Source organism: Aureispira sp. CCB-E (assembly GCF_031326345.1).
In the GTDB taxonomy this organism is placed as follows: domain Bacteria; phylum Bacteroidota; class Bacteroidia; order Chitinophagales; family Saprospiraceae; genus Aureispira.
In genome coordinates this window covers 3398762-3514104 of the sequence record NZ_CP133671.1, presented here as the reverse complement: position 1 = coordinate 3514104, position 115343 = coordinate 3398762, and the positions used below count along the sequence as shown (strand labels likewise).

Annotated in this window: 84 protein-coding genes (1 of these 84 cut by a window edge); 34 read left to right on the top strand and 50 right to left on the bottom strand. The window is 35.8% G+C overall.

Features of this window, described 5'->3' with window-relative positions; all coding sequences use genetic code 11:
- Window positions 1-215, top strand: partial view of a CHAT domain-containing tetratricopeptide repeat protein gene (locus tag QP953_RS13575; RefSeq protein ID WP_309555445.1) — the final stretch only. 3064 nt of this gene lie to the left of the window's left edge; the window shows 215 of its 3279 coding nt (coding positions 3065-3279); its start codon lies off the left edge, out of view; its stop codon occupies window positions 213-215.
- Window positions 216-524: 309 nt separating this feature from the next.
- Here the strand turns inward: QP953_RS13575 and QP953_RS13570 are convergent, their stop codons facing one another.
- The 4 genes from QP953_RS13570 to QP953_RS13555 form a co-directional block, all read right to left on the bottom strand.
- A complete protein-coding gene (locus tag QP953_RS13570; RefSeq protein ID WP_309555443.1) occupies window positions 525-1499 on the bottom strand; it encodes a transglutaminase domain-containing protein in 975 nt (324 codons plus the stop codon).
- A gap of 204 nt (window positions 1500-1703) precedes the next feature.
- Window positions 1704-4085 (bottom strand): M14 family zinc carboxypeptidase, encoded by a 2382-nt coding sequence (locus QP953_RS13565; protein ID WP_309555441.1) that lies wholly within the window; start codon window positions 4083-4085, stop codon window positions 1704-1706.
- 45 nt (window positions 4086-4130) lie between these two features.
- Window positions 4131-4994: a peptide chain release factor N(5)-glutamine methyltransferase gene (gene prmC / locus QP953_RS13560; protein ID WP_309555439.1), complete on the bottom strand. Its 864-nt coding sequence runs from the start codon at window positions 4992-4994 to the stop codon at window positions 4131-4133.
- Between the two features lie 9 nt (window positions 4995-5003).
- The gene (locus QP953_RS13555) at window positions 5004-6062 is read right to left on the bottom strand and encodes an OmpA family protein (protein WP_309555438.1); all 1059 of its coding nucleotides are present in this window, start codon (window positions 6060-6062) and stop codon (window positions 5004-5006) included.
- Window positions 6063-6991: 929 nt separating this feature from the next.
- On the opposite strand from QP953_RS13555, the gene prfB reads away from it, so the two are divergent.
- Window positions 6992-8078, top strand: a protein-coding gene (gene prfB / locus QP953_RS13550) for a peptide chain release factor 2 (protein WP_156039855.1) whose coding sequence is annotated in 2 segments (ribosomal slippage) — window positions 6992-7051 and window positions 7053-8078 — 1086 coding nt in all. Because the reading frame shifts where the segments join, the coding sequence is not laid out codon by codon here.
- 69 nt (window positions 8079-8147) lie between these two features.
- Here the strand turns inward: prfB and QP953_RS13545 are convergent.
- Entirely contained in the window at window positions 8148-10334 is a 2187-nt protein-coding gene (locus tag QP953_RS13545; protein ID WP_052599037.1) for a DUF3857 domain-containing protein, read from the bottom strand.
- Between the two features lie 15 nt (window positions 10335-10349).
- On the bottom strand, window positions 10350-12149 hold the full coding sequence (locus QP953_RS13540; protein WP_309555436.1) for a transglutaminase-like domain-containing protein: 1800 nt from the start codon (window positions 12147-12149) through the stop codon (window positions 10350-10352).
- A 463-nt stretch (window positions 12150-12612) separates the two neighbouring features.
- On the opposite strand from QP953_RS13540, the gene QP953_RS13535 reads away from it, so the two are divergent.
- Together QP953_RS13535 and QP953_RS13530 are read left to right on the top strand one after the other, a co-directional pair.
- A complete protein-coding gene (locus QP953_RS13535; RefSeq protein WP_309555434.1) occupies window positions 12613-13188 on the top strand; it encodes a Crp/Fnr family transcriptional regulator in 576 nt (191 codons plus the stop codon).
- 126 nt (window positions 13189-13314) lie between these two features.
- A complete protein-coding gene (locus tag QP953_RS13530) occupies window positions 13315-14085 on the top strand; it encodes an MBL fold metallo-hydrolase (RefSeq protein WP_309555433.1) in 771 nt (256 codons plus the stop codon).
- 232 nt (window positions 14086-14317) lie between these two features.
- Here QP953_RS13530 and rsmI read toward each other — a convergent pair whose 3' ends face one another.
- The 5 genes from rsmI to QP953_RS13505 form a co-directional block, all read right to left on the bottom strand.
- Window positions 14318-15025: a 16S rRNA (cytidine(1402)-2'-O)-methyltransferase gene (gene rsmI, locus QP953_RS13525; protein WP_052598351.1), complete on the bottom strand. Its 708-nt coding sequence runs from the start codon at window positions 15023-15025 to the stop codon at window positions 14318-14320.
- 18 nt (window positions 15026-15043) lie between these two features.
- The gene (locus QP953_RS13520; RefSeq protein WP_309555431.1) at window positions 15044-16825 is read right to left on the bottom strand and encodes an ABC transporter transmembrane domain-containing protein; all 1782 of its coding nucleotides are present in this window, start codon (window positions 16823-16825) and stop codon (window positions 15044-15046) included.
- A gap of 423 nt (window positions 16826-17248) precedes the next feature.
- Window positions 17249-17602: a preprotein translocase subunit SecG gene (gene secG / locus QP953_RS13515; protein WP_063833144.1), complete on the bottom strand. Its 354-nt coding sequence runs from the start codon at window positions 17600-17602 to the stop codon at window positions 17249-17251.
- 33 nt (window positions 17603-17635) lie between these two features.
- Window positions 17636-17839 carry a preprotein translocase subunit SecG gene (secG, locus tag QP953_RS13510; RefSeq protein ID WP_052598349.1) on the bottom strand — a complete coding sequence of 68 codons (204 nt, stop codon included), beginning with the start codon at window positions 17837-17839 and terminating at the stop codon, window positions 17636-17638.
- Between the two features lie 61 nt (window positions 17840-17900).
- Window positions 17901-18983, bottom strand: coding sequence for a hypothetical protein (locus tag QP953_RS13505; RefSeq protein WP_156039828.1), 1083 nt, complete (start codon window positions 18981-18983; stop codon window positions 17901-17903).
- Window positions 18984-19500: 517 nt separating this feature from the next.
- Between QP953_RS13505 and QP953_RS13500 the strand changes: the two genes are divergently transcribed.
- Window positions 19501-20712: a hypothetical protein gene (locus tag QP953_RS13500; RefSeq protein ID WP_309555429.1), complete on the top strand. Its 1212-nt coding sequence runs from the start codon at window positions 19501-19503 to the stop codon at window positions 20710-20712.
- 12 nt (window positions 20713-20724) lie between these two features.
- Here the strand turns inward: QP953_RS13500 and QP953_RS13495 are convergent, their stop codons facing one another.
- The 3 genes from QP953_RS13495 to QP953_RS13485 form a co-directional block, all read right to left on the bottom strand.
- Window positions 20725-21315: a TVP38/TMEM64 family protein gene (locus tag QP953_RS13495; protein WP_052598346.1), complete on the bottom strand. Its 591-nt coding sequence runs from the start codon at window positions 21313-21315 to the stop codon at window positions 20725-20727.
- Window positions 21316-21451: 136 nt separating this feature from the next.
- Window positions 21452-22057 carry a TVP38/TMEM64 family protein gene (locus QP953_RS13490; protein ID WP_052598345.1) on the bottom strand — a complete coding sequence of 202 codons (606 nt, stop codon included), beginning with the start codon at window positions 22055-22057 and terminating at the stop codon, window positions 21452-21454.
- 126 nt (window positions 22058-22183) lie between these two features.
- Window positions 22184-22615, bottom strand: a complete 432-nt coding sequence (locus QP953_RS13485; protein WP_052598344.1) for a hypothetical protein — start codon at window positions 22613-22615, stop codon at window positions 22184-22186.
- A 393-nt stretch (window positions 22616-23008) separates the two neighbouring features.
- On the opposite strand from QP953_RS13485, the gene fbp reads away from it, so the two are divergent.
- Window positions 23009-24004, top strand: a complete 996-nt coding sequence (gene fbp, locus QP953_RS13480) for a class 1 fructose-bisphosphatase (protein ID WP_052598343.1) — start codon at window positions 23009-23011, stop codon at window positions 24002-24004.
- Between the two features lie 97 nt (window positions 24005-24101).
- On the opposite strand, the gene QP953_RS13475 is transcribed toward fbp, so the two are convergent.
- The 9 genes from QP953_RS13475 to QP953_RS13435 form a co-directional block, all read right to left on the bottom strand.
- On the bottom strand, window positions 24102-25712 hold the full coding sequence (locus tag QP953_RS13475) for a hypothetical protein (protein ID WP_309555428.1): 1611 nt from the start codon (window positions 25710-25712) through the stop codon (window positions 24102-24104).
- A 319-nt stretch (window positions 25713-26031) separates the two neighbouring features.
- Window positions 26032-26511: a GtrA family protein gene (locus QP953_RS13470; RefSeq protein ID WP_052598341.1), complete on the bottom strand. Its 480-nt coding sequence runs from the start codon at window positions 26509-26511 to the stop codon at window positions 26032-26034.
- A 240-nt stretch (window positions 26512-26751) separates the two neighbouring features.
- Window positions 26752-27579 (bottom strand): alpha/beta hydrolase, encoded by an 828-nt coding sequence (locus QP953_RS13465; RefSeq protein ID WP_309555426.1) that lies wholly within the window; start codon window positions 27577-27579, stop codon window positions 26752-26754.
- Between the two features lie 23 nt (window positions 27580-27602).
- Entirely contained in the window at window positions 27603-28001 is a 399-nt protein-coding gene (locus tag QP953_RS13460) for a hypothetical protein (protein ID WP_309555425.1), read from the bottom strand.
- Window positions 28002-28068: 67 nt separating this feature from the next.
- Window positions 28069-30105, bottom strand: coding sequence for a BatA domain-containing protein (locus tag QP953_RS13455; RefSeq protein WP_309555423.1), 2037 nt, complete (start codon window positions 30103-30105; stop codon window positions 28069-28071).
- A 265-nt stretch (window positions 30106-30370) separates the two neighbouring features.
- On the bottom strand, window positions 30371-30781 hold the full coding sequence (gene ruvX / locus QP953_RS13450; protein ID WP_052598337.1) for a Holliday junction resolvase RuvX: 411 nt from the start codon (window positions 30779-30781) through the stop codon (window positions 30371-30373).
- A gap of 200 nt (window positions 30782-30981) precedes the next feature.
- Window positions 30982-32322: a sodium:proton antiporter NhaD gene (gene nhaD / locus QP953_RS13445; protein WP_052598336.1), complete on the bottom strand. Its 1341-nt coding sequence runs from the start codon at window positions 32320-32322 to the stop codon at window positions 30982-30984.
- An 828-nt stretch (window positions 32323-33150) separates the two neighbouring features.
- Complete coding sequence (locus QP953_RS13440) at window positions 33151-33750, bottom strand: DUF4412 domain-containing protein (RefSeq protein WP_309555421.1); 600 nt, start codon at window positions 33748-33750, stop codon at window positions 33151-33153.
- Between the two features lie 415 nt (window positions 33751-34165).
- A complete protein-coding gene (locus tag QP953_RS13435) occupies window positions 34166-35608 on the bottom strand; it encodes a hypothetical protein (protein WP_309555420.1) in 1443 nt (480 codons plus the stop codon).
- Window positions 35609-35780: 172 nt separating this feature from the next.
- Between QP953_RS13435 and QP953_RS13430 the strand changes: the two genes are divergently transcribed.
- A complete protein-coding gene (locus tag QP953_RS13430) occupies window positions 35781-36947 on the top strand; it encodes a PLP-dependent aspartate aminotransferase family protein (RefSeq protein ID WP_052598333.1) in 1167 nt (388 codons plus the stop codon).
- Between the two features lie 253 nt (window positions 36948-37200).
- Window positions 37201-38253, top strand: a complete 1053-nt coding sequence (locus QP953_RS13425) for an alkane 1-monooxygenase (RefSeq protein WP_309555419.1) — start codon at window positions 37201-37203, stop codon at window positions 38251-38253.
- Window positions 38254-38272: 19 nt separating this feature from the next.
- Here the strand turns inward: QP953_RS13425 and QP953_RS13420 are convergent, their stop codons facing one another.
- Both QP953_RS13420 and QP953_RS13415 read right to left on the bottom strand, forming a co-directional pair.
- Complete coding sequence (locus tag QP953_RS13420) at window positions 38273-38719, bottom strand: hypothetical protein (protein WP_309555417.1); 447 nt, start codon at window positions 38717-38719, stop codon at window positions 38273-38275.
- A 495-nt stretch (window positions 38720-39214) separates the two neighbouring features.
- On the bottom strand, window positions 39215-39808 hold the full coding sequence (locus QP953_RS13415) for a TetR/AcrR family transcriptional regulator (RefSeq protein WP_309555415.1): 594 nt from the start codon (window positions 39806-39808) through the stop codon (window positions 39215-39217).
- An 851-nt stretch (window positions 39809-40659) separates the two neighbouring features.
- On the opposite strand from QP953_RS13415, the gene QP953_RS13410 reads away from it, so the two are divergent.
- From QP953_RS13410 to QP953_RS13395, 4 genes are all read left to right on the top strand, one after another.
- Complete coding sequence (locus tag QP953_RS13410; RefSeq protein WP_309555414.1) at window positions 40660-41454, top strand: TraB/GumN family protein; 795 nt, start codon at window positions 40660-40662, stop codon at window positions 41452-41454.
- 84 nt (window positions 41455-41538) lie between these two features.
- Window positions 41539-43725 carry a hypothetical protein gene (locus tag QP953_RS13405; RefSeq protein WP_309555412.1) on the top strand — a complete coding sequence of 729 codons (2187 nt, stop codon included), beginning with the start codon at window positions 41539-41541 and terminating at the stop codon, window positions 43723-43725.
- Window positions 43726-43761: 36 nt separating this feature from the next.
- On the top strand, window positions 43762-45087 hold the full coding sequence (locus tag QP953_RS13400) for a DEAD/DEAH box helicase (protein WP_052598325.1): 1326 nt from the start codon (window positions 43762-43764) through the stop codon (window positions 45085-45087).
- Window positions 45088-45247: 160 nt separating this feature from the next.
- On the top strand, window positions 45248-52426 hold the full coding sequence (locus tag QP953_RS13395; protein WP_309555411.1) for a T9SS type A sorting domain-containing protein: 7179 nt from the start codon (window positions 45248-45250) through the stop codon (window positions 52424-52426).
- A 110-nt stretch (window positions 52427-52536) separates the two neighbouring features.
- Here the strand turns inward: QP953_RS13395 and QP953_RS13390 are convergent, their stop codons facing one another.
- A complete protein-coding gene (locus QP953_RS13390; protein WP_052598323.1) occupies window positions 52537-53067 on the bottom strand; it encodes a hypothetical protein in 531 nt (176 codons plus the stop codon).
- A gap of 658 nt (window positions 53068-53725) precedes the next feature.
- On the opposite strand from QP953_RS13390, the gene QP953_RS13385 reads away from it, so the two are divergent.
- From QP953_RS13385 to QP953_RS13360, 6 genes are all read left to right on the top strand, one after another.
- Entirely contained in the window at window positions 53726-54181 is a 456-nt protein-coding gene (locus tag QP953_RS13385; RefSeq protein ID WP_309555410.1) for a hypothetical protein, read from the top strand.
- Window positions 54182-54271: 90 nt separating this feature from the next.
- Window positions 54272-55129 carry a leucine-rich repeat domain-containing protein gene (locus QP953_RS13380; RefSeq protein ID WP_309555409.1) on the top strand — a complete coding sequence of 286 codons (858 nt, stop codon included), beginning with the start codon at window positions 54272-54274 and terminating at the stop codon, window positions 55127-55129.
- Window positions 55130-55328: 199 nt separating this feature from the next.
- A complete protein-coding gene (locus tag QP953_RS13375) occupies window positions 55329-56192 on the top strand; it encodes a hypothetical protein (protein ID WP_309555408.1) in 864 nt (287 codons plus the stop codon).
- Between the two features lie 11 nt (window positions 56193-56203).
- Complete coding sequence (locus tag QP953_RS13370; RefSeq protein WP_309555407.1) at window positions 56204-57151, top strand: hypothetical protein; 948 nt, start codon at window positions 56204-56206, stop codon at window positions 57149-57151.
- Between the two features lie 64 nt (window positions 57152-57215).
- Window positions 57216-57827: a macro domain-containing protein gene (locus QP953_RS13365; RefSeq protein ID WP_309555406.1), complete on the top strand. Its 612-nt coding sequence runs from the start codon at window positions 57216-57218 to the stop codon at window positions 57825-57827.
- A gap of 38 nt (window positions 57828-57865) precedes the next feature.
- Window positions 57866-58834 (top strand): hypothetical protein, encoded by a 969-nt coding sequence (locus QP953_RS13360; RefSeq protein WP_309555404.1) that lies wholly within the window; start codon window positions 57866-57868, stop codon window positions 58832-58834.
- Between the two features lie 10 nt (window positions 58835-58844).
- Here QP953_RS13360 and QP953_RS13355 read toward each other — a convergent pair whose 3' ends face one another.
- Window positions 58845-61397 carry a DNA translocase FtsK gene (locus tag QP953_RS13355; RefSeq protein WP_309555403.1) on the bottom strand — a complete coding sequence of 851 codons (2553 nt, stop codon included), beginning with the start codon at window positions 61395-61397 and terminating at the stop codon, window positions 58845-58847.
- A gap of 439 nt (window positions 61398-61836) precedes the next feature.
- Here QP953_RS13355 and QP953_RS13350 point away from each other — a divergent pair, with 439 nt between their 5' ends.
- Together QP953_RS13350 and QP953_RS13345 are read left to right on the top strand one after the other, a co-directional pair.
- Window positions 61837-63621 carry an ABC transporter ATP-binding protein gene (locus QP953_RS13350; RefSeq protein ID WP_052598354.1) on the top strand — a complete coding sequence of 595 codons (1785 nt, stop codon included), beginning with the start codon at window positions 61837-61839 and terminating at the stop codon, window positions 63619-63621.
- Between the two features lie 29 nt (window positions 63622-63650).
- Window positions 63651-64169, top strand: coding sequence for a GNAT family N-acetyltransferase (locus tag QP953_RS13345; protein ID WP_309555402.1), 519 nt, complete (start codon window positions 63651-63653; stop codon window positions 64167-64169).
- Between the two features lie 38 nt (window positions 64170-64207).
- Here the strand turns inward: QP953_RS13345 and QP953_RS13340 are convergent, their stop codons facing one another.
- The 12 genes from QP953_RS13340 to QP953_RS13285 form a co-directional block, all read right to left on the bottom strand.
- Complete coding sequence (locus tag QP953_RS13340; RefSeq protein ID WP_052598315.1) at window positions 64208-64678, bottom strand: TspO/MBR family protein; 471 nt, start codon at window positions 64676-64678, stop codon at window positions 64208-64210.
- A 277-nt stretch (window positions 64679-64955) separates the two neighbouring features.
- On the bottom strand, window positions 64956-70061 hold the full coding sequence (locus QP953_RS13335) for a DUF4132 domain-containing protein (RefSeq protein WP_309555401.1): 5106 nt from the start codon (window positions 70059-70061) through the stop codon (window positions 64956-64958).
- Between the two features lie 89 nt (window positions 70062-70150).
- Window positions 70151-70576, bottom strand: coding sequence for a hypothetical protein (locus QP953_RS13330; RefSeq protein ID WP_052598313.1), 426 nt, complete (start codon window positions 70574-70576; stop codon window positions 70151-70153).
- Window positions 70577-70905: 329 nt separating this feature from the next.
- Entirely contained in the window at window positions 70906-71754 is an 849-nt protein-coding gene (locus QP953_RS13325) for a sterol desaturase family protein (protein WP_052598309.1), read from the bottom strand.
- Window positions 71755-72056: 302 nt separating this feature from the next.
- Window positions 72057-72959 carry a 3-hydroxybutyryl-CoA dehydrogenase gene (locus tag QP953_RS13320; protein ID WP_408913535.1) on the bottom strand — a complete coding sequence of 301 codons (903 nt, stop codon included), beginning with the start codon at window positions 72957-72959 and terminating at the stop codon, window positions 72057-72059.
- A 243-nt stretch (window positions 72960-73202) separates the two neighbouring features.
- Complete coding sequence (locus QP953_RS13315; protein ID WP_052598307.1) at window positions 73203-74612, bottom strand: Glu/Leu/Phe/Val dehydrogenase; 1410 nt, start codon at window positions 74610-74612, stop codon at window positions 73203-73205.
- 104 nt (window positions 74613-74716) lie between these two features.
- A complete protein-coding gene (locus QP953_RS13310) occupies window positions 74717-74929 on the bottom strand; it encodes a CcmD family protein (protein ID WP_052598306.1) in 213 nt (70 codons plus the stop codon).
- Between the two features lie 189 nt (window positions 74930-75118).
- Complete coding sequence (locus QP953_RS13305) at window positions 75119-76192, bottom strand: cytochrome c biogenesis protein (protein ID WP_052598305.1); 1074 nt, start codon at window positions 76190-76192, stop codon at window positions 75119-75121.
- 66 nt (window positions 76193-76258) lie between these two features.
- Window positions 76259-76807, bottom strand: coding sequence for an RsmD family RNA methyltransferase (locus QP953_RS13300; RefSeq protein WP_052598304.1), 549 nt, complete (start codon window positions 76805-76807; stop codon window positions 76259-76261).
- Window positions 76798-77643, bottom strand: coding sequence for a DUF3822 family protein (locus QP953_RS13295; protein ID WP_309555399.1), 846 nt, complete (start codon window positions 77641-77643; stop codon window positions 76798-76800). Before QP953_RS13295 ends, QP953_RS13300 begins: the two co-directional genes overlap by 10 nt.
- Complete coding sequence (locus QP953_RS13290; protein ID WP_309555397.1) at window positions 77637-78248, bottom strand: hypothetical protein; 612 nt, start codon at window positions 78246-78248, stop codon at window positions 77637-77639. Before QP953_RS13290 ends, QP953_RS13295 begins: the two co-directional genes overlap by 7 nt.
- Window positions 78249-78634: 386 nt before the next feature.
- On the bottom strand, window positions 78635-79492 hold the full coding sequence (locus tag QP953_RS13285; protein ID WP_052598301.1) for a hydroxymethylglutaryl-CoA lyase: 858 nt from the start codon (window positions 79490-79492) through the stop codon (window positions 78635-78637).
- Window positions 79493-79737: 245 nt separating this feature from the next.
- On the opposite strand from QP953_RS13285, the gene QP953_RS13280 reads away from it, so the two are divergent.
- On the top strand, window positions 79738-80055 hold the full coding sequence (locus QP953_RS13280; protein WP_052598300.1) for a hypothetical protein: 318 nt from the start codon (window positions 79738-79740) through the stop codon (window positions 80053-80055).
- A 60-nt stretch (window positions 80056-80115) separates the two neighbouring features.
- Here QP953_RS13280 and QP953_RS13275 read toward each other — a convergent pair whose 3' ends face one another.
- From QP953_RS13275 to QP953_RS13265, 3 genes are all read right to left on the bottom strand, one after another.
- Window positions 80116-81072 carry an EamA family transporter gene (locus QP953_RS13275; protein ID WP_052598299.1) on the bottom strand — a complete coding sequence of 319 codons (957 nt, stop codon included), beginning with the start codon at window positions 81070-81072 and terminating at the stop codon, window positions 80116-80118.
- Between the two features lie 23 nt (window positions 81073-81095).
- Window positions 81096-82295: an ankyrin repeat domain-containing protein gene (locus QP953_RS13270; RefSeq protein WP_052598298.1), complete on the bottom strand. Its 1200-nt coding sequence runs from the start codon at window positions 82293-82295 to the stop codon at window positions 81096-81098.
- 281 nt (window positions 82296-82576) lie between these two features.
- Window positions 82577-83983, bottom strand: coding sequence for an FAD-dependent oxidoreductase (locus QP953_RS13265; protein WP_309555396.1), 1407 nt, complete (start codon window positions 83981-83983; stop codon window positions 82577-82579).
- 282 nt (window positions 83984-84265) lie between these two features.
- On the opposite strand from QP953_RS13265, the gene QP953_RS13260 reads away from it, so the two are divergent.
- Entirely contained in the window at window positions 84266-85933 is a 1668-nt protein-coding gene (locus QP953_RS13260; RefSeq protein WP_309555394.1) for a hypothetical protein, read from the top strand.
- Window positions 85934-85996: 63 nt separating this feature from the next.
- Here QP953_RS13260 and QP953_RS13255 read toward each other — a convergent pair whose 3' ends face one another.
- Both QP953_RS13255 and QP953_RS13250 read right to left on the bottom strand, forming a co-directional pair.
- Window positions 85997-88636: a DUF5689 domain-containing protein gene (locus tag QP953_RS13255; protein ID WP_309555393.1), complete on the bottom strand. Its 2640-nt coding sequence runs from the start codon at window positions 88634-88636 to the stop codon at window positions 85997-85999.
- 140 nt (window positions 88637-88776) lie between these two features.
- Window positions 88777-91614 carry a carboxypeptidase-like regulatory domain-containing protein gene (locus QP953_RS13250; RefSeq protein WP_052598293.1) on the bottom strand — a complete coding sequence of 946 codons (2838 nt, stop codon included), beginning with the start codon at window positions 91612-91614 and terminating at the stop codon, window positions 88777-88779.
- 576 nt (window positions 91615-92190) lie between these two features.
- On the opposite strand from QP953_RS13250, the gene QP953_RS13245 reads away from it, so the two are divergent.
- The 5 genes from QP953_RS13245 to QP953_RS13225 all read left to right on the top strand — a co-directional run bounded on the left by QP953_RS13245 (window position 92191) and on the right by QP953_RS13225 (window position 98500).
- Complete coding sequence (locus tag QP953_RS13245; RefSeq protein ID WP_309555391.1) at window positions 92191-93258, top strand: endonuclease; 1068 nt, start codon at window positions 92191-92193, stop codon at window positions 93256-93258.
- Window positions 93259-93417: 159 nt separating this feature from the next.
- Window positions 93418-93645 carry a DUF4177 domain-containing protein gene (locus tag QP953_RS13240; RefSeq protein WP_052598290.1) on the top strand — a complete coding sequence of 76 codons (228 nt, stop codon included), beginning with the start codon at window positions 93418-93420 and terminating at the stop codon, window positions 93643-93645.
- A complete protein-coding gene (locus QP953_RS13235) occupies window positions 93645-94109 on the top strand; it encodes an FKBP-type peptidyl-prolyl cis-trans isomerase (protein ID WP_052598289.1) in 465 nt (154 codons plus the stop codon). Before QP953_RS13240 ends, QP953_RS13235 begins: the two co-directional genes overlap by 1 nt.
- Window positions 94110-94251: 142 nt before the next feature.
- Complete coding sequence (locus QP953_RS13230; RefSeq protein WP_052598288.1) at window positions 94252-96183, top strand: M48 family metallopeptidase; 1932 nt, start codon at window positions 94252-94254, stop codon at window positions 96181-96183.
- Window positions 96184-96472: 289 nt separating this feature from the next.
- On the top strand, window positions 96473-98500 hold the full coding sequence (locus QP953_RS13225; RefSeq protein ID WP_309555389.1) for a M1 family aminopeptidase: 2028 nt from the start codon (window positions 96473-96475) through the stop codon (window positions 98498-98500).
- A gap of 73 nt (window positions 98501-98573) precedes the next feature.
- Here QP953_RS13225 and QP953_RS13220 read toward each other — a convergent pair whose 3' ends face one another.
- Complete coding sequence (locus QP953_RS13220; RefSeq protein WP_052598286.1) at window positions 98574-99239, bottom strand: D-alanyl-D-alanine carboxypeptidase family protein; 666 nt, start codon at window positions 99237-99239, stop codon at window positions 98574-98576.
- A 182-nt stretch (window positions 99240-99421) separates the two neighbouring features.
- Complete coding sequence (gene leuS, locus QP953_RS13215) at window positions 99422-102229, bottom strand: leucine--tRNA ligase (protein WP_309555388.1); 2808 nt, start codon at window positions 102227-102229, stop codon at window positions 99422-99424.
- A 716-nt stretch (window positions 102230-102945) separates the two neighbouring features.
- Between leuS and QP953_RS13210 the strand changes: the two genes are divergently transcribed.
- From QP953_RS13210 to QP953_RS13195, 4 genes are all read left to right on the top strand, one after another.
- Window positions 102946-103362, top strand: a complete 417-nt coding sequence (locus QP953_RS13210; RefSeq protein WP_052598284.1) for a hypothetical protein — start codon at window positions 102946-102948, stop codon at window positions 103360-103362.
- 655 nt (window positions 103363-104017) lie between these two features.
- Entirely contained in the window at window positions 104018-104434 is a 417-nt protein-coding gene (locus tag QP953_RS13205; RefSeq protein WP_156039824.1) for a hypothetical protein, read from the top strand.
- 334 nt (window positions 104435-104768) lie between these two features.
- Entirely contained in the window at window positions 104769-105458 is a 690-nt protein-coding gene (locus QP953_RS13200) for a DUF2490 domain-containing protein (protein WP_309555387.1), read from the top strand.
- On the top strand, window positions 105455-106951 hold the full coding sequence (locus tag QP953_RS13195; RefSeq protein ID WP_309555386.1) for a CotH kinase family protein: 1497 nt from the start codon (window positions 105455-105457) through the stop codon (window positions 106949-106951). Before QP953_RS13200 ends, QP953_RS13195 begins: the two co-directional genes overlap by 4 nt.
- 7 nt (window positions 106952-106958) lie before the next feature.
- Here the strand turns inward: QP953_RS13195 and QP953_RS13190 are convergent, their stop codons facing one another.
- A complete protein-coding gene (locus QP953_RS13190) occupies window positions 106959-109619 on the bottom strand; it encodes a CHAT domain-containing protein (protein ID WP_309555384.1) in 2661 nt (886 codons plus the stop codon).
- A 305-nt stretch (window positions 109620-109924) separates the two neighbouring features.
- Here QP953_RS13190 and QP953_RS13185 point away from each other — a divergent pair, with 305 nt between their 5' ends.
- Window positions 109925-110452: a hypothetical protein gene (locus QP953_RS13185; protein ID WP_052598279.1), complete on the top strand. Its 528-nt coding sequence runs from the start codon at window positions 109925-109927 to the stop codon at window positions 110450-110452.
- Window positions 110453-110479: 27 nt separating this feature from the next.
- Here the strand turns inward: QP953_RS13185 and QP953_RS13180 are convergent, their stop codons facing one another.
- On the bottom strand, window positions 110480-111448 hold the full coding sequence (locus QP953_RS13180; protein WP_309555383.1) for a fatty acid desaturase family protein: 969 nt from the start codon (window positions 111446-111448) through the stop codon (window positions 110480-110482).
- Window positions 111449-111817: 369 nt separating this feature from the next.
- Between QP953_RS13180 and QP953_RS13175 the strand changes: the two genes are divergently transcribed.
- Together QP953_RS13175 and QP953_RS13170 are read left to right on the top strand one after the other, a co-directional pair.
- Window positions 111818-112663 (top strand): alpha/beta hydrolase, encoded by an 846-nt coding sequence (locus QP953_RS13175; protein WP_052598277.1) that lies wholly within the window; start codon window positions 111818-111820, stop codon window positions 112661-112663.
- A 174-nt stretch (window positions 112664-112837) separates the two neighbouring features.
- Complete coding sequence (locus tag QP953_RS13170) at window positions 112838-113158, top strand: SCP2 sterol-binding domain-containing protein (RefSeq protein ID WP_052598276.1); 321 nt, start codon at window positions 112838-112840, stop codon at window positions 113156-113158.
- Between the two features lie 105 nt (window positions 113159-113263).
- On the opposite strand, the gene QP953_RS13165 is transcribed toward QP953_RS13170, so the two are convergent.
- Entirely contained in the window at window positions 113264-114115 is an 852-nt protein-coding gene (locus QP953_RS13165; protein WP_309555382.1) for a hypothetical protein, read from the bottom strand.
- 9 nt (window positions 114116-114124) lie between these two features.
- Entirely contained in the window at window positions 114125-115207 is a 1083-nt protein-coding gene (locus QP953_RS13160) for a M42 family metallopeptidase (RefSeq protein ID WP_052598274.1), read from the bottom strand.
- Window positions 115208-115343: the final 136 nt, after the last annotated feature.

Sequence of the window (115343 nt, the reverse complement as noted above, 5' to 3'; positions counted from 1 at the left end):
GACAAGCAAAATTAGATTATTTAACATTGGCGAAAGACTTTGCAGGGCATCCTGCATTTTGGTCGGCTTTTATTCAATTAGGAGATACTACATCGGTCAAAATTTCTAGGAGAAGGAATTATTCTACTTGGGGTATTGGGATTGGGATTTTGGTTGGTTTGAGTTCTTTAATTGCTATTTTTGTAGCTCTAAGAAAAAAGAAAGAGTTGGTATAAAATCTAACTAGGAACTAATTTACTTTGTAGTTTTTCTTTAGCATCACTCCGTTAAAAAATCGTATTAATTTACTTCGTGAGCGCTACGCTTTTAGTTAGCTTTGTTACTCCCTACGGTCGTGAGCTCGCACAGCTCGGTTCGCTGCTACTTCGTGGTACCGTGTGAGGGCTTCGTCGTTGATTGTCAGCAAAATACGCCCCGAGCATTTCGAGCATAAAAACCTAATAATCAAACTAAAAAACTAAGCTTGCGCTCTCACGACCGCAGGGAGCTACCACGAAGTAGCACCACAGGTAATCAATAAAGGATTACTTTAGAAGGTACTGCGCAAATGCAATTCCTCTATAACAGGACTTTTTATGTTCTTTCTTTTTTTCCTCGTCTTCTAGCTCATTGTACCAATCAATTGCTTTTTTGTAATAGACAATAGCAATATTCAATTCGTTTGGGCTGCAACCTTCTTTAGAGTGATCGTATGCTGCTCTGTAATAAGTATTGGCTAATTCTTGAACCAAAGGAATGGTTGGATTAAAACGATAAGCACTCATAGCTGTTGCAATAGCTTGATGGTTAGAATCTAAGTTTTCAAAGACCTGAATGCTATCTTTATAATTATAATAAATGGTCGCTTTAGAGAGCATTGTTTGTACAGAATCATATTTAGCAAACGCTCCCAAACTAATAGGATAATCTTTTAATTGCCATCTGGGGTCAGAAGGCAACCGTTTTTCCAGTAAATAATTGGGTTCTGCAAAAAGATTACTTATTTCTAGTTCTGCATAAAAGATATCGTCTCTAACATATCCACTCCCCCAAGTAGCATCTACGATTTTGTACACACCATCTACTTTGACCATATTCCAAGCATGATTGGTGTCTTTATAATTTGCTCTAGTATTCGCAAATCGCTCCTTTGCATAGCCAACAATTACATAACAATCTATCTTAGCGACGACACACATATCTTTTAATAAATCGGCATAACCTTGACATACAGCAACCCCTGTTTCTAAAGGTTTTGACTCTTGAGTCAGATAAGAACCGTCTGCCAAACCTTTGACATCATACGCTACATTTTTAGTAATCCAATAAAAGAATACTTCAACTGCTTCAGATTGATCTTTAGTTGGCTTTTTTAAATATGCTACTAATTTGTTCAAATCCTTTTTTAAGACTTGGGGGCAATTTTCTGCATAATGTAACAATTCAGTGTTGATCAAATTTTTACTAAACAAAGAATTGACAAACAATAGAAACACCCAAAATATCAACTTAATTTTCATGGATTGGTGTGTCAAAGTAGGTTGTTATATCTAACAATAGTTCGTTGAAAAACTTTATTAGTTTGATAATCAATAAGTTGTAAATTTATTGCGTTTTGTGTTAAAATTTTGATTATCAAACTAATATAAATGTGCTTTTTTATCTTTTTGGTAAAAAAGTAAAAAATCAACGAACTACTAATCTAAAAAACGATGAATAAATTACTACTTAATCACCACCATACGACGAGGAGCAGACTGATAATGTCGGCCTAACAATTGGTAAAGATAAACACCTTCTTCCCAGTTATCAACCGCTATCTCAATTCCTTTTTGTTGCTTATCTAAAACAACTGTATACATTTTTTGACCTAAAACATTCGTAACTTGTAGGGTAATGTTTTCTTCAACATCCGAAGGTATCTCTAAGGGAATATAAGCTTTCAGAATTGCTGGATTCGGTTGATTTTGTCCCAATTCTAATATCGTATTCCCTAGTATTTGCTGATTTCCAACCGTTGGGCTGAGCATATTCACTGTAAAATCGTCAAAATAAAAACCATCCTCATTGACCCAAACGTCAGAAACTAAACGCAATTTAATTTGAACTGCTGACTCTCCTAAAAACTCGTTTAAAGACATTCTTTCAGCTACCCATGTTGATTGCGTTCCATCGTATAACGGTTCATTGGGATCTTGATTATTGGTTCCTATATCTGTATACAAACCACATAAGGGCTTATAAATACCATTACTTCCAGCAGCCATTACTTGCACATAGTCATAATCTGCCTCAATATCCCACTTCGCCCAAAATGCTAAATTAGCATCTGTTGCCGTGCTTAAATCAAAGCTTTGATTGAGCACAATTTCAGATGTTGTATTATTAGCATAACCTCCTATTCTAGAATCTGTTAAACAGCCTGTTGGTGAATAATAATCGGCAGTCGTTACTTCCCAATTTGAATTAGCACCTTGGTTTGTCCAATTCAACAATGTATTTCCATCATCATTAAATGCCACCGCATAGTTTCCATAAATGCGCTCAATTGTATCACTTTGAGTATAAAACCCATTGTCCAATTCCAATACATAGCGCACTGTTTCTCCATTAGTAATTGTAGGCACCAAATTAAAAGTAATAGAGTCTTGTATCGTCGCAAATTGTGTCAAATTAAAGGCTTTGGGACTGGCAACGGACGCAATGTTTGTTGACAAAGGCGTAACACGTACCGTCAATACTCCATTCATCATTCCGTAACGTGTCAAATCAAAATTCGCTTGAGTATTTAGTTGCGTAATCAAAGCATTGCTCTTATCAGTTGCTTCGCCATAAATTAATAAAAGATGCGCCATTGCTAAATTCTGCCACATCGTTCCTTGACAATGCCCTACAATAGTAGATGCTGCGGGCCAAAATCCGTCAGGACTCGCCTCTGGAGTCATTGTCAATATCTTGTTTTTTGTCGTTTGCTCTCCGTAAAACCAATCATCAGCATCGCCATTCGTAGAATAACCAATCGTTTCCATATTGGTTCCATACTTGTATTTATTTTCCTTGGTCATAATACTAGCATACGTTCGATAGGCATTAGAATCAGGTGTTAATTGATCGTTATACGCCCAAGGATAAATTAGCAAATTCCCATAAGTATGATAATTGAAAGAAAACGTAAAATCATGTGCATTGCAAAAATCACGCATATTCTGAGTCTCTGGTTCCGAAAAAGCAGATGGTCCTCGGTAAGTATCAGACGTAGGGTTGCCAGAAGATCCCACATTATCATGAGCAAAGGCATAGCCATAATTTCGATTCAAATCTACTCCATAGCTGCTCCCATTGTTTCGGCGATTCTTGCGCCACATTCCTCCTCCATTAGGATTCGTAGACTCATTGTACACATAGCCATCGGGATTCAAACAAGGAACAAAATACAACTCTGTATTTTCTAACAAGTATTGTATTTCTGTGTCTGTATCATAATTTTCTAGTAGATACCACATATAGTAAATTAACTGTGATAATGCTAGTGGTTCCCTAGCATGATGAATGGCCGTATACAAAGCTTCAGGTTCGTTTTCATCTACATTGGGATTATCTGATATTTTAATCCAGTAGATTGGTCTATTTTCATGCGTTAGGTTGTTCGGATCAATAACTGTTTTAGCCGTAATAAGATTAGGATATTTGCTTGTCATGCTATCCAAATTATCTAACATTTGTTGGTAGGTTAAAAAACCTCCCATGCTTCCCAATGCAAAATTGGCGGGCGGAGTATATGCCCCAGCCCCTGTATTAGGGTTGCAATTAGCCGTTCGAGGATTTCCTATTTCATTTTGTTCTGCATAATAAGCCGCTACATCCTCTACCAATACATCGTAACGAAAGCCATTGGTTTCTAGCAATCGACGATCTGATTGAGAAAAATCACTTTCAAAATGGACCGACCGGCGATGTTGCCCATGGTCACAAGTTACCCCCAATTGCATCAAATCTTGCGCAGAGCGATTATCCAAATAAACTCTAAGTTTTGAATACTTCTCTTGCTGCCCCCAAATAGTAGACGTTCCTAAAAAGAATAGGATAAATAAACAATACGTTTTCATACTTTTTATATTTGTGGTAATGTATCAATCGTCTACTACTTTAACTTAAAGTAGTTGTCCTAGAACGATTCTATCTCTATTCGACATATCTGGTAACAAGGCGCAATTTTCAAACCCTTTATTTTCTAACAACGCTAATACCTCAGCACCAAAATATTCGTTAATTTCAAAATATAGCCAACCTTTTGTACACAAATGTTCTTTTGCAAAATCGGTAATTGCAGTATAAAACTGAAGGGGGTCTTGATTGGTAACAAAAAGTGCTAAATGAGGCTCATAAGCCAAAACATGTTCTGGCATCAATGACATTTCTGAATTTTGAATATACGGAGGATTACTCACAATTAAATCATATTGAGGTAATTTTTGTATTTGTTCGGTATCCAAAATATCAACTTGTTGAAATGTTATCTCAACTTTATTTTTCACTGCATTCTTTTGCGCAAGAGCTAGTGCATTTTTAGATACATCTACGGCGGTTATTGTGGCTTGTGGCAATTGTTTTTTTAATGCGATCGCAATACAACCACTTCCTGTTCCGATATCCAAAATTTTTGGAGCATGACCAACATATTTTTCTATGATAGCGTAAACCAGTTCTTCCGTTTCTGCCCTAGGGATTAACACACTTTCATCTACTTCTAATTTCAGGTCGTAGAAGTCTGCTGTACCAACAACATACTGCCAAGGCCTTCTTTGTAATAACTCTTGTACCATTCGCTCCAACTCGCTTTTCTCTTCGTTGGTTATCATTTGGATGCTATTGATGGGATTTTTAATATTAAAAGCATCCTCCAAAACGTACTGTGCAATAGTTGTTGCTTCTCGTTCTTCATATACCTGTTCTAATTCTTTTTTTAGGTAAAAAAAACAGGTTTTAGCACTCCATTCTTGCTTTAGTTCATGCATATTCACTATCTATTCAATTACTTTTAATTCTACTCGGCGATTCATTTGTTCCTGCACAGGATTGCTAGCTCTAGGATGTATCATCTCAGAATTTCCATACCCTTTATAAGTGAGCCTATCTGGGCTAATTCCGTGCTCAATCAGATAAGCATGTACAACCTTTGCCCGTGCCTCTGATAATTTAAAAGAGGAAGAACTTTGAGGTACAGGTGCTTGGTTGGGTTTGTTTATGTGACCACCTATTTCTATTTTTAAGTTAGAATTGTATTTCATAAATGCAACCACTCCTTCTAAAGCTTTTTCAGATGCATTCATCAACAAAGGAGTTCCTCCTTGAAAATACAAATCATTCAAAGCCATCTTTCCACCAATAATGGCAGGTTCTAGGTTAAAATCTAATTTTGTTGTCGTTTTATGTTTGGTCTTTGCCAACTTAGAAACAAAGAAATAACCTTTGGTGTATGCTCTTACTTCTACATTCGTTTCCATTTCCACCTGATATTCATAAGCCCCATATTCATCTGTTTCAATGGTATCCTTTCCAGCTAAAGAATTAAAAATCAGTCGTGTTCTCAATGGCTGGTTGTTAGTAGCATCTACAACCTTTCCTTTGACAACGCAAATAGACGCTTCTTTTTCTTTAGGCACATATGGGCGCACTACCTCAATCGTTACTCTTCGGTTTAGTGCCCTTCCTGTAGCCGTTCCGTTACTTTTAAGAGGAACATATTCTCCATGAGAATCTATTTTTAGTTGTAAGGAATCAACACCCATTTCAAAAAAAGCTTTGTAAACAGCATCGGCACGACGATCCGATAAAGCTTGATTCGACTCGTAACTTCCTAGCGAATCAGTATGCGCTTGAATCCAAGCTCTTGCTTCTTTATCACTATTAATAGCCTCAGCAGCTTCTTTCAAGGTTGCTCTAAATTTGGGCAATATTTTAGCTGATCCTGAATTAAAATAAATAGCTTCAGAATATAATAACAAATACCGTTTTCGCTGGGCGGAAGTAGTAGACAAGTATATAAAAAAAACAATTAGGACGAGGGTAAATTTGGCATTCATAAAGTTCCGTATTTAAATGCGATCAAATCTAATGATTGAATGTTTTGACTTGTTGATATAGAAGTCCACTAATCCGTAAAACTAAACTTACTGAGCAGAATATAATAAACAAAGCTCAATAGGTTTGTGAACTAAATTAAGAGACTATTGGTTGAGTTATAATTAAGTAAAAAATTGCCGATTTCAGACCAGTATATTTCGTTTGGTAAGTTTTTGTTCAAACAATATTATTCATTAGCAAATCATACGCATTTTCTAAATTCTGTATAGCCGCTCGCCTATTTTATTTTAGATGCCAACAGTTTCAGTTTTTTTATACAATTTGCAAAAAACGAAGAATATTTATAATTATATATTAATTAGCTTTCTTTTAAGGGGTGCTGTGCAGTTGATAATCAACAAATTGCAATGCTATTACATTTCTTGATATTTTTTTAATTATCAGACTGATATAAATCTACTTTTTTATCTTTTCGTAAAAAAAATAAAAAAGCAACCACCACACAGTAGCAGTGCAACTCACTACTATTAAATATAATGTTGTAAAATAAGTGATTTTTGTCAAAAAATATAAAATGCACAAACTAATTCGTTATAATTGCAAGTCTATAAAATTAATACATCATGCTTTTTTTCGTTTTTTTATACGAAACAAAAAAAGCATCTTTGCATCATTTTGATTATCAATTTTTTAAAGCAGCAAACAATAAAAGCATACTTTCTTAATAGTCAAACGAATGCAATTTTTCCATGAAGTAATGTAAAGTAACGATTACCACAAATCGATTTTATGAGAAGCAAGCAGTTCTAATATTTTCCTTCATTAAAAAAGCGAAAATACGCATTCATAAACTTCTGGCTAGATACATGACTCGGTTTGTAATTAATCTTTAAATATTTAATTAAAATCACAATCTGACCACAATATTATGACAATTGATCAATTAAAAGAACTTCAAAGCCAGCTGGGCATATTAGGGAGGTATCTTTGACGTCGATAACCGACGCATGCAAATTAATGAAGAAAAACAACATACTTATGACCCTGATTTTTGGTCAGATCCCAAACGAGCCGAAAGTATTTTAAAAAGCATTAGCGAAAAAGAATTTTGGCTAAAAAAATACGATGCAGCCGCTACTGCTTTAGGTGATTTAGAAGTTTTGCAAGAGTTTTATGAAGCTGGAGATGTTGCCTTAGAAGAGGTAGAGAATCAATACTCAGCTACTCAAAAAATCTTGGATGATTTAGAATTCACGTCTACACTTAGTGAGCCTGAAGATATGCTGAGTTGTATGGTGAAAATTAACGCTGGAGCTGGTGGTACAGAAAGTTGCGATTGGGCTGAAATGCTCTTGCGAATGTATACAATGTGGGCTGAAAAATCAGGACACAAAGTAAAACAATTGGATTATCAAGCAGGAGATGTAGCTGGTATCAAAACCGCTACCTTAGAAATTACAGGAGAGCACACTTATGGTATTTTAAAAGGAGAAAATGGGGTTCATCGCCTGGTTCGCCCTAGTCCATTTAATGCCCAAGGAAAACGACAAACTTCTTTTGCTTCTGTATTTGTCTATCCTATGGTCGATGATAGCATCGAAATAGAAGTTAATCCTGCTGATATAGAATGGGATACATTTAGAGCAAGTGGTGCGGGAGGACAGCATGTTAACAAAACTGAATCTGCTGTTCGTTTGCGACACTTACCTTCTGGGTTGGTTGTCGAATGTCAAGAGCAACGTTCTCAACACAAAAATCGAGAAAAAGCAATGAAGATGCTAAAATCTGAGTTGTACCAGTTGGAAATTGAGAAACAAAATGCAGCTAAAGCAGAAATTGAAGGGGGCAAGATGAAAATCGAATGGGGTTCTCAAATTCGTTCTTACGTTTTGGACGATAAACGGATCAAAGATCATCGCTCCAACCATCAAACTCACAATGTCAAACGTGTATTGGATGGCGACATTGATGATTTTTTAAAAGCCACACTTATGGCTTTGAAAAATATGTTGTAAAAAAAATACCAATTTGAGAAAGGTTCAAATTGGTATTTTTAATTTCACGACCTTACATCTTTTCGTTTTTTACGAGCGCTTTTTCTTTAACAAAATTTCTTTGGTCAAAAATTCACCTCCTGGAATCAAAAAGGCTTTCATCATATCCCAGTTTTTGGCAGGCTCATAATTATTTTTATAATATTTATTAAACGTAATAGTTAGAATATTTCCATTAAGACTAGCCGAAGATTTTAGACTGCCTGTTTCGTTGTCAATATTATTTGTAAAATTATCCAACCCCTTCACTTCGTATCCTTCTGGTATCGTAATCTCGATTTCATACTCATATCCTCTAGGGTAATTCATGTGAATATCAACTGTTCGTTCCATCTCATCTTCCGCCAAAATAAGCTGTCCACCAACCAAACGCCCTGCTTTGATAACATAATTTGGTCCTACTTTTTTGACCAAATCCGACAACTCACAATCAAATGTGTACTCCAAACTCTTCTCATCAATCGTATTAGCTGTTGTCAAGCCCTCATAAGCAATTAATTCTGTATTCCCCTCTCCTAAGTCAAAATGTGATTGAGCAATCGCTTCCATTGCTTCGTCTCTTTCTTCTTTTTGAGCTTGTATAAAGTTTTTCATCTCTGAGCTCTTATCCTTAGAAGGATGTCCCCACAGTTTGGTTTTGTACAACTTATTCTCATTCCAAATCATATCCATCCAATCAACAACATCGTACTGGTAACTTTCGATATGGTGCCCCGTGTGAATTGCCTTAGAATTTGCTCTTAACACCATCATATCATCTTCCTTAAAATGCACTTTGGTTTCGTGCCTACTAATGTTAGACTTATAATCTGAAGCGGGCAACAACGCCTTTTTAGTTGTCAACTTACGCCCTCTTGTATTTTCTGCCTCTACGACATACCCTTCTGCATTTTCAATTTGAAAGGGAAAATGGTTAAAACGCGTGTAAGGATTAGGTCTATAAAAATAGATGTTAGAATCATCCAATTTGGCTCGAATCAGATAATCCGTCTGGTTTTTATTAATAACATCCTCAATACGACCAGATTGACGTCCTACAACGACCACAATATCATAAGGAATTTTTAGTTTCTTTAGGGCATAAATAATATGTCCCGTAAACTCAATATTTGAAAGCTTTCGAAAGCTATTGGCATTCCCATAATAACGATCGTACACATAGTGCTTGTTGGTAAAATGATGACGCATATAATAGTACAGTTCCTCCAATGTCTTAGTCTTCGAAATTTCTTCTTTTTTATATTTTCGTCTCAAATAGCCTTTAAAAGCAGCATACTCATTAAAAGCACTTCTACTTTTTTCATAATAATCTCTATACGTATCAATAATATCCTCTGATTTTAGTGAAGACGTATGTAAAGCTCCTCCCTTTGTTCTTCGAAGGGCTAAGTTATCTTTGGAATAGCCAACATACATTCGAATATAAGGTCCTGTCTGATAATAATAGTTCCATCTTGTCGAATTGATTTTTTCTACATTTTCCTTATGAATAGAAAATTCAAAACAGTTATCATTAATCGTCTTTTCAGACAAATTAATTTCGTGTTTGCCAGATGTAAATTGAACATCCCAGTCTCGATCAGTCGTTACAGAGTAATTAAAATCTTTGATTGGATAAGCTCGATTTAGAGTAAACTCATCAATAACACCATAGAAAAAAGAAGTCGCCAAATCATGCGTATACAAAGCATAGTCCAAAATATCACCTACTTCTAGATTGGGTACCGCAACTTTTCGTTTACCATTGTCATCTTCAATAATTTCTTTGTTATCAACAATGATTTCTTTACCATTAGGCTTAATAATCTTGATGTTCATGAACTCCTTATCCCTAGTCTCGTCATACATATTGTATCCTCCATGGGCACCACTAACATAATACACTTCAGAAAAGTTTTCCAAAGCAGCTTCATCCAAAATCTTAACCCGATAATGTGAAATATAAGATACGTGCAGTCTGGCACTAGCAACATAAGCAACCGCTTTGACAAAACGAATCTCATACTTTCGTTCGTAACGCAAAAAAACAGCCGATTGATTGTTCCAATCTTCAGGATATTCTTCCTCCGCTTTGTTATAAGCATGCTGCTCCCAACAATATTCTTGCACATTTTCTTGGGTATAGTCCTCAAGGAGTATACTAGAAACATCCTTTTGTGCTAATACATTAGCAGTGAACAATAAACAACTAACGCAAGCTAAAATTATTAATCTCATGGGTAAAATCTATTTCTATTTTTTTATCAAAACAATTGGTTCATCATAAGCTGCTTTTAACGATTGAATCGCTTTATTCCAAGCTGCTATGTTTTCTTTCTTAACTTCTGAATTGGGAATTTGGATTTGTACAGAGTAGAGGACTTTTGCTCCTTCCAATTTATAGTCCAAATCAAATTGAAAATCTTCGTTTTCAACCACAAACGACTCGGGCACACTTTCTAGCTCATATCCTTCTGGCAGTTGGAATTCGATTCGGACATGGTCATTGTGTTTATGAGACATCCAAAGAGGAAATTGGCGATCTTCACCTAAGTCATAATGCTCAAAAATACGATATGGATCTAAATATAGGTAAACCTCATTATCAAAGGTACTAACTTTATTTTTAATTATAATATCTCCTCCCAAGATCAATTCATCCATTGAACGATCCATAGAGGGCACTTTCATATTTTCGATGGTAATAAACTTATCAAACAAAGCTAAATAACGTTTTAAAGATTCCTCTTTTTCATCTGTTCTTGTTTGATTGTACAAATACATTATCCTAGACATTGCCTCTCCTTTTTCACTTATTTGTACCGACCCAACCAAAGCATTATCAGCATTCATACTAAGTTTTAATTGATAATCCCTAGTATTTCTATGGTGCTCCTGTGTTGGGATTTTGCTTCTTATAAACGAAGTACCATCTTCAATTAAAACCTCTTGGTTTTGGATTCGTTCAGCATACGCCCCTAAAAGAGTGTATTTTTCTGTCCCGTCCAAATAGATAAAATCATCCCCTTGTTTTACAGCACAAATCATATGATTATCAGAAGCAAGACAGGGCGTAGAATAATTGGTCGCCACAGACTTTGTTCCCAACCAAACCAATCGAGCATCGAAGCCTGCTAATTTGAGCATTTCCTTCATCAAATTTGCCATTCCCTTACAATCCCCATATCGGTTAAAGAACACCGTTTGGCAGTTTTCGGGTTGGTACCCTGCAATTCCATCTTCAAAAGCAATGTAACGAATGTTGTCTTGTACCCAATAAAATATGTTCTTAATTTTTTCTTCATCCGAACCAGCAGAAGCCGTTAATTCCTCGACAATTTCCTTCAACTCTTCTGGCTTATTTTCTACCTCTGCCACCAACTTTGCATACCAAGCATACAAAGCATCGAGCGAATTAAAAAATTCTTCACTAATATCATTGTCTTTGTAAGTTTTGGGTAAGATCAAAACATGTGGATAAATATAACTTGCCCCTGGCAAGCTCTCTTCGTCCGAGAATCCGTCTAAATTCTCAATAGAATATTCAATTTCTAAATTGTTGCCTTTCTCGTTTTCCGTTTTATGCACCGTATAACCATCAAAATTAACGGGCACCAAATCAACATCAAAAGCCTTGGGAATTGTAAATTTTATAGTGCGTTGTAAGGCGCTTTGGGGCGAAGTTAAATATACTTTGGTCAAGTACTTAATGTCTTTGTAAGTCTTTTCGGTTTTTATAGAGCGAGTCAAGCCTTTTTGACGCAAACTATAATTGGCATATTGCATTCGAATGTCGGAGTGAAAAATATCATTAGACTGATAATAATCGTCATTTACAAAGGCACTCGTCTCAAACTTATCTACGGTAGAATAATCATCATAATGAACTACATAGCTAAACTTTTGATTGCCTTTTAAGCTTAAAAACTCTTCTGATCGCTCTTCGACAACAACTAGACTCTTTGTCTTCTTCTCTTTCTTGAATTTAAAATGAATCACCGATTCTGTTAAAATAAGACCTTCTTCTGGGAAAATAGTCGCTGCTTTTTCCATTAAGGCCGAAGATTCTTGAGCGATTATTGAGAGTGGTAAGCATAAGTAGAGGAAAAAATAAATCCTCCATTTCAAATTTTGCATTTTCATGATTTAGTAGTTCTGTTTTGAGTAAAAATAATGAAAACTTTCCATTTTCATCAAATTATATGGTTTATCCAACAAATAAATATTTTTTTTGTTCCAATCGAATGGTTTTATTTCTCGATAAAACCAAGTCGTCGTTTTCGTTTTTTTTTAAAAAACTGTGTAATTTTCAAAAACACCTAACTACAAACCAACTATACATTACAAAAATAAAATTTAATAAAAAACAGGTCATTCAGTGAACTTTTTACTTCTCTTTGTTGTTATAGGAGTCATAGAAGCTAATTTTTAAAATAGCTTTTCCTAAATCTATAGTATAAAAAAGCAATTCATTTGACCTAAATGAATTGCTTTTTTAGTTTTAATAAATATGTCCATGCCCAACACAAAAAAACTCTCTGATTTTTTCTCAACCAACTACCCATTAAACCGAGAGGGCATAGAAGAAACGATTGCAGCTTTCGAACTTAGAACGATTCCTAAACATAAAATTTTGCTGCAAGAAGGAACGCAAGAACAAACATTACGATTCCTTAACAAAGGTACCATTCGAGAGTTTTATATTGGCAAACACAAAGAAACAAACATCAACTTTTTTACTCGCCCTCAATTCATCACTGATTTCTCTTCTTTCATACATGGCAGTACAACTAAAAGGAATCAAGAAAGTTTGAGTGAATTAGAAGTTTTAGTTTTGGGCAAAGAAACTTTTACGAACTTACTAAGAAAACACAACTGTGGACGCTCTTTTATTGAAGCAGCTTTTTTGAAAATCTTGCAACATCAAGAATTGCTAGAATATAACCGTATTACCAAACCACCAGAGGAACTTTATGAAAATCTACAGCAACAACGCTCCGATTGGCTGCAAAAAATTCCTCAGTACCATATTGCGTCCTATTTAGGTGTTACACCAGAAACATTGAGTCGAATTAGAAAACGAATTTCTTGATCTGAATCAATGAACTAAACGTAGAATTTGAGTCTATTTGTGATGAGCATTACTTATTTAACAACATAGTAGCACCACAGCTAACTATTGTTAATGGTTCATTTATTATTTAACAGACTCATAATTATGAAAATTCATCACATTAGAAACGCAACAATGATTATTGAAGTGAACAATCACTTCATTTTAGTAGATCCTATGCTTGGACCTCAAGCAACCATGCCTCCTTTTACATTATTCCGTTTTAAAGCTAAACGAAATCCTATTGCCCCTTTTCCTGAACAAAGTCGTTCCTTACTAGAAAAAGTAACCCATTGCATTATTACGCATCGACATCCTGACCATCTTGATACTGCTGGTATTAAGTTTCTAATTACACAAAATATCCCTGTTGTTTGTAGTTATAAAGATGCGCCTATTCTCAAAAATAAGGGGCTAACTATTTCTCAATCTATCCATTACTGGAAGGAAGTTAATTTTTTGAATGGAACCTTAGAAGGCATTCCTGCAAAGCATGGCTATGGTTTTGTTGCCAAACCAATGGGAAATGTTATGGGATTTTATTTAAAACTTCCTCAATATCCCTCTATTTATTTGAGCTCTGATACTATTTACACCAAACATGTTCACAAAGTTCTGATGGAATACAAACCTGACATTAGTGTTATCCCTGGAGGCGCCGCACAGCTTGACTTCTTTCAACCTTTGCTCATGACATTAGATGATATCCTTAAATTTGTGCAAAATGCTCCTGGAAAAGTTATCATCAATCATCTAGAAGCAATCAATCATTGTCCAACTACTCGAAAAGAACTAAGAGAAATAATGACCAACAAACAACTTATGCCAAAAGTTTTCATCCCTGACGATGGGCAATCCATTATTTTCCAAGCCTAAAACACCTTTAAAATAATACAAATCAACATACTAAATATTATAAAAATAAAATTTAATAAAAAATAGGCTTTCTCGTGAACCTTTTACCTTGTTTTGTTGTTTATAGAGACATACAACTTATTTTTTAGAAGAATTTTTTCTTTATTAAATCAAGAGAGCCGTTTATTTTGAGAAATTTCAAATGAACGGCTCTTTTCGTCTTTATAGATTCTTCTTTTGAGGAGTATATTCTCTATTCCTCTTTTGAGTAACGCTTCTTTTTCTTTTCTTTTTCTTTCCCAGCTACCACTATAACAATTTCACCTTTGGCTTTTAATTCATTGGATGCAACTTTAGCTTGCAACTCTGCCAGAGAGCCTCTAGTATATTCTTCATATAATTTAGAAATTTCTCGGCAAACTACTGCTTGGCGATCAGCACCACAATGCTCTGCCAATTGATTCAAGCATTTTTCCAAACGGTGCGGTGATTCGTACAAGGCAAATGTAGTTGGTAATTCTGCCAAGTACAGCAATCGCGTTTGGCGTCCTTTTTTGTGTGGCAAAAAGCCTTCAAAATAAAAACGATTGCAAGGCAGACCAGAAGCAACTAAAGCAGGAATAATAGCCGTAGCACCTGGCAAACACTCTATTTTGATAGTAGCATCTGCACAAGCTTTGATAAGGCTATAACCAGGGTCTGAAATACCAGGCGTGCCTGCGTCTGAAATTAAAGCAACTTGCATACCTCCTTGTATATCTTCTACAATCTTAGCCGCCTCTTGATTTTCGTTGTGTGCATGGTGCGAACGAAGTGGCGTGCTAATTTCATAATGCTGCATTAATTTTTTAGAAGTTCTAGTATCTTCTGCAAAAATTAGATCTACCTCTTTTAGCACTCTTAATGCCCGTAGAGTAATATCTTCTAAATTGCCAACTGGTGTGGGTACTATATATAACATTTATTTTTGTTTCAGGTCTTAACTAAACTGCAATTTAGCCAATTGAGTGTACACGCCATTATCTTTTGCAACAAGTTCTTCATGGTTGCCTTGTTCAACTACTTTGCCCTGTTCCAAAACATAGATACAATCTACATCACGAACCGTCGCTAATCGATGTGCAATAATAATAGATGTTCTACCTTCCATCAACTTGTTTAAAGCATCCTGCACAACTCGCTCTGACTCTGCATCTAAAGCCGAAGTCGCCTCATCCAACAATAAGATAGAAGGATTTTTGAGAATTGCACGAGCAATAGCTACCCGTTGGCGCTGTCCTCCAGAAAGTTGGACTCCTCTCTCTCCTACAATTGTATCCAAACCCTCTGGAAATGAATCGATGAATTGCCAAGCATTGGCTTGTTCTGCTGCAGCTATAATTTCTGCCTCTGTGGCATTTTGTTTTCCATAAGCAATATTCTCTCGAATACTCCCTCCAAATAAAATGACATCTTGGGGAACAATCGCAATATTTTGCCTCAATTGAGATAAGTTATAATCCGTAATTAGCTTGTCATCAATGGTAATATTACCTCCTTTTAAATCATAAAACCGCAACAATAGCTTTACTATCGTTGACTTTCCACCACCAGAGGCTCCTACCAAAGCTATCTTTTGCCCAGACCAGATTTGCAGGTTAACATCATTTAGAATGGTTAAATCAGGACGAGAAGGATAATTAAATTTGACGTGATTAAACGCTATATTTCCTTGTATTTTTAAGTCAGGTAGCGTTTCGTCCAAATTTATTTCCGAATTGCTTTCCAAAATTTCCATAATACGCTCTGAAGCACCTACCGCTCGTAAGACCTGAGTATAAAAGTCTCCTAAACTTGCAACAGCTGCTCCTATAATAGCCGTCAAGGTGATAAAGGTAACCAATTCGCCAGACTTCATTGTTCCAGCTTCTACCATAGTGGCTCCCCACCACAAGACAAAAAACATCGCACCAAATAAAGCCGTTATAATAAAAACAATAAACAAACCTCGGATGCGAGCAAAGCTAAGTGAAATGGAGACAACATCGTCTACTGATTTCCCATAACGTTTGCGCTCGAACCACTCGTTGGTAAACGATTTGACAACAGAGATAGCCTGTAACGTTTCTTCTAAAATAGTACTTGTTTCAGCTAATTTATCTTGGCGTTTTCTTGATAATTTTCGAATATAACGACCAAATACCATGGCAATAATAATAACAACAGGAAATGTAGATATCATCACCAACAATAATTGCGGTGCCATCCATGCCAAATAAACAAACCCTACTACTAGTATTATAATTTGACGAATCAACTCTGCCAATGTAATTGATAAGACATCTTGTAATTGTTGAACATCTGCGGTACTACGACTTGTCAATTCTCCTACTCTATTTTGGTCAAAAAAAGTCGTGGGTTGTGTAATTAACTTGTTGTACAAAGCCTTGCGTATATCGGCCATTCCTCTTTCGCTTACATTCGCAAAAAGCAGTACTCTAAAATAAGACGTTAATGCTTGTAATACTAAAATAGAGGCTAAAACCAAGCCTACATCTTTGAGCGTAAAGCCCCATTTTGACTCGCCTTTAGCAATATCTATCAATTCTCCTGCTGCCGCAGGAAAAACCATAAATACACCACTACCAATTACTAAGAAAAAAAGCCCTCCGATAAAGGACAAACGATAGGGTGCCAAATAAGCCAACAACTTCTTCGCTTTTGCCCACCCATCTTTACTAATTTTGGGACGCTCTTCTGAACCGCTTCTCCGTCTAGCCATGTGCTATGATATAATTAAGAAGGTATAAAAAAGTCACATATTTGTGATTTTAATTTTATCTAAGTAGTCAGAAAAAATAATAACAAAAAATGGGATGCTTTTCTGCTAATCAAAGAAGAAAAACAAGGCTGTTTTAGCTGCGCTGCGACTGCGTGGTACTTGTTATTTTTTTTTGAACGATTACTTATACAGTACCTCGTAGATTTTTTATTCTAACTATTGGTAAAAACAAAAAATTTATGAAGTATTGCTTCAAACAATTAAGGTCAATCGACCCAATCATTTTGAGGTGCAAAGATAAAATCAATCTCTCTTTATTCTGTCAGACTTAGGTCAAATCTTATAAGCTGACATAGAAAAAAGGTTCGCCCCTAATTGCGACGAACCTCATATCTTTTATTTTGTAACGCAACTGCGTACTAATTAGTTAGTAGGCTGTTGTGGTAGTGTTTGTCCTCCAGGAACTGATGCAGGAGCTGTTGGTGCAGTAGGAGCTGTTGTAGTTGTTGTGTTAATTTCTTCCCCTACAGGACCACTAGCGCCGTCTCCTTTAAAAAATACACCTGTCACCAAGCATAAAGCCAATAAAGATGAAGCTAAACCCCATGTAATTTTTTCTAGCATATCGCCAGAATTTGCAGCTCCCATAACTTGATTTGCCGCTTGGCTTCCTCCAAATGCAGAGCTCAATCCTCCACCTTTAGGGTTCTGTACCAAAATTACAAGAATCAATAATACAGAAATGAATGCGATAAGTATGGTTAGTAATAAAACCATGATAGTAGATTATTTTCTTAAATTAATGAATAATTAGACCACGAGACACAATGCAAACATCAATGTCGCCATTCCCAAAGTGATTTTTTCGAGCATTTTATCAGATCGAGCAACACCTATTAATTGGTCGGCATTAAATGTAGCGCTCAATGCGCCTGTCTTTGGATTTTGTATTAAAATAACAAAAACTAGTACAGCAGCTATCAAAGCTATTGCAATTAACAAAAATAAACTCATGTTTGCATTTTTTTAGTTAAAAAAGGAGTTATGTTTCTTTTTTATCCAAATACTATACAATTTAAGCTAGTTCTGCTATTTTGTCTGCAAATAAACGACTTTTTTCAGGAAATTTCAAACTTAATGTCTTATACATTTTAATTGCCTTAGATTTTTGCCCTTGTAGTGCCAATAAGTCAGCCAAAGTTTCAGAAGCAACTTCTTCATTTTCAGTAGTACTATCATCTTCCCAAGCCTCTGTAGAGTTTTCAATATCACTCTCCTTTTTATCGCCAATACTCTTGAGAAAGCCATCCGTTTGAGTTAAAAACAAATCAAAGATATCTACAGACTCTGCATTTTTTTCATACATCTGCTCCAAGTTCTGGAATTCTAACTCTTGCTCGCTCTTATCGACTTCCACTTTGGGGAACGTATCTTCTAAAGTTTCCTCTTTAGCATTTGGAACAAAAGAAACGTCTTTGGTCTTTTTACGTGTTTTCTTTTTAGAAGTTTTAGCCTTTCGTGTTGTAGGTTGAGTAGAATTTTCTTTCGGTTCAGCTTCTTCTTCTAGAAAATCAAAAACCCCTTTTTCAAACACTGGAATTCTAGACAACTTAAAGCCTTTTTTTAGAGCTGGATTTTTATCATCTATTCTTGGAGGTTCAAACTCTTGCAGCCATTCTTCTATTGGCATATTGCTCAAACTACGGTTTTCTTCTTCTTCATTTTCGTCCGAAACAGTGTATCCAACCGACAGATCCTCAGCCGTTAATGGAGTTTGAAATGCTAAAAATGGAGGGTTTTCAGAGACTTTATGCTGGTAAATAGGGGGTGGATCAGCCAATTCAGTCGTTAGTGGAGTTTTTTTTTCCGCTTCAGAATCATCTGAAGGTTTCATATCTATCACCTTTGTTTTCTCATTAGCTACTGTTGGCGTATTTAAAAAATCATACAACTTGCTACGATCAGCAGCATACATAGAAGCCAAAGCTAGGTGTCGTTCAAACGCAATATGTTTGTCTGTTTTATATTTTTTGAGCAAGAGCATACGGATACCGTTGCAGTATGGAAACTGCAAAAGCAATTGATCCAATGCTTCATAACTCATTGTATTGAGTTCATTAGGATTTTTTAATAAACTAGTGAATTCAGATCTTGTCATAAAATGATAAATGCATTCATTCTTCAAAATTCATATCCTCGTGATAATCAAATCAAAAAATGCACTTTATTTTCAATAATTTGCAAAAGTTACTTAAACAATAAGATAACAAAAATACATTTTTTTTTCGAATAATCATTATTATAGACAGGATAATCTACAAATTCATTCTATCCGACTTGTTAATATGCAACTATTCAAAGGACTTTTTTGCTCATCAAAAATATTAATAACAAAAATCACCCTACCTTGCTTGTATACATATAGCTATTTTACCCTCTTATCAGCTGCAAATTCTTTTATTCCTTACCAACTCTCTATCTTTGTAATGAACTTTTCTTAAAAAGTAGTTTTTTAGTTTCTAAGACTTCGTGTATTTTTTCATTTCTTTTACAAAAGAACAAAAAATGCATTTTATTCATAATCAAATCAGTGTGGTTTAACTGCACTACTACTGCGTGTTTTCTCCAAAAAGTCTACGTACTAATCTTTATTCACTATTACCCATAAAAAACCAATGACCAATCATCTAGATAATTTAGGAGCACTTACATTTAAAATTTCTAAATCGTATATCCAATCCATTCTTGTAGCGTTTCTAGCAGCAATTGGATTTATTTCTTATGTAATTTGGAGCAATGAAACGCCAATGTTATCCTTAGGAATAGTGGGACTATATGCCTTATTCACAATTGTTTTTGGTCTCTACTTTTCTTATATCTTGTCCTATCGTGTTATTGTTGACACTAAGAAGATAACCATTAGAAGTCTATTTACAAGCAATTCTACTTCCTTAGAAGTATTGAACCATTATTCTTATTTAAAAGGAATACTTTACCTTAACACCACAGACGGCAGTAGGATTACTATCTCTTCTTATTTGGAACATATGGATTTATTCCTTAATTGGCTCGATCATTACGTCCCAAGCCCAGAAAAAGAAAAAGAGTTACAACGTCTAAAAACAGCTAGGATAGAGTTTGAACAAAATGAGTTGTATGGAAAAAGTGCTTCTGAGAGGGAAGCTAACTTAAAAAAAGCAAACAAGGTCGTTCTAATTCTACATGGTGTCACTATCATCAATGTACTACTATTTTTTTATTGTATTTTTTCTTCAAAAAGCAGTTTATATCCTTTTCTAGTCAATCTATCAACCCCTATCATTTGTCTGTCTGTTTTGTACTATTTCAAAGGGCTTGTTACTATTGGTTTGGATTATAATAAAATAAATGTACAACCAAATCTTATACTACCTTTAAGTTTTTCTAGTATTCTAGTTGCACTGTATCCTTCTCTATTGAACATTCATTTTGTCAATTACAATCAACTTTTATCGTATAATTTACTTTTATCAATCGCATTTACCTTGTTATTCATACTTGCTTCTAGAGAATTTCAGCTTAAAAAAGTAAAGGATTTATTGCTTCCAATTTGTATTTTACTAACTGGCTCCCTAGTTTATAATTATGGGACTATTTCCTTTTTTAATGTCTACAAAGACACCTCAGAGACCAAAGCATTTAAAGTTGCAGTATTAAATAAAAACGTAGAAAAGGAAAAAAATCATTCCATCCAAGTTAGCTCGTGGTATCACCAAGCAACCAATAACAACATTCCTGTTCCAAAATATCTTTATGAATCGGTACAAGTAAACGATTCGGTCCTTATTGTAGTAAGCTCTGGCAACCTAGGTCTAGAATATTACTGGATAGAAAACTTAAATAGGTAATTCAACCAAGTGCTAACCAAACAAAGCTCGTATCGTATCTTCAAAAAAATACATTCCCATACTCAATCCAATTGTTGGAATCAAAATACCAATGATATTGCCAATCATATATTGTCGTTGGTTGATATTGGTCAAAGCCAAAGTGTAGCCTACAAAAGGCGAAAATTGAACTAAAATTCTTAATACAATTAACGTTCTAATAGGTCGAATTTCTACTTCTGCTAGTAATTTTTTGACCGTAGGATTCTTAATTTCTGTCAAAGCTTTGCCTCCCATGGTACGCCCTAAGACAAAAGTAGCCCAAGCTCCTAATAAAGCCCCAACATAAGCAAAAAACGCTCCTTGCCAGTATCCAAATAACATAATGGCCAATAACAAAAAGGCCGTCCCTGGGATATTCATAATAGCAGAAGTTACAAAAATGGCTATAAATATTAATATCCCCCAAAAGCCCGTTTGCTCTACCATATACTGCATACTCTCAAGACTCAGCCAAGCACCTAATGCTGTGTACTTGACTAATAAGATGGATGTAATAATAAATAAAACCAAAGCACCTAAACGAAGAAAAGTATTCTTTTTAGTTTTTTTCTCTTGCTCCATAGAATATAATTAATGATAAATCGTCTGCTAATTAACTTGCTATATTCGTCGTCTCTAGCTTTTGTGCCAATAACACTTTGTTACCTGTGACGCTATTGATTGCAAATACGATGCTATTGATAAACGCACTAATGTGTCAACTAATTACTGATTTAATCCAAACCAAAACGACTTCTTGAAAAAAAGCGCTTCTAAAAAAAACGGTTCCTAAAATAATAAACGCAAAAGGGAATATCATTGCTATAGCATTGCCTATAAAAAACTGTCTAGATTTTATATTGGTTAATGCCATTGCATAATTGACAACAGGAGACAGTAGCATAAACACTCTCAACCAACAAATCGTTTGTATAGGATGTGTATCTACTCTCGAAAGCACTTTTTGAATTCTTTTATTTTTAATCTCCGTCAAGGCTTTCCCTCCTACAAATCGTGCAAACAAAAAATTAATCATTGCACATAGATTTGCAGCACCAAAAGACAACAAAATCCCCCAAAAGTAACCGTAGGTTAAGATAGCAAATACCAAAAAAACGGCTCCTGGTACGCTCATCAAAGTTCCTACCAAAAACACTAAAAAATAAATAACAAGTCCCCAATTTCCTGCCGCCCGAATGAGTTCTTGCAATTTTGCGACACTAAAGTAGGCTCCCAAAGGAGTATATTTTGCCAAAGCTAATAAACCTAACATAACCGTGGCTAATAATGCAATTCGTAAAACGAGTTCTTTTTTCTTAGCCATTCGGCTCAATACTTTTTGGGATTTTTGGAATAAATTGAAGTTTCAAAGTAAAATTATTTATATTAATTTGTTAATCAACTGTTTTTAGATTTTAAGTACCGTCAGCTAATTCTATCAAAAAATTGATTATTTATCAAAACTAACCACCCATTGTCTATTTTCTCGTATCAAGGTCAAGCCATTGCAATTATCTATATCTGTTGAAGACATACAAATAGTACAAGTAGCTAAAGTGTCGTTTTGAACCAAACAGTCTCGGACGATTAAATCATCTAAAAATGTATTGATTTCAACAGCTCTATTTCCAGAACTAGAAGAAAATAAGATATCAATTCCATCTTCTAAACTCTCACTTGCCAAGGCACGAACGGTTGCTTTATCTTCCGCTTGTATTGCCTCAAGTAACTGCTCTACTGTTTTCTGGGGACTCATCCCTTGCGTATTTTCCCACACATCGTACCCTACATAAATAGCCACCAAAAGTAGTAAGCTAGGCTGAATTAGTCCTCCTATTATAATCAATATAATAGCACCTATTGCTACAGATGTTGAAATCATAATTTTGATTTATAAGAGAAAATAATACCTTTCATTATTCAATTAAAAGAAAAGATAAAACTGCTTATTTTGCTCTCTAATGAGAAAAAAATAGCGCTTTAAATTACTAAAAAAATAGAAAAAAAGCAATTTCAAAAACTACATTTAAAACTTCTTATTAGCCTCCCTTTTTTTGTACGATACATTTTTAATGTCATAATTTGAAAAATTGGCTAGCATATTGCTACTAAAAAGCGTATATTTGCAATAGAATAACGTACAATGCGTTCATTTAGAATAAGATTTTGATTTTCTAGTGTTAAACATTAGAATTTTTTTGCAAAAAACCACTTATAAACGTCTCCAATACAAACCATTTATTTAACCTCAAAAGTTTGTATTAAAACAACAGATATGAATAAGATTATTACCTTAGATGAATTCATCATCCAACGTCAAAAAGATTTTCCATTTGCAACTGGTGAACTATCGGGTTTACTTCGAGATATTGGACTAGCGTCTAAGATAATCAGTAGAGAAGTTAACAAAGCAGGTTTAGCTGACATTGCAGGACATGCCGACACAGCTGCTAATGCTTCTGGTGAGCAGGTTCAAAAACTAGATGTTTTGGCAGATAATTTATTGATTTCTTGCCTTCAAAATAGTGGCGAATGTTGTGGCATTGCTTCGGAAGAAAACAACACCTATGTCCCTATCGAATCTAGTATTAATGCCAAATATGTCGTTTTATTCGACCCTTTGGATGGTTCTAGTAATATTGATGTGAATGTATCTATTGGTACAATCTTCGCCATCTATCGCCGTATTTCGGATGATGGTGTTTGTCAATTGAGCGACTTTCTACAAGATGGTGTAGAGCAAGTGGCATCAGGCTATGTCTTGTACGGTTCTTCGACTATGTTGGTCTACACTACGGGCAAAGGAGTAAATGGGTTTACCTTAGATCCTTCGATAGGAGAATTCTGCTTATCGCACCCCGATATGAAAATTCCACAAAAAGGCAACATATACGCTGTCAACCAAGGAGCTTATCACAGGTTTGATGCCTCGGTACAACAGTTTATTGATGAGTGCATGGATGATTGTTGTACGTTTAGATATGTTGGTTCAATGGTTGCTGATGTTCATCGCACCTTGATCAAAGGGGGGATTTTTATGTACCCTGCCACCACAACAGCTCCTAAAGGAAAACTACGCTTGTTGTACGAGTGTAACCCTTTATCTTTTATCATCGAGCAAGCAGGTGGATGCTCTACGAACGGTACTCAACGTATTCTGGAACTTGAAGCAACCGAACTGCACCAAAGAACACCTATTTTCATGGGTTCTCCTAATATGGTCAATCGTGTAGAAGAGATTATTACAAGCCAAAGCCAAGTAATGGCTTGAAAGAATAAACATAATAAATAGGGACAATTGTATAGTTTGAAAGTTTGAGAATACATATTATTTATATTTTCAAACTTTCAAACACAATTTTTGATTTCTATTTTTGAGGATAATGCTTTAATGTAAATTCTAAAGCATTGTTATAGCAAATTTTGTCTACGACTAATTCTGGCGTAAATGCATCGTTAAAATGTGCCACACATTCTAATGGATTTTCTTTGGCAGCTTCTTCTTTTATCTTAGCCAATAAATCTGCTTTAAACTGGTTCAACTCTATAGCCGTTTTATAGGTACTAATAGGATCAATATAACCATCGAAGTCTGTTCCTATTGCCAACATATCCCAAGCTTTTTGCTTCTCTGCTGCCAACAAACTAGTATCGTTATAAATAACCCGAAGTACTGCTTTGATGTTATTCCACATGGCATCGATATTATTGATTTGCTCCTCCCTCTCCTCTCGTTTTTTAGATGAAACACCTAACATTCGCTTATCAAAAGAAAGCCCAAACAAACCGCCTGTTGCATGAATCATATAAATATCTTCATCACACAAATTGATTCCCCACGCATAAAAAGGTCCTTCATCAGTTTTGACTCGAAAAGTATCGTCTTCATCCTCCTGTACATCAATAATTTCTTGCAATGTTTTTCGAGCGGCATAAGAACAATGACTAGCAATTAATGGAATGGTATCCCCTTTTTCCATACAAGGGCGAATTAAATATTCATAATATTCTTTTCGTCCTTTAGGGCTCATGTGCTTCAAATCAATTAATATTCGATACCCCTCTTCAGGTGCAGGGTTATTATCAGCATCAACAGACAATAATTTCCGAATAACTTTCCAGCCCAAATCCGTAAAACCTTCTCCCATTAAGCTATCCTGATTCAAAACATAAGCCGCTACTTCTGGCAAGCTATGGGCATGACCACACAAGCCATTGTTAAAATGATGCGAATAGGTAATAAAAAACAACGGATGTTCCCATTCTCTTTTAATAAAATCAACTCGATCCAAAACCGTTTGTTCAGACTCCGTTTCAGCACCAAAAACATGCGCTCCTTCGATGGATAACGCCATCATAATAACTTCATCTTTCTCTTTTGCGATTTCGGCTGCCTCCAATCGGTTTTTAGGAATTGCATACGTTCCTTCAGCATCATAATACGCTGGATATTTTGTTCTCCGTCGTTCGCTATTTTCAAAAGCTTTACGAGCAACACCCAAAGTATAAATTTCGTTTTTTGTTTTAACACCTGATTTGCTACAGATATAAGCATATTCTTCTTGCAGAAATTCCCAATAATCGTACTCCTTTGATGTTACATATCGAATCATAGCAGTAGGAATTCGCATCGTTAGATGTTGCATTAAGGTTCGCAAAGGTGCTTTGTGGTGTGTTGCGACCCTTGCAATACGGCGAAGCATTTGATGTTTCCCTCCCGTTGGTTTGGTGGGGGTCTTAAAAAAACCTTTTTCGATAGGATACAAAGCATTCCAAACTAAACGAGCCCCACCATTCCAAAGCGTCACCAAATCGGATTGGCTATATCCAGCCGCTCGGTCAACATTTTTTAGACGAGACATATTGGTTGCAACAACTGTCCAGGGGTGATACATTCCTTTTTTTTCGTACTTGCTACGTTTCTGGTGCAAGCATAGATAGGAGCGCATGTGCGCATGACAATGCAAATCTGCAAACATATTTTTTTTTGGTTAATGGTCGACATTGCTTAGCGAATGTCTGTTAGTGAGTTATTAAACGTAAGTAGGACGGAATCAACACCTTGGGTAACATTTAAAGACTTCGAGCAACTTGCCGCTAAGTCAACAATACATAAGTATCTTAAAATAGGCATTAACTCAAACAAGTTCTGAATTTTTGACCGTTTACACAAGTAGTCGTCTGCTATTTTTTAGTTTTTTTAATAAAAAGCTATTTTTTATTAATACAAAATACTAATAATCAAATACTTAAAATTAACCTTATTAAATTTTATGAATGAGAACATTCAAACAAATATTAGTTTACATCTTGTACTTTAAAGCTAAATTTAGTTTGCATCATATAACTAAACAATACAGCAATAACAGTCGTTAGAATTTTGGATGGTGTTGGGTAAAAACCAATTAAGTCTACCAAAATTTTCATCGAAAGGTAACTGATTAATAATGTAATCATCCCTGCAATGAAGTACCTAACAAATTGTGTCCTCATCGGTAAATTCGATTCAGGAAAAACAATAAAACGATTTAGCAGAAAGCCAATACAGAAAGTGATGGGAAAAACAAAAAATAAGGAAGCGATATGAGCACTTAATACAATAAAGTACAAATCTAAATTTTGTTTGTTTAGTACAAAATGAAAAACTACAAAATACAAAATCGTATCTAGTACTAAGTTTCCTCCACCACAAACAGCATATCGATAGGTTTTAAGCGGAATAAATGGTTTAAAAATAAAATAACCAAGGTCAATAATTCGGAGTAAAAAAGAAGTCATGATTTTTGGGGGAATATTATGAATTAATACTTCATGGATTACTTTTAGTCCTGATGGCTCACTGCTCTTATGAGGACACTATCGCCTCCTTAGTTTGCCACAAGCTCACACAACTAAATTGATACGATTTCCCCAAGAAGTATCAATAAATACACACACTAAAGAAAATAATTTTTAGGCTGCTAAGTTATTAATTAACTACTCTAATTCATCAAAATAATCTAAAAATTACCAACAATCCTATTGCAAGCGACCTTGTTGGGTTCTTTCATACCAAGACTTTAAAGGTTGGGCTAATTTCTCTCGCACAAAGAAATGATTTCCTTTAAACACAAGCAATTCAGTTTCATCTAGTTGCTTTAAAAATTTTTGGGCATGTGTTGCAGGTGTAATTCGATCCTTTTTTCCATAAAAAAAATAGGTCTTAACTTGGTATTGATTGAGTAATTTTAAATGTGCCATACTAGCCTTCATAGGGAAATAATACATCGCCATCCACGTCTTTAGCATTCTTGCTCGCCGTCTAGGTAAATCCAATTGTTGTTTGAACACCAAGTAAGTCGCTCGGTTCATTAATTTCAAGCGGTGCGTCACTTCAAAAAATCTCAAAATTCCCTCCGAGGTTTCAAAATGGTTTCTAGCTCGCTTTCTAAACCACATAGGGCACCAAAGACGGCTTGCTGTGAATGTGTATTGAAAACCTGCGGGAGCAAAAAAATAGATTTCCTCTATTTGCTTTGCCAATAAAGGCAAAATCCCCCAAATGATTCTTCCCCCCATGCTATGACAAGCCATAGTGCAAGATTCTACTTTAAATTGCTGCAATAACAACAAAACGATGTGGGCAATATCCTCGGGTTTATAAATATCTTCCTTCCAACTTGTTTTCTGACCATGAAAAGGAAGATCAATAGCCAAGGTAGTATAGTCGTTTGACCACACCTTAAGAGCAATATCCTTGAACAAATCTCCATTATCTGCAAACCCATGCAATGCAATTAATACTTTATCACCATCTCCATATTGGTGATAATAAACTTGGTGTTCTTTGTATTCTAAGAAAGGCACTTTGCTTGTTTTTTTAGGGAAATTTACTTGTATTGCTCTTTTACTTGGTCTATAATAAATCGCCCTAGCTCATTGATATAATCCAATTGCTCTACAGTAGAAAAGAAGCTATCGTAATCTTTTTCTATTCTTTTATGATAATGACTATCCTTTACCTCCCATTCTAACACATAACTAAGTCGATTAAAATGAATGGATACTTCCAGTTCAAACCCTAAGTTTTGTTCAATCACAAACTCTTGCCAAGAATAATATAAAGTACTGTCCAAGCTATCCAATAACTGCAAACTAATTTCAGGAAATTCGACACTAGCAAATAAGTTATCAAATTCTTTCGCCATCTTTATTAATCCTTTAAAAAAAGGTTCCAAGCTATTTTCATACACTTTTTCTAGTGCTTGGCGGCTAATTTTTGTAGGCATTTTTTTAGACTTGTTTTAGTATTATATACTCCCTTGATGTACTTTCCGAATCCATAAAAGGACATTCTTACTTTACTTTCCACAACCGCAACAAAACGGTTTCGATTGCCAGAAAAATTAGGGCTAAAATCAAACACCATTTCCACAAAGCTGTTCCTTTGCTTTGGGTAGCTATAATTTCAGTAAAATCTGTTACATTAGTCCCCTCTATAATCGCCACTTGATCTCCTACTAAACCGCCTAATTCATCTTGGTTATAAAATGATAAAAAGGATTCTTTTCGATCATAATTAAACCCAAACTTATCTAAGACCTCTCCCTCCTTTAGGAATAAATCATAGAAACCAGCCGAACGAATTTGATTGTTCATTCCTAAAGACACACGACTACCCATAGGACGCTGTTCGGGAATAAATTCGCCCTGCTTGCCCTTCATTTTATATACTAGTTCTGAAGAAGAAGCACGGTTATCCGTTTCCAAAACTTCATCCTTGCCGATTATATAGGCTACTTTATCTTCGCTAGTAGCCGATAAAGCCATTTTATACAACATTGGGACAAAAATTTCTCCATTTTTGACAAAATCAGAATAGTCCAAGCCAAGAGGAGCAGCACAGAGAAACAGATGTCCTTTGCCTTTTCGGTATTTCCCCACAAACGTACCACCATCTCTATATCTCAAGATTACCTCCTCTCCTGTAGATGCCTTTTTGGTAATTTTAAAATTCGCTTGTGTTATTGGCAATTTTAAGTTACTGCGTCGTTCTTCAAAGACATCATTAAAAATAAATTCCTCAAAATTAATAAATGAAACCTTTCGCTCACGAGTATCTAAAGTACCATAACTGTTGGCATTGAACTGCCTTGTTAAATTATTATAATCGTTTAGATTAGCTTCGTGGTGCGGAAAAACAACAACATTTCCTCCATTTGTCACATAGTTTTTTAATTCGCTAATCAATCCTGAAGGAATCGTTAATAACTCATCTAAGATCACCAAATCATAATTGGGGAAATCCGAATAATTCAGTTGACCTGCATTTTGAGCAGTTGCTTTAAAATACTCGTTATCTTTAAATGTAGCCGATACAAAACGGTTGGGCGAGCCTCCATGAATTTGTAAAATATCAACTTGCTCATCGACATTAAAGGTAAAATAATAATCGTTGTCAAACTCTATTGGAAAATCTGTGATATTCAATTTAGCTTCATACCACCCTGTACGCAAAACGGGAATATCAATGGTATCATAAACAGAAGTTTGAGCGGGAATTGTTAAGGTTCCGATAGGACGAGTTTGATTGTCTATAAACAAGCTCATACGTACATTTGGAATTTCTTTATCGCTCAAATTTCGAACTTTTACAACCAGTGGATTGGGCTGATTTAAGCTTTGGACAGGCGATTGAAACCAAGCTGTATCAATCGCTACATTTTGGTTTTGAACCGATTGTAAAGGCACTAAGTTCAAATTGATTGTTGTGTCTTCATAACGCTCTAAATCCGTAATATTTTTCTGAAAATCTGAAACAATATAAATTTCCTTATTTTTATTCTTTCCTCCGTTCACTGCTTGTTTTTGACGAGCCAACACCTTCGATAAGTTGCGAACATTGTACGTAATTTCCACCTCGTTCAATCGTGTCAAAGCATCTTCTTTGCTCAACAAGCGTTGATCTCTACCTTCAAAATCTGCTGTCAAAATTTGAATTCGATCATCGACACTGTAAGCAGATACAATTTCCTCTACCCTACTTCTAGCTTTTTCTAGCAACCGCACATCTTCACTTTCTGCCGCCATACTAAATGAGTTATCAAAAAAGATACTAACATCTTTATTACCCGCTGCTGTCTGCCCTCCCTTGCTTGGGATGTAAGGCATTGCAAAAGCAAATACTAGAAAAGCAATGGTCAAAATACGAGCCGCTAAGACCAATAAATGCTTAACCTTAGAGCGAGCAGATGTTTGTTCTTTTACCTCCTTTAAAAATTTGACATTAGTAAAATAAACAGTTTTAAATCTTCTAAAATGAAAAAGATGAATAATGATTGGAATTACTATTGCCAATAAAGCCCACAAAAACCAAGGATATACAAAGCTCATTTATTTTTATATTACATTTTTTTTAATACTCCGTTGATTTTCAGTTTGATTATCAGCTCCTTAACAGAGCAGCAAAATACATCTTTTTGATAATCAAATCAATACAACTTCCCCACGAAGTAATGAATTTTCATAAAACAACTTTTGTTCTAAAATACAACAGGCAGCAAGCTATACCAACATTTTGATATGTCTTAAGAAATATTTAAGTCCACAAAATGATACCGTCCAATAAAGCCTCCTAATAATCTATACTTTTAGCGCACTAATAAAACCCCATATACTCTTGCAAAATAATACAAGCACTAATCTGGTCCACTAATTCTTTGTCTTGCCTATCTTTTTTCTTTTTAACGGTTTTTTGAATTACATCTTTAGCCATTTTGGATGTATAATTTTCATCCTGGCGCTCAATTTTGATGGTAGGATATGCCTTCGAAAACCGCTTGATAAAACCTCTTATATGCCCTTCTAGATATGTTGGAGTGCCGTCTTTATGTGTCGGCTCACCAATAACAATGCACTCTACCTCTTCTATTGCCAAATAAGATTCAAAAAAAGACATCAACTTAGCTGTTGCTATGGTATCTAAAGGACTAGCTATAATTTGCATAGGATCTGTTGTTGCCAGACCTACTCGTTTGATACCATAATCTATTGCCATAATTCTTGCCATATTTTTATTTTTTTGAACGATTATTTACATCAATTACGACTACAAACAACACGTCGATTTCACATGCTTGCAACACATAAAATCGACGAATTGTTTGTTTATAATGTTAATATTTGAAATGCACTTCGTATCGATAATCGTCTACTGATTATTCATCTTCCACCTTATTTCCATAAGATTTCTATAGCGACTTATTCTTTTTACGAAGGATTGATAATAGGATACAACAACAAAAACGCTGCTGCCCCTGCTGCAAAGCCAAAAAATGCCAACCAAGCAATTTTCTTCAAATACCACATAAAATCAATTTTCTCCATTCCCATTGCTGCTACACCTGCCGCAGAACCAATAATCAACATAGATCCTCCCGTACCAGCTGAGTACGCCAAGAAATGCCATAATTTAGCATCCATAGGCTCAATATACATTCCCATTGCTGCTGCTACCAAAGGTACATTATCAATCAAAGCTGAACCTAAACCTAAAACAGCAATTACTATATCTCTACTTGGAATCGTATTGTCCATAGACACTGCCAAATCTTTTAGAGTTCCCATTGACTCTAATGCTGCAACAGCCATCAAAATTCCTAGAAAAAACAAGATACTTGACATCTCAATTCTAGACAATGCATTGTGTGCTGAATAATGGTGCTTATCTTCAAAATCTTCGTCAGGATGTAGATATTCAGAAATCAACCATACCACTCCCAATGAAAGCATCATACCTACATATGGAGGCAAGTGCGTCACTACTTTAAAGATTGGAACAAACACCAAACCCAATAGACCTGCAACCAACATAATTCCACTTCCTTTTACTTTCTTAGTATGTTGCTCTGCTTGTCCTACAGGCGTATCAGGAATTGTAATAGCCCCTTGCATATAAGACATTCTAGACATCAAGAAAGTGGGCACAATCGCACACACAATAGAAGGTATTAATATATTAACAATCAAACCTGTTGTAGAAACTTTATCATTAATCCAGAGCATAGTTGTTGTCACATCTCCAATTGGAGACCAAGCTCCCCCTGCATTGGCAGCAATGACAGCCAAACCAACAAAATAAATACGCTCCTCTTTTACTGGCACTAATTTTCTTAGCAAAGAAACCAAAACGATTGTGCAAGCCAAGTTATCTAAAGTAGCCGAAAGAAAGAAAGCTAAAGGGGTTATCAGCCAAAGCATCGTAGATTTCTTTGTTGTTTTGATACGCTCTGTAATAGCCGAAAATCCTTTGTGCAAGTCAATCAACTCTACAATCGTCATAGCACCAATCAAAAAGATAAGAATTTCAGCGGTCTTACCAATATGATGTAAAAGCGTTGGTCCTAGTTCATCTTTGTAATAATCATGTGCTCCTCCTGCTCCATGAGCGGCTACGTGTCCCTCTGGAAGTGGGATATGTCCCAATGATACTAAAGCCCAACAAATTGCGGCCATTATTAATGCAGGAACCGTTTTATCTAACTTTAAAGGGTGTTCGAAAACGATTGCCAAATAACCAATGATAAACGTAATAATTACTGCTGCTAGCATTTTTTTTTATTGTTAAATGATTAGGAGTTTTATCTTGTTATAATAATCAATAGTCTGCTACTCTTTGGCTTTTGCACTACTAGCATAAACCAACTTAACAGGCTTAGTGAGCAAAAAACGTAAACGCACTTTCATTAGCTTGATAAGCAGACTAGCGAAATGATATTTGTTATTTTTATTAATACTTTATATAAATCAATAGTTCGTTGAAACCACGCAGTAGCAGCGAAGCTAAACTTTATTAGTTTGATAATCAGCAAGTTGTACCCTTGCTGCATTTTATGTTAAAATTTTGATTATCAAACTAATATAAATGTGCTTTTTTATCTTTTTTGGTAAAAAAGTAAAAAATCAACGAACTACTAATAAATAATACTTCGTAATTTTTTTCGTCTTGCATAGAAAACAAAAAAGCTTCGCATCAACTTAATTACCAACAAAATAAACCTCAGTAATCTGAAGTCATAAAACCGATAATTAGGTTAATAAACACAATCTATGGAGTACTGTTTTATAATCAGTAGTAAATCTAAAATAATAGAAACAATCCACTAGGTTTTAGCAAACAATTAGTTTCGAAGTACTCCCTAAAAAATCAGCTCAAATTACACAAATTGGTGGGTTTACCAAAAACTAAAACACTTTTTTAAAGGTACTTTTTTCAGTATACTATATTCTAGCTATTGGGGTGTGATTACAAATAAGCTCAACTCAATTGATACAGAGGTTTTTAAACTCTTCAAGCTCCTTCCTTTGAGTGGCAAAAAAGTAAAACGCCATCCTCAAAAATGGGATGGCGTTTTTCATATTTTTCTTAAAATTGCGCTCCTATTTAAAGTAAGAATCGGCAATGGGCATTCTAGTTACTTTTTTTAAAGTTGTCTTTGCCAAAACATTTCCTTGCTTGTCTTGTATAGTAATATTGAGGGGAAAACCAGCTTTGCCAGATTCTGCCAAAGCACAAAGACCATAGTCTGATTTAAAAAACTGTTTATACTCAGCAAAGTTGACACCTATATCTGTTGTTACTTCAACTCTAGCCGTCATTTCGGCTGTCGTAATTTGCCATTCTTGAATGCGTTTAAAATCACTATTGCTGCTAGAACCTTTTTCCTCTAATTTGGCATCTTCCATCGAAAAGCCAACAGGGGTGGTAATTTTTTCAGAAGGAATTTCAGTTTTTGTGTTCCCACTAATCATTAGCATTGAGTTAGAGCTTTTGAGAGGAACAAAACGCATTTGCACGCCCCTACTTGAGGCAGACGATAGTTCATAAGCAATTTTATCTCCTTTTATATACCATTTTAAATCATATTCTAAGCCATTGGTGGTTACTTGGTGCATTTCGATAACTCCTTCAAAATTTTGAGCAGAGAGTAGATGAATGCTGGTAAAGAAAAGAATTAAGAGTAGAGTTATTTTATTCATATTGTTGTATTATTTGAGTAGAGTTCGTGTACTTCTATGTTATTGGTCAAAGAATTTGCCAAATTTGTGTTTTTGTTGACATTTAACTGGTTTCATCAAATTTAGTTAAAAAATCAAACACTTAAAGTTAGCATTTATTTTTATTTGCTGTTGACTCCCAAATACAAGTCTAATTCCACTGGCAAAAAGAGCACACACTTTTAAGTCGTTTGTTATCTTATTTTTCAGTTTATAAGCATTTTAGTCCTAGAACAAATTGAGTTAATACTAATAAAGAATAACAGCCTTTAAGCAGAGATTGCTTAAAGGCTGTTTTGGGAGATTAATTAACCATTTTTACCAAAGGTGTAATACGATATTATTGGTTATTCGCTTGATAATATCTAAATAACAGGTAAGCGTAAAAAATAGCATTCTAATTCCCTACCACACCTTTTATATTAGTAGTTTGATAATTGGCATCAATAATACCCTGCAAAACATTTCCATCTCTTTTAATCGCATAACCTGCCTGACCACCTAAAGGAAAAACTTGAAGTGGTGGATCAGGGAAATTTTGATTAAACACACTAAAGCCAGCTATGGCAACATCTAGATTAAAGGTCAACGATCCTGCTAGACCATCTAGACCATATCCTCCTCCATTGCCACCAAAAACAGCAGGAGAAATTGTAATGGTAGGATTAACAAAAGGAATTGGTATGCTGATTGAAATTGGTGTTACCAAAACACCTCCATTTCCTGGGGTAGCCAACATTCCTCCAGTAGCAGTATTCCCAGCCTCATAATAACCTAGTCCTGTTCCCAAATCTCCACCTAATCCTAATTGAGCACCGCCACCACCACCAGCACCAATACCGATATTAAAGTTTCCTGTTGGACCACCAATTGGAATTGTAGCCAAAAAGCCTACAGAACCACCGCCGCCACCGCCGCCATAAATGCGACCAGTATTAATCAAATGCGTGTGGGTGGTTAGAACCATTGCATCTGTTCCATTTTCCCCATTACCAATCTGACCTTGCAAACCAGCACCAACACCACCATCACCTCCTCGAGCTAGCAAAAAGCCTTGATTATAAATACCTACTTTGGATTGAGGGTGCAGCCCGCCTGTTGTGTAAACAGGAGCACCAGAGGTATCGTTTGTCATTTCTAAGCCTGGTGGGACTCTCAATACCACACAAATTGGCGTCCCCGTAGGAAGATTGTTAACCGCTTGTAAATCATAATTAACGGTTGGTGCAATCAAATCAATTTCCACACAGGGATCAACCGTTACAACATAAACCTGACTTTTGATGGTTCCATCACACGCCGCTTGAACGACAATTGGATAAGTACCCGCAGGAGCAAAAATATCGGCTGTAACTTTTAACGTAATGGTATCTGTTCCTGTCACTACTGCGCTATCAATAGAAGCCATAATGCCTTGCGGAAGGTTTGCAATAACATACACACCTATTGAGGCAGAACCATTCCTTTGATCTATAAAAAGTAAGGTAGAATCGCTATTGCCTACGATACGATCGATATTTCCATTCTGATTCTCTATAGAAAAATCAAACAGGCACTCATCACAATCCTCTTGCCATACTGGCAACCAACACCGACCAGTATAATACTGCATAGTGCTATCTTCGGTGTTAAAAATTGTTAAACCTGCCTTGGGGCTAAAAATATTGTCTCGTTGGCTGGTTGTCATTCTTGGAGGCAAGAATCCTCGGTCAGTAGATTCTAAATGCAAGATAGCTGAAGTATCTGGCTGAAGAATGTTGATTCCTACCTGCGCTTCTGTGAGTGTTGCACAAGCAAAAAAACAAACCAAGAGAAGAAAAATCCTATTTAATGATTTCATTTAATCTTCTGTATTATTTTTTTATCTAAAATTGTAGTATATACGATCCTAATATATGGTTACAAACATATCAATATTAGCACGTTTAAGCCCAAACATTGGCTTGGTACATTTAGTAAATATATTAACTTTTTTTTAAGAAAAAAACCTAAAATCATTTAAATTCAAAACAATGAAAGATTGGTCTCAGATTTTAACCCACCATGGCGAGGAAAAGGAAAAGTATTACAACGCTATTGTTCCTCCTATTATTCAATCCTCCAACTTTAGTTTTCCAAATGTCAAAGCATTTAGAGAGGGGTTCAAGAACGAACTAGATGGTTCTATTTATACGCGCGGCAATAATCCAACTGTAAATATCCTTCGTCAAAAAATGGCCGCCCTAGAAGGAAGTGAAGATGCTCTGATTTTGGCTAGTGGCTCCGCAGCTATTTCTGCTGCTATAGTAGCCAACCTTTCGGCAGGGGATCACATTATTTGTGTTCAAAAACCTTATAGTTGGACATTTAAGTTGCTGGATAAGTTCTTAAGTCGATTTGGCGTGGAACACAGTTTTGTAGATGCTACTACAATACAAGAAATAGAAGCTGCCATTCGTCCCAATACCAAAGTTTTGATGCTAGAAAGCCCCAACTCCTTAACTTTTGAAATACAAGACCTAAAAGCTTGCGCTCAACTTGCTCAACAACACAACATTACGACCATTATCGACAACAGCTATGCTAGTCCTTATTATCAAAATCCTATTGACTACGGTATAGATATTGTTGTTCATTCAGGAACTAAATATCTGGGTGGTCATAGTGATGTTGTTTTTGGAGTTGTTTGTGCGTCTAAAGCCATGATTCAGAAAATATTCTATTCAGAATATATGACTCTAGGAGCCTGCATTTCTCCCAATGATGCTTGGTTGGTTCTGCGAGGATTGCGCACATTACCCATTCGTTTAGAAAAAATTAGCCAAACAGCTGAGCAAGTGATTGCCTTCTTAAAAAATCATCCTAAAGTCGATTATGTATTGTATCCACTCGATAAGGATTTTCCACAATACAACTTAGCTCAAGCTCAAATGCGTGGAGCAGGAGGTTTGTTTTCTGTTAATTTTAAAGCAAAAACAATAGAACAAATGGAACAATTCTCCGATGCCTTAGCTCCATTTTTTCAGTTCGCTGTCTCTTGGGGAGGACATGAATCTTTGCAAATACCTACCTGCGTCTTTTACAACTTGCACCCAAACGAAGTTCCCCCTCTCCCCTTTACTTTTGTACGATATTATGTTGGTTTAGAGGAGCCAGAATACTTGATTGATAAATTAACGACTGCTTTAAAATTGTTGTAGTCACCTAATTTTAATAGCCTATTCTTCTGTTTTACGCATCGTCCATTTTATTCGTAACAGAAGAACAGGCTTGTTCAAAGTAATAATCCTCAATACTTTATTTGTAAATTTTAATTCAGTTTTGTATTTTGTAGGAGAGCATGCTTAGACTCAATTGGTAATCATAAGTTCCAAGTAACTCTTTTAAATTTGATATTGCATTATCAAAACGCAATCGCTACCTTCTTTTCATCAACAATCAACTTTAATTATTATGTGGAGAGATTTAAAATACTTGCTAGCCTATATTATTCCTGCAATTGTCGCACATGCCTTGTACTACAGAGGTATTTGGTCTTTTAATGGAGTTACAGTTGCTTTCATCGCCATTCCTATTCTGGAAGCGTTTTTCCCTGGCAATACCAATAATTTGGATAAAGAAGAAGAACAAACCCAAGCCAGCAAAGTATTTTTTAATATTCTGCTCTATTTAAATGTTCCCATGCTTATTGGTATTACTTATTGGTATTTCTATACCTTAGCCAATACTGCTTTGCAAACTTATGAAGTCATTGGTTTGACTCTAACTGTAGGAATTTACTTAGGAGGCGTTGGCATCAATGTAGCCCATGAATTAGGACATCGCACAGAAGCCCTGCCTAAGTTTCTATCTAAGATATTACTAATCCCTAATCTGTATATGCATTTTGCCATTGAACACAACCATGGTCATCACGTCAATATCGCTACGCCCAAGGATCCTGCTAGTTCAAGATTCAATGAAACCATCTATGCCTTTTACTTTAGGTCAGTCATTTTTAGCTATATTTCTGCATGGAGTTTAGAAGCGAGGCGTTTGAAACAACAAGAAAAACCTGTTGTCAGTATACACAATCAAATGATTCAATTTCAGTGCATTCAATTGGGTTATTTGGCATTGGTTGTCTTTCTCTTTGGATGGTCTTTGTTGCCTTTTGCTATTCTTACAGCCATACTAGGATTTTTAATGTTAGAAACAGTCAATTATATTGAACATTATGGCTTGCAACGCCGTCAATTAGAGTCAGGGCGATACGAGCCTGTTCAACCTTGGCACTCATGGAATTGCAATCATGATATTGGAAGAATTCTATTGTATGAATTAACAAGACATTCCGACCATCATTATAAATCAACTAGAAAATATCAAGTGTTGCGCCACTTCGAGAAAGCCCCTTTACTACCTTGGGGCTATCCAACTTCTATGTTGATTGCTCTTATTCCTCCTTTATGGTTTTATCTAATGAACCCAAAAGTAGAAGCATTTAACCAACGTTTGGTGGCTTAATATTCTTCCTTATTTTCATTTAGTTTTCCCTAATAGTCATAGGAGCTCCAATTGTGAGGTAATCAGAAACGTGTTTCACTAAGATATCTCGTGTGTAACATTTTAGTTTGAAATAGTCGGAAGTATTTTCAAAATAAATTCGAGCCACATGCATTTGGGAGCCATCAAACAAGCCTTTGATAGTAACTTTTCTCAAAGAGAATAAGTGCTTAGAATCGTATAACTGAATTTCATCTTTAGCAGTTGCCGTAAAGAATTGACAACTACAAATTTTACCTTTTCCATTGTCTAACAAAACTGACTTGGCGCCAACAGGAATTCCAAAAGATTCTTTCATTGCCATTTTGGTTCCTTCAGGCAAGGTCATTAGTTTTGTATCAGCCATAATTTGCGCCTGTAAATTATTGGACATCAAACAGCTTACAGTTATAGCAAGGGACATACATAATTGTAAGAATGTTCTCATAATAGATTTATGTTTATTGGTTCTTTGACAAGTCGTAGAATCAATAGGATGCAGTGTTTTAGTAGTTAACAATGTAGTTTCAACAAACTATTTATCATTAAAAATGAACTACTACCGCACAAGTTATTGTGTGCACTACAATTCTCAAAGAACATATTTATTTAAAAATTCCTAGATTATAATCTTGTATTTATACGACTTGTTATCACAAACAAGTACAATTAAAATAAGGAAACTTAAAATGGGGGAATTTGTCAAACAATGCAAGACAAACTGAAAATCTATCTATAGAGGTACTTTTAAAAGTAGTTTGAAGTTGTTAAAAGTTCATCCATATACATATAAAACAATAATTTCAACAGACTACTACTCATAAAAGTAAACCATTAAATACTAAATTGCCACTTAAGGATAGCATTTAACATAAAAAAAACCTCTAAAGCAATTTATTTTATGCTTTAGGTAAGGTTTGTTTTTCGAGTGAGGTGGGATAAACTATGTTGTTAAGGTTTTGATTACGGCTTCTTTTAAGAATTTAGCTCGACGTTTGAAACCTTCGGGATCGCTCATTAATTTATCAAAATACGTCAAGCCTTCGTTGACAATAATGAGATAATCCGCAACATTTTCAGGCTCTATATCTTTAACAATACCTGCTTCGATCCAAGAAACAGCTTCGGGAATCAACAATTGCTTAAACTTATTGTACATTTCTTGAAAGAGTTCTTTAATACGAATGTTTCGAGAAGACAAATAATAACAAGCATAAAAAACTGTTTGATCAGAAAAATTCAACCAATCTTCGCTGAACATGATATCCAAAGTATTGCTAAATCGCTCTTGGGGATCTTCTGAATTAAACATTTTTTCTTTAAATGTTTCTTCGTAACGTCCTAGCAAAAATTTCACGAATGCCACGACCATTTCATCTTTAGTTTTGAAATAGTGAATCAACAAACTAGGGTTTACATCCATCAAATTGGCAATTTTTGCAATGGATGCATTTTCAAACCCTTCATCTTTTAATATAATGTAGAAATGCTCTAATATTTCTTTCTTGCGTACATCTGCTTTGCTTTTTCTTCCCATTGCCTATTTTCTCTTTCGTTATTAATTTAAAATAATTTGTTCTCTAACAACAGTTCGATAAATGTGATTTTTTATCTTTTTGGTAACTAAGCTTGCGATCTCACGAGCATAGCGAGCTCACGACCGTAGGGAGTAACAAACCGAGCTAAAAAAGTAAACAACTAAGCTTGCCAAGTAGGCTTGTGCTAGTAGCACAAAAGCCCAAGGTCATGAGCGTAGCGAATTACCACGAAGTAGCAGCGTAGCTAACTACTACTCTAAAGATGTTTGTTACTATTAATGATCTTCTTTTTGACTCCCAAAGTTACTCAAAAAGAAGAATACCAATATACTAAAAAGTTAGAGAATCAACTGCTACGACAAACATTCAACAAATATTCAAATAATTTTGTTAATTTTCATCTTTTGGTTCAACAAAATTTACAAAAAAAACTCTTATTAGATTCCCTATCCCTTTGTTGAAGGGCATTTGAAATAAAAACGTATGATAAGAATAATTGTTTAAAAATAGCAGGATTCTATTCTGACTTTTAAGACATGATTAGGGCTAAATGACGAGACTAAATTCTGAATAAGTAAGCGATCAGTTTAAAATTTTCCTTACCTTGTCGTTCCATTAAACGATTTATTCATGCATCAACCATCTACTAAGTGTTGCTTTAATCTTATACGATTTACAAAATAACAGATGAGCTATTAAGATTATCAATCGTTTGTTCAAACCACCTAGTAGCTCATAACTAATGACTAATTTTACATACTACCTAATTCATTTTGGCAACCATTTTGATAGTATATTTTAATATAGGTCAACACAAAACGGTGCAATATTATACCAGATAATAATTAGAATGACAAAAAAACACAGCCTTCTTTGGGAAATTAGCGGTCAAAGTTTAGCCACACCATCTTATCTCTTTGGCACCATGCATGTAAGAGATAACCGTGCTTTTAGAAATATTGATTTTTTGGAACAATGCATTCAAAACTGTGCGGCTTTTGCAGCTGAGTTTGACTTAAAAGATGCCAACCCTCAACAACTCCAAGAGGCTACGACACTTCCTGAAGGTGTATCTTTAGAAGATTATTTAAATCCTAGAATCTATAAAAAACTAGAACGACTATTGCAGAAAGAAACAGGTCATCAATTAGAGCACCTAAAATACAGTTCTCCTATTTTGATTTTTAATTTGATCTCTGAATCTCAATTTCAAAAAGACAATGCGGTTGCATTAGATAGCGCCCTTTACAATATTGCGGAAAAAGCGGATAAAGAATTGATGGGTTTAGAGACATTTCAAGAACAAATGAGTGTGTTTTCTAAAGTTGATATCAAGGAACAATGTCGCTCCCTAAAAAAGATGGCAACGCATTTTGTTTCTTTTAGAAGAGAGATAAAAAAAACATCGGAGTTGTATATACAAGGTGATTTGCAAAAGTTGCTAAAAAAGGCAAAAAAATCAATTGGTGGCATGCGGCAAGTATTGCTTTATGATCGTAACATCCTCATGGCAAATAGATTTGAACAGTTTGCAAAAGAACAAAGTCTTTTTGCCGCCATTGGAGCAGGGCATTTGGGAGGAAAAAAAGGAGTTTTGAGATTATTAAAAAAGAAAGGATATACTGTTAAACCTGTTTATTACTAATTTGCAGTTGAGTAATGACAGCAGTTCTTTGATAACAACTAACCAATAATGCATTGTTTTCTCTACATTTTATACCTTACGTGTTTGACAAGTATTGTACAAGCTCAATCTAACTATCAATTAAGCCAGTTTAGAGTTATTCCTAACACCAATATCCAAGGACAACACGGCACTACTCAAGGGATTGATATTCAATTTAAGTGCACACCCTATGTACTTAGCATCCCTACTCAACAATTTTCTGTAGAGATCAAGAACAATGGGCAAATGATTGCTGCTAAAAGCATTGATTTTTCTTATCAATGCAGCGATAGTTTGGCGTATTGGATTGACAGCTTAGGTATGGATAGTTTCAATTTAGACACCCTGCTTCACATTTATATTCCATACCGTGAAATAGATGTAGAAGAGGGTTTGCATGATGTTAGTTTAACGATTTGGATAAAAGGACAAGGACTCCCCATTTACAACCGTGCATACCGCTTAAAACAAGTCAAAATTTATGATCTATTTCTAGACCTAAAAGCAGCTGTTATTTTTCCAGATACAAATGCCAACCCTATTAGTTTAGGTTACAGTGTACCAGATCCTAAATGGTTGGTAAATATTAGTTCAGACCTTACCTTGCATGGCGTCAAAAACAAAAATTCACTTAAAACTAAATCTCAAACATTCAGCACAGCAATTAGCAATTACGATAGCCTTTCTGTCTGCATTTACAATGCCGATCCAACTGCTTATCAGTATTTAGGATGTTTTCAAATAGAGCATGGCAATTCAGATTTTTACAAGGATTATCAAAATGTCCATACCAACCAAATTAAATCAGCTAATTTCGAAGTAAAAAAAATCGAACGAAAACCTGCTTCTACCAACTTCCACGTAATTGAAAACATGAACTATAAAGGCATCAAGGGCATCCAAGTTGATTTTCAATACAGCCTCCCTTTATCTTACAAACGCAAACACATTCGGATACACATTACGGATAAAAAGCAAGCTCGATTAGAGAATATACTAGAAATAACAGGACAACGAACGGTGCAAGGCAATCGGATTATTGGCAAGTATAGTTATTTCATTGCTTATTATAATTTACAAGGGTCTCAAGCTATTCAATTAAAACTAACAGGCAATGATTTTTTAATTCAACAACATATATCTGATAGTTTAAACATTGCTAAAACGATTGAAGCCCTTCAAGTACAACAAAGTGTTGGTTACCAGCACCAAGGCATTTCAGGCATCTTATATCAAATAGATTTTAATATTCCAGAAATTCCTAGTCAAGCTCAGCTAAAACTGTCTTTCCCGACATTACCTGATAAAACAATTGCGGAATTATTCTACTGGAATGCCATCCATCCTAATAAAGTATACAAAGGAGTTGAACCCAAAATACCTTCTCTTAATCAACAGACTATTTTCATCTTTCTTCCTTATTTTGTCGCCCCATCAACCATACAATTAGCACCTCGCTTAAGTATAGAAGCTATTGATGTTCCTTCCATTAAACTAGCAACATTTGACACTAAAAATTACGCTCGACCTAATAGTTTGAACGATATTAGAATCGAAGCGACTAACCATAAAGAAATTCTATTTACAGGTATTTCTGGACAACTATTTCAGTTTAAAACCAATATTCCTGATTATTACCATAGTAAAGGTATTTTCCAAATTCAAATTCTAGAAAATGGAAAACCAATCCAAGAAGGATTTTTTATCAACGAAAATGCCGAACAAAGCCTTCAATTTCCGATTCACAATCAAAAAGATATTCGAGTTTTTATTCCCTATCGAATCATGCAAGAAGGTGCCCACTACAGCGTTACCCTACAAGCACAAGGAGCTAATTTCACACTATCCGAGTCTAGGACAGAGTCTTACAATTATTCACAAACAAAGGTAGAAACCATTGGATTTTACTTACAAGAACTATATAGTAAAGAATGGCAACAGGTTGTTTACGCTATTCAAGTTAGAAATAACAAAAACCCTAACAGCACATACCCCGACTTAGGTTATGAGGTAATTTTGCAAGATACAGTCGGTTCAAAATACAAGCCTTCTATCCCCAACGCCATCCACTTTTCTGCTGCTTTAAATGACGAAATTATCATTACCATCAAATCTCCTACACAAACCAATCAACAGGCACTGCGTTTTTCAACTTCTATTGCCACCATGCGAGCAGAAAAGAATTTATTACAACTCAAAAATCAGTCTGCCGTAAAAAAAGCTACCTTTAAGATGATTGACCAAAATTAGCTATTGACTTGTTCAATATTTATATATCTTTGTGCTATGAAATCGAACAAAATTACAACAAAACACATTCTTGAGCGGTTGCAAATTGATGCTTTGAACGAAATGCAACAGGCAATGGAACGTACAGCTCAACAGGCTCCGAACATTGTCTTGCTCTCGCCTACTGGATCTGGGAAAACGCTTGCTTTTTTAGTAGCACTCTTACAACAACTTAACGACGCACCTGAGCTTGGGGTTCAAGCTTTAATATTAACGCCTTCAAGAGAGCTTGCGCTTCAAATTACGCAAGTTTTTAAGGACATGCAGACAGGATACAAAGTTAGCTGCTGTTATGGTGGTCACTCTATTCAAACCGAACTAAATAGCCTTCAAGTTCCTCCAACCCTTTTGGTTGGAACACCTGGTCGGATTGCAGATCATTTGCGGCGGGAAAGCTTTTCTACTCAAAATATTGAACATCTTGTTCTAGATGAATTTGATAAATCATTAGAATTAGGCTTTTCCAAGGAAATGTCTTTTATTATCGAACATTTGTCTAATTTGCAACGCCGACATCTGACATCTGCGACTACAGCTGTAGAAGTACCTGAATTTGTTGGTCTAAACGACTATACTACCTTAAATTTTCTTGCTGACAAAAACGCTGAAGCTCTAAGCACCAAAGCTTTGGTAACTACTAGTGCGCATCGAGAAAACGATTTTTTGAAGTTGGTCAACTATGTTGGCTCGGAAGCAACGCTTATCTTTTGCAATCAAAAAACAACCGTTGAACGAGTACATCAGATGCTCTCTAGAGCGGGGATAATTCACGATGTATTTCATGGTAGCTTGGAGCAAAAAGACAGAGAATTAGCCCTAATCAAATTTAGAAATGGAAGTCACAACATCCTTGTTACGACAGATTTAGCAGCAAGGGGCTTAGACATTCCAACCATTCAACACATTATTCATTATCAACTACCGCATACCGAGGCAGAATTCATCCATAGAAATGGTCGAACAGCACGGATGAAAGCAACAGGAACCGCTTATCTTATTTTGGAACAGGACAAGCCATGGAGAACCTATATTGATGAAACAATAGAATATATTGAACTGCCAGAAAAGGTTCTTCCTTTACAGAAACCAACTTGGAAAACACTCTACATTAGTGCTGGGAAAAAAGACAAAATTAATAAGTTCGACATTGTTGGCACTTTATTCAAAAAAGGAGGACTTCAAAAAGAAGACTTAGGATTGGTTGTTGTAAAAGAACACTTAGCTTATGCTGCTGTACACGAAAGTAAGGTTAAACAAGTCATTAAAAACGTTCATAAACAACGCATTAAAAAGAAAAAAGTATTAATAGAATTAGCTCGATAAAATCAAGCTATTTAACAGATTATCAAAAGCATGAAAACACAAACCTTATTCTTTTTTTAATCTTTATCTACTTTTTTTTCTATCTTTAATAATGATTCACCCCCCATTTATTGCTAATGTCCTATTGTCCTCCCCACTGGCAATACTAAATTTTAGATATATGAAATTAAGATGTCTACACTTTTTTTTTGCATTTCTTTTTTTAATTAGTACTAATTTATCTGCCCAAGTAACTCTTACGGTTCGAATCAACAGCGGAAACTCAACCACCACTTGTACCGATGGTTTTTTTGGTGGTGCTCCAGAACCTCATTGGAGAGTAGAGGTAGCAGGACAAGGCTATACAACCTACCCTAGAGCAGGCATTTGTTTTACAAATCCTCCAAATACACAGTACAACGAGACCTTTAATTGCCCTAGCAGTTATCCCAATAGTCTACAAGTTTGCCTTAGAGCATTTGAAGACGATGGTACTGCTTGTGTCGTTAGTCAAAGTTGCTTGGAACAACGTTGCCAAAATTTTGCAACGCCTACTCCTGGCAATTCCATTACTTATAATTTGAATGTAGGCGGTTCTAGTACCGCTAATGTCAACTTCACCATTACTGCAACAGGCTCCTACCCTCCTGGTTCGGGTTATGATCAAGTTTGTAATGCCATCAATTTAGGCACCTTAAATTCTAATAGTTCTGTTGGTAATAGTAACCTCAGTAACTATGGTAATTTTTGTGCAGGCAATGCTGGGGATCCTAACCCTTGGGGAGGTAATAACGATCAAGGAGTTTGGTTTCGTTTTACAACAGGTCCAATGCCCGCAGCTGTTATCGACTTCGATGCGAACAGCGATCCACAAAATCGTGGGGATGGCATAGACTTACAGTTAGCCTTATACGAATCTAGTAACGGAACTTGTAGTGGTACACTTAGCTTAGTAGCCGAAGATTATCAAGGAGCAGGGGTTGTCTGGGATGAAGACATGTCTATCAATTGCTTACAACCTAATACTACATATTTTCTTTTAGTCGATGGGGAAGCTTTTACACTACTTACTAATAATGGAATAGAAGGTTTTTTTGGTCTGCAAATCAATGACAATGGAATTCAACAAGCAGGAGACGAAATCTGTGATGCAGAAAACCTAGGAACTGTTCCTAGTGGTGGCTCTGTTGCCACCCCAAATCTAAGTCGCTCTAATGTCTGTGCTACGAATACCAACGATCCCAATCCAGGGGCATGGGGCTCCGACAAAACAGTTTGGTTTATGTTTCAAGCGCCACCATCTGGTCACGTTTACATCAATGCAGATAGCGACCTTCCATTTCCTATAGGAACCGATGCGGTAGATTTGCAGTTGGCTGTTTATGGTACTAGTAACGGAACCTGTACTGGCACACTCAATCATATTTACAGTGACTATACTCCAGGGTTATTTGGTGAAGAAATGGATGTTCGTTGTTTGACGCCAGGAGAAAACTATTGGGTAATGGTCGATGGCTCGCCCTTGAATGTTGATGGTATTTTTGATTTAACCATTACTGATGGTGGTCAATTCCCTGCCCCCAATGATTTGATTTGTGATGCCATTCCACTAGGACAACCAGCGCCAGGAGGAACCGTTGGTTTAACAGGTCAATATAACTATTGTGCCAATAATTTATTCGAACCCATTCCTGCCAACTGGGGAAATGACCAAGGGATTTGGTATACCTTTATTGCTCCCCCTTCAGGAAAAGTGGAAATTCGATTAAACGACTATGGCTTACTAAGCCCTGATAGAATTGACTTACAAGTTGTCGTTTATGATTTGACAGGTGCTGTTTGTACAGGAACTCCTACTGAAATAAAATCAGAACACGATGGAATTGGTGTAGTATGGGACGAAGACATGTGGGTTGATTGTTTGATTCCTGGGCGTGAATATTGGATAATGGTCGATGGTGAAGGCTCTTTAATTGACCCTGACTTACAAGAAGGTGTTTTTGATATAGAGGTCTATGGAGACCCTCAAGATCCGCCTGCCGCCAACGATGAACCTTGTAATGCGATTGCACTAGGAGACCCAACAGGAGGTTCTGTTGGTACTTCGCCTACTCCTTTGCATGGTTCTCAAAATAACTTCTGTGCGGATGCCGTTGGAGAACCACAGCCGTCTAACTTTACAGCAGATCAAACTGTTTGGTACACCTTTGTCGCACCATCGACAGGAGCTGTTAATTTTGATTTAAATAGCGACCCTGTAATTGGGGGCGTTGATGCCATCAATTTGCAAATTGCTGTTTACCGATCTCCAAGCTGTACTGGACCTTGGATTGAAGAAATAAGTGGCAGCGATTTAACCTACGATGTTGATATGGACTTATGGTGCTTGGTTCCTGGCGATACCTATTATGTCCAAATTGATGGCGAACCGCCTGTTCTTCTAGAAGGTCACGAAGGTTATTTCGACATTACCATTACCGAAATTCCCCCTATTCCTGTTTCTCCTAATGATACGATTTGTGGTGCCATTCCACTAGGTAACCCATGGGCAGGACCTGTCAGTATTGCCAACCAACACAATTTGTGCGCAGACGATTTGGGCGATCCTAATCCAACTGCATTTGGCACCGACAATACCGTTTGGTATACATTTACAACCCCAACTACAGGAGGACCTTTTGCATTAGATATCCAAGCAACCTCAGACTTGCCTTGGCCTTTTGGAACCGATGCGGTAGACCTACAGCTAGCAGTCTTTGAATCATCTAACAATAGTTGTACAGGAACATTGACTGAAATGACTAGCGAATACTCTGTTTTAGACTTGTTCAACGAATTTATGAACGTCCGCTGTTTAGAAGAAAACAAAACGTATTTCTTGATGGTAGATGGTTCTGTTTTAAATGTTCAAGGGTACTTTGATTTAAATTTAACCCCTGCAACTCCAGTCCCAATTCCAACAAACGACTTAATCTGTGATTACATTGACCTAGGAACTGTTCCTGTTGGAGGGGCGATCAATAATGGGGTAGATTATTCCAATTTCTGCTCCGACATCGAAGCGGGTGAACCCAATCCTTTTGCGATTGAACAAACCGTTTGGTTCTCCTTTGTTGCTCCCAATCACGTTGGGCTAAATGCTACTTCTGAAGTGACGGTTAACGTTACAGCAGATCCTGGAGGTTTAGGGGATGTTGTTGATTTGCAATTAGCAGTTTATGAATCTAGCAATACGCTTTGTACAGGTACTATGAATTTACTAGAAGATGGCGATGCCGATCCACTAACAAGTTTTGATGCTAGTGTTAGTGTTACTTGTTTGTATCCAGGGCAGCGTTATTACGTACAAGTAGATGGTTCTCTTTTAAATCAAGAGGGTTATTTTAGAATTGATATTCAAGATGATGGTCAAGGGCTGCGTCCTCCTTATAATATGTTGTGTAATGCTGTTAACTTAGGAACTGTTCCGAATGGAGGCGCTATTAACAATAATGTCAATTATACCAACCTTTGTTCGGATACAGAACCAGGAGAACCAACTCCGTCAGCTTTTGGCATTGAAAAAACGGCTTGGTTTACCTTTGTCGCACCAGCATCTGGTAACATTACGATTAATGGATACAATGACCCTAACAATGTAGGAGATGAAATTGATTTACAATTGGCTCTCTACTATTCTGATGATAATACTTGTACAGGAAATTTCTTAGAAGTAGATAGCGATTATGACATCCTAAATAAAGACGAAGAACTGTCTATAGATTGCTTAGAAGGCGGTCGCATTTATTATCTACAAGTTGATGGTTCTGGTGGTTTGCTTGGCGATGAAGATGGATGGTTTACCTTGCAAATCAATGACGATGGAGGTACAAGCAATGCTCCATACAACAATGGCATTTGCGATGCCTTTAGCTTTGGTACACCAACAGGTACTTTGCAAACTCGCACCAATGAGAGTAATATTTGTGCTAATATAGAAGTAGGTGAGCCAGGAGTTGGCAACTATGCTACACATACGGTTTGGTATCAATTCACAGCCCCACCATCTGGGCGTGTTGAGGTAAATGTTACTTCTACTAATGTAATCTTAGGAATGGATCCAGAAGTGCGCATTTTTGCTTCTTCTAATAATACTTGTACAGGAACCTTATCAGAGGTTGAAAGTTCCAACTGGCCAACGGCATTAGTAACAGAAAATATTGAAGCAACCTGCCTTGTTCCTGGTAATCAATACTTCATTCAAGTCGATGGATCCAACTTGGTTATTGAAGGGAGTTTCAATATCGACATCATAGATATGATGCCAACTTATGGAACAGGAGTTGCAGGCGATCCACAACCTAGCAATGATAGCTGTAACAATGCTATTGCGTTGCCTGTTCAATCTGAGTCGTGTCTAAATGGAGCAGGTACCTTCCAAACCAACAATTATGGTTATCCAACCATTACTTACAATCCTGCTTATGCACAAGGTTGTGGTGGCAACTGTGGGGCAACTTGGTATCAATTTACCATGCCAGCTTCTGGTAATGCTGTTATTGAAGGAAATGATGATGCGATTGGAGGAACTTTTGGCGATTATTCTGAATTGACCGTAGTTGCTTATACAGGAACTTGTGGTAGTCTGACGCCTATTGACTGCGACCAAGGAGGACTGACTAGCGATGTTTCTTTCCAAGTGGCAGCAGCTCCAGGCACAACGGTTTGGTTGCAAGTATTCAATGACGATGGTGACGATAATGGAGAAGATTATCAAATTTGTATTTCTGAAGGCTGTGGTTTTGATAACTGTTTGGATGCTTTATTAGTCCCTATGCTACCTAATGTTCCTTATTGTTGGAATACCTCAGGTGCTGGTGGTGAAAACATTTCTGGTGGTGCTCCTGGCTATGATGAATGTAGTGAAGGGGATAATCCTGAAAATTCTGTTTATTACTACTTTGAATCCGATTGTAATGGTAGCGATGTTACGTTACACATTATGAATGGTCAAATTAATGGTAGTTGTCTTTTGGGAATCAACCCAACAGATGGGTTTAACATTTCACTATTCCAAGATGCAACCCCTTGTGACAACAATCCTTCTGCGTTAGTGGACTGTCAATCGTTTACGGCTTGTGATGTCCAACCCATCAACTGGAACTTTACATACACTGGATTAACTCCAAACACACCTTATGTCATCCAAATTGATGGTGGATTTGGTAATGCAGGTGGTAACAACCAAGGAGAAGTGATGGTTACGACGACTGTCAATCCAATCTTAGATCCAGTCTCTACTCCTCTAACCTGCTCTGGTACAAACGATGGAACAGCATCAGCAGTTGTGACTGGAGGTGGCGTCCCACCATTTACATTCTTGTGGTCTAATGGCGGCACAGATTCTACGATAGTTGGACTAGCATCAGGCACCTATACGGTAACAATCACAGGATCCAATGGCTGTACAGATACGGCAAGCGTCTTTGTTGACGATGGTTTGCTAATGACCGCAGCAACCTTACCTCCAACTAATGTAAGTTGTAATGCAGCTTGTGACGGTCAAGCAACAGTTGTAGGAATTGGAGGTACGGTAACTACAGGATACACTTATTTATGGGATGCTGCTGCTAGCAACCAAACAACAGCTACAGCTACTAATCTCTGTGCAGGGACTTATTCTGTTACCGTTTTTGATAATGCTGGTTGTTCTGATTCTACACAAGTTACAATAACAGAACCAAGTCCATTAGCAATTAGTTTGACAAACATTGTTCAATCTGGCTGCGATTCTCTACTTTGTGTAGGAAGCGCAACAGCCATTACTACAGGTGGCAATGGTCCTTATACTTACCTTTGGTCAAATGGTAATACCAATGCTATCCCCGCTAACTTGTGTCCAGGATTTAATGCTGTTACAGTGACAGATGCACGAGGGTGTACCGATAGTGCTAGCATTGTAATAACGACTCCTATCGTTTCTACTCCACCTATCATCACACCATTGACAGGCAGTTTCTGCCCTAATACAACCGTTAACTTGGTTGCCACGGGTGGGATTGCAGGTACAGGTGCGGTTACCAACTGGTATACGGGACCTAATGGAACAGGTAGTTTTGTTGGCACAGGAAATAGTATTAATATCGTCACGGATACTACTACAACGTACTATGTACGTCGAGAAAGTTTGTGTGGCAATACTGTGGATTCAAGTATTACTATAACTGTCAAACAATATATTTATGCCTTGAATGGTACGAGTACCAATACCTATTGTACGGATAACAATGGGTGGCATCATTTCTTTGTTGGAGACGATATTATTTTCTCTATACAAGGAGATATTACGACAGGAGCAATGCCAGGTTTCCCTCTTGTAACGATATGGGATTCCACTAGTTATTATCAAGAGTCCGAAGGACCTTTTGCCCCTACGTCGTGTGCAACAGGCTGGACACCAGGGGAAGAACGTTTTGAGATGGAGCGTAGCTGGAATGTAGATTTGGGCGGTGGTGCTGTTAATGCCCCTTATAATGTACGTTTTTACTATGAGCCCGCAGAACGAGTAGCCATTGAGACAGCTGCTATTAACTGGATGGCAACCTACCCTGCTTGTGGATATACTTACAAATATCCTTATCCTTTAGGTTCGTACTTTTTCAAAAATGAAGGTGCAAATTACGATGCGCCTGTTTACGACAGTTTACACCTAACAGGACCTTTGGGGACGACTATTAATGGAGTCAATTATGGAGAGCTACAAAATATTAATAGTTTCTCAGGTGGTTCGATTGGTTTGATTTTAATACCTATAGATTTGCTTCCTGTAGATTGGCTTTACTTTGATGGGACAACAAACAACAAAGTTAACTTCTTGACTTGGGGAACCGAAACGGAGGACAACACGGATTACTTTAATATTGAGCGCAGTAAAGATGGGTTTAATTTTGAAAAAATTGGTCAGGTCAAAGCCCAAGGTCAATCAACCAAAACTACGCATTATTCTTTTGATGATATTCATCCATTCAAAGGTCCCAACTACTACCGTTTAGAACTAGTCGATTTAGACGGAACATCTACCTATTCTAATGTTGTATTGCTAAGCATCGAAACAGGCAATCTGGTTTATAACTTCTATCCTAACCCTACTGATGGAGTTCTGTACTATCAATACGAAGCAGAAAACGCAGAAATGTTAGAAATAAAGGTTATGGATGTTTTGGGTAAATTAATTGAGGTAAAAGAACATCAAGCTGTTTTGGGAACGAATAACATTCCTACTGACTTGAATGAATATCCACCAGGAACTTACATGGTCAGAGTTTACCACAAAAAGACAGGTTATGTTCACATAGCTAAAGTGATTAAAAATAAATTCTAGTTTAAAATAAAAGCCGTTACTTAAATAAAAATTGGGTAACGGCTTTTTTATTTTTCATAAAAAAGCTCTAACATAGCATAGGCATTATCATAATACAATAAAATGGCTACCTATAAAAAATTATGTTTTTTAGGCATTATGAGCAAGGTAATCCCCCAAAACATGATACTCCAAATTATTAATCCTAAGGAATAAGGTAATGTCCAGCACACAAGAATAATAAATTGAGGATGTATGTTAATTGTTATTAAGTAACTTAGATGGTTCCATAAAATCAAGGTTAAACAAATGACCATTACTACCGAAGAAATAATAAATACGCCCCAAATAATCGACTCTCCTTTTATATCTAGACCTTCAAAAAAAGTTCTTACAATAAACACTCCTAAAAGTAGAGAAAGACCAGAAAGCAAGAAGCCTCCTATATATTGGGTTTGTAGTAAAAAAAATGTTGCTACTCGTGACATCTCCCCTCTCTCAATATATTCATAAAACTCATGTACATCATGAAAACCTACAAGTACATGCATGATACCAATAATTGCTATTTCTAATTGAATAAATCCAATGGTATCTTCACTAAAAAACTCTTTTAATAATATTTTCTTTGATTTATCGTCATCAAGTATCGGACTAGGCATAAGTATTCTGTTTTACAAATAAAAACTTCATTTCTTTAAAATACTTTTTATAGAGAAATATTACAGCTGCATAATAGATATTAAATAAGTAGTCAGAGAAAATAATAACAAAAAATGAGATTATTTTCTGTTAATCGAAGAAGAAGGCAGTTTCAGCTCTGCTGCTACTGCGTGGTACTTGTCATTTTTTTGAACGATTACTTAAATATAATAATTCCTTAATTAATCGTTGAATGTATTTATAAATAAGAATCTTTCACACCATTTAGAAAAGGAGATAAACGACTATTAATCCAATCCTAACCACCTAATTGTATTTAAAGAATTAACTATTTTTGACTAAGATTATGTAACTTGGATTTATCATGGAGATAGTTATGGTCATTTGGGGCTTGAGATAGGAAATGTTTTTTTGTTTTTATAAACGCAATCAACTGGTAGCAGAAATCAACTTGCATAAAAAAATTACCTCAAGTTGACACCTACAAAATTTGCGCTATTCGGAAATATATTTTACTCCTGAAAGTGCTGTTTTTAAAATAAGGGGTAATAGAAGTTCATTTAAGATCTACCCAATGTTTATAGCCATATTTTTGAATTGTCTCAATGCAAACATCTTTATCTCTTTTTTTAACTCATGACTTAAATCAACTTATATATGGCATCTGCATTTTGGACATTAGAAGATGGTAGAACATTCGCTCGAAGATGGTCGGCTATGGCATTTATCCTTCAGTTAATCACTGCTGAACTAAAAAGCATTGATGGTGCGGAAGAATTCTGTGCTTATCTAGAGAAATTCGTTTTTAAGGAAGAGGAAGGAGACATAGCCAATGGTTTTGGTGGATTTATTAGAGATAGGGAAATTGTTATGTTCAACTTTGATTTGAGGTCTTTTACTCCAACAAACCAAGGTTATTTTTGGCAGGCTACTCAGAACGCATTGGCTAAACAAAAAAGTATTCAAAATAGTAATAATGAAATAGTAGTATTTCTTCTTACAACACTATTAGACATGCATAAAAGAATTCAACTTAGAGAAAACCCTATGCAACTAAATCACTTAAAAACAATAACGCCTGCCCCCAAAGAAAAACTTGGTCCTGGATGGTAGTCTTTTTAAAACTGCTAAGAGCAATGACGCCTATAGTATATTCTCATGGTTCCAGAAATTACACCTTATTTTTACAGTTAAATATATAATATGTTCAACTCCACTCATGAAAAAATGCAGTACTTGATTTCTACTGCTCAAATTGAAAATATTGAGTTAGCATTTCAACTAGCTCAAAGCCAAAATGTACCCATAATAGAACTATTAAAGCCATGGAAGTATTTACTAGAATTCACTCAAATTAATGAAAAATCTCTTACCCAAAGTCTTTGTAAGATGCTACATTTAGAACGGCTCATTTTTATTAACAAAGAAAAAAGGAAGGTTTCATCAATTCCCGATACAATAGGTAAATTAAAAAAACTTAAATCAATAGTCATAACGGAACAGTTGTTACAATCTATTCCTGAAAGCATTGGTGAATTAAGCGATTTGACCTTATTAAGTTTGTATTCAAATAACATCACTTCTATTCCCGAAAGTATTGGTCAACTCGTTAAATTGAAAAAATTTAATCCTTACGACAACAAATTGACTTTTATTCCAGAAAGTATTGGAAACTTAACGGAGCTCACAAGTATTAACTTATTAAGCAATAGGCTATCCCAGTTACCAGAAAGTATTCATAAATTGACTAATTTAAGATACCTTACCCTTGAAAACAACCTCTTTCAAGAGTTCCCTTGTTGTATCCTTCTGTTACCTCAATTGGAAATCTTAAACCTGAATAATAATCTTCTGACAGCCCTCCCCCCAAACATTCATCAACTCCAAAAATTAGAACGACTTTATTTGAGACATAATCGAATCAAACATTTACCTAAAGCAATGAGCTCTCTTACGAATCTAAAAGAATTGTATTTAGGAGGTAATTCTATTCCCAAACAAGAAGTAAAAGATTTAAGAAAAAAACTCCCTAATTGTACAATATACTACAACAAAAACTAATCATTCCTCCTCTTTATAATTCAAAGCATAATAAACAGACCGCTCATTTACTACAAGCTGCATTTTCTTAATTTATAATGTCTCAATACAATATTTCCTAGGGAATATAGCCTCTATAATTCTACATAATTCGCTAAAAAGTTATACAGAATTAATTATATTTAGATTATTAATTTCCTAATCAAACTATCCCTTACTCATGTACTCTAAAAAAGAAATAAATGCTCTCTTTGAAATTTTTAAATCTGGAACTATTGAAAATATTGAATTAGCTTTACAATTATCTAAAGAATCAGACCTAGACTTATCGTTGGTACACTTTGAAACGCTATTCGACTATTTATTAAATATTGGTGCATTTAATGCCTCTCCTAAAATATCGTTGGCGTACAAAATTCATCAAATCTTAACCACTACATCTCTTTCTATAACCATAAAGGATACTGCATTTGCAATTCTCCCAGCCAGCATCTATCTCCTAAAAAACCTAAAACAATTAACTATTGCCGCCCATGTAGAAATATATGTTCCCCAAACCATCTCTTATTTCAATCATCTCGAAGAACTAGAAATTTACCTTCTAGATCAAGAAAAAATTCCTTTATCAATTTTTGAAATTTCATCTCTAATAAAACTTGATTTGAGTCTAAACCTATTTACTGAACTTCCTCGTGAAATATGGCAATTAAGAAACCTAGAAGAACTCAACCTTTTAAATTGTATTTATTTACACACGATTCCCAATGAATTATTTGGACTACCTAAACTTAAAAATGTCTATCTTTTACAAACTTTAGTTAATGAAATTTCCCCCTCTATTGCTTACTCTCCTATTCAAAACTACGTCCTCGAAATTAGCTCAGCTGAAGGGAAAAAATTAATGGCGACTCCAAAACTAGGGACAAAAATGCTACGACATATGAACCATGAGACTAAATGGGGACGAGCCTTTCACGATGCCATGCAATCACGCAAATTCTTCAATCAAAAAATTGAAAATATCCCTCATCCTATTAAGCAACAAGGACTGAATGCGATAAAAGAATATTTTAAAGGAAAATAACACCTCATCCTATGTTTACGATTAAATATCTTCCCATTTGTATTGTATTGTTTTTAGTTGCTTGCGACAATTCAACCGCTCCAGCATCTAAAGAATTGATTAACACCAACAACACTACCTCAAGAGATTCTATTGAAAAAAAGGAAACACATACACTCCAAGCTATCAATCCTCAGACATTTCCACAAGGTTTTTGGATAGGAAAAAGCTATTATGATTCTCTTCAAAATGGCAACTTGACGTCTCTATTTATAGAAAACCATCTAAAAACCTATATCGCCAACAATCAAGGACAACTTGAAATTGGCAATGCTTATGGCATTCAGAATGGAACGGTTTCTATGGTAAACGGACATTATTACTTTCAGCCTGCTTACCCTCAAAAAAAAGCAGATTACTTTTTTGATATTAAAGAAGATAATCATTCTTTTTTGCTTTCTACTAACTTTTATTGGGGTGCTCAATATGTTGATGAATTAAATCAAGATACGATGTACATCAAAGTTAGTGATGACATAGATGATAATAACCAAGATGGCTTCTATCAACTCGAATTTCCAATTGAATTGTTATATTTTAGCGGAAACTATGAAGTCTTAGATAAGAAAACCAACCAAGTTTATCCTAATGTAAAAATTGAAAACCATTCTATTCAAAATTTTATCAATGGTACAAATTATCCATTTGATTATGAATCCTTTTTCAGTGGCTCTCATGTCGTGTATATAGCACTCGAAGAAAAATATGGAAGAACCTATGAACTTAATTCTTCCGAAAGAACCTATTACTTGCCTTCTGAAAGAAAATATTTTGTTGTTGAAGATACCGAAAAAGGCTTTCAGCTTTTTCAATTACTACAACCTTCCCTTAACAATCCTAACGGTTGTGTAGAAGCCCATGATATAGAATCTGAAGCAGAAAAAGGAGAGCTATTATTTGTATTTTCTAAAAAACTATAATTCGAAGGTATTCTATATTGTTGGTCAACATCTATATTCCCCCTTCGAATATACAAAAAAACATATGAATTATTCGCCTAAAAAATTTGATTTAATCTTAGTTGATTTACAAGAAAAGCTCTGTATAAATTGGAAATCAGAGTTTTCAGCATTTGATAATGTGAGAGTACACAATGGCTATTTTCAAGAAATCAGTCACTATGATTGTATAGTTAGTCCTGCCAATTCTTTTGGTCTTATGGATGGTGGTATTGATTTAGCTATTCGGAACTATTTTGGTATGCAACTCCAATATGCTGTCCATAAAGTTATCCTAAAAGAGTTCTATGGAGAACAACCAGTAGGAAGCTCTGTTATTGTTGAAACAGCTGATGAAAATCATCCCTTTCTTGCGCACACACCGACAATGAGAGTCCCCAAAAACATTACCCAAACAGATAATGTTTACAATGCTATGTTTGCAATGCTCAGAGCAGTAGCGAATCACAATAAATCCAATCATTACAAAATAAAAACGGTTCTTTGCCCTGGACTTGGAACAGCAACAGGTAATGTTCCTCTAAAGGAAGCCGCTAGACAAATGGCTTTAGCTTATAAAAACTTTCTTAAACCAACAAGAAATCTCGTTTGGAAAAACTTAATCCATCGAGATCAAGAAATTACTGGCAGCAAGTAAAATCGCTTCTCTTTAACACTCATTTTATCCCCAACATTATGAATCAATACGAACTATTACAACTCCTCCGACACAATGCTAAACAAGCAGCGGTACAACTACCTAAAAGCCTTAATATTTTCTTAGAAAAGACCACTCTGATAATAGATATTCCTACCAAAAGAACGCTTGAAAATATGCAAACAGATGGCGCTGCCATTGAGAGTTGGATTTTTCTTTTAAAAAGATGGATTCCTAAAATTGAAAAAGTAATTATTAAATGGGAGTCTCTTCCACCAGATTATATTTCTACCAAAGAAAATGCAGTATACCATTATCAACGTTTTTTATATAGAATGGATAAAATTTCTAAAGCTTTTCCTTGGGTAACCATTCCCCCTTCCAATCAATTGGATCTTGCTACTTCAACATTCAAAACAAGCAAGAACCTTCTTATGAATACACCTTCTACCAAACGCGCTACCAAAACTGTTGTCAAAAAAGAGCTAGAAGCATATACCGAAAGCGAATTGGAAGCCCTTATTTTGTTTGATCCACAGACTTCTAATGCCTTTAAACAGCATTTCAACTTAAAAAAAATTGATTATCAGCTTCCTGTTGGCATTTTTGAAGCTAATATCAGCAATTCTACTAGAGTTTTTTCAGGTCGTAAGAGTGCTATTGATATTTGGGGTATAGATCAAGATGATAATTGCTGCCTATTTGAACTAAAAAAAGCCCAAAATCGGAAAGTAGGTGTACTTTCTGAAATGTTTTTCTATGCTCATATACTACTCGATGTTTTGAATAAAAACATACAATTTGCTCAAAACAATCAGTACATTCAGCCAATTCTCAACACCAAAAAAGTTAAATGCTTTTTACTTGCTCCCTATAGCCATCCATTAATTGATAAGACAGTATTCCAATTAATGAACACCTCCCAATTTGGAATACAATATGCCCAAGCCTTCATTCAAGAAGCAGATTCTCAAAGCATTCTTTTTAGTGATTTCTCAGCCAAGTAGTGTTCAAGAGTTATCGGAATGAAATCTTGCGTTTGCGCTCGTGTAACGCTTTTAAGAATTGCTCTAACTCTATTTCATCGTTGATATATACTTGTCGAGCTTTGGAGCCTTCATTGGGTCCTACAATGCCTGTGTTTTCCAATTGATCCATAATACGTCCAGCTCGGTTATAGCCTAATTTAAGACGGCGTTGAATCATAGAAGTAGATCCCTGTTGATTCATTACTACCAAACGAGCGGCATCATCAAAATGCTCATCAAGTTCGTGCAAGACTTGATTTAATTTTTGCTCACTATCATTTCCACTTCCACCTTCTTCTCCATAGGCAGGCAGTAAGAATGGCTGTGGATAGCCAGGTTGACTGGCAATATGATTAATGACACGTTCCACCTCTGGCGTATCTACAAAAGCACATTGAATACGAATTAAATTCCCTCCAGAAGAAAGCAACATATCTCCGCGTCCAATCAACTGGTCAGCACCTCCACCATCTAAAATTGTTCTAGAATCAATTTTAGATGTTACTTTAAAAGCAAGACGTGCTGGGAAGTTTGCTTTGATAATACCTGTAATAATATTCACCGATGGACGTTGCGTCGCAATAATTAAATGTATACCAACAGCACGAGCCAACTGCGCCAAGCGACCAATTGGTAGCTCAACTTCTTTTCCTGCCGTCATAATCAAATCTGCAAACTCATCAATAATTAAGACAATATAAGGCATAAAGCGATGCCCTTTTTCAGGATTGAGTTTGCGCGCAACAAATTTTTGATTGTACTCTGTGAGGTTACGAACCGAAGCCTTTTTTAATAGATTGTAACGCTCGTCCATCTCGACCGTTAAAGAATATAAAGTTTGGACAACTTTGGTTACATCCGTTACAATTGCCTCTTCTTCATCTGGTAAGTATCCTAAATAATGAGCAGAAATTCGATTGTATAAAGATAATTCTACCTTCTTAGGATCAATCAAAATCAACTTCAATTGCGAAGGGTGCTTCTTATACAGCAAGCTCATAATAATGGTATTAATACCAACCGACTTACCTTGCCCTGTTGCCCCTGCTATCAATAAATGCGGCATTTTGGCTAAATCTGCAATAAACACCTCATCAGAAATTGTTTTACCTAGAGCAATTGGCAAATCCATTTTAGCTTCTCTATACTTCTTAGAAGCCAATACTTCTTTCAGAGAAACAACTTGTTTGTTCCTGTTAGGAACTTCTATACCAATCGTACCTTTACCTGGAATTGGTGCAATGATACGAATTCCTAGTGCAGCCAAACTCAAAGCAATATCATCTTCTAAACTTTTAATTTTAGAAATGCGAACTCCTGGAGCTGGAATAATCTCATAAAGTGTCACTGTAGGACCTATTGTTGCTTTTATTTTTACAATTTCGATCTTGTAATTTAGCAATGTCTCTATAATTTGATCCTTGTTCGACTCTAGTTCTGCTCGATCTATAACTGGTTTTTGGTCGTCATAACTTTCTAACAAGTCGATAACAGGGTTTTCATACCTAGGCAAATCCAGTGTCGGATCATAAGGTTCAAAATGGTCTTTATTTTCCTCAGCAATACCAATATCAATCGTATCACCTTCTTTTGAAATTTCCATTTCTAATTCCCCATCATTCTCCTCCTTAAGTTTTTCCTTAGCTGCCTTTTCCAAATCTAAAGACAATTGATTTTGAGTCAATTTTTTGACTTTATTTTCCAACTCATCTTTGGTTGATTGCTTGATAACTTTTGGAACTTCTAGCTCTGCTGTATTAGGACTTGTTTCTGTCGTATTATTTGCATCTTCGACTACCGTTCCCGTCTCAGTTGTATTGGTAGCAACCGAAGTTTTTAAAGTATTCGTTTTCGGTTTCAGCACGGTAACAGTTTTCATTTCTGGTGCTTCTGGTTCTGGTTGCGCCTCTGGAGTCAAACGGAAAAGACTTTTGAGTGTTGCTAGTAGATTGCTAACAGAAAAAGCACTTTTAATCTCCTCTACCGTTAAACCATCTTTAAAGTTTGGATTTTTATTCCAAACAACAAATCCTAGAAAAGCAAATATTAAAATTGCGATTGTTCCAATTGCTCCTACTAAACCATCTAACACTCCTACCAAAAACCTTGTTATGGCACCTCCCCAAGGAAATTCGTAGCCTTGAAAAACAAATGCAAACAAAAAACTCGTCCAAAGCATGGTCAATATAGAACGCTTATAAACAGGTATTAGTTTTTTGAGGGGTGTTTCAACAATTAAACTCATTCCTGTTGTAAATAACAGAAATACCAATATGAAAGAAGAAAAGCCAAACCCATAATAGATAAACTGGTGCGACAACACTGCCCCCAATCGTCCTAGCCAATTCTCCATATCATGTGGAGACAATAGAACAGACCAGTTGGCTTTGTCCATATCTTCCTTCCAAGTAAACAGGTAAGAGGAAAATGCAATAAAAAGGTATAAAGTAAAAAATAAGCAAAACAGTCCTACTAACTTTGGAAAACGATCGTCTTGTACTCCTCCCTTTATAGAAACTTGTTTTTTCTTCTTTTTAGCCATTCTTTTATAAAATCAATGATTGAAATTAGTAGTCCAATTACCTTGGGATGGGCTATAACAAAATTACGAATCTGCGAAACACGTTAAGTGAAATGAGTTTACATACTTCTATCACAAAGATGATGTTGTATTTTCATACCTACAACATGTTCTTTTTATTCAAAAAGTAAAATTTAGCCAACTACTATTTTTACAGCCAACAAAAATAAGTAATAATATTGATGTTTAAAGGATTTCAAGGCAAAAATGTCATGTTTTTGCTGATGTCAGAGTTCTTGTGTACGCAAATTTGTGTTGAAATGCTTCTTGAATCTATTTTTAGTTGACGAATCAAAAGCTTTTAGAACAATTAAAATTCTTTTTTGTTATAATCAACATTCGCAATCGCCGAACTGATTTTATAATTCGTAATTCCATAGAGTATTCTTATATTTGCAGCATGAAAGAATTAGCCTATTTAAATAAATATTTTGCGCAATACAAATGGCGTTTTTTATTAGGAATTGTATTTATTGCAATCTCTAATTATTTTCGTGTCTGGCAGCCACAAATCATCCGTTATTCGCTGGACTTAGTAATTGAAAACGTAACGCTCTATGGCTTGTACGACGGTTTTTCTGTCAAAGACCAATTATTTGAACGAATAGGAAGTATCCTATTTTTCTTTATGATTTTGGTCATTAGTTTTGCCTTTCTAATGGGCTTTTTTATGTTTTTTATGCGCCAAACGTTGATTGTGATGTCAAGGTTAATCGAATATGATTTGCGCAATGAAATATATGCACACTATGAGAAGTTAACCCTTGCCTTCTACAAACGCAACAATACAGGCGACTTGATGGCAAGAATCACCGAAGATGTCAACCATGTACGTATGTATTTGGGACCAGCGGTTATGTATAGCATCAATTTAGTGATTTTGTTTACCATGGTGATTTATTCCATGATACAGGTTAGTCCTACGTTGACATTATATTCTTTAATTCCTCTTCCTATTCTTTCGCTATCCATATACTACGTCACTAGTATTATCAATAAAAAAAGTGCTCGAATACAAGCACAATTATCTGTTTTAAACAGCTTATCACAGGAAGTCTACTCAGGAATACGTGTTGTCAAATCTTATGGACAAGAAAAAGCAATGGGAAACTTCTTTAAGACAGAAACCGAAGATTTCAAAACAAAATCACTAGAATTGGCTAAAGTAAATGCCTTCTTTCATCCTCTAATGCTCTTTTTAATTGGAATTAGCACCATTATTACAATTTATGTAGGTGGACTGTTGGTGATGAGTGGTGAAATTTCTACTGGAAACATTGCCGAATTTGTCATTTATATTAATATGCTAGCTTGGCCTGTTACTTCGATTGGGTGGGTAGCCTCGATCATACAAAGAGCCGCTGCATCTCAAAAACGAATCAATGATTTTCTAAAAACAGAGCCCGATATTGATATTGACCACACCGCTCCAGTTACGCCTATAAAAGGAGAGATTGAGTTTGATAAGGTGACCTTTGTATATCCAGATACAGGTATTACTGCCCTGAAAAACATTTCTTTTAAACTGAAAAAAGGGGAAAAAATGGCGATTATTGGTCGCACAGGATCAGGGAAAACAACCATTGCAGATTTACTACTGAGAATGTACGACACCGATAATGGACAAATTTTAATTGACAACCAACCCATCCAGAAGCATAATTTAGCTCATCTAAGGGCAGCAATCGCTTATGTTCCTCAAGATGTCTTCTTATTTTCTGATTCTATTTATAACAATATCGCTTTTGGAAAAACAGACGTTGACGAATCAACCATTCGAGAATACGCCAAACACGCTGCTGTTTATGACGATATCATGAATTTGCCAGAACAGTTTGATACTGTTGTTGGTGAGCGTGGTGTCACACTTTCGGGAGGACAAAAACAACGCATTTCTATTGCTCGTGCTTTGATCAAAGAACCAGACATCGTTTTATTAGATGATTGTTTGTCTGCTGTTGACACCAAGACAGAAGCTCAAATTACGGACTATTTAAATACTGCTTGTGCAGATAAAACAACCATTATCATTACCCACCGCTTGTATGCTGCATTGCAATTTGATCAAATAATAGTTTTGGATGATGGTAAAATTACAGAAATGGGAACTCATGAAGAATTGATGCAAAACAACGGGTATTATTATGAAATGTATGAAAACCAGCGTTTAGAAGAAGTTGAGTAATGTAATATTTAGCAAATAAAAAATCAATCATGCCAACACCTAAAGTATATGAAACCGAGCGACTTTTTTTAAGTCCTACATCTGCTGATGATGCTGCCTTTGTATTAGAACTCTTGAATAGCCCCAAGTGGATTCAAAACATTGGAGATCGAAATGTACACTCACTAAAAGAAGCAGAAGATTATATTACCAATAGAATGCTTCCCCAATTAGAGAAATTGGGCTTTTCTAATTATACTTTAATTAGAAAATCAGATGGTGCCAAAATGGGTTCTTCTGGCTTGTACAATCGCGAAGGTATTGAAGGGGTTGACATTGGCTTTGCGATGTTGCCCGAATTTGAGGGAAAAGGTTATGCGTTTGAGGCTGCTAATAAATTGATGACATTAGCCAAAGAAGAGTTTAAACTTTCCAAAGTTAGTGGCATTACTATAAAGACCAATAAAGCCTCTCAAGGTCTACTAGAAAAATTGGGGCTAAAATTTTCTAAAATAATTCAACTAGATGGCGATGCCGAAGAGTTAATGCTTTATGAGTTAGAATTATAAAAAGATACTAAAGTATAGCATTTTGAATTTGCATTGAATTAGTTGTACAGCAATATATAAGCATTTAAAGAGGTAGCTATTAATAACCACACAAAATAAGGCAACATCAAAAAGGCTTTGGCTTTCATAGTAGATCGGTATCCAAATAAAAAATACCCTACTAATATTGTCAATAAACTAATGACGATTAAACCCAACAAAACATAGTGATAAACAAAAAAGAGGGGGTTCCACCCTACGTTCAAAATCCATTGAATACCAAATAGGATAGCTAATTTTGTTTTGTCCATTACTTCTTCCCATGCATAAGCCATAAAAATGGAAAAACAAATCATTATTGTTGTCCAAGCAGCTCCAAACACCCATCCTGGTGGTGTCCATGGTGCTTTGTTAACACTTTGGTACCATTCTCCATTAACAGCTGCATTGGTTGCCAAGCCCCCTAGTGCCAAGGCTCCAAAGTTAATCACTAAAAAAATAACTAGGTTTTTAAGAACTGTAGAACTCATAACTCAAAGCATTTTTATTTTTATTAACAATATTGATCTACAATAGTTCATTAAAACCATGTAGTAAAGCTAGTGACTGGCTTTTGTCATGCCTCAATTCTTGTTCTCCTTATACATTTTATGTACCAAAGAACACGACAAAATAAATACGTTTGCTTTACTATAGAAAGCTCCTTTTCAAGCTCAACTCCAATCAAAAAGATGGTATAAATTCACCTATTTCATGCCAAACAAATAAATCTATACCACCGTTTTTTTTTTGCTTTAGCCTCTATCTCTACAAAGATGTATTTTCTACTTTATCATAAATTTGGCTTAATACTGTTGGATCTTGTATTTTATCATCTTTAGCCAATAACAAAACCTTTGACATTAACTCAGCAGAACGAGGATCGTCGTCTACAAAAGGCAAAAATAAGCGACCACGATGCTGAGAATGAACAGGTAAAATAGAAAGATAGCGTCCTGGTATCTTATGACACACAGCACTTCCTAAATGCACCGTATAGCGTCCCATAGTACCATCTATGTAAACATGGTGTTTTTGAGTGCTAACATTCTTCAATTTGAACAGTCGAGCTGTTTCCTCTACCAAGACGGCTCTCATTTCAATTGTTGAATGGCTTGCCTCTGGGTCTACCCCTCCAACATGTGCCACACTGACCACTAAATCAATATCCCGCATCACTTCGCTAAACAATCTAGGTTCTAAATCTTCAAAGGCAACAGGCTTGTATGTTTTTCGATTAAAAAACTCCACTGTTTCTAAAGTAGGGCTTTCAACATCCGCAGGCGAGAACCAGTCTGCCATTGCATACATTTTGGCAATAATCCCCTCCTTGTGATAAACTTTTTGCAAGCCTTCTTCATAATCAACCGTCCACCCTCTAGTTTTTAAAAGAGCAACTGTTTTTTTAGGTTGAACTTGATGCCCTGCATATCGACGAGAAATAGTTCTCTCTTTCAATTCATCGGGCGTTGCCAAATAAAGCTCTCTAAATATCTGCTTAAAAGGTTGCTTTATTTTTTCATCAAAACAATAACGCTGGTACGCAGACCAATCTCCATCTTGATAAAGATCTGAACAATGAGCAATCCATACGGTTTCTCCCCATTCATACTTCTTATTATGGACACTTTTAAGCCCTTCTGTTGTAGCAAAACCTAGTTGGTTGTTGCTTTTGAGCACTAGTTTTTTTAGCATCGGTTCTACCACAGGATGTTGTAGCAAATTTTGTATTTCTGAGGTTGTAAACGCATCCCCATTGACCATAGCTTCTTCTAGGCTTTTACGGGTACGGGTATATTGGTTTCGAAGTGTTTTATTAAACGCTTTTAATTCCACAACTGCTTTCTCTTTTCGTAGTTTGGCAGGTATAGCATTTAATTTTTTGCCTTGTTTTTCACAAACAATAGACGATTTACCCAACTCATCAATCGTTAAATAAATTTCAACAGCACCAAAAGTTAACCTTTTAGCTTTCTCCATAATTTGATGTGCCTCGGCAGCCTCCATTGCCCAAGTCAATCGAATAGGATCGCTATATCCTGCCGTTCTAGCTAAATTATCCATTGCAATCCGTACTGCTAAACCTTCACTTGCTTGACGTTGCGAACCAAACTGCTTGCTCTCTTTCTTAAATTGCTGCAAGTACTGATACCGTTTAAGCAAATCTTTTTCTCGATTCGCTCTACTCAATGGAACCAAACCATACACCCGCAAATAGTCTTGGTTTCGCTTCTCCTTGACACGTTGTGTTACTTCTTTAATCTTTGTGTTGCCTAAAATTACATCGGCATACAATTGCGCTCGTTTATGCCCTCTCCCATCAGAAATATATTTTGCCGCATCGTACAGGACTTTCCATTTGGCTTTCCCCATATTTTTATACGCTGCTTTGAACCACTCAGTGTCTACTGCCCCATCCTTAAAATCAGTTACTTGAACTTTGGAATATTTTGCAATCTCTGTTTCTGTTTCAGCCGTATGATAAGCATTTGTATGCGCGTGCAACCACCAAATAGCCGAGTCCAATCCTTTCCACTTCAAGTAAGTACTAACAAAAGGAATCCATTGTTGGGCATAAACCGCCGCCTCTATCAAACGTTTATCTGATAATTTTGCCTCTTTCACCAACTCATTAAAGTCCTGTTGAGTTTCTGTTTTGAGCGGTTTACAACTTTTCAGAAGTTCACTCAATATTTGCTTTTTACTATAATCCGAGCCACTCCAAACATACCCCCTGTTCAAACTCTCTTTTCCCAATGCTTTAAAAATTTGAACAAAATTATGAATGCCGTAAATTTCTGATAAACTTTGTGCCAACGGAGTAACGAGCGTAGAGCTATCTCCCCTAGCCAACTCAATTTCCAAAATTCGATCTCGGCATTTTTTCAAAACATCGGCTAAAAAAGGAAAACGTTCTAAGTAGTTAAATGCTTGTGGATGCTTGTTTCTTTGTGTCAACAATCGAATAGCATCAGGTTTCAATACTCTATGATATAGCTCATCTATAGTAATCAAATTCAATTCGTAAGCTCTAGCTACATCAATCAATTGAGGTAATAGATAATCAGCCTCCTCAGCTTCTTTGGGCAATGTTGATTTGCACCAATGTTCCATCTTCCAATAAGATTTAAACGCTTCGTCCGAAAATGCTATACTATTATTTTTATAAGCATTATAAGGAACTGAAAATGCAACTAAATCTCTCCAAGTTCTTACATTCGTTTGCCAACGATTCTTTTCTATTACTGCCTTATCAATTTCACCTTTAGGCACCACAGCCATTAATTGAGCTATCAGACCTTTCAAAAAAGCCATTTTCTCTTGGTAGGGAAAGGCGTAAACCAATAACTCCAATATCTTATAAATTGGATTTTGCCAATAATAAGTTCCTATTTTAGGGATATTGGGGTAATAGGTATAACACTCAAACTGTTTCTGTACTTTTGACTTAGTTTGAATGATTTGTACGTTCTTATTTTGATTTAATAAAAATAAATCACAAGGGGTCAACTTAGCATCTTCATACCATTTTAACCAAACTTCGGATAGCGGATAATTCTGAATATGTTCTTCTCTTGTTGCCTCTTCTCCCAAATCGTTTGAAATCTGTCTAAACTGATTCCCCAGTACGATTACCTCTCGCTGTCCTCCCCAATGCTGTACCTCGTACTCGTAGTCTTGGTATTTTTGAACTAGATCGTGTAGTTCTTTCAACGCATTTTCTATCTTTTTTGCAGGCATACTCAATCCTAATGGATTTTTCTTAGTACGTTCCACATACTCTCCTTCACTTGGCTTTTTTGGTTGAACAGCAGCTGTTTTCACTAATGGGTCGTATAAACCAAGACCATTTTCCCAAGTGTACTCCTGTCTTGTTTCTTGTGTATTGACAATATTTTGCAGCAAAATTGATTCTGCTTCTGTTAATGTGGGGCGTTCTTGGTATTTTTGAGCCGTAGTAACCGTCCAATCTTTTAAGGTTTCGTCTGTGTATACTTGGTTCAAAATATCCAATCCAGCCAAACGTTGATCAATTGACTTCGAGGCTACCAAACGCTCTGTACTAGCAATGATTTGCGGCTTGTCTTTTTTTAGAATTAACTGAATCACACTTTTTCGGGTTGCCGCACTTTTTCGTTTTAACAACAATTCGAATTGCTGTACCTCTTCATCGTTTAGCTCTGCATTTTTCAAAGCATTCATTCCTGTGTCTCGAATTAATTGCCCCCTATCGGTTAGAATAGTAAATGCAAACTCTCGCTGAAATGGTGTTAACACTCCCTTATTCTTTTTATTATCATTGTTATAATAAGGATAATACGTAGGCAATATAATCTGAGTCACCTGCTCTCGATCAGCCACAGACATTTTAGAAAAATGGGGTAAAATTAACCGTACATCCTCTTCTTTGGTCGCATCAATCAATTTTAGCATTGCTTTATATGCCATCGAAGGATGAATCTCAACACTTAACCAAGAAAATACCATGTTAGAAAGACTTTTCCCCTTTTTGGGAATTCGTTCCAACTGCCCTTCTATATTTCTAAAAATTTGTAAACCACGAGCATTAGAAACCAAATATTGATCATTAAAGGTATAGGAATTAAACGCCCTTAATCCCCAATACAACAACTTCAGATTTTCTTCCTTCAGTGCCTCCTCTGCAAATTCCAATTCTAGTTTACCAACTTGAGTTTGGTTTGCAAAATACAAAGCCAAGCAGCGTTTTTCTATCGTTCCTTTTTCCCACAAATATTGAATAAAAGGGTAACACTGCTCAACGTCTAACACGCCTTGCGCCCACAAAGCCATATACACCTCTGTATTATCTTTGTCTTTGATAGCATTGGGAATCAACTCTGGATTGTTCAAATAGTTGCTTCCTGCTTCCAAAAAACGCTTTACAGTACTTTGCTTGGCTCCTTCCCAACCTAATCCAGCCCACGTATCTACTGCTCTTACAACCGACGAAAATCTTGTTAAATTATGCTCTAAGATTACCTCTATTAAGTACTTCATGGCTCCTAAAGAAGTTTCATCCAAACATTCTAATATCGTTTGTCTCAATCCTTCTTGGCGTTGTGCACTCAGCAACAAATCTTTAACAGCCTTCCAAGCTTCTTCTTTGGTAGATAATAATAAAGCCTTGATAATTTGCCGACTTACTTTTCCTTTTGGATGTCGTTGATAGACAATATCCAATAATAACTGAAATATAGCTTCATCTCCTGCATCAATCGCAGCAGCCCATACATGTGCCTTCCAATTGCTTCCATAAGTGTACAAAGCATGGTCGTTGATGATGTACGTTTCCATGTCCAAATTGTACGACAACTCTATGTTGAGTTGTATTAAGAAGTTCAGTTGATTGACTCTTGTTGTGTAAGTTAAATGAGGCGCACGAAAAGATCGTCTATAATACCCACTTTGGTAAGCTAATTCAGGGATTTTATGCCATGCTTGTTGAATGTACTTTACACGTTCTTTGCCATAAAAATATTCTAATACCGCTTCATATTCGGCACACCACAAATCCTCATTCTTATATAACTCATTAAATTTAGCATAGCGCTTTGAAAATAAATCAACTGTTTCTTGATAAATCCAATAGTAACTATTGCGTTGGTTTGATCTTAATTCAGGAAAACCGTTCACCAATATTAAAGCCATTTCTAAAGCGTTTTTAGACAACTTGACGGTTGAATTCCCCAACAAACTTGCTACTTCAACTACTTTGGTTTCAGAGGAACCTAAGGCTCGTTTCAATTTTAATAATAAACCTTTTTCCGAAGAGTAATGCTTACTTAATTGTTTGCAAGCATTTTTGCACTTTTCGTTGATATAGTTTGTTTGTAAATCTACTTGGTTTTCCATTGTTAAATTGGGTGTTTAGCTACGCTCATATTGCGTAATTGTATAATTTTTTTCTGAATGATTGTTGCTGCTTATAATTGAATAAAGGTTTACCAAATGCTCCCCGCTAAGAATGTCAGGCGAATAAACGTAAAAACACTGTCTTGGTTGAGTTCTACGATTTGCTCTAATGACTCAATGGGATCATCATTTAGAAATACAGCGAATAAACCATCTTCAAAAGCTTCTAAAGCAGTTTTTATAGCTGCTTCCTCTTGAGCAATCGTTGTATTTTCAGTGTCACCAAAACTAATTTTCCCTTCTTGGCTAGCTTGATTAAGTTGTTTCGTACTCAAAATGTTGAGAACAATAGGAGTTGTTTTTTGAAGGTTATAAGCTCGTACCTGTTGCTGGACAATTGCTGTTAACAAGGAACGAAAGGTAGTTTTTGTTTCGAGAAGTTCTATTGAAAGCGTGGCTTTATCAATGATGGGGTGTTTTTTTCCCAATTGCTTGATAGAGTAATGGATTTCCATGTGGTGTGTTTGATGTTATTACTAGTATTGTAATTGTAACCAGTATTAAGTAATTAGTCGTAAAAACTAGCTGTATTACTATGTTTGGTTTTAACAAATTATTAGAGCCAATAACTCCAATATTAAAACCTCCCTATATACTCAAATAACGATCACAATGTTTCAAAATCACTAAATTAATTACATTTTTATTTTTTCTGTACCATTGTCCTTTAGATAATCCAGCAAGTACAATCTTGATTTTCAAAATAATACTTACTGCATTCTACTACAAATAAAAATAGGCTGCAATTTCTTACAACCTATTCAATATCTTTATTAATGATTCGTTACAATACCTCTTCATCATCGTATTCTATATGTTTCCGATGTCCTTGAAAAGGAATTTTGAGCAAGGCTACGACATCTTCGGTAACTTCTTTATCCATATAAGTATCTACCCCATAAATCAATTTAGAATTATCAACGACTACATATGTTCCAAAAATTCGATCCCAAAACGAAAAGATATTACCATAATTAGAATCTGAATAAGGTTGACGGTAATGGTGGTGTACTCGATGCATATTGGGCGTACAAAACACTAACCTTAATGCCGTATCTAGCCAAGATGGCATTTTGACATTAGCATGATTGAATTGCGTTAGAATGACTGACAATGTTTGGTATAAAAACACCAACCAAATTGGCGCACCAACAATTAAAACTGCTGCTGTGGTAAATAAGAATCGAATGACGCTTTCTCCTGGATGATGTCGATTGCCTGTTGTCGTATCTACATTTTGGTCGGTATGATGAATAACGTGAAACTGCCACATCCATGTTACATGGTGTTCAATATAATGCGCCAACCAAGCACCTATAAAATCCATTAGTAACAAACCAAGTGTCATAGAGACAAAAATAGAGGCTCCGATCCAATTTAAAATTCCAAAATTATTTGTCTCAACAAAAAGAGCTGCCCAAGCTAAAATAAATGCCATAGCAAAATTAATGACAATCGTTGTCATTGTAAAAAAGATATTCAACCCTGTGTGTTTGGTCTTGTTGTAAGACGCTTTGAATAGTGGAAGTGTGTTTTCTATTAAAAAAAAGATAAATAAACCTCCAAACAAATAACCTGCTCGGTGTAGGGGAAGGTGTTCCAACCTAGAAAAGTAGTCTACAATAGCATCCATAAAATTCCTGTTTTTTAATTGATTGATTTTGGAGGGATTCTTCTAGAACTAATATAATAAGTTGCTAGTTAGATTTTTAATAAAAATGCTATTTTAAGGTTTAATACTTCGTGATTTTTTGATTATTACATAAATTAGTAGTTAGCTACGCTGCTAACTATTGATAAATATAACTTAGCTCTACAAAAAAAAGCCATTCTAAGAATGGCTCCTAGAATGACTTTCTATTATTGTATGTCTATAATTTATGTTTCTCTTGCGTGTATATATTTGCCTTGAGTTATTGCCGTCATCTCAAGCGATTAAACCAATTGCTTCTTTTGAAATCTTGAAGAAACAACCAATTCCTTGCTCCCTTTTTCATATTTGTAGAAACCTTCCCCTGTTTTGCGTCCCAAATAACCTGCTGTCACCATATTTACCAACAATGGACATGGAGCATACTTAGGGTTGCCAAAGCCGTCATGTAAAACGTTTAAAATAGACAAGCATACATCCAAACCTATAAAATCGGCTAATTGCAATGGTCCCATAGGGTGCGCCATTCCTAGTTTCATAACCGTATCAATTTCTTCCACTCCTGCCACACTTTCGTATAACGAGTAAATTGCCTCATTAATCATAGGCATCAAAATTCGATTCGCAATAAATCCAGGGTAATCGTTTACCTCTGTAGGGATTTTTCCTAAATTTTTTGACATTGCCATAATGGTTTCTGTTACTTCATCTGAAGTAGCATAACCACGAATTACTTCTACCAATTTCATCACAGGCACAGGATTCATAAAGTGCATGCCAATCACCTTATCGGGACGGCTAGTTTCAGCAGCTATTTTAGTAATTGAAATAGAAGATGTATTGGTTGCTAAAATCGCATTGGCAGGAGCAGCAGCATCAATTTGTCTAAATATTTTCAACTTTAAGTCAATATTCTCCGTTGCTGCTTCTACGATTAAGTCTGCTGATGCAGCAGCTTCATCTAGGTTTGTTGAAGTTGTAATATTTGATAGAGTTGCCGCCTTATCTTCTTCGGATATTTTTTCTTTTTTAACCATTCGGTCCAAGTTCTTCGAAATAGTAGCCAACGCTCTTTCTAGTGCAGCTTCTGAAATATCTACTAAAGATACAGCATAATCATGCATGGCAAAAACGTGTGCGATTCCATTTCCCATCGTTCCCGCACCTATTACAACAATATTTTTCATCATTTTAGATTTAAAAGTGAGTTATTCTTCAATGTTCAACAATGACACAAAGATACAGAAGTAGATTCAAAATTCATCATTTCTAGTGGTATTCCTTCTGGGTAAAAGTCGCAGGTTAGTATCAATGAGTAGCTAGTAAGCCACGAACATTCTCTCTATAAATTTCATCACATTGAGCTCATAAAACAAAAGCCTATTTCTAAAAAAGAAACAGGCTTTGTAAAACATATTTTTATTAAAATCTTAAGGCCAAATACCCAATGCAGTATAATCGCTTCCGATTTTTTCGATAGCATAAACAAATGCAGCAGTACGTAAATCTTTGATGTATTTTCTTTTCAAAGTATCACGGATACCATTATAAGCAGTAATCATTGTTTCCTCTAGTCCAGAGCGAACTAAGTCTACCTCATCGGCACCAAATGTCAACAATTTACGCTCGTTGTCACTCAACTCCTTTCCAGTCATTTTCAAGACCAAGTCAACCAACAATTCGTAACGATTGCTTTCAAAACGTTTTTGCATACGACCAAAACGCATGTGAGAAAGGTTTTTCAACCACTCAAAATAAGATACAGTTACCCCACCTGCATTGGCGTACATATCAGGAATAATCAAACATCCTTTGTCCAACAATACTTCTTCTGCTTCTGGCGTAACAGGACCATTTGCTGCTTCTACAATGATTTTAGCTTTAATTCTATCAGCATTGTCTTCGTTAATTTGATTTTCTAAAGCTGCAGGAACCAAGATATCACATTCTAATTCCAAAGCATCCCCTCTATTTTCTAAAGTTGTTGTACCAGGGAATCCAATGATAGATCCAGTTTGTTTTCTAAAGTCCAATAAAGCATGAATATCGATTCCATCCTTATTATAAATTGAACCTTCGTATTCAGCAACACCAATAATTTTAACATTACCTTCGTCTTGAGAAATCATTCCTGTATAAGAACCTACATTTCCCAAACCTTGGATAACCATTGTTTTTCCAGCTAGCCCCGTTGTCAAACCTAGAGCAGCCATATCTTCTTCGTAGTTACAAGCTTCACGAACAGCGTAGTAAACACCACGACCTGTTGCCTCAGTACGACCTGCGATACCATTTTGAGAAACAGGCTTACCAGTAACACATCCAGCAGCATCAATTTCACCAGGATTTAAGGCAGCATATGTATCCATAATCCAAGCCATTTCACGAGGTCCTGTTCCATAATCAGGAGCAGGAACATCCATACCTGGACCGATAAAATTTTTGCGAACCAACTCAGCAGCATAACGGCGAGTGATTTGTTCTAATTGTTCTTCTGTATAATCTTTTGCATTGATTTTAACCCCTCCTTTTGCACCACCAAATGGTACGTCTACAACGGCACATTTATAGGTCATCAAAGCAGCTAAAGCCATTACTTCGTCTTGATTCACTCCCGTGCTGTAGCGAATTCCTCCTTTAGTAGGAGATCTATGGTTCGAGTGTTGTACACGGTATGCTTCAATTACTTCTACCGAATCTCCTATTTTAACAGGAAAATTCATGCGGAAAACGGCGTTACAACCTTTAATTTGCTCAAGCAATCCACTAGACAAATCTGTATGTTTGGCTGCTTTATCAAAATTTTTCTCGACTCCTTCAAAAAAGCTATAATCTGACATAGTTTTTTTTGGTTAAAGTTATTATAAACGGTTAGTTATTTTTAAGAAGTGTGTAGTTCTAAATGATTAAGTAGTTTATTCAAAATACACACTCCTATTTTTACTTATTCTTCTATTCCCATATCTTGTTCTAGGCTTGCTACTTTTCGTTCTAAACGAACTAAAAATGCAACAATTCCTACGAATAAAATGAGGATAACACCTACAGTTACGTATATTTTCCCAATATTACTAAAAAAGTCATTTCCAGTTGTTGTTTGAGCAGATACACAAACAGGTATTAAACTGAGTATTAATATGTTAATAATTTGCTTCATTAATATAGACCTAAAAATGGTGTTTTTTTTAAAAAAAAAGAATTTTTCCAAATTATATTTTGAGCAATTAGTAGGACTTTAAATTAGATAAACTTCTGACTCGCCTCCCCAAAACCCACAACAACCTAATTACCAACAAAATACAATCAAATAATTAAATATCTTATTATTAGCCACAAAGGCATAAAATTACTCCTCTAATTCTAGTTTTATTCGCATCAATCGTTCGATTCTCCCACCTAGATTAGAAATCCAAATTCCCATCATCATCCACCCCAACACCGCTGGGTAAAACACCATTCGCATGGTATTGTCTAAATCCAATTTACTAAAGGCTGGATTTCCTCCCATTCCTGGGTGTAAACTATCTACCATTCTAGGAACAATGTAAAGCAACGGAATTAAAGTTGCAAAAGCAAAGATATTATAAATAGCCGCTACTCTAGCACGTTTATCCATATCATCAAAAGAGCTTCTCAATACGAAGTACGCTAAATAGATTAACAAAGCAACTGCAGAAGTGTTTTGTTTAACGTCAAACGACCAATAAGCTCCCCAAGTATGTTTTGCCCACAATGCGCCTGTCAAAATTCCAATCACTCCGAAAAGTACCCCAACAGCAGCAAAGGAAGTTGCTTGAATATCATATCGTTCTATTTCTGGTCTTGCCAGATACAAAATGCTATAAACGACAGATATTAGCATTAATAACATCATGGCAAACCACATTGGCACATGATAGAATAAATTGCGGATGGTTTCTTCTAAAATATTTAAGAAAGGAAAACTGATTTGTTCTTCTTCTGTCTGCGCAAAAGGAACGACATCACAAAAATCTTGTATGGTATTTTCAACCAAGCTATCTTTGATGTAAACAGCAGACTCTAGTGAACTGTAACCGTTGTTTTTTCCAGATACCTCCAACAATGGAAAGCTAGATTTTTTACCATTCTCTGTTAGGGTTTGGATTGGTAATTTTCCTAAAGGTAGATCAAACGACAACTCTAATTCTTGGTTGTTTTTAACCGTTATATTCTTGGCACAAATTGCCAACTTGGGATTGAGGCGAATACGAGCTTCATAATTACCTTTGTCTTTCAAAAAGTTGGCATTGTATCCTTTTATTTTCAGATCTAAAGGTTCTCCTCCTTGAGCAACTCTTGGTGAAACATTAATAATTCCTGTTCCCAAAGGAATTAGCATACCAGCAAGGAGACTATAACTTACTAAAATGACTCCCAATATTTTGTATATATTCTTCATGCTTCTCTTCAACTACTTTTAATTAATACCATACAAATATGCAAAGTATTCGGCTAAAAACCTTCTTTATGCCTCTTCATTCGACAAAAAACTAAAGTAGGATTGTCCGTATTGGCGAAGTTCTACAAATTTGGGATGATTTGCAAAATTTTGACGAGAATCATGTTCGATAATTAACAATCCATTCTCATTTAACAATTCTTGTTCAAAAATTATATTCGCTAACAGTTGAAACTTGGGTGAGTCATAAGGAGGATCTGCAAAAATAATATCGTATTTTTTGCGGTGTTTGCCCAAAAATTGAAAAACATCTTGTTTTCTAACCTCTAAGACATCCTCTATTTTGAATAGCTTTGCATGTTCTTGGATATATCGGGCGCAAGCCGAAAATTTGTCAACACAACAAATGTAACTAGCTCCTCTTGATGCAAATTCATACGACATATTCCCCGTTCCTGCAAACAGATCCAATACTTGTATGCCGTCCAATGTTATCCAATTAGACAAAATATTAAACAAACTTTCTTTAGCATAATCGGTTGTTGGACGTGTTTTCCATTTGGAACTAGGCAAGTCAAATCGACGACCTTTCAAAAAGCCACTAACTATTCGCATAATTTAAGACTGTACAAATCAAAGAAAAAATTCTGAGCAAAACTCGCCTGAAGCTTCTCTCCAAAAACATAAAAATTAGGACGATTCACAAAATGTATCGTTTTTATGTATTTGTATAGCAATTTATGAATTTCTGAATCCGCTACCAATTCACCTACGATATACAAAGGATGTCGATCTGGCATCAAGCCTAATTGTTTGTAAACTAACAAAATGTAGTACAAGCAATCTGGCGAAGCTTTAAAAGAAAAAATATTATGAAAAAGTAATTTGTTATTTTCAATTACCGTAATCATAACATAATGATCATAAATATTCAGAAAAATATTTTTAGAGCTACTGCTATCAAAATTATTAATAAAATTATTAATTAAACCAGTAGATACATGACAAAAGTTCACCTCTGAAAAATGTTCTTTGAAGTCTTGGATATAAGGTATTGCAAAGGCATAAACATTGGCTGCTTTCAGACTCTCTACCAAATCAAAAAACACCTGATCAGACTTATTCAAGGTAGTTGTTTGTTGCAAGTATACACTAGCTTCTTCTTCGCTAAACAAAGACAAAGGTATCAATGAGAACTTGGGGGCAAACAAACCAACTCGAACCGTTTTGAACTTGGCTCGAAGAATGCTATCTTCTATTAAAACTTGTTTGAGTGGCGATTCATGAGGCAAACCAGAAAGCTGATACGATCGAAGCGCAACAACTTGGTTTTGTTCATTACTGATTAAATAAGACAACCTATCCGTGCCCATAAGGACGGATAGGTTATAAGTATGCGTCAACGATTTATTAAAATCGTCTTCAAATATATTGTATATTATATCTACCAATTACCGTTTGTTGATGGTTTGTACAAATCCCCTACTTTTCTCAATCTATTTGGGTTGTACTCTGGATCATAAATTACATGACTTGCAGAATCAAATTCTTGCATGTAAGTGCCTATAGTTGTCCCTACTTCAAAGGTAGAGGTCATCATAGAATCTGTTCCTTCTACGATTGCTTCTCCTGTTTTGATATAAAACTTTTTCCCTTCAGAAAATGGTACTGTGCTTACAAATTTAAAAAACTCGTCGACAGACATTTCTGGTTTTGTCTTTTTGATAAAAGACAACAAAGAATCTTTTGCAGGAAGTTTTACTTGAACTCTTTGAATAGTTTGTGTTGTATCGTATTCGTCTCCAATCACTTTATCTACCAAGAAAGTATCGTGTGTCAATACGTATCTCAAAGAATCGTAACTATCTGCATATTTACCACGCAATGATTTGTAAATTTTTTGAAGCTCAGCCGCTTGAGTCAATCGTTCGCGAACGAGTTCTTCTCTTAACTCTCTTGTTTCTGTAAAATTAATTGGCTTGCGAATGGACTCTACCAATAAGTAAATTAATCCAATAGCAGCTAATGTCAACAAAATATTCAGTGCAATTTTCATTTGTAGTATGTTGTTAATAGTTTGTTTTTCATTTACCTATTGAAGGCAAGTATACGTAAATATATTTATGACGACGTATTTATACATAATCAAAGCAATATAGCTAACTATTGTTTGTTGAAAACAAATTTCAAAATACGGCTAGCAATTTCTAACAACTTATTTTTTTCTCTTGCAAAGAGAAAATGCTGTTCTTACTCTTTGATTGCAATAATACTTATTTTTTATTGAAAAAAAACAACATTAATATCCAATTTTTGAACAAGTCGCAAAAAATAATTCCCTTTTATCTATGAAGATGCACTTCTACTCTTCTTTTGGTGTGTTGGAATTTATTTTTTTCGACAAAGGTTAAAAGCTCCTGTTTAACGATATTACATTTTGGATTAATGCTCAGGAAAGACCAAGTGTGTCATTCCCATAGCTTCTGCAAAAATATCCATATTTAGATTTAACTCCGCTCCTTTTTTAGGAAAATAGCTCAACATTTTTTCGGTAGGCATATTTCCTGTCAAATCATCTTTTGCCATAGGACAACCACCATATCCTTTAATAGCTCCGTCAAATCGGCGGCAGCCATTCTTAAATGCAGCATCTATTTTTTCTTCCCATTCATCAGGACGAGTATGGAAATGCGCTCCAAACTCAACATCAGGATAAGGGGGAATTAAATTGCTAAACAAGTACTCAATTGTTTCTCTATTAGCAACCCCAATGGTATCCGACAAGGACAAAATTTTAATGCCCATATCAGCTAACAAATCGACCCATTTTTGAACAATATCAACATTCCATACATCGCCATAAGGGTTACCAAATCCCATAGACACATAAACGACCAATTGTTTGTTGTATTTTTGTGTCAACTCTTGAATATTTCCTAAACGCTTTAAAGATTGATCAATTGTGGCATTTGTATTTCGTAATTGAAAGGTTTCTGATATTGAGAATGGATAACCTAAATAAGTAATTTCATCAAATTGACAGGCATCTTGTGTTCCTCTTTCATTCGCAACAATTGCTAGTAACTTACTATTGGTTGTATCCAATTCTAGTTGACTCAAAACCTTTGCAGTATCTCTCATTTGGGGGATGGCTTTGGGCGACACAAAACTACCAAAATCAATGGTATCAAAACCAACTTTTAGTAGTTTGTTGATGTACTGAGCTTTAACTTCTGTATCAATAAAAAATTCTTTGATACCTTGCATAGCATCTCTGGGGCATTCCACTATTTTTACCATAATGTTTATATTCCTTAGGACTTCTATACAATATTCTAAGGTAGAATATTGTCCTTTATCAACTGTTTTCGTCTAATTTGTTTAATAAGCAAGCATTCTACTTATTTTGGAGTCACAAAGATAAAGCTAAAGTTTAAAATACTAAATAGATGGGCAATTGTTTGCAAATAATCCCTTATCTTTGCATTAACAATAGCAAAGATAAATGACTTGCATTACAAGAAGAAAAATAAAATTACAACTAGATGATTATGCAACTTGTTGGCTTTTTTATATTAGCCATAACAATATACCTTACGACAACAACTGTTGAAAAGAACCCTAATTTAAAAACCTTATGGACCTTTATTGGTTGTTTAATGTTTTTTACAGGAGCACTTTGTCTCATTGTTAACTCTGTAGGTCTAAAAATAGGGTTTCTAGTGTGGATAGAAAGCATGGGAATTCTTGGTTCTTTTCTATTCAAATTGGGTTTAGTTTTTGGCGGAATAGCCGTTGTTATTTTAGCGCATCACAATCCAGATGCCTACGATGAATATTTTGATGGTACAAAATACCAGTAACTTTATCTTCTGCCTCATAGCAATAAGTAATACCTACTTTCTATGAGGCAGAAAACATTTCTAGCTTTTTAAGTCCGATATATCAGAATCCAATACTTCCACCTGTCTAGCAGCAGTGACAACTTTATCTTCTCGAATTATAAAAACAACCCCCAAAATCAAAATGGTTGCGGCCCAAGCAGATTGGGTTGTAATCACCTCATCATTCAAATACGCCCCTAATGCCAAAGCTATAATCGGATTGATATAAGTTACTGTAGCAACCTTTCTAGGGTCGTCTTTTAACAACAAATAGTTGAACGCAGAATAAGCGATGATAGAACCAAAAAACAGAAGGTATAATAATGAAAAAAATGATTTCCATGTAAACCGTGCTGGAATTGTCGTTAAATCTTCTTGCAAAACCGTGCTCACCATAAATAGTACAAAGCCTGCTGCCAGCATTTGAATGGCGGTATTCGCAACTTTTGATTCAGGCATGTCCATCTGCTTAATATAAATAGAACCAATTGTCCAACTTACAATGGCGATAGAAATAGCAATAATTCCTTTGTAAGCATCTGGATTTGTTGTTATTGTCTCTTGGCTAACCAAAATATACATACCAATCATTCCCAATCCAACCCCTAATAACTTCTGAAAACTAGCCCGCTGACCAACCAAAAGCCAAGATAGTAAAACCAACAACAAAGGTTCGCAGCCTACAATTAAAGAAGCCATTCCTGTATCCAAATACAAAACAGACCACATGGTTCCTCCTGACCCTATGCCCAAAATCAGAATGCCAAAAAAAGCGGCATTTTTAAGTTGTTTGACCGTCGCTGTCTTTACGCCTTGATAACTGATTGATAACAATATCAATCCTGCTGTTATAAATCGAATAGCAGTCATAAAAAAGGGCGGAAAGGATTGAAAAGCCCAATCGGTTGCCAAATAAGTAGATCCCCAAATAAAATAAATGCAAAAATAAGCGATGGGGATTAAATAGCGATCGGAACGCAATTTTTCCAGATTCATTGTCTTTTTTGCCCCAAAGGTATTTATAATATTTCCAACATTGTATTTAATTCTGTACTTTTTTTCTGTAGGATTAAGTCTAGTATATTTCCTCTAAAATTTGTTTCTGTAGGGTCATAAGCTAAGCCATTGTCTAACAGTAATTGAACGATATTTAATAGGTTATCATCCAGCTTAGAAAACATCAATAAGTTATAAAGTGGAGACCCATTTTTATTTGATTGATTGGGATTTGCTCCATAATTTAACAAAAGTTTGACTAACAAATAATTCCCTTTGAAACAAGCCATATTTAGTGCTCCTTCCAACTCAACATCGTTTTTCTTTAAGAATTCTTTCACTACAACCACGGCTTCTTCTCTAACCAACCTATTTAACAAAGATAATTGATTGTAATCATACAAATTAGGGTCGTCTAATTTTGACAATAGAGGTACTATTTGATGTTCCTTTTTAGAAAGGATATGCCGCAAGATTTCTAAACCTATATTATTAACAGACAGCACCGCTTTTTCTCCTCCTAAAAATTCTATTGTAGATTTAGAGTCACACACAACTGCCATATCTAGTGGCGTCCAACCATAGTGATTTTCCTGATTGAGAGCACCTCCTGCCTTCAACAATAATCGACAAATTTGGACGCAATCTTTTGCAGCAGCAACATGCATAGCTGTATAACCATATTTATCTTGGATATTCACATCAGCCCCATGACATAGCAAACAATTCAAGACTTTGGGTTCGTCCCACTTTACTAATTCAAATAAGATAGTTCGTCCTCCTTCATTTTTTTCATTGATGTCTAACCCCAAACCAATTAAAAAAGATAATAACTTTACTTTAGTTGTAGAACGGTCGCCATACCGCATTTGAACAATGGCATAAAATAAATTTTCGCCCTGCTGATTGGTGGTATGCTTGTCGGCTCCTGCATCAATTAAATATTGAGCAATTGTTGTTGATCTAGATAAGATTGCTTCATACAATGGGCTGTGTCCCGTCCCTAATGTAGATTCTATATCAGCTCCTAGTTGGACAAAATATTTGACAAAAGACAATTTTCTATAATTAACCGCATAATGCAGTAAGGTTCCTTTAAACAATCCCAAACTATCCGTTACCAGCAGATTCATCATATCCTTTGGGTTATCAAATGCTGTTTTAAATTCGGTAATGGTTCCTCTTTCGATTAATTCAATTGCTTTTTTCATTTTTCGTTTCATTGATGGTTTTTTAGCTCCTTGTTTTATAGTTTGAGAGCATTTTTTAATCAACAATAAAAATAGCCATCTAAGTAAATTTAGACAGCTATATAATTGATTATTTCTTAAAATTAGTAGTTAGCTACGCTGCTACTTCGTGGTATTGCATGAGTGCTGCGCAGTTGATAATTAAAATTTTAACGCAAAAAACAAATTCACAACTTACTGACTATCAAGATCAAAATTCAACTTCATTGCTACTGCGTGGTTTCAACGAACTATTGTAAAATGATAATACATTATTATTTCAAAAAGTCTCGAACACCATAACTTGCCAAAACGCCCTCGCCTGTCGCAGCGGCGACTTGTGCAATGGCACCTTCTCGACAATCCCCTGCCGCAAAAATGCCCTTGACAGATGTTTCTCCCAAATTCTTTGTCAAAACAAAGCCTTCTTCATTCATATCCACCAAGTTTTTGAAATTATCTGTGTTAGGAATTAGACCAATAAAAATAAAAGCACCTGCGGCTTCAATCAATTCTTCTTCTTCGGTTTTATTATCTTTTATGATTAAACCTTTAAACAAACCATCCTCTGTTTTTTCAAAAGCAACCGAAGTTTTATTTTTTAGCGCTACCACATTATCCATCGAAGACAATTTGTCTGTATACGTTTTGGAAGCCGAAAATTCTTCTGAACGGTTAACGATGGTTACTTTCTTGCAAAATTTAGCTAAAAAAATACCTTCTTCTAAAGCCGAGTTTCCTCCACCAATAACAATAATCTCCTTCCCTCGATAAAACGCCCCATCACAAGTAGCACAAAAATGCACTCCCGAACCTATCAACGCACTTTCGTTGGGAATTCCCAATTTTCGATACGTCGATCCTGTTGCCAGTACAATTGTCTTTCCTGAATATTCCCCCATTTCTGTGGTCACATGAAAAATGTTGCCCTTTTTGTCAATTGTCGTCACCTCCTCTCCTGTTCTAATATCAGCACCATACGTTTCCGCTTGATCTTCCATTCGATCCATCAAATCGGGACCAGAGATATCCTTAAATCCTGGATAATTTTCAATTTTCTCTGTCAAAAAAGCATTGCCTCCTATATTCTTTTTTTCTAAAATTAACGTATCAAAACGATCTCTTTGAGCATAAATGGAAGCCGTAAGTCCTGCGGCACCGCCCCCTATGATAATGGTATCATAAATTTTGTCTTTTTTCTCTTTGTCTATTTCTAATACATCCCTCAACGTTACATTGCTGGGGTTCGTATATGTTCTTCCATTAAAAATGAGCGTAGGAATAATTCGCTTACCATCGTTGATTTCTTCCACTTTTTGCACAGCCCAATCGTGTGCATCAATGTCAATAAAAAGATAATTGATTCCGTTGCTTTGCAAATAGCCTTTTGCACGACGACAATCAGGACACCAATCGGCTCCATAGAAAAAGATACGTCCTTTGGGGTTTATTCCTAAGACACAAGCAAGCATTGAGTTACTAGGATTCGTATAGCTTTTTTCATCGACAATAATAGTAGGAATGATGCGTTTCCCATTATTAATTTTTTCTACCGTAGCCGTAGCATCTGCATTCATATCTACATCAATAAACTCATATTCTATCTGGTGTTTCTCCAAATAACTTTTTGCACGACGGCAATCAGGACACCAGTCGGCTCCATACATTTTGACTTTGATCATAGTTCGTTTTTTTATAAATTTCGATAATAGACAAGGGCTGTTTATTAATAACTTATGGGAGATCCAAATTGTTTAAAGAAAGATCGAAGTTGGATACAATCAGACGATCTCTTTTCTACCATTTCTATTGTTAATTTATAAAAAATTTGATACAGACCTCCTCCTTTAAAATCTAAACTCCACAAAATCAGTCTATTTTCTTTATATTTATACTCTAAATCACTCAACAGTTTTCCTAATTTTTTGATTATGCCATTTATAACCTTATGCATAGCTTTTTTCATGGCTACAACGATATGGGGTCAACAGCCTTGGACAGCATTACAAGACAGCAATTTAATAGCATTAAAAAACAAAGCTCAAGCACTTGCAATACTAGCTGATAGCCCAACTCCTTGCTCCTGTCACACTTCTCCTGAGCTCTATCTTTATGACCTTTATAATTATTACCAACAAAAAGAACTACTAGAACAAGAACAAAAAAGATTGAATGAAAGCAAATTTCATCCTAGTGAAACAGCAAGTAGCCTAACGACTAAGATAAAGTTACAACAACAGGAGCTTTCTAAACAAAAAAATAATCTTACAATCAAAGGGTTGTCTTTAGCCCAATCTATGGCAATTCAATCTATGAAGGTGGACAATGAAGACATCCAAGCACTATTAGCCAAAGAAGCCCATTTTTTGAGCACTACCTATCCAAACACAAAGAACGATCCCTTTGTATATGAAGCTGTTTACAAAGCATTACTTCGACTAGAAACAGTCTACCAAGATAATCCTAATTTCAATGTGCTCAATCAAACACCTAAAGGGTTTACTCGCCTTGGACGAATTCGAATGATAAAAATAGACAGCAGCAATCAAATAATGTATACACTTAGTTCGGATGGATTGTTATTAAAATGGGAATTAAATACTTATAAAAATAAGAGTGCCCGTTATGATACGATGAACAAACCTCAAGTACTTGCGATCAACCCTACAATTTCAAGAACCTTGGATATTAGTTCGAATGGAAAAGAATTAATCAGTGCTGGTGATGGTCATAAAATTTTAACGACCAATGCTATTTCTGGCAAAACCTATTCCCAATTAGCAATTCCCAAAGGACATCGTATCTGGGCAGTAAAGTATGTATCTAATAAAAAGGGAATTGTTATAGCTGAAGGGAATATGACTCGTGAGACCATTGTACGTTATCAAAACAGCACCAATACAACTACACAGACCATCGACAGCATCCCCTACCGTTTAACTTCTTGGGACCTATCTACCGATGGAAAATATTTGGCAGGGGCAGGTGATTCTGCGACTATATGGATTTGGAATTTAGAGCAGTTTCATCGTGAGTTTTTGTTAAAAATTCCTAAAAATAGAAAACGTGTTACAGCTATTGCTTTTAACCCACAAAAAACGCTTCTTGCTGCGGGGTATCAAGATGGTTCCTTAATGATTTGGGACATCAACAGAGCTAAATCAGATTCGACCTATCTACCTAAGAAGATTTTGCACCACAAAGCCTACATATCTGATGTTGAATTTAATGCTGATGGTACGAGGTTGGCTGTCGGCAGTCTGGATAAAACAGCAACGTTATGGAGCATCAACCCATCTAAACAGTACGGGAATCAAGAAACACTATATCCTTATCTAAATCCTAACTTTGATCCTATTGTATTGGATAATTACACCGACTGGGTAACTTCGGTTGCCTTTAGTCCCAATGGACACTATTTGGTAACAGGTACGGCTAATGGTCAACTAAATATTTGGGAAACAGATTTGAAGGTTTACATGGATCAACTTACGCCCTATGTCAATAACTTTAGTACTGAATACACCTATAAAATTTGGCAACAATACATTCAGACAAAGGCACCTACAGAAGAATATAACCCAAGAAAGTTGTACAAAAATTTTTTAATAAATCTAAGGAATAGAAAATAGCCACTCAACACATATGGTCAAGTGGCTACCTTTAATATAGTTTGAACCAATTAAGGTTTCTTTTTATTGTACGTCTGTCGCATTACGAATGTTAATCTGATAACCTGTAAATTGAGATACAATTGCAGTAATATTAACATTACCAGCAGGAACACTATTCGTAGAGAAAGTAGCCCCAGAACGAGTATACATATCAATACTTCCTGTTGCATCTGTCACAGTAGTTGTTCCAGAGTAAGTAGAAGCTCCAGAAATCGTAGCACTGTTAATAACAACTAGTGTAGATTCCCAATTTTCTGCGTTTGCCAAAACATCTGCTACGGTTGCTACTCTTGGAGTAATAGAGTTACCACTAGAAACAACAGCACCATTACCATTTGGTATATTGCTAACTTGCAACAAACCATTAAACTCAGAAATTGTAGCCCCTGAAATATCGACAGTAATACTATCTCCCAAAGCAAAAGTTGTATTATTGGCATCAAAACGAACAACAATACCTACACCGCCTGTTTGTTGCAATACTAAGTTTCTTCCTGTGATATTTTGATTGTCTTTATCAGAAATTACGATACCAGCAATAGAAGTAGTTGCAGGTGCCGTTGTTGAACTTCCTGTAAACAAAGCACGTGCAGCGCCTATTGTAATGAAGTTGGTTGGACCTCCGCCTCCGCCACCAGAGATATTAACATCTGACGTGTTACGAATATTAATTTGTGTTCCATTATAATCTCCTACAACACCTGTCACATCTCCTGTTCCTGTTGGAATAGCAGTGCTTGCAAAATTAGAAAAGGCACTAAACATAGAGATAGAACCTGTTGCATCATTTAGCATAATTCCAAAATCACCATATGTAGATCCACCATTTAGATTAGCATTCATTACTTGTACTAAAGTAGATTCCCATGCTGTGGCATTAGCAGTAATATCAGCTACAGTTGCGACACGTGGTGTGATTGAATTTCCTGTTGACAATACTGTTGCATTAGCATTTGGCACACCATTTACTTGCAATAAACCGTTAAATTCTTCGATTGTTAATTGAGAAATAATAACCTCTACCTCATCTCCTAGATTAAAATTGTGTGCAGCATCAAAACGCACTGTAATACCAGCACCATTTGGCTCTTGGATAACCATGTTACGATCTACCCAGTTGCCACCAACTAAATCAGAAATTACTACTCCAACGATTTTGGTAGTATCAGGTGCTGTTACCGCTGTTCCTGTAAATAAGTTACGAGCATCTTGAATTGTAATTTGGTTAAGCGTGGTGCCACCACCACCTCCACCTCCGCCACCAGAGATGTTCACGTCTGAAAGGTTACGAATATTTAGTTGTGTACCATTATAATCACCTACAACAGCCGTCACAGTACCTGTTCCTGTTGGGATTGGAGCACTTGCAAAATTAGCAAAACCACTAAACAAGCCAATAGAACCTGTCGCATCATTCAACATGATTCCAAAATCACCATAAGTGGTTCCTCCGTTTAGGTTCGCATTTTGTACTTGTATCAAAGTAGATTCCCATGCTGTGGCATTAGCAGTAATATCAGCTACAGTTGCGACACGTGGATTAATCACAAGTCCTCCAGGGTTTGGCAATGCAGTAGCACGACACAATGGTAAATTATTAACTTGCAACAAGCCATTAAACTCTTCTAGTGTTGCTCCTCCTACTTTCACTTCTACGTAATCTCCCAACGCAAAACTATGATCATCATCAAAACGTACTGTAATACCAGAACCATTTGGCTCTTGAATCACCATATTACGGCTTTGCCACTGTCCTGTATTAGGATCAGAAATTACAATACCTCTAATTTTTCCTGTAGCGGTTGCTGGAGCACCTGAAAATTGACCTCTTAAATCTTGGATGCTAACGCTAGTATAGTTTGCCAATGAAACACAACGTGTACCAGTCATGCTGCTAACATCATTAGGATTGCGAATAAACAATTGAGAAGTACCATTAAAAGAATTGAATACAGCAATGATAGAACCATTTCCTGTTGGCATCAATTCGTTTGCAAAATCAGCAAAACCACTATTTCTAACAATAACAGTTCCTCCTGAAGCACACTCTGTCAAATCTGCGTTTTTGCTTTCTTGAGTTGAGGCATAAGCATAAGAACTTCCTGCAAAACAGTCTGCAAACTCTACATTATCCAACTGAATCAACGTGTTGTAGTCTGCTGAAGTCAATGTTGCCAACGTTTTCACTTTAGGTGTCATAGGTTGATTGTACGCTCCACCTATAATAAATTGGCGGTAAGTTGATTGTGGAATTCTAGAATTGTTCGTATTGCTACTTCCAATCAAAGCAACCACATCTCCGTCTTGCCAAACAAATAAGCCCTGACACTTGATCCATACTTTGCGACCAATTGGAAAATCATTGTAAATACTAAAAGCATCAATATCAATGCGAATACCAGCTGTAGAATCTTGTATCACCAATTGCTTGTAGAAATTTCCTGATTTATCATCAGCAATTACAGTTGCTTCTAATATTTGGTTCCCTAAAGCGACAGGCGAAGTTGATGCCAATGCGATCACATCAGCAATAGTAGCATTTGCCGTCAAGTTTGGCAACTCGCTAATTGGGGGCTCATCAAACTCTTTTTTACAGGCACTAAATACCAATAATGTTACTAATAGTAAAAAAGAGGAAAAATTAAAATATCTAGCTTTCATAAGGCTATTATTATATAATTATAAGTTAATGATACTTCGTGGTTTTTATCGACCACTTTGTATTCAATGGACTATTCATAATAATCAAATACCCCATTGAATACATTATATGAAATAATGGTTGTTTTTAAATTAAAATTTTACATTCTAAAGGTCAAACTAATCATAAAGTTTGTACCATAAGCATAGTAATAAGTATTTGGGAAACGGTCTACATTCTTCCCTTCATAATCAAATCGGAACTGCTCAAATCCACTTGTTCTCATATTTGTATTATTCAAGATATTACTAACGCCAGCTCCCAATATGACATAAAAGTTTTTAACTTTCCATGATTTACGAATGTAAATATCAGCCATAAAGTTGCCTGGTAATTGCTCCTGATAAAGAATGCTTTTCCACAAGTCAGAACCTGGTTGTACAGCATCTTGTACATATTCTGGTGCCAATCCTGTATTCGAAACAGCTTGAATAGTACGTCTATCAAAGTTCATATCCGAGTAAGTGGCATGAGTATAGCTAAAGTTAAAGCTAAACGACCAGAATTTAGGTGCACGCCACCATACGCCTACATTAAAAGCCATCTGTGGCGTATTCGGAACATAAAAGTTTTTCAAATAAATAGTTTGCGTTCCTCTAGCTATAGTAGGATCATTATCTAAGTATAAAGTAGCTTTTGGTCTAGAAGTATAAATATACTCTCCTATTGCTGCTGCTGCACTTAACGTAACATTTCCATTCAAATTAACTTCTCCCGCTAACTCGATTCCTGCATGTTGCTTTTCGATCCCTGTCATGACATAATTCACAAAGTTTCCTCCAATTCCTGCTGGCGAACCACTTCTATCCAAGTAGAAACTACGTTGAAAAAATTCATTTTGGAACTTCGTATAATAACCTGTCACCTTAGCTTTAAATCGAGGTGCTTTTAAAATATATCCACCTTCTACAGAGTAGTTGCTAGAACTTCTCAAACTATCTGTTACTTGATCTCTTGTACGAGGTGCTACATAAGCATAACGGAAATAAGGTGCCTTAGTTTGGTATGAACCGTTGGCATATAAATAATTACGTCCATCAATTTTGTACGTTACCCCACCTTTTACTGTATAATTAAAGAACTGTTGCTCTTCTGACTTTCCTAAAGAGTTATCTGGAAATTGTCCATTTTGAACATTTCCTTTACGCCAAAATGTGGTATAATTTCCTTGTCCCCCCACAAAGAAGTCCAACTTGTTGAATGTAAAGTTCAATTGAGCCCAAGCCGATGCTTTATGGATAAATGCTTCGTAATTATAACCAAACACATCTCCTTCTTTTAAAATTCGATTTGGGTTAGCCAAGTCATTTTGCGAAGCAGATGTATTTCCAACAGCTGCCGAGTCACGCTCTACAAAACGATTGATATCAACATAAAAATCGGCTCCTAACAAATCTTCCAACACTTTGAAATTCTTGCTATTATAAAACTGGTAAGTCAATCCTGCGTCGATATTTAAGAATTTTGCTGCATTAGCATTCAAAATCATATTGAAATTGGCTTTTTGACTATCGTAACGACGCTCTTCTACTACATAGCGAGCACGATTGCCCCATACGGTATCCCCTTGTACTCCGTTAGCATCGGCAACAAAATCATAAGAGTTTCTATTTACCTCAAACATTCTATCCCAATTTACTTGGCGAGCGGCTTCGTTTTGAACATACAAATCTGAAGCTAAGCGGCTTTGAATAGGATCTTCAATATAAGAAGGCAAATTTCTATAATACTGAGGACGAGGATCCTGCGCATCATACCAATCTAATGCCGTACTACCATACTTGCCAAATTGGTAACTAGCGGCAGTTGTAAGCTTTAGTTTCTCACTCAACTGCGCTTCGTGCGTTAGAATAAACAAAGGTTGATGAGAGTCTGTCATTCTAGAGTTTCTAATCTGTTTTTTGCCAGTTACGCCACTTGTTTGATAGCCCCAGTTGGGGTTGTAATAATGGCTGTTCGCTAAACTAAACATTTCTTGTGTAGCTGGACTCCCCTTTCCTCTCACAGAAGGAGCTCCCATAGCTGTAAAGGAGAAAGAATGTTTTTTGAATCGTTTTTCTACTGACAAGAAGTAAGAAGCAGCATTGTAAGAAGCTCCTTTTATAAAGGCACCATTCTCAGAATAACGCCAAGAACCAGAGGCAGAAAACGCCCAACCACTTGGCAAAAGCCCTGTATTGTACGTCAACATTGCACGATGATTGTAAGAACGGTTGGCATAAGAATAGGTAAAAGTTAGTCCTTTACGTTGACTTCCTGCACGGCTATCTAAAGACGAAGCTCCACCGATATCTCCTAGTGTGTAGGCTGTTGCAGCCAAACCTAGAGAAGACGAACGATTGCGCATAACGTCGTTTAGCCCAGACCAAGACCACCAAGTAGGACGACCAGATTCTAGGTCGTTCATAGGAATATTATTCATAAATACAGTGGTATTCTCTGAACCATAGCCTCGTAGTCTAAATCGAGCAGCCCCCCAAGCAAATGCTACTTTAGAAGAAAGCACGTCATTGTTGGCATTCAGAACACCAGAAATCGACTGTGTTCCACCTGCACCATTTTCGATTTGCTCATCGGATAACATAATGGTAGGAATAATATCTTCTGCTGCTGGGTTTTCAGCTCCAATATTATCCAAGTTCACAACCCCTAAATCCAAAACACCATCCGTAATTTTAATAGTTTTAGTCTCCAAGCCGTAGCCTTCTGCACTAAATTGAATGGTGTATTCGCCATAAGGTATGGCGGTAATTTCAAACATTCCTGAGGAATTTGTTTGAGCATAAAAATCTGTGCCTTGAATCTCGACCAAAACCCCGGCTAATTTACCTTTGTTGCCGGCGTCTTGCATAACTCCTTTTACAGATCCTTGCCCGTACATCAAACATGCTGAAAAACTCAGCAAGAGTACAAACATACTTTTTAAACAATGCTGCATATCTTAGTTTTTGTTTTAATCAATCCACAGAAAAATTGCCATCTTCCTGCTTGCCCTAATTTCATTGGGTTGTTCTGTTCTAATTTGAGGCTGCAAGTTACAAATAAGGAAGGAATAAAACTCACATTGAGCTGCAAACTTAATAAAAAGTTAATGCTTGTCCGAATAAAAAAAGTTAACCATCTCCAATTTTGCTTTTTTTGACACGAATTGTGCAATTCTGCCCCCAATTACTACGATTAGGTAGATTGCTTTGTTAAATATAAGTTGCGGGAAGGTTAAAAAAATTGATTTATGCGCTAGAATTAAAGATAAATGCAGCATTCATATTGCCGTAACTCCAAGAAATTCTATATTTGTGCGTTTTTTGGTACAAAAATAGAATAGTGTATACATATTGTTATTTGAAAACAGACTAACTAGAAGCTATTTAGGAAGCATATTGTTGAAGTTAATACCCATTTTTTAGCAATCAAATGAAACAATACACCATTAGCTTTTTCTTTCTGCTTTCCAAATCATCATATCAATGAAACGTTCTAAGCGTTCCAAATCATTATATCAATCAATAATAAAATGAAAAAACAGACACTGTTATCTCTATTAAGCTTATTATTAATAAGTACTTTTAGTTTTGCTCAAGCAGAAAAACAAGCTCATAAAGTGGTTTGCGTAGGGTTTTATAACTTTGAAAATTTATTTGACACCGTAGACACAAAAGGCAAACGAGACGGAGATTTTACACCAAACGGAAAGTTACTCTATAATTCCAAAGTTTATCAAGAGAAGCTGGGTAATTTATCTCATGTCGTTTCTGAACTTGGTACAGAGCTAACTCCCGATGGTCCAGCTATCTTGGGCGTTGCAGAGATTGAAAACAGAAAAGTTTTAGAAGATTTTACTCAACAGCCTAAAATAAAAAATAGAAATTATCAAATTGTTCATTACGAATCATTAGATAAACGAGGTATTGATGTTGCACTGCTTTACAATCCCAAATATTTTAAAGTCATCGAGAGTGGTAAAATTACGCCAAAGCTTTTTTATGATAAAACTCCTGATGCAGCCAAAAGAGATACTGTTTGGACAAGAGATATGTTATGGGTAAAGGGGCGTTTGGACGGTGATATAGTTCATATAATTGTTTGCCACTGGCCTTCTCGTAGAGGCGGTTCTTACCTTCGTGAAGGAGCGGCCAAATATTGCAAAGACTTTATTGCAGGTATTCAAGATGAGAACCCTAGGGCTAAAATTATTATCATGGGGGATTTAAATGACGACCCTGTTAGTCCTAGTGTTAAGGATGTTATCAATGCCAAAGACAAAAAAGGACAAGTCAAAAAAGGTGGTTTTTACAACCCTTGGGGCAAATTGTATAAAGCAGGGATTGGCACCTTGGCTTACCGCGATTCTTGGAACCTGTTTGATCAAATTATCCTAAGCCAATCTATTACACAAAATGATGGTGAAGGGTATTATTTTTACAAAAATTCTATTTTTAATAAATCTTACTTAATTAGTAAAGCAGGACGTTTTAAGGGCTATCCTTTCCGCACGTACTCTTTTGGCAAGTACGTTGGTGGTTACAGCGATCACTTGCCTGTTTGTGTTTATTTGGTAAAAAAAGTACAACCAAAACCTTAAGGAGAATAATTTGTTTTAAGGATAGCAATTCTATCTGCAAACAAAATTCAAAATAAATCTGTATTTTGGGTTGAAGCAATCAACCGATTCATCTGTACAAGATGTGAGTTTGCTCGCATCTTGTATTTTTTTATAGACTCATCCAAAATCAATACACCAATGCAACAGTTCGAATACAAAACATTAACAGTGCCTCTCAAAAGCACCTTATTTTCTAAAAAAATAGATTTAGATATGGAACTCATAGAAGATGAACTAAATCTACTGGGAAGAATGGGTTGGGAATTAACCACTCAATTTACAAGACAAAAAAATGGTTTTAGCCAATACGCTGTCTTAATTCTAAAACGTCCTATCGTTCTACATGCTTCTAAAAATAAGTCCTAATGCGTTATTTGATATTTTTATGTTTTGTTCTATCTATGTTGTCTTGCCAAAAAGAAGCCATCCAACACGACAACGATATTCAGCTTATAAAAGATTACTTGTTGGCTAATAATATCAATGCAACAGAAGATAAACAGTCTAATTTATTTTATCATATTTATGTTGAAAGTGGTGACAGTGTTGCTCCAATAAGAGACAATGATATTGTTGTTGAGGTAAAATACAAAGCTTACTTGTTAGATGGCACTAGTGTCTATAATACGAACAATTTAAGTGAAAGAGTTGACTTAGATAAGAGCATTTATGGCTGGCAATTAGCCCTTCCTCATATGGATATCAACGATAAAATGTTGTTATTTTTGCCTTCAAGACTTGCCTATGGTGAAGAGGGGCACGGCAAAATTCCTCCTAATTCAGTCGTAATTTTTGATATTGAGTTAATAGAAGTTTTTCCACACTTCTAAACAACAAAAAAATAATTCCGCAACAGCTACAATTCTATAGCTAGTTTTTATTGCCTTGTTTGGTGTATTAAGAGGCTTAGGTATTTTCTTGAAACATAGCAATGACAACAATTCAACTTATAAGATTAAAAATAGGTATTCAATGACAAAATATGGTATCCCAATTGTAATTTTACTTTTAATAGCCTCCTGTATGTGGTTTTGTGCGCCCAATCCTACTTCAGAAAAATCAGTAGATGCCTTCTTAAATCTTAATGATTCTGTTGAATATGTTGGCATGCAAATGTGTCAAAGTTGCCATCAAAATGTTTATCAAACTTATATCCAAACAGGAATGGGGCAATCTTTTGGCAAAGCAAATCTAAAAAAAACAGCTGCTGAATTTGGAGATAGTGCCTTGGTTTATGACAAACAGTTGGATTTTTATTATAAACCTTATTTCCAAGATTCTGTCATGTATGTTATGGAGTTTAGATTGAATGGGAAAGATACAGTACACAAACGCATTGAGCGAATTGACTACATTATTGGTTCAGGGCATCACACCAACTCCCATATGATCAACAGAAATGGATACGTCTATCAAGCTCCCATCACCTACTATACCCAAGATAAAAAATGGGATTTAGCGCCAGGTTTTGAAGAAAACAACGAGCGTTTTGGACGTGCTATTTTATCAGAATGCCTAACGTGCCACAATCACACACCTACACCTGCTACTGGTTCTGATAACAAGTATCACAAAATGCCTTTGGGCATTGAGTGTGAACGCTGTCATGGTCCTGGAGGGCTTCATGTCAAAGAAAAACTGATGGGCAAGCATGTTGATACTTCTAAGTATGTTGATTATAGTATTGTAAATCCCAAGCATTTGCCCATTGATCGCCAAATGGACTTGTGCCAACGCTGTCACCTTCAAGGAGTTGCTGTATTGAATGAAGGAAAAACCTTTTATGATTTTAAACCAGGGATGGAATTATCAGATGTTATGAATGTGTTTTTACCTCGGTTCACCAACTCCGACAAACGGTTTATTATGGCATCCCAAGCAGATCGTTTGCAATTAAGTGATTGTTTCAATGTGTCTAAAAAATTGTCTTGTATCACCTGCCATAACCCACATCATGACGTGCATTCTACTACTAAAAACAATTATAACACCGCCTGCTTGAGTTGCCACAAAGACAACTCTACCCAAAGCAAGCTGTTCAATTGTTCTGCACCGATTGCTCAACGCAATTTAGAACAAGACAATTGTGTTGGTTGTCATATGCCACGCTCTGGTAGTATTGATATTCCTCATGTGAACATTACAGATCATCACATTAGCAAAAATAATATTAAATCACCCGATACCCTAAGTCAAGAAAAAGTAGAAGAAATTGCTGGATTTTTAGGCTTGGAGAGTTTGGTTATAAAAAATGCAAGTCCCCTAGAAATGGCACGAGGTTATCTAGCCTTATGGGATAAATTCATGGGTACTCCAGCAGTTTTAGATTCAGCCAAATATTATCTAGATCTATCAAAAGCTAGCCGAGCCGAAAAATTCAATACCTTGGTACATTATTATTTTAACAAACAAGAGTATGCTTTGCTCGTTTCCATTGCCTTAGCACCACAGGAAATTCAAGATGCTTGGACAGCTTATCGTATTGGTGAAGCAGCATACAAAAACAAAAACCTTCCAAAAGCGTTAGCTTATTACAAACAAGCGACGAATTTAAAGCCGTACAGCTTAATTTTTCAAGAAAAACTGGGTAGTACTTATGCTCAGTCAGGGCAGTTGAATGCTGCCAAAAAGGTTTTTAACTTCATTCTAAAAGAAGATCCGAATCGAAAAATGGCTTTGGCTAATTTGGGGTTGCTTAACGCCCAACAAGGCAATATCAATCAAGCACTACAACTGTATAACAAAGCCTTGGCTTTAGACCCTGATTATAAGAATGCCTTGCTCAATAAAGTTGGTTTGCTGTTGCAAACTGGACGCCGTCAAGAAGCACAGCCTGTCATTCAACACTTAATAAAAAAATATCCTAATTATCAAGCAATTTTAGAACAACAAGGAATCTTGTAAATGAATTGGCATTAATTTAGGTAGAGTATTAGTATATTAATACTTTTATCCAATGAACAACCCACTATAGACATACGTTTGGTTGTTCGTTCTGAGTTGACTAAGCGCCTATCTTGCGATCTTACGAATCCCAAAAGTGAATGAAAGGGTTAACAACTTACAGCCGTTCGTAAAAACCACAACATAGCAACTGTGGGGCAAACCATACAGTAGCAGCGCAGTTAACGACTAAAACTCAATAACAGCCAACTTAATCAAACAATAAAATTACTAAAAACTATTTATGACAATGAAGCAATACATTTTGACTCTTGCACTATTCTTGGTAAGTACTGTGCTTTCTTTTGGACAAGCCCCTGCTACATTTACCAATATGAAATTTTATCATTTGGATGTTGAGGTATCGTTGGACAAGTCTTATATCAAAGGAAATGCTAAATGTGAGTTTGTCGCAGTAAAAGAAAATGTTACGCAATTATCCTTAGATCTCGCTGACCAATTAAAAGTTAGCAAAGTCGATGGGGCAAGTTCTTTTGAACAAAAAGACAACAAGCTTATAGTCAAATTATCAGGCGATCCTCTAAAAAAAGAACAACGTTCTGAAATTACCGTTCACTACGAAGGAGAACCTCCTGTGATCACTAGTAACAACGGTGTAAAAAAAGGTCTAATCTATGATACGCATGGCAAAAAAAATAATTTGGTTATCGCTAGTGTGTGTTATCCTAATGGTGGCTATTTGTGGTTTCCTTGCAAGCGAGGACTTGGCGATAAAGTAGATTCTATCTACGTCGATATAACCATTCAAGATACTATGGTTACAGAAGTTTTCATGAATCCTAAAACGAAAAAAGAAGAAGCCAAAGAAATGCCCATCATAGCTGTTTCAAATGGAAAACTTGAAGCCATTCAGAAACTTGAAAATGAGAAAAAGAAACAATACCAATGGCGCCACCGTCACCGTATTGCACCGCATCATGTTCTATTGGCTATTTCTAATTTTATGAAAGCAGAGTCTGAATTTAAAGGGCGTGGTTATGGTTTTCCTATCAACTTTTACTTATTTCCTGAAAAATTGAAAGAATCTTCATCTATGATGCGTCGGGTGCCAGAAATCATGACCTGTTTAACCAATACATTTGGTCCTTACCCATACAAAGACGAAGGCTTTAATGTTACTCAAGTTGGTATTAATTTAGGAATGGACGGCATGCCTACTCAAACAAATGTCCTTTTAGAAGACATGAAAGGGGTACATATGTATATGGTGGTGCATCAAATGGCCAGTATGTGGTTTGGTAATCATATTTCACCTAAAAAATGGCAAGATGCATGGATTACAGAAGCTTTAGCTACTTATGCAGAAGCAATGTGGCAAGAATACAAGCGAGGCTTAACGGTTTATCAAATTATCTTAGACGAAAAGGAGTATTTTGAAGGTGGTAAATTGTATTTGGCAAATCGAAAAGATTATTCAGAAGAGCGATTGAGCAAAAAGGGAATGTATGCCATACATATGCTTAGAGGAATTATGTCTGATGTTTATTTCTTTCAAACTTTAAAAGCAATTACTTCTGGAAAAAGAATGGAAGGGGAATGGTCTAAAACCTATCTAAGCACAGAGAACTTTAGAAAAATTGCCGAATACTACGCTAGTGAAAATATCGAAGTAGATTATCAATATTTCTTTGATCAATGGATTCGTGGAGAGTACTATCCTACTTATCATATCTCTTATTCTATCAATAATGGTAGCGTTTCTCTAAATGTAGTTCAAAAAGAATTGGAATCACAGCCTTCTATATTTACAATGCCCTACAAAATTGAAATTGAGTTGGAGGATGGTACCCTTATCAAAGAAACAATTAACACCAATCAAAGAGACGAGGTATTTAATGAAACTAATCAGTATTTTGAAATTCCAGTCAATGGAACCGTCAAAGATGTTCGTTTTGATCCAGACAACTGGATTTTTAAAGATCTAAAATATGTTCGTAAAGTAGAAAACGATCGTTTTGCATTGGAAGACTTCGAGATCACAACAAGCAACCACCGACGAAAAGCTCAAATCAAATATAATGTTCCCAAAAAACAAGATATTCGCATTGAACTATTTGAAGTAGCAGATGGCATTAGCTTAATGGAAGACAAGTCTATTGAGGTTCAAGAATACAAAAAAGAATCTGGGGAACAAATTCATAATCTTAAAATACCACTAGGATATAGCTCTCGTGGTGTCTACAAAATTGTCGTTACAGGAAAAGGAGAAACGTTCACTAAAATCTTACGCTTAAAACGTATTAAAGAGATTTTTTAAGCTCTTTTTTGATGCCTCACAATATATCAGCATTCTCTAATTTTAGGGAATGCTTTTTTTATGGAAGATGAGTTTACTTTTTCTTTAACTTCCAAATACGACGATCAATTTCCTCCTTCCAAGCACATCTAAATTTTGTCGCAGCCAATTTTCCTACATAGCGCCAATGCCAAGGTTCTTTTTTTATAGCACTTCCCTCTCTAAAATAATAACTTGGCACCCAGCCAAAATCAAATGCGTGGCGCAACAACCAAAGAAACTTCTTGTTCGTTACTCGTTCTAAATCTATTGCTGTAAACAAGTGATGTTCTGAATACCCTGGTCGCTCAGCCTGTTTTGCCCCTAATTTGTTGTGCAAGTGTTTTTGGTAGCTGTAACTACGATAAGTATTATTAAGTTGGAGGTAAATTCCTTCTTTCTCTGATTCCACACGCATGGCTTCTAAAGCTTGATACGCCTCTTTATGCAAATATAAACCCTTTTCATTTTCTAATATGATGTGGTCGTTATCTGTACTATATTTTTGAATCGTATAATTAAAAGGAATGCCTACAGGAGCGCCCAAAAAATCAATCTGTATCTTCTCTACAGGAACACTTATACCAAAATGACGCTCTGTGATTTGGCTTAATTCCAATCTTTGCTCATAATACATCCAAGCTTTTTCACAATCTTGTGCAGCTAGAGGCTTGCTGATTATTATAAATAAAAGTAATAAAAAACGGTAAACTAGTAGCATCTTAAAATATAAGTATACGTAGCGTAGTAGTTCGTGAGCCCTTTGCTTTTTTAACTACGCCTGTTGACAAAAAAATTCAATAAAAAAGGTGCAAGTACCCCATGTACTTGCACCAAAGCTTTTATAACGATAATCCGCCTTATAAATCTAAATAATGAGATTAAGAATAGATACGGACAATACTAAATTACAATATTAACCATTCGCTTAGGTACGACAATTATCTTTCGAATTGGCTTTCCATCAATCCATTTTTGTACCTCATCAACAGCCAAAGCTTCTTGCTCAATAGCGTCTTTTGTCGCATCTGCCGCAAAAGTGACCGTTGCACGTTTTTTGCCATTCACACAAACAGGATACGTAATCGTACTTTGTACTAAATAAGCAGGATTGTGCTCTGGGTATTTCCCGTTGGCATGAACAGAACCTTCATGTCCCAGTTGCTGCCACAACTCTTCTGTAATAAATGGTGCAAACGGAGCCATCAAAACAACCAATGGTTCTAGAACTTCTCGTTTGTTGCAATTAACTTTCTTTAAGTCATTGGTTGCCACCATAAAATGAGCAATGCAAGTGTTAAAAGAGAAATTAGCAATATCTTGGTTCACTTTTTTAATCGCAGTGTGCAAAATTTTCAACTCGTCTGGCGTTGCTTTTTCCTCGCTGATAGCCCATTGCCCATCCTTGTAGAATAAATTCCAGAATTTACGCAAGAATTTTGATACTCCTGTAATTCCCTTTGTATCCCAAGGCTTACTATCTTCCAATGGCCCCAAGAACATTTCATACATACGGAAACAGTCTGTTCCATATTGCGCTACCACATCATCAGGATTAACAACATTGAAATAACGCTTAGAAATTTTACCGATTTCACTATGAGTAACTACCTGCCCTTTTGCATTCGTTACAAAAACAGCCCCTGCATAATCTGGTCTCCAAGCCTTAAATTGCTTTCTACCTTCTTCATTTAAATAAGATTCTGGTTTGCCATAATCTGTTACAAAATCAATATGCACAGGAATTTGAGCAAACTCTTGCCCATCGTATTCTGACAATTGATCGGCACTTACAAATACAGATTGACCATCTTGTTTTTCTTTGAGCATATACAAAAACTCGATAACTCCCTGCAACATACCTTGGTTCACCAATTTTTTATATGGCTCACGCGTTGGTACCATGCCTAGATCAAACATAAATTTATGCCAAAAACGAGAATACATCAAATGTCCTACAGCATGTTCAGCTCCACCGACATACAAGTCTACTTCTTTCCAATAATTAACCGCCTCAGCACTAAATGGCGCCTCATCATTATTTGGATCCATGTAGCGTAAGAAATACCAAGAAGACCCCGCAAAACCAGGCATAGTATCAATTTCTCGCGTCATACCATCTTGATGCACCCATTCTTCAGCTCTAGCCAAAGGTGCCTTGCCTTCTTTGGTTGGTTTAAAATTATCCAATGTAGGTAATTCCAATGGCAAATTCGTTTCAGCGTGCGCCACACCGTCTTTGTCATATTTCACGGGAAATGGTTCTCCCCAATAACGCTGACGGCTAAAGTTAGCATCTCTTAAGCGATAATTGATCTTTCCTTCTCCTATATTCTTAGCATTGATTTCTTCAATTGCCTTCGTAATTGCTTCTGTAACAGGGAAGCCGTTTAAGAAACCAGAATTAATCATCGTGCCCACTTTATCACCAATTGCAGCACCTTCATAAGCCGATTGATCTACCACCTGTACAATCTCTAAGCCGAAGTGTTTTGCAAAACGTTCGTCTCTTTCATCTCCGCTAGGAACAGCCATAATTGCTCCTGTTCCATATCCAATCAATACATAATCGGCAATCCAAATAGGAATTCTGTTTCCTGTAAATGGATTGACAGCATAAGCACCCGTGAAAGCACCTGTGATGGACTTTACATCAGCCATACGATCTCTTTCAGAGCGGCTGTTGGCATATGCCTGATAATCTTCTATTTCTTGTCTTTGTGCTTCTGTTGTAATCTCCTTTACCAAATCATGCTCTGGTGCCAACACCATAAATGTAGCACCAAAAATAGTATCCGGGCGTGTTGTAAAGACTTCTATTTTCTCATTGCTATTGTGTACGTCAAAAAACAATTGTGCTCCTTCTGAACGTCCAATCCAATTGCGTTGTTGCGTCTTTAAAGCTTCTGAAAATTCGACTTGTTCCAAGCCATTCAACAAACGTTCTGCATAAGCAGTAATACGCAATGCCCACTGGCGCATTGGTTTTTTGACAACGGGGTATCCTCCTCGCTCCGATACACCATCCTTGACCTCGTCATTTGCCAAAACAGTTCCTAATTCTTCGCACCAGTTTACAAAACCAACTTTACGATACGCCAAACGATAATTCATTAATACATCGTCCTGTTCTTTGGGACTGTAACCATTCCATTCATCCGCAGAAAAAATAGTTTCTTGGCTAGAAGCAGCCTGAACATTTTTATTTCCTTCTTTTTCAAATAGTTCAACTAGATTTTCTATCGGTTCAGCTTTATCTATTTCATTGTTATAATAATGAGCAAACAATTTCAAGAAAATATGCTGTGTCCATTTATAATACTTTGGATCTGAAGTATTCACAGAACGGCTCCAATCAAAAGAAAAGCCTAAGTTATCCAACTGCTTACGATAGAAACTAATATTCTGATTGGTAGAAACAGCAGGGTGCACTCCTGTTTGAATGGCGTACTGCTCAGCAGGCAAACCAAAAGCATCGTATCCCATTGGATGCAATACGTTATAACCTTGTAAACGCTTGTATCGAGCAAAAATATCGCTAGCAATATAGCCTAGCGGATGCCCTACATGTAGCCCAGCTCCAGATGGATAGGGGAACATATCCAATACATAATACTTGGGTTTTGAGGTATCGTTAGAAGTTTTGTATACCTCATGCTCAGCCCAATACTGTTTCCATTTCGCCTCAATTTCACTTGATTCGTAATCCATTGTTATAATTAAATAGTTGTTGGTATGTAAGCAATAATTGCTTACTGTTTATGTAAAAAGTTATTTTCTATTTATTGATAGTTACCTATGATAATACTCCGTTGATTATTCCCTGCGGTCATGAGATCGCAAGCTTAGTTACCTGCGGTACTACTTCATGGTAGCTCTCTGCGGTCGTGAGATCGCTCACAAAGTAAACTAATACAATTTTTTAACGAAGTAATGCTATGATTTACCATCAGCAAATGGTAAAACCTACTACAACTAATTATGCATTGGACTAAAGTACGCTTCATTGTTTTGTGAAGTATTTATGCTAAAATTTGAGTCTGCATTCATAGTTTAGCCAACGAATTTATACAAAGTTTTTGAAAGTGGTTACTTAACAATTGTAGTTTTTTAAAAATAGTTTCATTATGCCCTCTTTTTGTGTTAAAAAAACTTAAAATCAATAAATAGAATTATTTTTCTAAAAAAAATGTTATGTCTATAAGGAGTTTAAAATGAGCGAGAAAGAAGGCAACAAGCTTTTTGAACCAAATAATATTTCGCATTCTAGTTTTAAATGAATTTTTTGATGTAGATCATTCATTCTCAGTTAAAAAATAGCTTGACTTTATGACATAAAAATCGCATCTTTGCACTCCCAAAAGAACAACCTAATTAAGGAATGGCATATTTTTTCCTTATTCTTTAACCCAAAAATTAAATTTATTATGAAAAAAATCTTTACACTTTTTATTCTTTCTATTCTTTTTGTTTCAGCTAGTTTTGGACAAAGTCAAAAGACATTTGTCAAATCCCTAGCTGCCGATGCTTCTAGTGTTGCGATCAACCTAGAGGGGACAACTCAAGTTAGAGAGTGGGAAGAATCCTTCATTCGTGTAACCACCACTATTGAATTGACCAACTTTAATGAGGAAATCCTCAAACGCTTGGTTTCTGTGGGACGTTACAACATAGAAACAACTACTGATAATGGCGTTATGACAATTCAAATGCCTAAACTAGCTACAAAAGTTACCATTAGAGGTCAAGTCCTTAATGAAGTTTTAACTTATGAGATTCTTGTTCCTGAAGGCGTAACTGTCGAAATGATTTCGAATCCTGACAATGATAGTACAGTTAACTAAATAATTAGTTTACTAAATCACCAATTCATTGCTTAAGATAACTTTTTTGAGAAGAAAGCCATTCTATAATAAAGGGATGGCTTTTTTTATAAGTAAATCTCGCCTCTCTCCTAGCTGTTAATATATCCAACCATTATCATTATTCCTAGCTTATAAGTAAACTGACTTTGTCTCGTTGAAGTAATCCCTCGATTAAAGTCATAGACCAATTCTCTTTATTTAAAAAAAATAAAAAGATTCCTTACTCTTTTTGTTCTTTTTGCGACAATTCATAAATATTTAGGCTGTTTTTGAAAAATTCTAAGCTATTTTTTTTGACGATACCAACCTTTTGCTATTTTGTTTCGTTTTATAAATACACAAACATTCAATACAAGCAAAATAAAAATATCCTTCCGAGGATAACATTCATCTTATAATCTTTTGATAATCATACATTTTTCGTATCTTAAAAAAGAGTTTAATTGATATATATTTAATCATATTAGTTTTAGTTATCTTTGCCCATAATATTATTCTTATTGTTCCTAAACACATTTTTTAATAAGTTAATATTAGAACAAACTACCTAACTACAAACACAGCAAACACACCCAATTTATTCAATCACAAGTCATGTATATTCCCTGCAGTACATGAGCCAAAAAGCAAGCGTATGAAATATTTATTCCTAACAATGGCATTCGTCTTTGGATGCACTCTAGCGGCTTCTTCCCAAGTCCAAAAAAACATCGTCAAATCGTATCAGTACAACGGTGCGCAAGTCCTTACTTTAGCCGTAGATGGAGAAATTGAAATCGAAGAATGGGACGAAAAAATAGTCCGTTTAGTGACTACAATTGATGCTGTTAATTTTAATGAGCCTACTTTAAAAGCATTGGCGGAAGCAGGACGCTATACAGCAAGTTCTAAAGATGTCGATGGAAGTATGATTTTAACCATGTTAAAAGCACAAAAAGAATTGGTCATTAGAGGAACGACTATCGAAGAGAAATATACCTTCAAAGTTTTTGTTCCCCGTGGCGTTACAGTCGAACAAGTTCAACATAAAGATGTTGCAGCATTGTTTTAGGCATCGTTTGATGTAATTATAAACATGGTCTAAAAAACGCATTGGGTTTATCCAGAAATCATGTTCAATGCGTTTTTTTTCTTGACAAGTTGTTTTTTAATGATGATTTGCGCTATCTCCTACACAGCCTTTTTCAATCATCTTATAGTCTTTTCTAGAGACTATTTAAAAGAATATCTCTATTCTTACCGTATACCAAAACAACTCTTAAAGAATTTCATTTTCAACTATCAGGTTATTCCCCTTCTGTTCCAAGAAACACAAACGTCCTAACTCTATTCAGAGTCGTTAACTTACTTATTTATTTGCTTAGTAAATTCAGAGTCTTTTATCAATGAGAAAAAAGAGTAACATTTTATTGCTGTTTTTAATGCTTTTGTATGCCCATACCCATGCTCAACAAATTAAAATAAAACAAGATTTTGGGGTTTGGGTCGGAGTTGTAGTCAAAAAAAAACTACCTCAAAATTTTCAACTTTCCTTAGAACAACAATTTCGAACCTGCCAAAATAGTAGCGTTGTTGATGCCTATTTAGCTGATCTAGGACTAAATTATACGATTAATAAAAACTTTCGATTGCATGGCAACTTTCGCTATATACATGATGTACAAAAATGGAAGCCAACAGAAAACAGTCTACGCTATAACTTTGATCTTGAATTTAGGACTAAGTTTAGTAAGAAGTTTAAACTGTCTTATAGGCTCCGATATCAACAAAAATTTATTGACTTATTTCAACCAGAACAAACCATAATAACTAGAAAGAAATCTACGGTTCGCAATAAACTAAAATTCACCTATAAGTATAAGAAAACACACCAATTCTATTGTTCTACGGAATTATTTGTCAGCACAACCCCTCATCAAGAAACACACTTAGATAAGTTAAGGTTTAATATTGGCAATAAGATAAAAACAGTCATTGGGCAATTTAATTTTGCCGTGGGATACGAAGTAAATTTGCAGCCCCAAGATGCCCTTTCATTCTTTTTTATAAAAATGATTTATAGTATTGAATTATGAATAAAGCCCTCTTTTTTTATTGTATCGCCGTATTCCTTTTTTTTTCTCAATCCTGCTACAAAGAAGAAATCATCTTTGATGCCTTGCCCGATGACCAACTAGAACTTCCTTTAATTTTAGCTTTAGACCACAAGGATTGTTTTTTTGACAAAGCAACCAATTCCTTAAGATATAGCATAGCGCAGGATTCTATCTCAAACTTTACCCCTCATGTTCGTTTTCAGGATTATGCGAGCATTTCAATTGATGGTATTTCATTAGCTAATAATGCTAGCAATAACCTTGGCAAGGTTAAAATTGGAGAAGAGTATGTTGTTGAACTAGTCACCAAAGGCATTTGCAAATATTTTACACTCCGTTTTACCAATTTACCCATTGTGAGAATTGTTACTCCAAACGTCATTATAGATGAGCCAAAGAAATTAGCTCGATTGACAATCAATTCCCCTACTGATGCAAGTTACCCCATAACATCTTTTGTGGGGATAGAAATCAGAGGTGGCTCTTCTCAATCCAATCCCAAAAAATCGTATGGTTTTGCTTTCCTAAACAACATGAGTTTGGGTAATAAAGTCTCTAAATCTTTGTTTGATTGGGATAAGAATGAAGACTGGATTTTAGATGCTATGTACAACGACCCATCTAGATTGCGCAATAAAGTTTCTTTTGAAATCTGGCAAGCCATGAACCCCTTAAAGCATCATGGCATACAATCTAAATTTGTAGAACTTTATCTCAATAATGATTATCAAGGTATTTACTGTTTGAATGAGAAGATAAACGCCGAAAAACTTGGCTTAAACCATCCAGAAGCTGTCTTGTACAAGACAACAGCTTGGGGAGATGGTACAACGACTTTCGAGCAATTAAATTCTAATATGCCCCATCATTCCAATAATTGGGATGGCTGGGAACAAAAGTATCCTATTCCCAAAAATAGAATTCATTGGGCGCCACTACATCAGTTAAGAGATTTTATTATTAATGAAAACGACCATAACTTCAGCACTCAAATTAATACCTTCATTGATTTGGACCTTTTTATAGACTATTATATCTTTTTGAACCTAACATCTGCCTTTGACAATACAGGTAAAAACATTATTTGGGTTCGTCAAAATGCAACCGCTCCATTTTTTATTACTCCCTGGGATTTGGATGGCTCTTTAGGGCAATTCTGGGATGGTTCTCCCACCAATACCACTACTATTTTGAGCAATCATCTCTTTGATCGTCTGCTGCAAACTAATTCTAATAATTTCAAACAAAGGTTAAAAAACAGATGGTTCTTGCTTAGAGGAAATGTTTTTAGTAGTTCGCATTTAAATTCCATTTACGACAATAACTTTGCAGAAATAGGTACATCAGATATTCTATTTTGGGAAAATTTGAAATGGAACAGTCACATTGACATCGCCCAACAACAATACTATATAATCAATTGGACACAAGACCGTTTGCTTTTCTTAGATGATTATTTTACCAATCTTTAGTAGTCTGCTAAGCTTTTTTAGAACGGCGTAATAATAAACCTACTCCCAACAAAAGCAATGCAATGCCACCCAATATCCATAGCAGTCTCCCATTTCCTTCACCTTGCCCATCAGGACTTGGCAAAGGAGCTTCATCTCCAATTTGAATAAAAGCCGACCACAAAAAAGGATGGGCTGTTTGGTTGGTTGCATCCTTGATGAAATCATGTTTTGCCTGCTGTAAAGCCTTATCTTTGGGCATCCCCATCTTTAAATTGGCATACAAGCGGCGCATAATTTCTGCCGTAGCATGATCGTTTACACTCCACAAAGAAGTAATCAGACTCTTTGCCCCAGCATAAGAAAACCCTCTTGCCAAAGAAGCAATTCCTTCGCTTTCGTATAGCTCTCCGATTCCTGTTTCGCAAGCACTCAAAACCACCAAACTAGCCGTTAAGTGCATGTTGTACAAATCTCGAACATAAAGCAATTCATTATCACTAGAATCGGGTACTTCAGAAAATGCCAAGAAAGAGTTTTCTGAATTCTCTGTATTCATCACTCCATGCGTTGCAATATGAACAATACAATAATCCTCACAATTTTCTTGAAAGTTCTCTTTGGTAGCGAGTTCTCCATCAAAGACTTCTCCCATCCCCACCAAATCAAAAATTTCTTTCACTTCTTTTTCGCTATGCAACAAAGGGTCAAAGGCATACTTTCCCTCCAATTTTACCCCTTGCTTAAACTCAGGAGCAAATCCCAAAAATATCTTATCAGGCACATGCTCTTTCTGTTGCATCTCGTGCAATAAGGTAGCAGAGTAACAATACCCAATGGCGTAATCATTGAGCAAATAAGGCATTTGCGTAAAATTTTCGCCTGTAGTAGGAGCGGTCAATAATGCCTCAAAAGGCAAAAATCCCAGGTTCCCTGCCAAAATAATCATCAAGCGACTTTCCTGTTGACCAGCTAATACAGGTTTCAAAATACCTTGATACAATTCATAGCCTAAAGTTTGGTATTGTTGTATGTAACTTCTTCGCAACGATTGGGAACGTTCCTTATTATTCAAATAATACCCATAAATACCTTCTCTAAAGGCTTTAATTTTGGGTGTCAATTCAAAATCTAAGGGCAATTCCAATACATCATACCCTTGTTTGCTAATTTTAAAAACGATTAATTCATTTTTTGTGATAAAATACTCTATCAATAATTGATCGCTTGCCAAACGTTCTTGCACCTCTCCCACCGTTGTTACCGATAGATCGAATTTTAGCTTATAATAATCAGGATATTGTTTTCTAAGTTCTATCAAAAAATCCTCGTACATTCGTTTTTTTTCCAACAACTCTTTTTCTTTTTTTCTCAACTTATTTTTGTAACTCTCTGTACTTTTTCTGTAGCGTTTTAAGTTGTACAATTGATTTTCCAAAGCATCCACATCTGCTTCTAGTACTTCTTCTTTTTCAATTTTTTCAATGGGAACACCAGAAACTTTCTTGGCTTTTATTTTTTTAAACGCTTCTAATAACAACAAACTTTTGCTTCTTTCCGACAATTCAAAGGCCTCCAAACGATAATCTTCTTGCCCTGTCTTATCATATAATCTCAAGCAGCTTTTGATGGCTTTTTCATAAAAATCCAATGCTCGGTCGGACCATAACAAACGAGCACTTTCTCCAGTATACAGACGACGCAAACGAGTAACAAACACATCCATGAGTCTGTAATTTTCTAAAGCTTTTTTTAATTCTCCCTCATTTTTATTACTAAAAAAAATAGCTCCTCGTTGAGCCAATAACTGTGCTGCCAACCCCAGAGATGTTGACTGATTCAACTCTTCAATAGTTGGCAATCCATTCTGAGCTTCATTTTTCCATGTAGGTAACAGGGACTTAATAGCTAAACTGTTGTATTCTAGTGCTTCTTCGTTTCGCTTGTACTCGATATAATAATTGGCTAAGTCGTGATAAAAATTGCTCCACAACACACTCTGCTCTATAACCTCCATTTTTCCCATTTCAATCGCTGTCAACATTTGGTCACCTGCTGAGCTATGATTTCCAAGCTTCTCCTCTACCTTACCTAAATATAAATGCTGTTGTGCTAATAATCCCATCTCTTTAACCCCTACCTCCTTGCTATATACTAATGCTTTTTCAAAAAACGTCTTAGCTTTCGAATAATCTGATTTTGAATAAGCCGTAGCGCCAATTCCGATCAATGTGTTTAGATAAATAATTTGAGCACTACTATCTTGTTGCAAAGATCTATCATTTTCAAATAATTTGACAGCCTTAGAGTAGACAAATTGAGCAGAAGCATATTGCTCTAATTCATTTAAAATTTTTCCTTTCTCGTGATAAGCCAACAATAGATCTTCGACAGGGTAATTTTTTTCTGTCTTTGCCCATTCTATAGGCAAATCCAAACGCTCCAATCCACGTGTATAATTTCCAATTGAATGATAAGCTATCCCTAGCTTCGTACTCAAAGGAAACCAAATATTTACATCATTTTGTATAGACTTTCGCAACAACAACTCTTCGCCCAACGCTGCCGCTCGATTGTATGCTCCTAGATTATACGCCAAAGAAAAATCTGTCATTGTTGTACGTTGCGCAGCTAGTGTTATGCTCTCCAAAAGCAGAGCAACAAAGAATATTTTTTGAAGATAGATCATAATTTAATTGTTTTTAATAGTCCGCCAACATTAAATAATCGTCCAATAATTCGATATTGCACAAAACACTAAGCGTGCCTTGTAATACCTTTAAAAAAATTAAAAAAGTATTGTCTACGAAGTCAATAGTTCGTTGAAACCACGCAGTAGCAGCGAACCGAGCTTGCAAGCTCACGAGCGTAGCGAGCTAAAAAAGTAAAAAATCAACGAACTACTACGAAGTATTACGAATATAATACCTTAACTTCATACTTACTGTCAGCAGAACGACACATACTCTATTATTTTTAATAAAAAATCGGCTCATGCGTATTTTATTAGCTAATATCTTATTACTTTTTTTCCTACCTATTGGAGCAATGGCTCAAAATGTTGGCATTGGAACTGCAACTCCCGATCAAAAATTAGTTGTTGAAGGTGGACAAATCAAGTTACAAAATCCTGATGGAACAAAGTTTCTACACGTCCGTACAGATGGTAGCGAAATCGACATCACTACAGTAGGCAGTGACTTTTGGATAACAGCAACCTCAAATAAACATATTATCTTAAATCCGACCGAATCTTCTCATGGCAATATTGGAATAGGGACTTACAACCCTACAGAAAAACTTGATGTGGCAGGTGGAGCAAGAATTCAATCGTTAACAGGGACAGGCAATAGAATTGTATATACTACCTCGACAGGAATTTTGGCAGCGAGTCAGCTTAATATTTCAGATTTAGAAAAAAACAATGCCCTACTTCAACAAAAGGTTGAAGAACAAGCGTTGTTAATTGAGCAGCTAACAAAACGTTTGGATCAACTAGAAGCTGAAAGTGCGAAGCATTAGTTGTGGTAATGATCAAACAAACTATTTTTATTGTTCCACCTCAACTGCCAATTGTATGATGGACCAATAATTAGGTGCTAACACTCCTTTTTCATAAAAACCTCTTGCCTTAATCAGTGCATGCATTTCAGGCAATTTGTACGATGGAACGCCCATTAACATATGGTGTTCTACATGATAATTCACATGATAAGGAGCAAACAACATCCGCTCAATAAAGTTAGCATAAGTAGTTCGAGTATTTAACAGTGGGTTGGTCGCATCTTCTACCACAGAATGCTCTGCCATCGAACGCACTCGAATACAAAATTGAAAAGTAGTTAAATAAGCTCCAATCCACAACAAATACAACCATCCAGAAGCGAATAAATACAAGGGTAAAAAGATCATAAAATTGGCTACAATTGGTTTCCATAAGTTGGCAATCATCACCTTAAAAAATTCCTCCCATGTCCTATCTTTTTGAGATACTCGAACAATATTATTTCCTAAATTATATTCTATATAGCCCAAGTTCATTAAAATTAAGCCTACAAAAGCTTTCATTCCTGTTTGTCCTGACAAATCTCTAAAAAACTTTCTCATCATACTCTTTTTAGAAGTGGGATACCCTCTGGTCAATAACAAATCAGGGTCTTCTTCTAATCCTGTATAAAGATGGTGTATTTTGTGATAAGGACGATACGCCAACATATCTTGAAAAATAGGATAAGCCCCTAGCCACTGCCCTACAAAATCATTGACCTTTTTATTTTTAAATACAGAAAAATGGGAGGCATCGTGCAACAAAATGGCACAAGCCAATTGCTTCCCGCCTAAAATAAACAGAGCCATTATGATTGTCAAAGGGTGACAATAAAAATAAGGTAGTAAAAAAGCAATAACAATCCATAACCAATGAATAGTTACTTCTACAAATGCTCTAAAATCGTTCATCTCTAACAATGATTTCCGTTCTTCTGTAGTTAGATAAGGAGCTGTTGGTAGTTGGTGCATGGCTATTAATCATTTTAATGTACGCTTCACAGAAAATCTCTTTTGCCGTTGTTGTATAGTTTCTAAAGTAAGGCTATTTTGACAGTCTAACATTATTCCATTGAAACCACGTCGTAGCAGCGAACCGAGCTTGCGACCGTAGGGAGTAACAAAGCTAATCAACGGAGTATTGAGTCTAATATACTTAATATTTAAAACAAAAACAAGGCATACTTAGCATTCTACTCAAACCTCTATATTTAATAATAGCTTCTAGGAATAAATCTCAAATTTCCTTAACCAAGTAGTCAATTTTTTTTATCTTAAAGTGATTTATAGGAATATTCATACGTGATGTATTGAATTAATACGTCACAAATTACAATAGAAATGAAACACACTGAATTTAGTTGGACAAATCCAGCCAAAGTCAAAATTTACGCACAGGGCTGGTGGCCTGATGAAACTAAATACAAGCTCCCTAAAGGAATTATCTTGCTTATTCATGGTTTAGGAGAGCATTCTTCCCGTTATCAACACGTGGCAGAGTTTTTTACGCATCATGGATTTGCACTCTTAACTTGCGACCGTTCTGGTCATGGAAAATCGGGGGGCAAACGTGGTCATATTGCCAAGTACGACTATGTCTTTGATGATATTGTAAAACTGCATAGTGAAGCTAGCCGCAGGCATTCTTCTGTACCTGTCTTTTTGTATGGACATAGTATGGGAGGAGGTATTGTCTTAGATTATATTTTGCACAAAAAACATACTGGTCTCAAAGGAGTTATAGCTACTTCTCCATTGTTAGAACCAGCATTTAAACCACCTGCTTTTTTGCTATTTTTAGGCAAATTAATTCGACCTATTTATCCTAAATTCACACAGGACAATCAACTAGACGTTAACTTAATCTCTAGAGATAAGATGGTGGTTGCAGCGTATAGCAACGATCCATTAAACCATAGTAAGGTAACTTCTGAAACCGCAATAGGCATGCTAGAATCGGGACAAAAAAGCCTAGAAACAGTCTCTAAAATTAACCTCCCCTTATTACTCTTGCACGGTAGCGAAGATGGTATTACCTCCCCCGCTGCTACTCAACGCTTTGCAGAAAAAGCTACTGGTGACATTAGTTTGAAAATATGGGAAGGCGGCTATCATGAACTTCATAATGAGCCTGAGAAATTAGATGTACTGGAACATATTTATCAATGGATATTACAAAAACTATAGAACTATTTTTATATTGAGCGCTTCTTTTAGACAAGAGAACAACAACTATATTTAATCGGTTGTTTTTAAGATATTTTTGTCAAAAAGGGTCTGTTAAAGGTATTCTGATAAGAATATCTGTTACAATCATCAAAAATCTAAATCGAAAAATTTTAAATTTAATATTCAATTCTTATGACTGCAAAAGAATTTATACTAGGTTTCCCTGATAGAATTACTCCTGAAGCATTGGATGGTAAAGGAGATACTCGTTTTCACTTTAAAATTTCTGGTGATGGTGGAGGAGAATTCACTGCATCATCTGAAAATGGTGAATTTTCGGTAGTGGAAGGCCTAGAAGGTGAAGCAAAATGTGTCATTACTACTTCTGATAAAGTATTGATGGATATCATCAATCGTGAGCAAAATCCAATGACTGCAATCATGTTTGGAAAGCTAAAAATTAGTAACTTAAACGAGATGACAAAATTTGCCAAGCCGTTAGGATTAATGTAAACACAACAACCTATTGAACTTAGCAAATTTTCAATCGTTGTGCCTCAAAGTTTAAAACTTTGGGGCTTTTTTATCTCTCATTTCAAGGCTTAGGCAATTTATTTTCTAATTGCTCAACATGCTAGCCGTTGATAGTAATACGAGCCCATACTGCAAGAGCATTGTTCCGTCCATCAATGCTGTGAAATAGTAGTCGTGCTTTTGCTGAGGCGAATAATAGACCAATATTCCTGTTGTAATTCCTGAACCCCACAAACCTACTACTATCGACCAAGTATAAATTTGAGTGACTCCAAGCATCCAAAGAACCAGTATAAAGAATGCCAATTGAAGCGTCTTTTTTACACCAATGGTCGCAGGAATTGTTCTTACACCATTCTTTTTATCAATTTCCCAATCTCGTAAATCAAAAGGCAAGGTGATCACAAAAATAAATAATATCCGTTCTATTATTGCTCCAATTGCTTGCTCCTCAAGTGGAATACCATGTTCTAAAACTGGCAATAAAACAGTTACATAAGACCAAACAATGGCAATTAAAAAAATTTTGATAAAATGCACATCCCGCAATCGTAGTTTTTTATTTCCCATAAATGGAATCACATAGCCCAAGGACAATATCGCAGGCAGCACTAAAGCATATTGAGTAGTTCTCGCTAAAAAGAAAAAACAAACACCACCACCTATCGTCCCTAAAGCAGCATAAATTTGAATGTGCCGTTGATACGTTTCAATCACATTAAAACGTTCTACTTTTAAATTTTTGTCGACCTTTGACAAACTCACCAAACGATGCAAGGCATAAATAACCAAGGTAGAAAAAAAAACAAGCCCTAGCAAAGCAGGACTTGTTGGTACACTTATATCAAATACATATAGCGTTTGAGCAGTCATCGCTACTGCACACAATGCAATATAAATATTGCTATACAATAGGAAATTGATAAACTTCGCCATTCAAACTACTTATGTAAAATATCTAAAATCGTGTTTATCTTCTATTCTTTGCAAGGCTTGGTAGATTAAACGAATGACATTTTCCACATCGTCTTTGTGTGCCATTTCTACTGTTGTATGCATGTATTTAATTGGCAAAGAGATCAATGCAGAAGGAACACCAGCATTAGAAAACGCAAAGGCATCGGTATCTGTTCCTGTAATTCTAGAGCTTGCACTTAGTTGATAAGGAATTTCATTGGCTTCTGCGGCTTCTCGAATCAATTTTAGTAAATTGTTGTGTACCGCAGGACCAAATGTTAAGTCGGGTCCATCCCCTCCTTTAATATCTCCGTGTTTTTCGACACTTACCAAGGGAGTATGTGTGTTATGAGAAACATCGGTTACAATAGCTACATCTGGCTTAATGGCATTGGCAATCATCTTGGCACCATTTAAACCAACTTCTTCTTGAACTGAATTGACTATATACAAGCCAAATGGCAGTTTGATATTATTTTCATGCAACAATCGGGCAACTTCTGCAATACAAAAACCACCAATACGATTATCCAAAGCACGACCAATATAATAACGCTTGTTAAGCACCTCAAAAGTATCGGGGTAGGTAATGACACAACCAGGATGAATTCCCATTTCCAAAACTTCTTCTTTGCTATCTGCACCTACATCAATAAAAATGTTTGTTAGTTTAGGGTTTAAAGTAGAATCTTCGTCCCTTCTAGTATGAATAGCAGGCCACCCAAACACACCTCGAACAATTCCTTTCCCAGTATGAATATTAACTCGTTTAGATGGCGCAATAGTATGATCAGAACCTCCATTTCGAATTACTTTTATATAACCATCCTTGGTTATATAATGTACAAACCATGAAATTTCATCGGCATGCGCTTCAATAACGACCTTATATTCTGCTTCTGGATTGATAATTCCATAGACCGTTCCATAATTATCAACCTTATAATCATCAATGTAAGGTTTTATATAGTCCAGCCACATCTTTTGACCTGGTGATTCAAACCCAGTTGGAGAAAAGTTATTCAGATAAGCTTCTAAAAATTTTTCTGATTTCTTTGTTATTATTGACATAATGGATTTACTTATAATTCAGATTTTTTCAATATTTACAATAGGGTTCTACAAACTAAAAAACTCATTTCTTTTTGTTTGGCTATTTCTAACCATAAAGCGTAAAGAACCATTCATTACAATACTTCGCACAAAA

What these genes read in the sequence shown, in the direction of transcription:
- QP953_RS13285 (WP_052598301.1), bottom strand. Translation starts at nt 79,492, where the DNA reads ATGGTAAAAATAGTGGAATGCCCCAGAGATGCTATGCAAGGTATCAAA.
- QP953_RS13195 (WP_309555386.1), top strand. Translation starts at nt 105,455, where the DNA reads ATGAATAAAGCCCTCTTTTTTTATTGTATCGCCGTATTCCTTTTTTTT.
- QP953_RS13500 (WP_309555429.1), top strand. Translation starts at nt 19,501, where the DNA reads ATGACCAATCATCTAGATAATTTAGGAGCACTTACATTTAAAATTTCT.
- QP953_RS13205 (WP_156039824.1), top strand. Translation starts at nt 104,018, where the DNA reads ATGAAATATTTATTCCTAACAATGGCATTCGTCTTTGGATGCACTCTA.
- QP953_RS13210 (WP_052598284.1), top strand. Translation starts at nt 102,946, where the DNA reads ATGAAAAAAATCTTTACACTTTTTATTCTTTCTATTCTTTTTGTTTCA.
- nhaD (WP_052598336.1), bottom strand. Translation starts at nt 32,322, where the DNA reads ATGCTAGCAGCAGTAATTATTACGTTTATCATTGGTTATTTGGCAATC.
- QP953_RS13190 (WP_309555384.1), bottom strand. Translation starts at nt 109,619, where the DNA reads ATGATCTATCTTCAAAAAATATTCTTTGTTGCTCTGCTTTTGGAGAGC.
- QP953_RS13570 (WP_309555443.1), bottom strand. Translation starts at nt 1,499, where the DNA reads ATGAAAATTAAGTTGATATTTTGGGTGTTTCTATTGTTTGTCAATTCT.
- QP953_RS13470 (WP_052598341.1), bottom strand. Translation starts at nt 26,511, where the DNA reads ATGACTTCTTTTTTACTCCGAATTATTGACCTTGGTTATTTTATTTTT.
- QP953_RS13420 (WP_309555417.1), bottom strand. Translation starts at nt 38,719, where the DNA reads ATGAGAACATTCTTACAATTATGTATGTCCCTTGCTATAACTGTAAGC.
- QP953_RS13250 (WP_052598293.1), bottom strand. Translation starts at nt 91,614, where the DNA reads ATGCAGCATTGTTTAAAAAGTATGTTTGTACTCTTGCTGAGTTTTTCA.
- QP953_RS13505 (WP_156039828.1), bottom strand. Translation starts at nt 18,983, where the DNA reads ATGACAAGATCTGAATTCACTAGTTTATTAAAAAATCCTAATGAACTC.
- QP953_RS13415 (WP_309555415.1), bottom strand. Translation starts at nt 39,808, where the DNA reads ATGGGAAGAAAAAGCAAAGCAGATGTACGCAAGAAAGAAATATTAGAG.
- QP953_RS13255 (WP_309555393.1), bottom strand. Translation starts at nt 88,636, where the DNA reads ATGAAAGCTAGATATTTTAATTTTTCCTCTTTTTTACTATTAGTAACA.
- QP953_RS13315 (WP_052598307.1), bottom strand. Translation starts at nt 74,612, where the DNA reads ATGTCAGATTATAGCTTTTTTGAAGGAGTCGAGAAAAATTTTGATAAA.
- QP953_RS13240 (WP_052598290.1), top strand. Translation starts at nt 93,418, where the DNA reads ATGCAACAGTTCGAATACAAAACATTAACAGTGCCTCTCAAAAGCACC.
- QP953_RS13455 (WP_309555423.1), bottom strand. Translation starts at nt 30,105, where the DNA reads ATGAGCTTTGTATATCCTTGGTTTTTGTGGGCTTTATTGGCAATAGTA.
- QP953_RS13175 (WP_052598277.1), top strand. Translation starts at nt 111,818, where the DNA reads ATGAAACACACTGAATTTAGTTGGACAAATCCAGCCAAAGTCAAAATT.
- QP953_RS13360 (WP_309555404.1), top strand. Translation starts at nt 57,866, where the DNA reads ATGAATCAATACGAACTATTACAACTCCTCCGACACAATGCTAAACAA.
- leuS (WP_309555388.1), bottom strand. Translation starts at nt 102,229, where the DNA reads ATGGATTACGAATCAAGTGAAATTGAGGCGAAATGGAAACAGTATTGG.
- QP953_RS13245 (WP_309555391.1), top strand. Translation starts at nt 92,191, where the DNA reads ATGAAAAAACAGACACTGTTATCTCTATTAAGCTTATTATTAATAAGT.
- QP953_RS13160 (WP_052598274.1), bottom strand. Translation starts at nt 115,207, where the DNA reads ATGTCAATAATAACAAAGAAATCAGAAAAATTTTTAGAAGCTTATCTG.
- QP953_RS13520 (WP_309555431.1), bottom strand. Translation starts at nt 16,825, where the DNA reads ATGGCTAGACGGAGAAGCGGTTCAGAAGAGCGTCCCAAAATTAGTAAA.
- QP953_RS13385 (WP_309555410.1), top strand. Translation starts at nt 53,726, where the DNA reads ATGGCATCTGCATTTTGGACATTAGAAGATGGTAGAACATTCGCTCGA.
- QP953_RS13290 (WP_309555397.1), bottom strand. Translation starts at nt 78,248, where the DNA reads ATGAAAATTGCACTGAATATTTTGTTGACATTAGCTGCTATTGGATTA.
- QP953_RS13300 (WP_052598304.1), bottom strand. Translation starts at nt 76,807, where the DNA reads ATGCGAATAGTTAGTGGCTTTTTGAAAGGTCGTCGATTTGACTTGCCT.
- QP953_RS13265 (WP_309555396.1), bottom strand. Translation starts at nt 83,983, where the DNA reads ATGATCAAAGTCAAAATGTATGGAGCCGACTGGTGTCCTGATTGCCGT.
- QP953_RS13475 (WP_309555428.1), bottom strand. Translation starts at nt 25,712, where the DNA reads ATGTTTGCAGATTTGCATTGTCATGCGCACATGCGCTCCTATCTATGC.
- QP953_RS13355 (WP_309555403.1), bottom strand. Translation starts at nt 61,397, where the DNA reads ATGGCTAAAAAGAAGAAAAAACAAGTTTCTATAAAGGGAGGAGTACAA.
- QP953_RS13320 (WP_408913535.1), bottom strand. Translation starts at nt 72,959, where the DNA reads ATGAAAAATATTGTTGTAATAGGTGCGGGAACGATGGGAAATGGAATC.
- QP953_RS13565 (WP_309555441.1), bottom strand. Translation starts at nt 4,085, where the DNA reads ATGAAAACGTATTGTTTATTTATCCTATTCTTTTTAGGAACGTCTACT.
- ruvX (WP_052598337.1), bottom strand. Translation starts at nt 30,781, where the DNA reads ATGGCAAGAATTATGGCAATAGATTATGGTATCAAACGAGTAGGTCTG.
- QP953_RS13275 (WP_052598299.1), bottom strand. Translation starts at nt 81,072, where the DNA reads ATGAATCTGGAAAAATTGCGTTCCGATCGCTATTTAATCCCCATCGCT.
- QP953_RS13185 (WP_052598279.1), top strand. Translation starts at nt 109,925, where the DNA reads ATGCGTATTTTATTAGCTAATATCTTATTACTTTTTTTCCTACCTATT.
- QP953_RS13540 (WP_309555436.1), bottom strand. Translation starts at nt 12,149, where the DNA reads ATGGAAAAAGCAGCGACTATTTTCCCAGAAGAAGGTCTTATTTTAACA.
- QP953_RS13400 (WP_052598325.1), top strand. Translation starts at nt 43,762, where the DNA reads ATGAAATCGAACAAAATTACAACAAAACACATTCTTGAGCGGTTGCAA.
- QP953_RS13280 (WP_052598300.1), top strand. Translation starts at nt 79,738, where the DNA reads ATGATTATGCAACTTGTTGGCTTTTTTATATTAGCCATAACAATATAC.
- QP953_RS13225 (WP_309555389.1), top strand. Translation starts at nt 96,473, where the DNA reads ATGAAGCAATACATTTTGACTCTTGCACTATTCTTGGTAAGTACTGTG.
- QP953_RS13440 (WP_309555421.1), bottom strand. Translation starts at nt 33,750, where the DNA reads ATGAATAAAATAACTCTACTCTTAATTCTTTTCTTTACCAGCATTCAT.
- QP953_RS13460 (WP_309555425.1), bottom strand. Translation starts at nt 28,001, where the DNA reads ATGCCTACAAAAATTAGCCGCCAAGCACTAGAAAAAGTGTATGAAAAT.
- QP953_RS13345 (WP_309555402.1), top strand. Translation starts at nt 63,651, where the DNA reads ATGCCAACACCTAAAGTATATGAAACCGAGCGACTTTTTTTAAGTCCT.
- QP953_RS13340 (WP_052598315.1), bottom strand. Translation starts at nt 64,678, where the DNA reads ATGAGTTCTACAGTTCTTAAAAACCTAGTTATTTTTTTAGTGATTAAC.
- QP953_RS13180 (WP_309555383.1), bottom strand. Translation starts at nt 111,448, where the DNA reads ATGCACCAACTACCAACAGCTCCTTATCTAACTACAGAAGAACGGAAA.
- QP953_RS13535 (WP_309555434.1), top strand. Translation starts at nt 12,613, where the DNA reads ATGCCCAACACAAAAAAACTCTCTGATTTTTTCTCAACCAACTACCCA.
- QP953_RS13220 (WP_052598286.1), bottom strand. Translation starts at nt 99,239, where the DNA reads ATGCTACTAGTTTACCGTTTTTTATTACTTTTATTTATAATAATCAGC.
- QP953_RS13485 (WP_052598344.1), bottom strand. Translation starts at nt 22,615, where the DNA reads ATGATTTCAACATCTGTAGCAATAGGTGCTATTATATTGATTATAATA.
- secG (WP_052598349.1), bottom strand. Translation starts at nt 17,839, where the DNA reads ATGAGTTTATTTTTGTTAATTGCAATAGCTTTGATAGCTGCTGTACTA.
- QP953_RS13530 (WP_309555433.1), top strand. Translation starts at nt 13,315, where the DNA reads ATGAAAATTCATCACATTAGAAACGCAACAATGATTATTGAAGTGAAC.
- QP953_RS13495 (WP_052598346.1), bottom strand. Translation starts at nt 21,315, where the DNA reads ATGGAGCAAGAGAAAAAAACTAAAAAGAATACTTTTCTTCGTTTAGGT.
- QP953_RS13335 (WP_309555401.1), bottom strand. Translation starts at nt 70,061, where the DNA reads ATGGAAAACCAAGTAGATTTACAAACAAACTATATCAACGAAAAGTGC.
- QP953_RS13370 (WP_309555407.1), top strand. Translation starts at nt 56,204, where the DNA reads ATGTTTACGATTAAATATCTTCCCATTTGTATTGTATTGTTTTTAGTT.
- QP953_RS13555 (WP_309555438.1), bottom strand. Translation starts at nt 6,062, where the DNA reads ATGAATGCCAAATTTACCCTCGTCCTAATTGTTTTTTTTATATACTTG.
- QP953_RS13380 (WP_309555409.1), top strand. Translation starts at nt 54,272, where the DNA reads ATGTTCAACTCCACTCATGAAAAAATGCAGTACTTGATTTCTACTGCT.
- secG (WP_063833144.1), bottom strand. Translation starts at nt 17,602, where the DNA reads ATGGTTTTATTACTAACCATACTTATCGCATTCATTTCTGTATTATTG.
- QP953_RS13410 (WP_309555414.1), top strand. Translation starts at nt 40,660, where the DNA reads ATGACAAAAAAACACAGCCTTCTTTGGGAAATTAGCGGTCAAAGTTTA.
- QP953_RS13165 (WP_309555382.1), bottom strand. Translation starts at nt 114,115, where the DNA reads ATGGCGAAGTTTATCAATTTCCTATTGTATAGCAATATTTATATTGCA.
- QP953_RS13425 (WP_309555419.1), top strand. Translation starts at nt 37,201, where the DNA reads ATGTGGAGAGATTTAAAATACTTGCTAGCCTATATTATTCCTGCAATT.
- QP953_RS13395 (WP_309555411.1), top strand. Translation starts at nt 45,248, where the DNA reads ATGAAATTAAGATGTCTACACTTTTTTTTTGCATTTCTTTTTTTAATT.
- QP953_RS13350 (WP_052598354.1), top strand. Translation starts at nt 61,837, where the DNA reads ATGAAAGAATTAGCCTATTTAAATAAATATTTTGCGCAATACAAATGG.
- QP953_RS13330 (WP_052598313.1), bottom strand. Translation starts at nt 70,576, where the DNA reads ATGGAAATCCATTACTCTATCAAGCAATTGGGAAAAAAACACCCCATC.
- QP953_RS13490 (WP_052598345.1), bottom strand. Translation starts at nt 22,057, where the DNA reads ATGGCTAAGAAAAAAGAACTCGTTTTACGAATTGCATTATTAGCCACG.
- prmC (WP_309555439.1), bottom strand. Translation starts at nt 4,994, where the DNA reads ATGCATGAACTAAAGCAAGAATGGAGTGCTAAAACCTGTTTTTTTTAC.
- QP953_RS13260 (WP_309555394.1), top strand. Translation starts at nt 84,266, where the DNA reads ATGGCTACAACGATATGGGGTCAACAGCCTTGGACAGCATTACAAGAC.
- QP953_RS13230 (WP_052598288.1), top strand. Translation starts at nt 94,252, where the DNA reads ATGACAAAATATGGTATCCCAATTGTAATTTTACTTTTAATAGCCTCC.
- QP953_RS13390 (WP_052598323.1), bottom strand. Translation starts at nt 53,067, where the DNA reads ATGCCTAGTCCGATACTTGATGACGATAAATCAAAGAAAATATTATTA.
- QP953_RS13170 (WP_052598276.1), top strand. Translation starts at nt 112,838, where the DNA reads ATGACTGCAAAAGAATTTATACTAGGTTTCCCTGATAGAATTACTCCT.
- QP953_RS13365 (WP_309555406.1), top strand. Translation starts at nt 57,216, where the DNA reads ATGAATTATTCGCCTAAAAAATTTGATTTAATCTTAGTTGATTTACAA.
- QP953_RS13200 (WP_309555387.1), top strand. Translation starts at nt 104,769, where the DNA reads ATGAGAAAAAAGAGTAACATTTTATTGCTGTTTTTAATGCTTTTGTAT.
- QP953_RS13305 (WP_052598305.1), bottom strand. Translation starts at nt 76,192, where the DNA reads ATGAAGAATATATACAAAATATTGGGAGTCATTTTAGTAAGTTATAGT.
- QP953_RS13435 (WP_309555420.1), bottom strand. Translation starts at nt 35,608, where the DNA reads ATGAAATCATTAAATAGGATTTTTCTTCTCTTGGTTTGTTTTTTTGCT.
- fbp (WP_052598343.1), top strand. Translation starts at nt 23,009, where the DNA reads ATGAATAAGATTATTACCTTAGATGAATTCATCATCCAACGTCAAAAA.
- QP953_RS13270 (WP_052598298.1), bottom strand. Translation starts at nt 82,295, where the DNA reads ATGAAACGAAAAATGAAAAAAGCAATTGAATTAATCGAAAGAGGAACC.
- rsmI (WP_052598351.1), bottom strand. Translation starts at nt 15,025, where the DNA reads ATGTTATATATAGTACCCACACCAGTTGGCAATTTAGAAGATATTACT.
- QP953_RS13430 (WP_052598333.1), top strand. Translation starts at nt 35,781, where the DNA reads ATGAAAGATTGGTCTCAGATTTTAACCCACCATGGCGAGGAAAAGGAA.
- QP953_RS13325 (WP_052598309.1), bottom strand. Translation starts at nt 71,754, where the DNA reads ATGGATGCTATTGTAGACTACTTTTCTAGGTTGGAACACCTTCCCCTA.
- QP953_RS13310 (WP_052598306.1), bottom strand. Translation starts at nt 74,929, where the DNA reads ATGAAGCAAATTATTAACATATTAATACTCAGTTTAATACCTGTTTGT.
- QP953_RS13545 (WP_052599037.1), bottom strand. Translation starts at nt 10,334, where the DNA reads ATGAGATTAATAATTTTAGCTTGCGTTAGTTGTTTATTGTTCACTGCT.
- QP953_RS13375 (WP_309555408.1), top strand. Translation starts at nt 55,329, where the DNA reads ATGTACTCTAAAAAAGAAATAAATGCTCTCTTTGAAATTTTTAAATCT.
- QP953_RS13235 (WP_052598289.1), top strand. Translation starts at nt 93,645, where the DNA reads ATGCGTTATTTGATATTTTTATGTTTTGTTCTATCTATGTTGTCTTGC.